This window comes from Sporosarcina sp. SAFN-015 (assembly GCF_059415085.1).
The window spans coordinates 1-115,343 of record NZ_JBPFDR010000003.1 but is presented as its reverse complement, the minus strand read 5'-3'; the positions used below and the strand labels follow the sequence as shown (position 1 = coordinate 115,343).

General features: G+C 42.3%; 107 protein-coding genes, 1 other RNA gene, 3 pseudogenes and 1 riboswitch (2 of these 112 only partly in view). Of the genes and pseudogenes, 69 read left to right on the top strand and 42 right to left on the bottom strand.

All coding sequences use genetic code 11. The features are described from left to right. Window positions 1-3: the 3' end of an endonuclease III gene (gene nth, locus ACR65H_RS06330; protein WP_440499317.1), read on the top strand. The gene continues 648 nt to the left of window position 1, outside the view; the window shows 3 of its 651 coding nt (coding positions 649-651); the start codon falls outside the window, past its left edge; the stop codon is at window positions 1-3. Beyond that, window positions 1-340: the 3' portion of a YpoC family protein gene (locus ACR65H_RS06325; protein ID WP_440499316.1), read on the top strand. The gene continues 5 nt to the left of window position 1, outside the view; the window shows 340 of its 345 coding nt (coding positions 6-345); its start codon lies off the left edge, out of view; the stop codon is at window positions 338-340. Before nth ends, ACR65H_RS06325 begins: the two co-directional genes overlap by 8 nt. A gap of 42 nt (window positions 341-382) precedes the next feature. Here the strand turns inward: ACR65H_RS06325 and ACR65H_RS06320 are convergent, their stop codons facing one another. Both ACR65H_RS06320 and recU read right to left on the bottom strand, forming a co-directional pair. Continuing rightward, the gene (locus ACR65H_RS06320; RefSeq protein WP_440499315.1) at window positions 383-3,073 is read right to left on the bottom strand and encodes a transglycosylase domain-containing protein; all 2,691 of its coding nucleotides are present in this window, start codon (window positions 3,071-3,073) and stop codon (window positions 383-385) included. 26 nt (window positions 3,074-3,099) lie between these two features. Then, window positions 3,100-3,708, bottom strand: coding sequence for a Holliday junction resolvase RecU (gene recU, locus ACR65H_RS06315; RefSeq protein ID WP_440499314.1), 609 nt, complete (start codon window positions 3,706-3,708; stop codon window positions 3,100-3,102). 172 nt (window positions 3,709-3,880) lie between these two features. Between recU and ACR65H_RS06310 the strand changes: the two genes are divergently transcribed. The 10 genes from ACR65H_RS06310 (at window position 3,881) to ACR65H_RS06265 (ending at window position 17,114) form a co-directional block, all read left to right on the top strand. Then, complete coding sequence (locus ACR65H_RS06310) at window positions 3,881-4,252, top strand: YppE family protein (protein ID WP_440499313.1); 372 nt, start codon at window positions 3,881-3,883, stop codon at window positions 4,250-4,252. Beyond that, window positions 4,249-6,528, top strand: coding sequence for a DEAD/DEAH box helicase (locus ACR65H_RS06305; protein ID WP_440499312.1), 2,280 nt, complete (start codon window positions 4,249-4,251; stop codon window positions 6,526-6,528). The genes ACR65H_RS06310 and ACR65H_RS06305 overlap by 4 nt, the downstream gene beginning before the upstream one ends. Then, window positions 6,518-7,783, top strand: a complete 1,266-nt coding sequence (locus ACR65H_RS06300) for a ribonuclease H-like domain-containing protein (protein WP_440499311.1) — start codon at window positions 6,518-6,520, stop codon at window positions 7,781-7,783. The genes ACR65H_RS06305 and ACR65H_RS06300 overlap by 11 nt, the downstream gene beginning before the upstream one ends. A gap of 98 nt (window positions 7,784-7,881) precedes the next feature. Next, entirely contained in the window at window positions 7,882-8,178 is a 297-nt protein-coding gene (gpsB, locus tag ACR65H_RS06295; protein WP_440499310.1) for a cell division regulator GpsB, read from the top strand. Window positions 8,179-8,253: 75 nt separating this feature from the next. Further along, window positions 8,254-8,652, top strand: an RNA gene (rnpB, locus tag ACR65H_RS06290) — RNase P RNA component class B. Window positions 8,653-8,794: 142 nt separating this feature from the next. Next, the gene (locus ACR65H_RS06285) at window positions 8,795-9,922 is read left to right on the top strand and encodes a THUMP domain-containing class I SAM-dependent RNA methyltransferase (RefSeq protein WP_440499309.1); all 1,128 of its coding nucleotides are present in this window, start codon (window positions 8,795-8,797) and stop codon (window positions 9,920-9,922) included. A gap of 68 nt (window positions 9,923-9,990) precedes the next feature. Further along, window positions 9,991-11,907 carry an ATP-dependent DNA helicase gene (locus ACR65H_RS06280; protein ID WP_440499308.1) on the top strand — a complete coding sequence of 639 codons (1,917 nt, stop codon included), beginning with the start codon at window positions 9,991-9,993 and terminating at the stop codon, window positions 11,905-11,907. A 163-nt stretch (window positions 11,908-12,070) separates the two neighbouring features. Next, window positions 12,071-15,673: a dynamin family protein gene (locus tag ACR65H_RS06275; RefSeq protein ID WP_440499307.1), complete on the top strand. Its 3,603-nt coding sequence runs from the start codon at window positions 12,071-12,073 to the stop codon at window positions 15,671-15,673. A gap of 1 nt (window position 15,674) precedes the next feature. Next, window positions 15,675-16,496: a sulfurtransferase gene (locus ACR65H_RS06270; protein WP_440499306.1), complete on the top strand. Its 822-nt coding sequence runs from the start codon at window positions 15,675-15,677 to the stop codon at window positions 16,494-16,496. A 21-nt stretch (window positions 16,497-16,517) separates the two neighbouring features. Beyond that, a complete protein-coding gene (locus tag ACR65H_RS06265) occupies window positions 16,518-17,114 on the top strand; it encodes a metallophosphoesterase family protein (protein ID WP_440499305.1) in 597 nt (198 codons plus the stop codon). Between the two features lie 41 nt (window positions 17,115-17,155). Here the strand turns inward: ACR65H_RS06265 and ACR65H_RS06260 are convergent, their stop codons facing one another. After that, on the bottom strand, window positions 17,156-17,554 hold the full coding sequence (locus ACR65H_RS06260; protein ID WP_440499304.1) for a ribonuclease HI family protein: 399 nt from the start codon (window positions 17,552-17,554) through the stop codon (window positions 17,156-17,158). Between the two features lie 79 nt (window positions 17,555-17,633). Here ACR65H_RS06260 and ACR65H_RS06255 point away from each other — a divergent pair, with 79 nt between their 5' ends. Next, a complete protein-coding gene (locus ACR65H_RS06255; protein ID WP_413053014.1) occupies window positions 17,634-17,822 on the top strand; it encodes a zinc-finger domain-containing protein in 189 nt (62 codons plus the stop codon). A gap of 51 nt (window positions 17,823-17,873) precedes the next feature. On the opposite strand, the gene ACR65H_RS06250 is transcribed toward ACR65H_RS06255, so the two are convergent. After that, window positions 17,874-18,077, bottom strand: a complete 204-nt coding sequence (locus ACR65H_RS06250) for a cold-shock protein (RefSeq protein ID WP_060208284.1) — start codon at window positions 18,075-18,077, stop codon at window positions 17,874-17,876. Window positions 18,078-18,218: 141 nt separating this feature from the next. On the opposite strand from ACR65H_RS06250, the gene ACR65H_RS06245 reads away from it, so the two are divergent. Next, window positions 18,219-18,854: an HD domain-containing protein gene (locus tag ACR65H_RS06245; protein ID WP_440499303.1), complete on the top strand. Its 636-nt coding sequence runs from the start codon at window positions 18,219-18,221 to the stop codon at window positions 18,852-18,854. 23 nt (window positions 18,855-18,877) lie between these two features. Here ACR65H_RS06245 and ACR65H_RS06240 read toward each other — a convergent pair whose 3' ends face one another. Beyond that, window positions 18,878-19,417 carry a transcription repressor NadR gene (locus ACR65H_RS06240; protein ID WP_440499302.1) on the bottom strand — a complete coding sequence of 180 codons (540 nt, stop codon included), beginning with the start codon at window positions 19,415-19,417 and terminating at the stop codon, window positions 18,878-18,880. 89 nt (window positions 19,418-19,506) lie between these two features. Here ACR65H_RS06240 and ACR65H_RS06235 point away from each other — a divergent pair, with 89 nt between their 5' ends. From ACR65H_RS06235 to ACR65H_RS06215, 5 genes are all read left to right on the top strand, one after another. Beyond that, window positions 19,507-20,592: a branched-chain amino acid aminotransferase gene (locus tag ACR65H_RS06235; protein WP_440499301.1), complete on the top strand. Its 1,086-nt coding sequence runs from the start codon at window positions 19,507-19,509 to the stop codon at window positions 20,590-20,592. A gap of 68 nt (window positions 20,593-20,660) precedes the next feature. Next, complete coding sequence (gene menC / locus ACR65H_RS06230; RefSeq protein WP_440499300.1) at window positions 20,661-21,773, top strand: o-succinylbenzoate synthase; 1,113 nt, start codon at window positions 20,661-20,663, stop codon at window positions 21,771-21,773. A 124-nt stretch (window positions 21,774-21,897) separates the two neighbouring features. Beyond that, entirely contained in the window at window positions 21,898-22,698 is an 801-nt protein-coding gene (locus ACR65H_RS06225) for a DUF6612 family protein (RefSeq protein ID WP_440499299.1), read from the top strand. 252 nt (window positions 22,699-22,950) lie between these two features. Continuing rightward, window positions 22,951-23,985 (top strand): aminoglycoside phosphotransferase family protein, encoded by a 1,035-nt coding sequence (locus ACR65H_RS06220; protein WP_440499298.1) that lies wholly within the window; start codon window positions 22,951-22,953, stop codon window positions 23,983-23,985. A 536-nt stretch (window positions 23,986-24,521) separates the two neighbouring features. Next, window positions 24,522-25,226 (top strand): class I SAM-dependent methyltransferase, encoded by a 705-nt coding sequence (locus ACR65H_RS06215; RefSeq protein WP_440499297.1) that lies wholly within the window; start codon window positions 24,522-24,524, stop codon window positions 25,224-25,226. Window positions 25,227-25,337: 111 nt separating this feature from the next. Here ACR65H_RS06215 and ACR65H_RS06210 read toward each other — a convergent pair whose 3' ends face one another. Next, a complete protein-coding gene (locus ACR65H_RS06210; RefSeq protein ID WP_440499296.1) occupies window positions 25,338-26,555 on the bottom strand; it encodes an MFS transporter in 1,218 nt (405 codons plus the stop codon). Beyond that, window positions 26,552-27,472, bottom strand: coding sequence for an ArsR/SmtB family transcription factor (locus ACR65H_RS06205; RefSeq protein WP_440499295.1), 921 nt, complete (start codon window positions 27,470-27,472; stop codon window positions 26,552-26,554). Before ACR65H_RS06205 ends, ACR65H_RS06210 begins: the two co-directional genes overlap by 4 nt. 373 nt (window positions 27,473-27,845) lie before the next feature. Between ACR65H_RS06205 and ACR65H_RS06200 the strand changes: the two genes are divergently transcribed. From ACR65H_RS06200 to ACR65H_RS06185, 4 genes are all read left to right on the top strand, one after another. After that, complete coding sequence (locus tag ACR65H_RS06200; RefSeq protein WP_440499294.1) at window positions 27,846-29,099, top strand: Y-family DNA polymerase; 1,254 nt, start codon at window positions 27,846-27,848, stop codon at window positions 29,097-29,099. Between the two features lie 28 nt (window positions 29,100-29,127). Next, a complete protein-coding gene (locus tag ACR65H_RS06195) occupies window positions 29,128-29,457 on the top strand; it encodes a YolD-like family protein (RefSeq protein WP_440499293.1) in 330 nt (109 codons plus the stop codon). Window positions 29,458-30,234: 777 nt separating this feature from the next. Then, window positions 30,235-30,747, top strand: a complete 513-nt coding sequence (locus tag ACR65H_RS06190; protein ID WP_440499292.1) for a matrixin family metalloprotease — start codon at window positions 30,235-30,237, stop codon at window positions 30,745-30,747. Between the two features lie 4 nt (window positions 30,748-30,751). Then, complete coding sequence (locus tag ACR65H_RS06185; protein WP_440499291.1) at window positions 30,752-31,399, top strand: hypothetical protein; 648 nt, start codon at window positions 30,752-30,754, stop codon at window positions 31,397-31,399. A gap of 320 nt (window positions 31,400-31,719) precedes the next feature. Here ACR65H_RS06185 and ACR65H_RS06180 read toward each other — a convergent pair. After that, window positions 31,720-32,267, bottom strand: a pseudogene (locus tag ACR65H_RS06180) (IS4 family transposase); the annotation flags it as partial. Window positions 32,268-32,772: 505 nt separating this feature from the next. Between ACR65H_RS06180 and ACR65H_RS06175 the strand changes: the two are divergent. The 7 genes and pseudogenes from ACR65H_RS06175 to ACR65H_RS06145 all read left to right on the top strand — a co-directional run. Beyond that, window positions 32,773-33,192: pseudogene (locus ACR65H_RS06175) on the top strand (DinB/UmuC family translesion DNA polymerase); the annotation flags it as partial. A gap of 28 nt (window positions 33,193-33,220) precedes the next feature. Further along, a complete protein-coding gene (locus ACR65H_RS06170) occupies window positions 33,221-33,553 on the top strand; it encodes a YolD-like family protein (protein ID WP_440499290.1) in 333 nt (110 codons plus the stop codon). Window positions 33,554-33,627: 74 nt separating this feature from the next. Beyond that, complete coding sequence (locus tag ACR65H_RS06165) at window positions 33,628-35,382, top strand: ABC transporter ATP-binding protein (protein ID WP_440499289.1); 1,755 nt, start codon at window positions 33,628-33,630, stop codon at window positions 35,380-35,382. A gap of 5 nt (window positions 35,383-35,387) precedes the next feature. After that, window positions 35,388-37,169 (top strand): ABC transporter ATP-binding protein, encoded by a 1,782-nt coding sequence (locus ACR65H_RS06160; protein WP_440499648.1) that lies wholly within the window; start codon window positions 35,388-35,390, stop codon window positions 37,167-37,169. A gap of 160 nt (window positions 37,170-37,329) precedes the next feature. Beyond that, the gene (locus ACR65H_RS06155; RefSeq protein ID WP_440499288.1) at window positions 37,330-38,040 is read left to right on the top strand and encodes a cytochrome c biogenesis CcdA family protein; all 711 of its coding nucleotides are present in this window, start codon (window positions 37,330-37,332) and stop codon (window positions 38,038-38,040) included. A gap of 68 nt (window positions 38,041-38,108) precedes the next feature. After that, window positions 38,109-38,438, top strand: a complete 330-nt coding sequence (locus tag ACR65H_RS06150) for a thioredoxin family protein (RefSeq protein ID WP_440499287.1) — start codon at window positions 38,109-38,111, stop codon at window positions 38,436-38,438. After that, window positions 38,431-38,955 carry a CcdC family protein gene (locus ACR65H_RS06145; protein ID WP_440499286.1) on the top strand — a complete coding sequence of 175 codons (525 nt, stop codon included), beginning with the start codon at window positions 38,431-38,433 and terminating at the stop codon, window positions 38,953-38,955. Before ACR65H_RS06150 ends, ACR65H_RS06145 begins: the two co-directional genes overlap by 8 nt. 42 nt (window positions 38,956-38,997) lie before the next feature. Here the strand turns inward: ACR65H_RS06145 and ACR65H_RS06140 are convergent, their stop codons facing one another. After that, window positions 38,998-39,423, bottom strand: a complete 426-nt coding sequence (locus ACR65H_RS06140; protein WP_440499285.1) for a DUF2621 domain-containing protein — start codon at window positions 39,421-39,423, stop codon at window positions 38,998-39,000. 119 nt (window positions 39,424-39,542) lie between these two features. On the opposite strand from ACR65H_RS06140, the gene ACR65H_RS06135 reads away from it, so the two are divergent. The 5 genes from ACR65H_RS06135 to ACR65H_RS06115 all read left to right on the top strand — a co-directional run bounded on the left by ACR65H_RS06135 (window position 39,543) and on the right by ACR65H_RS06115 (window position 41,615). Next, a complete protein-coding gene (locus tag ACR65H_RS06135; protein ID WP_440499284.1) occupies window positions 39,543-39,761 on the top strand; it encodes a DUF1659 domain-containing protein in 219 nt (72 codons plus the stop codon). A gap of 20 nt (window positions 39,762-39,781) precedes the next feature. Further along, window positions 39,782-40,000, top strand: coding sequence for a DUF2922 domain-containing protein (locus ACR65H_RS06130; protein ID WP_440499283.1), 219 nt, complete (start codon window positions 39,782-39,784; stop codon window positions 39,998-40,000). A gap of 91 nt (window positions 40,001-40,091) precedes the next feature. Further along, entirely contained in the window at window positions 40,092-40,220 is a 129-nt protein-coding gene (locus tag ACR65H_RS06125) for a YvrJ family protein (RefSeq protein ID WP_440499282.1), read from the top strand. A gap of 109 nt (window positions 40,221-40,329) precedes the next feature. Then, window positions 40,330-40,929 (top strand): SCO family protein, encoded by a 600-nt coding sequence (locus ACR65H_RS06120; RefSeq protein ID WP_440499281.1) that lies wholly within the window; start codon window positions 40,330-40,332, stop codon window positions 40,927-40,929. A gap of 26 nt (window positions 40,930-40,955) precedes the next feature. Then, complete coding sequence (locus tag ACR65H_RS06115) at window positions 40,956-41,615, top strand: lytic transglycosylase domain-containing protein (protein ID WP_440499280.1); 660 nt, start codon at window positions 40,956-40,958, stop codon at window positions 41,613-41,615. Window positions 41,616-41,665: 50 nt separating this feature from the next. Here the strand turns inward: ACR65H_RS06115 and ACR65H_RS06110 are convergent, their stop codons facing one another. Beyond that, on the bottom strand, window positions 41,666-41,920 hold the full coding sequence (locus tag ACR65H_RS06110; protein ID WP_440499279.1) for a GlsB/YeaQ/YmgE family stress response membrane protein: 255 nt from the start codon (window positions 41,918-41,920) through the stop codon (window positions 41,666-41,668). A 111-nt stretch (window positions 41,921-42,031) separates the two neighbouring features. After that, window positions 42,032-42,577 (bottom strand): cysteine hydrolase family protein, encoded by a 546-nt coding sequence (locus ACR65H_RS06105; protein WP_440499278.1) that lies wholly within the window; start codon window positions 42,575-42,577, stop codon window positions 42,032-42,034. 277 nt (window positions 42,578-42,854) lie between these two features. Here ACR65H_RS06105 and acnA point away from each other — a divergent pair, with 277 nt between their 5' ends. From acnA to ACR65H_RS06050, 11 genes and pseudogenes are all read left to right on the top strand, one after another. Continuing rightward, window positions 42,855-45,569 carry an aconitate hydratase AcnA gene (gene acnA / locus ACR65H_RS06100; RefSeq protein ID WP_440499277.1) on the top strand — a complete coding sequence of 905 codons (2,715 nt, stop codon included), beginning with the start codon at window positions 42,855-42,857 and terminating at the stop codon, window positions 45,567-45,569. Between the two features lie 173 nt (window positions 45,570-45,742). Next, a complete protein-coding gene (locus ACR65H_RS06095; RefSeq protein ID WP_440499276.1) occupies window positions 45,743-47,977 on the top strand; it encodes a YcdB/YcdC domain-containing protein in 2,235 nt (744 codons plus the stop codon). Window positions 47,978-48,204: 227 nt separating this feature from the next. Continuing rightward, window positions 48,205-50,436, top strand: a complete 2,232-nt coding sequence (locus ACR65H_RS06090) for a PepSY1/2 domain-containing protein (protein WP_440499275.1) — start codon at window positions 48,205-48,207, stop codon at window positions 50,434-50,436. A 587-nt stretch (window positions 50,437-51,023) separates the two neighbouring features. Then, complete coding sequence (gene thrS / locus ACR65H_RS06085) at window positions 51,024-52,235, top strand: threonine--tRNA ligase (protein ID WP_440499274.1); 1,212 nt, start codon at window positions 51,024-51,026, stop codon at window positions 52,233-52,235. Window positions 52,236-52,344: 109 nt separating this feature from the next. Then, window positions 52,345-53,175 (top strand): annotated as a pseudogene (locus ACR65H_RS06080) (alpha/beta fold hydrolase); the annotation flags it as partial. Continuing rightward, entirely contained in the window at window positions 53,173-53,802 is a 630-nt protein-coding gene (locus tag ACR65H_RS06075; RefSeq protein WP_440499647.1) for a DUF2441 domain-containing protein, read from the top strand. The pseudogene ACR65H_RS06080 and the gene ACR65H_RS06075, both read left to right, overlap by 3 nt. 94 nt (window positions 53,803-53,896) lie before the next feature. Further along, window positions 53,897-54,322, top strand: a complete 426-nt coding sequence (locus tag ACR65H_RS06070; protein ID WP_440499646.1) for an acyl-CoA thioesterase — start codon at window positions 53,897-53,899, stop codon at window positions 54,320-54,322. Continuing rightward, complete coding sequence (locus ACR65H_RS06065) at window positions 54,322-54,639, top strand: hypothetical protein (protein WP_440499273.1); 318 nt, start codon at window positions 54,322-54,324, stop codon at window positions 54,637-54,639. The genes ACR65H_RS06070 and ACR65H_RS06065 overlap by 1 nt, the downstream gene beginning before the upstream one ends. Before the next feature lie 66 nt (window positions 54,640-54,705). Next, on the top strand, window positions 54,706-55,926 hold the full coding sequence (locus ACR65H_RS06060; protein WP_440499272.1) for an ATP-grasp domain-containing protein: 1,221 nt from the start codon (window positions 54,706-54,708) through the stop codon (window positions 55,924-55,926). A 25-nt stretch (window positions 55,927-55,951) separates the two neighbouring features. Continuing rightward, window positions 55,952-56,359 carry a CotY/CotZ family spore coat protein gene (locus tag ACR65H_RS06055; RefSeq protein ID WP_440499271.1) on the top strand — a complete coding sequence of 136 codons (408 nt, stop codon included), beginning with the start codon at window positions 55,952-55,954 and terminating at the stop codon, window positions 56,357-56,359. A gap of 104 nt (window positions 56,360-56,463) precedes the next feature. Then, the gene (locus tag ACR65H_RS06050; RefSeq protein WP_440499270.1) at window positions 56,464-58,629 is read left to right on the top strand and encodes a YheC/YheD family protein; all 2,166 of its coding nucleotides are present in this window, start codon (window positions 56,464-56,466) and stop codon (window positions 58,627-58,629) included. Window positions 58,630-58,668: 39 nt separating this feature from the next. Here ACR65H_RS06050 and ACR65H_RS06045 read toward each other — a convergent pair whose 3' ends face one another. After that, a complete protein-coding gene (locus ACR65H_RS06045; RefSeq protein ID WP_440499269.1) occupies window positions 58,669-59,886 on the bottom strand; it encodes an ATP-grasp domain-containing protein in 1,218 nt (405 codons plus the stop codon). Between the two features lie 175 nt (window positions 59,887-60,061). Here ACR65H_RS06045 and ACR65H_RS06040 point away from each other — a divergent pair, with 175 nt between their 5' ends. From ACR65H_RS06040 to ACR65H_RS06025, 4 genes are all read left to right on the top strand, one after another. Then, window positions 60,062-61,477, top strand: coding sequence for a Mur ligase family protein (locus ACR65H_RS06040; RefSeq protein WP_440499645.1), 1,416 nt, complete (start codon window positions 60,062-60,064; stop codon window positions 61,475-61,477). 112 nt (window positions 61,478-61,589) lie between these two features. After that, entirely contained in the window at window positions 61,590-62,033 is a 444-nt protein-coding gene (locus ACR65H_RS06035; protein WP_440499268.1) for a hypothetical protein, read from the top strand. A 74-nt stretch (window positions 62,034-62,107) separates the two neighbouring features. Further along, the gene (locus ACR65H_RS06030) at window positions 62,108-63,400 is read left to right on the top strand and encodes a YheC/YheD family protein (protein ID WP_440499267.1); all 1,293 of its coding nucleotides are present in this window, start codon (window positions 62,108-62,110) and stop codon (window positions 63,398-63,400) included. Between the two features lie 29 nt (window positions 63,401-63,429). Continuing rightward, window positions 63,430-64,812: a UDP-N-acetylmuramoyl-tripeptide--D-alanyl-D-alanine ligase gene (locus tag ACR65H_RS06025; protein WP_440499266.1), complete on the top strand. Its 1,383-nt coding sequence runs from the start codon at window positions 63,430-63,432 to the stop codon at window positions 64,810-64,812. Window positions 64,813-64,863: 51 nt separating this feature from the next. On the opposite strand, the gene ACR65H_RS06020 is transcribed toward ACR65H_RS06025, so the two are convergent. The 3 genes from ACR65H_RS06020 to plsY all read right to left on the bottom strand — a co-directional run bounded on the left by ACR65H_RS06020 (window position 64,864) and on the right by plsY (window position 67,429). Further along, window positions 64,864-66,264: a C40 family peptidase gene (locus ACR65H_RS06020; protein ID WP_440499265.1), complete on the bottom strand. Its 1,401-nt coding sequence runs from the start codon at window positions 66,262-66,264 to the stop codon at window positions 64,864-64,866. Between the two features lie 233 nt (window positions 66,265-66,497). Next, window positions 66,498-66,791, bottom strand: a complete 294-nt coding sequence (locus ACR65H_RS06015; protein ID WP_440499264.1) for a HesB/YadR/YfhF family protein — start codon at window positions 66,789-66,791, stop codon at window positions 66,498-66,500. A gap of 35 nt (window positions 66,792-66,826) precedes the next feature. Continuing rightward, a complete protein-coding gene (gene plsY / locus ACR65H_RS06010; RefSeq protein ID WP_440499263.1) occupies window positions 66,827-67,429 on the bottom strand; it encodes a glycerol-3-phosphate 1-O-acyltransferase PlsY in 603 nt (200 codons plus the stop codon). Window positions 67,430-67,682: 253 nt separating this feature from the next. On the opposite strand from plsY, the gene parE reads away from it, so the two are divergent. From parE to ACR65H_RS05995, 3 genes are all read left to right on the top strand, one after another. Further along, entirely contained in the window at window positions 67,683-69,653 is a 1,971-nt protein-coding gene (parE, locus tag ACR65H_RS06005) for a DNA topoisomerase IV subunit B (RefSeq protein WP_440499262.1), read from the top strand. After that, window positions 69,650-72,076: a DNA topoisomerase IV subunit A gene (parC, locus tag ACR65H_RS06000; protein WP_440499261.1), complete on the top strand. Its 2,427-nt coding sequence runs from the start codon at window positions 69,650-69,652 to the stop codon at window positions 72,074-72,076. Before parE ends, parC begins: the two co-directional genes overlap by 4 nt. A 151-nt stretch (window positions 72,077-72,227) precedes the next feature. Then, complete coding sequence (locus ACR65H_RS05995) at window positions 72,228-73,451, top strand: MFS transporter (protein WP_440499260.1); 1,224 nt, start codon at window positions 72,228-72,230, stop codon at window positions 73,449-73,451. Window positions 73,452-73,579: 128 nt separating this feature from the next. Here the strand turns inward: ACR65H_RS05995 and ACR65H_RS05990 are convergent, their stop codons facing one another. The 3 genes from ACR65H_RS05990 to fni all read right to left on the bottom strand — a co-directional run bounded on the left by ACR65H_RS05990 (window position 73,580) and on the right by fni (window position 75,932). Then, on the bottom strand, window positions 73,580-73,957 hold the full coding sequence (locus tag ACR65H_RS05990) for an rRNA methyltransferase (RefSeq protein WP_440499259.1): 378 nt from the start codon (window positions 73,955-73,957) through the stop codon (window positions 73,580-73,582). Window positions 73,958-73,962: 5 nt separating this feature from the next. Further along, a complete protein-coding gene (locus ACR65H_RS05985) occupies window positions 73,963-74,769 on the bottom strand; it encodes an LAGLIDADG family homing endonuclease (RefSeq protein ID WP_440499258.1) in 807 nt (268 codons plus the stop codon). Between the two features lie 128 nt (window positions 74,770-74,897). Next, complete coding sequence (fni, locus tag ACR65H_RS05980; protein WP_440499644.1) at window positions 74,898-75,932, bottom strand: type 2 isopentenyl-diphosphate Delta-isomerase; 1,035 nt, start codon at window positions 75,930-75,932, stop codon at window positions 74,898-74,900. A gap of 173 nt (window positions 75,933-76,105) precedes the next feature. Further along, a riboswitch (FMN riboswitch) is annotated at window positions 76,106-76,253 on the top strand. 63 nt (window positions 76,254-76,316) lie between these two features. Here fni and ribD point away from each other — a divergent pair. Genes ribD through ribH form a run of 4 tightly spaced genes read left to right on the top strand, consistent with a single transcriptional unit; the run spans window position 76,317 to window position 79,746 of the window. Beyond that, the gene (gene ribD, locus ACR65H_RS05975) at window positions 76,317-77,402 is read left to right on the top strand and encodes a bifunctional diaminohydroxyphosphoribosylaminopyrimidine deaminase/5-amino-6-(5-phosphoribosylamino)uracil reductase RibD (RefSeq protein WP_440499257.1); all 1,086 of its coding nucleotides are present in this window, start codon (window positions 76,317-76,319) and stop codon (window positions 77,400-77,402) included. After that, window positions 77,403-78,053 carry a riboflavin synthase gene (gene ribE, locus ACR65H_RS05970; protein ID WP_440499256.1) on the top strand — a complete coding sequence of 217 codons (651 nt, stop codon included), beginning with the start codon at window positions 77,403-77,405 and terminating at the stop codon, window positions 78,051-78,053. A gap of 12 nt (window positions 78,054-78,065) precedes the next feature. Beyond that, a complete protein-coding gene (locus tag ACR65H_RS05965; RefSeq protein ID WP_440499255.1) occupies window positions 78,066-79,268 on the top strand; it encodes a bifunctional 3,4-dihydroxy-2-butanone-4-phosphate synthase/GTP cyclohydrolase II in 1,203 nt (400 codons plus the stop codon). Between the two features lie 13 nt (window positions 79,269-79,281). Next, window positions 79,282-79,746 carry a 6,7-dimethyl-8-ribityllumazine synthase gene (gene ribH, locus ACR65H_RS05960; protein ID WP_440499254.1) on the top strand — a complete coding sequence of 155 codons (465 nt, stop codon included), beginning with the start codon at window positions 79,282-79,284 and terminating at the stop codon, window positions 79,744-79,746. A 48-nt stretch (window positions 79,747-79,794) separates the two neighbouring features. On the opposite strand, the gene ACR65H_RS05955 is transcribed toward ribH, so the two are convergent. Both ACR65H_RS05955 and ACR65H_RS05950 read right to left on the bottom strand, forming a co-directional pair. Then, window positions 79,795-79,986, bottom strand: a complete 192-nt coding sequence (locus ACR65H_RS05955) for a hypothetical protein (protein WP_440499253.1) — start codon at window positions 79,984-79,986, stop codon at window positions 79,795-79,797. Between the two features lie 91 nt (window positions 79,987-80,077). After that, window positions 80,078-80,776 carry a YwaF family protein gene (locus ACR65H_RS05950; RefSeq protein WP_440499252.1) on the bottom strand — a complete coding sequence of 233 codons (699 nt, stop codon included), beginning with the start codon at window positions 80,774-80,776 and terminating at the stop codon, window positions 80,078-80,080. Between the two features lie 146 nt (window positions 80,777-80,922). Between ACR65H_RS05950 and ACR65H_RS05945 the strand changes: the two genes are divergently transcribed. Beyond that, window positions 80,923-81,258 (top strand): hypothetical protein, encoded by a 336-nt coding sequence (locus ACR65H_RS05945; protein WP_440499251.1) that lies wholly within the window; start codon window positions 80,923-80,925, stop codon window positions 81,256-81,258. Window positions 81,259-81,294: 36 nt separating this feature from the next. Here ACR65H_RS05945 and ACR65H_RS05940 read toward each other — a convergent pair whose 3' ends face one another. From ACR65H_RS05940 to ACR65H_RS05930, 3 genes are read right to left on the bottom strand one after another with little or no spacing between them, the layout of a single operon-like run. Beyond that, on the bottom strand, window positions 81,295-81,807 hold the full coding sequence (locus tag ACR65H_RS05940; protein ID WP_440499250.1) for a (2Fe-2S)-binding protein: 513 nt from the start codon (window positions 81,805-81,807) through the stop codon (window positions 81,295-81,297). Beyond that, on the bottom strand, window positions 81,804-82,634 hold the full coding sequence (locus ACR65H_RS05935; protein WP_440499249.1) for an FAD binding domain-containing protein: 831 nt from the start codon (window positions 82,632-82,634) through the stop codon (window positions 81,804-81,806). The genes ACR65H_RS05940 and ACR65H_RS05935 overlap by 4 nt, the downstream gene beginning before the upstream one ends. Continuing rightward, window positions 82,621-84,969, bottom strand: a complete 2,349-nt coding sequence (locus ACR65H_RS05930) for a xanthine dehydrogenase family protein molybdopterin-binding subunit (protein ID WP_440499248.1) — start codon at window positions 84,967-84,969, stop codon at window positions 82,621-82,623. The genes ACR65H_RS05935 and ACR65H_RS05930 overlap by 14 nt, the downstream gene beginning before the upstream one ends. A gap of 149 nt (window positions 84,970-85,118) precedes the next feature. Between ACR65H_RS05930 and ACR65H_RS05925 the strand changes: the two genes are divergently transcribed. Then, window positions 85,119-86,129, top strand: a complete 1,011-nt coding sequence (locus ACR65H_RS05925) for an XdhC family protein (RefSeq protein ID WP_440499247.1) — start codon at window positions 85,119-85,121, stop codon at window positions 86,127-86,129. Beyond that, the gene (locus tag ACR65H_RS05920) at window positions 86,105-86,713 is read left to right on the top strand and encodes a nucleotidyltransferase family protein (RefSeq protein ID WP_440499246.1); all 609 of its coding nucleotides are present in this window, start codon (window positions 86,105-86,107) and stop codon (window positions 86,711-86,713) included. The genes ACR65H_RS05925 and ACR65H_RS05920 overlap by 25 nt, the downstream gene beginning before the upstream one ends. 52 nt (window positions 86,714-86,765) lie before the next feature. Here ACR65H_RS05920 and ACR65H_RS05915 read toward each other — a convergent pair whose 3' ends face one another. The 3 genes from ACR65H_RS05915 to modA are packed head-to-tail and all read right to left on the bottom strand — an operon-like array spanning window position 86,766 to window position 88,894. After that, entirely contained in the window at window positions 86,766-87,404 is a 639-nt protein-coding gene (locus ACR65H_RS05915) for an ATP-binding cassette domain-containing protein (RefSeq protein WP_440499245.1), read from the bottom strand. Between the two features lie 4 nt (window positions 87,405-87,408). Further along, window positions 87,409-88,104, bottom strand: a complete 696-nt coding sequence (modB, locus tag ACR65H_RS05910; RefSeq protein ID WP_440499244.1) for a molybdate ABC transporter permease subunit — start codon at window positions 88,102-88,104, stop codon at window positions 87,409-87,411. 16 nt (window positions 88,105-88,120) lie between these two features. Continuing rightward, the gene (gene modA, locus ACR65H_RS05905; protein WP_440499243.1) at window positions 88,121-88,894 is read right to left on the bottom strand and encodes a molybdate ABC transporter substrate-binding protein; all 774 of its coding nucleotides are present in this window, start codon (window positions 88,892-88,894) and stop codon (window positions 88,121-88,123) included. A gap of 184 nt (window positions 88,895-89,078) precedes the next feature. On the opposite strand from modA, the gene ACR65H_RS05900 reads away from it, so the two are divergent. Continuing rightward, entirely contained in the window at window positions 89,079-90,065 is a 987-nt protein-coding gene (locus tag ACR65H_RS05900; RefSeq protein WP_440499242.1) for a substrate-binding domain-containing protein, read from the top strand. A 94-nt stretch (window positions 90,066-90,159) separates the two neighbouring features. Here ACR65H_RS05900 and ACR65H_RS05895 read toward each other — a convergent pair whose 3' ends face one another. Together ACR65H_RS05895 and ACR65H_RS05890 are read right to left on the bottom strand one after the other, a co-directional pair. Then, a complete protein-coding gene (locus ACR65H_RS05895; RefSeq protein WP_440499241.1) occupies window positions 90,160-91,374 on the bottom strand; it encodes an AI-2E family transporter in 1,215 nt (404 codons plus the stop codon). Window positions 91,375-91,392: 18 nt separating this feature from the next. Beyond that, window positions 91,393-92,355, bottom strand: coding sequence for an LCP family protein (locus ACR65H_RS05890; RefSeq protein WP_440499240.1), 963 nt, complete (start codon window positions 92,353-92,355; stop codon window positions 91,393-91,395). 175 nt (window positions 92,356-92,530) lie between these two features. Between ACR65H_RS05890 and ACR65H_RS05885 the strand changes: the two genes are divergently transcribed. Next, a complete protein-coding gene (locus ACR65H_RS05885; RefSeq protein WP_440499239.1) occupies window positions 92,531-92,635 on the top strand; it encodes a YjcZ family sporulation protein in 105 nt (34 codons plus the stop codon). A gap of 151 nt (window positions 92,636-92,786) precedes the next feature. Beyond that, window positions 92,787-93,302 (top strand): peptide-methionine (S)-S-oxide reductase MsrA, encoded by a 516-nt coding sequence (msrA, locus tag ACR65H_RS05880; RefSeq protein WP_440499643.1) that lies wholly within the window; start codon window positions 92,787-92,789, stop codon window positions 93,300-93,302. Window positions 93,303-93,340: 38 nt separating this feature from the next. Here the strand turns inward: msrA and ACR65H_RS05875 are convergent, their stop codons facing one another. After that, entirely contained in the window at window positions 93,341-94,558 is a 1,218-nt protein-coding gene (locus ACR65H_RS05875; protein WP_440499238.1) for an MFS transporter, read from the bottom strand. Here ACR65H_RS05875 and ACR65H_RS05870 point away from each other — a divergent pair. From ACR65H_RS05870 to ACR65H_RS05860, 3 genes are all read left to right on the top strand, one after another. After that, a complete protein-coding gene (locus tag ACR65H_RS05870) occupies window positions 94,476-94,880 on the top strand; it encodes a protein YuzH (protein WP_495164284.1) in 405 nt (134 codons plus the stop codon). The two genes, ACR65H_RS05875 and ACR65H_RS05870, sit on opposite strands and share 83 nt — an antisense overlap. A gap of 188 nt (window positions 94,881-95,068) precedes the next feature. Beyond that, on the top strand, window positions 95,069-96,676 hold the full coding sequence (locus tag ACR65H_RS05865) for an ABC-F family ATP-binding cassette domain-containing protein (protein ID WP_440499237.1): 1,608 nt from the start codon (window positions 95,069-95,071) through the stop codon (window positions 96,674-96,676). Between the two features lie 125 nt (window positions 96,677-96,801). Continuing rightward, on the top strand, window positions 96,802-97,494 hold the full coding sequence (locus ACR65H_RS05860; protein ID WP_440499236.1) for a hypothetical protein: 693 nt from the start codon (window positions 96,802-96,804) through the stop codon (window positions 97,492-97,494). Between the two features lie 71 nt (window positions 97,495-97,565). Here the strand turns inward: ACR65H_RS05860 and ACR65H_RS05855 are convergent, their stop codons facing one another. Beyond that, on the bottom strand, window positions 97,566-97,766 hold the full coding sequence (locus ACR65H_RS05855) for a cold-shock protein (RefSeq protein ID WP_060210432.1): 201 nt from the start codon (window positions 97,764-97,766) through the stop codon (window positions 97,566-97,568). Window positions 97,767-97,944: 178 nt separating this feature from the next. Then, a complete protein-coding gene (locus ACR65H_RS05850; protein ID WP_440499235.1) occupies window positions 97,945-98,265 on the bottom strand; it encodes a DUF1033 family protein in 321 nt (106 codons plus the stop codon). Window positions 98,266-98,463: 198 nt separating this feature from the next. Here ACR65H_RS05850 and ACR65H_RS05845 point away from each other — a divergent pair, with 198 nt between their 5' ends. Both ACR65H_RS05845 and ACR65H_RS05840 read left to right on the top strand, forming a co-directional pair. Next, on the top strand, window positions 98,464-99,126 hold the full coding sequence (locus ACR65H_RS05845; protein ID WP_440499234.1) for a 5-bromo-4-chloroindolyl phosphate hydrolysis family protein: 663 nt from the start codon (window positions 98,464-98,466) through the stop codon (window positions 99,124-99,126). Continuing rightward, the gene (locus tag ACR65H_RS05840; RefSeq protein ID WP_440499233.1) at window positions 99,113-100,315 is read left to right on the top strand and encodes a toxic anion resistance protein; all 1,203 of its coding nucleotides are present in this window, start codon (window positions 99,113-99,115) and stop codon (window positions 100,313-100,315) included. The genes ACR65H_RS05845 and ACR65H_RS05840 overlap by 14 nt, the downstream gene beginning before the upstream one ends. Before the next feature lie 38 nt (window positions 100,316-100,353). Here ACR65H_RS05840 and ACR65H_RS05835 read toward each other — a convergent pair whose 3' ends face one another. The 6 genes from ACR65H_RS05835 to murG form a co-directional block, all read right to left on the bottom strand. Further along, window positions 100,354-102,246 carry a vWA domain-containing protein gene (locus tag ACR65H_RS05835; RefSeq protein ID WP_440499232.1) on the bottom strand — a complete coding sequence of 631 codons (1,893 nt, stop codon included), beginning with the start codon at window positions 102,244-102,246 and terminating at the stop codon, window positions 100,354-100,356. Between the two features lie 10 nt (window positions 102,247-102,256). Then, on the bottom strand, window positions 102,257-103,120 hold the full coding sequence (locus ACR65H_RS05830) for an AAA family ATPase (RefSeq protein ID WP_440499231.1): 864 nt from the start codon (window positions 103,118-103,120) through the stop codon (window positions 102,257-102,259). A gap of 59 nt (window positions 103,121-103,179) precedes the next feature. Beyond that, the gene (locus ACR65H_RS05825; RefSeq protein ID WP_440499230.1) at window positions 103,180-103,377 is read right to left on the bottom strand and encodes a DUF6501 family protein; all 198 of its coding nucleotides are present in this window, start codon (window positions 103,375-103,377) and stop codon (window positions 103,180-103,182) included. 102 nt (window positions 103,378-103,479) lie between these two features. Beyond that, the gene (gene odhB / locus ACR65H_RS05820; RefSeq protein ID WP_440499229.1) at window positions 103,480-104,709 is read right to left on the bottom strand and encodes a 2-oxoglutarate dehydrogenase complex dihydrolipoyllysine-residue succinyltransferase; all 1,230 of its coding nucleotides are present in this window, start codon (window positions 104,707-104,709) and stop codon (window positions 103,480-103,482) included. Between the two features lie 64 nt (window positions 104,710-104,773). After that, window positions 104,774-107,587 (bottom strand): 2-oxoglutarate dehydrogenase E1 component, encoded by a 2,814-nt coding sequence (locus tag ACR65H_RS05815; protein ID WP_440499228.1) that lies wholly within the window; start codon window positions 107,585-107,587, stop codon window positions 104,774-104,776. Between the two features lie 200 nt (window positions 107,588-107,787). Continuing rightward, window positions 107,788-108,864: an undecaprenyldiphospho-muramoylpentapeptide beta-N-acetylglucosaminyltransferase gene (murG, locus tag ACR65H_RS05810; RefSeq protein WP_440499227.1), complete on the bottom strand. Its 1,077-nt coding sequence runs from the start codon at window positions 108,862-108,864 to the stop codon at window positions 107,788-107,790. Between the two features lie 117 nt (window positions 108,865-108,981). Here murG and ACR65H_RS05805 point away from each other — a divergent pair, with 117 nt between their 5' ends. Next, window positions 108,982-110,328: an MATE family efflux transporter gene (locus ACR65H_RS05805; RefSeq protein ID WP_440499226.1), complete on the top strand. Its 1,347-nt coding sequence runs from the start codon at window positions 108,982-108,984 to the stop codon at window positions 110,326-110,328. A 135-nt stretch (window positions 110,329-110,463) separates the two neighbouring features. Here ACR65H_RS05805 and ACR65H_RS05800 read toward each other — a convergent pair whose 3' ends face one another. The 5 genes from ACR65H_RS05800 to ACR65H_RS05780 form a co-directional block, all read right to left on the bottom strand. Beyond that, complete coding sequence (locus tag ACR65H_RS05800) at window positions 110,464-111,546, bottom strand: Ger(x)C family spore germination protein (RefSeq protein WP_440499225.1); 1,083 nt, start codon at window positions 111,544-111,546, stop codon at window positions 110,464-110,466. Then, complete coding sequence (locus ACR65H_RS05795; protein ID WP_440499224.1) at window positions 111,543-112,562, bottom strand: GerAB/ArcD/ProY family transporter; 1,020 nt, start codon at window positions 112,560-112,562, stop codon at window positions 111,543-111,545. Before ACR65H_RS05795 ends, ACR65H_RS05800 begins: the two co-directional genes overlap by 4 nt. Beyond that, window positions 112,559-113,998, bottom strand: a complete 1,440-nt coding sequence (locus tag ACR65H_RS05790; RefSeq protein WP_440499223.1) for a spore germination protein — start codon at window positions 113,996-113,998, stop codon at window positions 112,559-112,561. The genes ACR65H_RS05795 and ACR65H_RS05790 overlap by 4 nt, the downstream gene beginning before the upstream one ends. 101 nt (window positions 113,999-114,099) lie before the next feature. Further along, on the bottom strand, window positions 114,100-114,852 hold the full coding sequence (locus ACR65H_RS05785) for a CAP domain-containing protein (RefSeq protein ID WP_440499222.1): 753 nt from the start codon (window positions 114,850-114,852) through the stop codon (window positions 114,100-114,102). 192 nt (window positions 114,853-115,044) lie between these two features. After that, on the bottom strand, window positions 115,045-115,343 hold a 299-nt coding region (locus tag ACR65H_RS05780), incomplete at its 5' end, for a CobW C-terminal domain-containing protein (RefSeq protein ID WP_440499221.1).

Sequence of the window (115,343 nt, the reverse complement as noted above, 5' to 3'; positions counted from 1 at the left end):
TAATTCCGAAATGGATAAGAAGGAGTTGCTTTATTCCTTCTGGAACAATTGGTTGGACATGAAAGCAAGTATCGAGGATGCATATAAGCAAAAGGATCCTAAAGCTGCCCACATGATGGAAATAGCCATTGACAATTACTTGGAAATGGTTGAGTCGTTTTTATTTGTCGAACCTTTTGTTACAGACGGTAAAAAATCGTCAATTGAACCACTGAATGGGGAAGAGCGTCTAGCATTCATACGAAGTAAGATATCTGGGTATTATGCATACATTCAGTTGGATGCATTATATATCGAGGCGATGAAAAAAGCAGTGAGTCAAATAGCGAAGAATAAATAAAGTCGGAAGGGAGTTAATCCCTTCCGACTTTTTACATATTACTTATCTGTTCCCGCCATCGTTGGTTCCGTCATCAGAGACATCATCTCCTCCGGAGCCCGAGTCCGTTGTATCATCTCCCGAACTTCCTGAACCGTCTCCGGTCGAATTATCGGAGTCTCCATTGTTTCCACCATTTCCATCATTGGTGCCATTGTTGTTATTGCCATTGTTACCATTATTACCATTGTTGTTATTACCGTTGTTGCCATTGTTCCAATTTCCGTTATTCGAATTTCCATTATTGTTGTTATTGTTTTCGCCGTTATTTTCTTCATCACTTCCGTCATCCATCCAAGAGTCATCTTCATTTTGTCCCTCAATCAATAGGGATGTGGAAGCTGCACTACTTTCAATGTCTCCCGAGGATGCTGTCACGTAGAAGATATACGTACGACCCATTTCAACTCCGGAGAACATCAACCCATGATCGGATGTCGTCTTCACGGCCTGCGGTTCGCCGCCGTCAACTGCAACAGAGACGTTGAATTGAATAGGTTCCGGAAGCACAAATGCATCTGGATCTTCATATGACCAATTCAGTGATATCGAGTTCGTCTCTGCATCATATTCTGCAGATAAGCCGCTAGGAGCTTCAAGTTCAGTAATCACTTCTTCATCCATTTCGGTTGGAACCGTTCCTCTAACGAATAATTCAGTGCTCTTTAACGCATCAGGAGTCGAATTGCTCGCAAGGATTGCCGGATTGGACCCTTTCACGATGACAGCTTCTTCAACTGAGCTCGGCTTTTTGAAATGAGGCGTATTCTTTCCGGCTACAAGATCGGTCATCACAGTCCTGAAAAGGATTTGCGGCACATAGCGACCTTTATCATATGTTGTAATCGGAGTTTTAAAATCTTTGTATCCGCCCCATGCAGAAATGGTATATTCCGTCGTATAGCCAGTGAACCAGCTATCCGGTACATCCGTACTTTTCATTCCTTTTTCTTGCATCGTTTTTGAATCATAGTTTGTCGTACCAGTCTTACCGGCCATATCCAGTCCTGATACGCCCGCCGTCTTACCAGTTCCGTAAGTAATGACATCACGTAATATATCCGTCACCATATAAGCCGTTGAATCTTTCATGACCGTCTTAGGATCCGGTGCCAAGTTACGCTCGGAGCCATCGCGGTAAACGATTTTCTTGACTGCATGCGGTTTTGTATAAATCCCGCCGTTGCCGAACGGAGCATAGGCGCCTGCCATTTGAATAGTGGAAAATTCAGCATCCCCTCCGCCAATAGCAAGCGTGGAAGTCATATCACCATATTCTAGACCAAGCTTTCCAGCAAATTCACGAGCCCGTTTTGTTCCAACTTCTTCAAATACTTTGACGGCTGGAATATTTCTAGAGCGGTACAAAGCTTCTCTAGCAGTAATCGGTCCCAAATATTTCCCGTCCACATTTCGAATCGATATGTCAGTGCCTTTGTATTTATATGGTTCGTCAACTACGATATGTGCAGTCGACCAGCTTTCATTTTCAATGATAGGACCGTAGGAAAGGATTGGTTTGATGACCGAGCCGGGCTGTCTGAGATTATCTCCAGAAGCGAAGTTCAAATTCCGTCCTGTGAAATTTCTCCCGCCACCGATTGCAACAATTTCTCCTGTCTTTGTGTCGAGCACGGTCATTCCTGCTTGCATTTCCTCTGACTCATAAATAGATGCATTGTTAATCGCCTTTTCAACAGATTGCTGAGCTTTTGGATCAAGGGAGGTTTGGATCGTTACACCTTCTGCCAAGATATCCATCATGCCTTCCGCTTCTAATTCATCCAATACGATGTCGACATACGCAAGATACTTCGAATCCTTGTTTTGTTGACGTTGATCTTCTGGAAGAAGTGTTTTAGTTACAGGGATGGCTTTCGCTTTTTCCATTTCGTCCTTCGTTATTTTTCCATGTTTGTACATTAGGCTAAGGACTGTATTCCGACGTTTTTCAGCCCGCTCCGGATTTTTAAACGGATTGTATCCGTTCGGAGATTGAGGCATCCCCGCCAATAGTGCCATTTCATGCAATTCAAGCTCATCCAGATCTTTACCGTAAAATTCTTTTGCGGCTGTCCCGATTCCGTAAATATTGCCTGACATAAGGATTTTATTGAAATACATCTCAAAGATTTGTTCTTTGTCATATTCTCTTTCTAATTTAAAAGCGAGCCATGCTTCTTGAGCTTTACGCTTCAATGTCTTTTCATCGGAAAGGAAAGAGTTCTTAATGACCTGCTGTGTAAGCGTTGATGCTCCTTGAGAACCGAAGCCGCTTTTAAAGTTTGCAAGCACTGCACCACCGAGTCGCCAGAAATCCATACCATGGTGTTTGTAGAATCGTACGTCCTCGGTTGCGAGAACAGCGGCTTCCATCTGTTCCGGAATTTGATCGTAAGGTACGAATTCCCGGTTTTCCGCACCGAATTTCATAAAGACATTGCCGTTTCGATCAGCTATATGGGACGTTAGCGGATCTTTCAATAAGCTTTCATCGAGGTCGGGTGCACTGCTTGCATAGAAAGCAAAAAGTCCCGCTCCGCCGATCAACATCGCAATACCAAGTGCAACTATCCCAAGAATGACTTTTTTAATGATATTGCCGCCGTTCTTTTTCTTTTTATTCTTCCCGCGCTTTTTTTCTGCCTCTAACTGCTGGCGTCGGGCTGCTCTTGATTTTGTCTGATCACTCATAAGTTTTCCTGCCTTTCAATCGTTTCTTATTCAGGTCTTTGCAAAATTGTGTCCAAGGCGGCTAAATAATCAAGCCGTGGATTAAAACTTGCTTTTATTTCTATGGATATCTCTTCCATTTCATTAAGTGTAATAGATTTTCTTCCTCCTGCTATCATTCTTTCCCACTTTTTTTCGAAGTACTCGTAGGGGATGATGAAATAGCGATCAAGAACGGCAAATTTCACTAATAGAAATGCGATTCCATCTTGCTCAGTCACTTTTTTCATATGCTCGACCTGATGCTCATGAATATTTTGCAACGGAAATGAAGTTGTATTCTTCGTCTCCTTTGCTTCAAAGTCAATATATTTCCCTTTCCAAACGCCATTATAGTCAGTCGTGGAAGGAGATCTGAAATATGCTTCGGTTATGACGGCTGCGCTTCTAGCAGGATATTTTACGTGTACGATTTGGATAGGGACCGGCTTCTTGTGGATGACTGCTTTATTGTTGGCCAAATAATACTCATTCGTTTCGTTCAACTCGTCCTCTAACGATTTTCCTCGATTACTGAACGATAAATTTTTTTTATTCACTCGGGCAGAGCGTTGTGCCGGAACATATTTTTTTCCGTTCGGATATCGAATTGTCATTCCTACCACCTCGCAGAACTATCATACCATAATGATTGGACGGATTATCGCTTTAAAAGTTGCGCGAAATTAGTGTTCAGATCATATTAAAGAATGCACGTTCGTTGAAGTTTGGTGTCTAGGTGCAGTTTTTGATAGACTATAGGAAAGACTTCGGAAAGGAAGAAATAACTTGGTAACCTTAATAGAGAAAACGGAACGGCTCCTTTCTGTATGTGAAGAGTGCTTGAATAGACTTCCCGCTATGCGAAAAGAGGATCGAGAGCCTGATTTTTTTACAGAAGTGAAACCTTATGCAGATATTAATCATAGATTGCTTGACGAATGGACTGAGGAAATTAGGCTCTTAATTCGAAATGAAAGGCCGAAATACATTCATCCTCATCAAATCGAATCATTGAACGAATCGATGAAGCAATTCATCGTACAATCTTTTTACCCGAAAACAGGAAAGAAACGGTTTATCCTTTCCATCAATTCTGCCACATACACATTGAAAACGGTGCTGGATGAATTGCGATCTAAAGGAGGGGGGCAAGGATGAAGAAGACAAGCGTCCGTGAAACGGTTGATCTCTTCTTATCCGATCCTGAACTGTCCTCCAATATTCGACATTATGAAAAAATTGAAGGGAAATCTGCCGAATATGCATCATTTCCAGAACGGCTTCATCCATCCATCGTCAAGGCGCTGGCAGACAAAGGGATTGAACGCTTATACAGTCACCAACGAGAGGCGTTCGATCTTGCGACGTCAGGAAATTCAATAACAGCTGTGACGCCGACTGCTTCTGGGAAATCATTATGCTATCATCTGCCCGTCCTGCAAAGTATTTTGGAGGACGATTCATCCCGTGCGCTGTATTTATTTCCAACAAAAGCTCTCGCACAAGACCAATTGGCGGATTTGCATGAGTTGATTGAAGCGAGCGGGGAGACAATCCTCAGCTATACGTATGATGGAGATACGGCACCTGGGCTGAGAACGAAAGTTCGTAAATCAGGACATATCGTTTTGACGAATCCCGATATGCTTCACTCGGGCATATTGCCTCACCATACAAAATGGGTATCTCTCTTCGAAAACTTGAAGTATATCATCATAGATGAATTGCATACGTATAAAGGGGTGTTCGGAAGCCACGTTGCCCATGTAATTAGAAGACTAAAGCGTATTTGCAATTATTATGGGTGCGATCCGATTTTCATCTGTACATCTGCGACAATTGCCAATCCGAAAGAGCTTGCCGAGACGTTGACAAACTCACCGATGCGTCTCATCTCGAAAAATGGCGCTCCTTCAGGCGTCAAGCATTTCATATTTTACAACCCGCCTATTGTCCATAAAACATTCGGCATCCGGCGAAGCGCAATCCTCGAAGTGAGGGATATCGCGTCGTTTTTGTACAGAGAAGGTGTCCAAACAATCATCTTTGCAAAAAGCAGGGTTCGCGTTGAAATGCTTGTTACGTATATGAAGGAATTGACGAAGAAAAAACTATTTGATCAGACAATCATGGGATACCGAGGCGGCTATTTGCCTTCGGAGCGTAGAAAAATTGAAAAAAGGCTGCGTGACGGGGAGATCAAAACTGTCGTGAGCACGAATGCGCTCGAACTCGGCATCGATATCGGCCAATTGCAAGCATGCATCATGACTGGCTATCCAGGTAATATCGCAAGCGCCTACCAACAAGCCGGACGAGCAGGAAGAAGGCAGGATGATGCATTGATCATTTATGTTGCGCAATCGATGGCGCTTGACCAATACATTATTCAGCATCCTGAATACTTGCTCGGCCAAACACCGGAAGAAGCGAGGATCCATCCTGATAATATGCTTATCCTCATGGATCATCTGAAATGCGCCTCATTTGAATTGCCGTTCACGATGTCGGAAACATACGGAGAATTCGAAGTTCAAGAGCTGCTCGCCTTTTTGGAAGCGGAAGGGGTGCTCGTCAAAACATCCGATAAATGGCATTGGATGACAGACAGATTCCCGGCAAGCGAAATCAGTCTACGTTCAGCCTCCCAAGAAAATGTCGTCATCATCGACAAGACGATTCCTAAAGGAACTGTCGTCATCGGAGAAATGGACCGCTACAGCGCAATGACGTTATTGCACGAAGAGGCGATCTACATCCACCAAGGCAAGCAATATCAAGTCGAAATGCTAGATTGGGATGAAAAAAAGGCATACGTCACGGAAGTCGATGTCGATTATTATACAGACGCTAATTTGGCTGTGGAATTAAAAGTTATTAGCGAAGATGAAAACAGCCAACTAGGGAAAGCGGAAGTAGCGTATGGAGATATTGCTGTTTTGGCGATCCCGACGATTTTTAAAAAAATTCGTTTCGATACGCATGATAATATCGGTTCCGGTCCAATTTCACTGCCTGCCGAGGAACTTCATACTTCATCCACTTGGTATTCATTTGACGCTCCGGATGGGTGGAAGGAATCCGAATTGACGGACGCGCTCACTGGTGCCGCTTACGCAATTCAATCATTTATTCCATTATTTGTCCGCTGTGACAGGACGGATATCCACGTCGTGCCACAAGTGAAGGCAATCCATACGGGGAAGCCGACAATTTTCATTTATGATAGTTATCCGGGCGGCATCGGTCTAAGCGAGAAGATTTATGGTCGGTGGGATGAACTCTTGCAAAAGGCGGCGGAGCATGTACGCGGTTGCCTTTGCGAAAACGGTTGTCCGGTCTGCATAGGAGCGCAAGAAGAAGGAATCCGGATGAAGAGAGATGTCATTTCCCTTTTGCATTCTCTCATTAGGGGGAAGAGCGATGTCTTATGAAGCTAAAATGATGGCAATGAAGAAGCTTCTGAAAAAGAAAGCTCCTCAAGTCGAAGCAATAACCCCAGCTCCGAAACGTGAAACCCCTCCGTCTCCTTCTTACGAGAAAAGATGGCTTTCGGCCGGATTGACGAAAGAGGAGAACGAATACGGCGTCGTGTATAAACGGACGGTTGTCTATAAACCAAATCATCAGCATGGGAACTATTCGCTTTCCGGATTGTTGGACACAGTGGAAAGATGGCGTAAATCAGAGGAAATTCATCCTCTTGCTCCTGACTTTACAAAACCGCTCGTCTTTTTCGATACGGAGACGACCGGCTTAAAAGGTACCGGCACACTTATATTTTTAATGGGATTCATTGAATATACGGAAGAGGCGTTTACTTTAACGCAATATGTGTTGCCGGGGCCGGATCATGAAGCCGCATTCCTTTATGCTACAAATCTATGGAAAACACCGATGTCGATCGTCATGTACAACGGAAAAAGCTTTGATATGCCACAAGTGCAAACGAGATGGACGATGAATCGAAATGTGCTCCCGCAGTTACTGAAGCATACTGAAATTGATTTGCTGCACGGATCGAAAAGAATCTGGAAAAATGAAATGGATACATTCAAATTGACTGCAGTCGAGGAGGAACAGCTCGGTTTTTTCCGTGAAGGCGATATTCCCGGACATATGGCGCCGATCATTTATCAGGACGCGGTTAAAAATGGTCGTGCCGAAATATTGATGAAAGTCCTTTTGCATAATGAATGGGATATCCTATCGCTTGTCACCTTGTATATCCGGTCAACGGATCTTCTTTTGCAAGGCGACGTGCTATCATCTGCAAACGCGCAAACGAATATCGGAAAATGGTATACAGACTTGAAATCGTTTAGCCGCAGCAAAGATATACTTATGGATGTCATCGAGGAATATGGTGTGGAAGAGCCGAAAGCGCATTTTCATATCGGATTCCTTCTTAAAAAAGAAGGGCGTCATTCAGATGCAATTGACTCATTTGAAATTGCCTCAGCAGGATTGGCAGGAAGAGAAAAAATCATTGCCTTTGAGGAATTGGCGAAGCTGTTTGAGCATAAATTGAAGGAGCCAGAAAAGGCACTTCATTACACAAAAGAAGCGATACGTCATTTGCGGCAAGACCCGGACATAACGAATCGATTCAAAGTCCGGATGGGAAATGTATTCAATCACCGGGAAATGAGATTGAGGAAGAAGCTATTTCCCGGGGAAGCGCACTAACCGACAAAATCTTGCGCGCCAACCGAAATAGAAAGACAAAGTTGTACAAAATATGCTATACTTGCGACATGTAAACATAGATGGAAGGGCGTCATTTCATGGAAATAAAACTTGATTCTAAGACGATTCTTGAGAAAGAGTTTAAAACGGGTTTACGAGGATATAATCAAGAAGACGTAGATCTTTTCCTGGATCAGGTTATTCAGGATTATGAAGCTTTCAAAAAAACAATTTCAGAATTGCGAATGGAAAACGAGAAGCTGAAAGATGAGCTAGCATCAGCAGCGAAACGACCAGTTGCAACGAATGCCAATACAACAAACTTCGATCTGTTAAAACGGATTTCCAATTTGGAGAAACATGTATTCGGCAGCAAGTTGTACGACCACGAATAATTTGGACAATCGACGGCATAAAGAAATCCGTTGATTTTTGTCGAAAATTGCAGTATACTATTGTAACCATAGTGTGAATTCAGGTAATCGCTGCAACGTCAAGTTGTAGAGGAAAGTCCATGCTCGCACGGTTCTGAGATGACCGTAGTGTCCGTGCTCGGCGAAAAAATAAGCCGGGGCAGTGCGCATAGCGCATTGACGGCGGGGATAAATCCTAAGTGTGCTTTTGCACATATGGATGAGGTCCCCTGAAAAGTGCCACAGTGACGTAGCTGATTCGGAAACGGGTCAGATGGAACGCGGTAAACCCCACGAGCGAGAAACCCAAATTATGGTAGGGGCACTCTTCTGAAGGAATCAAACTGATGAAGGGACAGACACCTTCTTTTGATGGGTCTGTAGATAGATGATTACCACCCTAAGTACGAGGCGCAAGCCGTTTGAGTACACGGGAACAAAACATGGCTTATCGAATTTACGATGGTTCCACATAACAATCAATGCTCTCCTTATTCGTTTGGAGAGCATTTCTATGTTATCGGGATAAAAATTATACGAACTGACACTATAAGAATGAATACATAAAAGATGTAATTAGAATTGGAGTTGGAAATGCATGGCAAACTATAAATTGGTCGCTACATCCGCTATGGGGCTTGAATCAATTGTTGCGGATGAAGTGAAAGACCTCGGCTTCGAAACAAAAACCGACAACGGAAAAATCTACTTTGAAGGCGACGAAAATGCAATCGCCAAAACAAACATGTGGCTCCGAGTCGCGGACCGCGTCCGGATCATCGTCGGTGAATTCACCGCCACCACATTCGACGAACTTTTTGAACAAACAAAATCCCTGCCGTGGGAACAATACTTACCAGTCGATGCAAAATTCCCTGTCGCAGGGAAATCAGTCAAATCGACCTTGTACAGCACACCTGACTGTCAAGCAATCGTCAAGAAGGCAATTGTAGAACGTATGAAATCCGCTTATAACCGGATCGGCTTTTTAGACGAAACTGGTCCGTTGTTCAAGCTCGAAGTATCCATCTTAAAAGATAAAGTAACCTTAACCATCGATTCGAGCGGGGCCGGTTTGCATAAACGAGGCTACCGTGTCGGCCAAGGTGATGCACCACTTAAAGAAACGATGGCAGCTGCACTCGTCAAATTGACACGATGGAACCCCGATCGACCGTTTGTTGATCCGTTTTGCGGCTCTGGCACAATTGCGATCGAAGCGGCAATGATTGGTCAACAAATCGCGCCGGGCTATAACCGTGATTTCAGCAGTGAGGAATGGCCATGGATCGATCAAGCGATATGGGACCGTATAAGGGAAGAAGCGGAAGACGTCGCAAAATATGATCAGCCGCTTGACATTACAGGCTTTGACGTCGATCCGAAAATGATCAAGATTGCCCAGCAAAACGCAGTTGAAGCGGGATTTATGGATTTAATTAAGTTTGAGCAACGTGATGTCAAGGATTTGACTGTTGAAGGTTTGAACGGCGTGCTCGTCGGCAATCCTCCTTATGGGGAGCGATTGGGTGAAATTGAAGAGGCTGAGGAACTTGCTCGTGTTATCGGGCATATAATGGATAGGTATCCGTCATGGTCCGTTTACATGCTTTCCTCCCTTGAAAACTTTGAGACGATGTACGGGAAAAAAGCGACGAAGAAACGAAAGCTGTTCAATGGTTTTATTAGAACAGATTTTTATCAATATTGGGGTCAACGAAAATAAGTGATCAGATTAAACGGAAGAGGCCTGCCTCTTCCGTTTCCATGTGCGAAAAAGAAAGGGGAGCGCAAATGAAAAGGAAAATGCCATTTTCATTAACAAAAGAAAAATCATTCTATGAATCCTTGAATGACTGGATTGGCGATACATTATATGATGATTTGACCGAAAAGGGATTCGAATGCAGAGACGAACAAATCTATATGGCATTTCAAATTGAACAAGCGCTGAAAGAGAAAAAAGTCCTTCTTGCAGAGGCAGGCGTCGGAACAGGGAAGACGATTGCCTATTTATTGCCGGCTATCGCATATGCAAGATATACGGGGAAGCCAGCCCTTATTTCCTGTGCGGATGAAACGTTAATCGACCAGCTCGTAAAAGAGGAAGGCGATATCCGCAAAATTAGTGATGCATTGCAAATCGATATTGACGTCCGTCTCGCAAAAGCGCGGAATCAATATTTATGCTTGAAAAGATTGGATGAAGCTGTTGACGCTTCGATGGATGATTATGCCGAAACCGTGCATAGCGGATTACCTGATTTCGTTAACGGCAATTTGTCGCTGCAATCGATTTTCCCATACGGAGAACGGTCAGACTATCCTCATTTGAACGACGACCAATGGAAAACGATGAATTTCCATCCTGTTCAGCAATGCGCAGCCTGTGATGTCCGAAATCGATGCGGACAGACGATCCATCGGAATCATTATAGGGAAGCGGCAGATTTGATCATTTGCTCACATGATTTCTATATGGAACATATTTGGACGAAGGAATCGAGAAAGCGACAAGGTCAAATGCCATTGCTTCCTGACGTATCGATGATTGTTTTCGACGAAGGCCATCTGCTCGAATATTCCGCCCAACGCGCCCTCACGTATGAAGTTCAAAATCACACACTTCTCACCTTGATGGAGCGTGTCATGGTTGACGGGGTACGGGAAGAGACGTTGCAATTGATGGAACGGTTAATCGATGTCCATGAAGATTTCTTTCGACTTTTGCGATCCGCAACGAAAGAGAGCGGGGATGAAAGGAAAGCAATTAGGAAAAACGGGGAAATCCTTTCTGTTGGAAGGGAAGCGGTCTCCATTTCAACCGCCCTGCTGGAAGAGTTCGTGTTTGAGGGCGAATTATTTATTATTCCAGAATATGATTTGAAAATGGTCGAGGAATATTTGGAGCAATATATATACTCGATGGAATTATTTGTTTCCGAAAATGACGCTGTCGACTGGCTGCAAGATAGCAAAGACGGAATGACACTCACGATTATGCCGCGGCTTGTCACAGATATTTTAAAAGAAAAGCTGTTTTCATCTAACATACCGATCGTCTTCTCTTCGGCCACACTTTCGGTCGAACAGGATTTTTCGTATATATTGGATAGTCTCGGGATTGACGATTTCCTTTCATTTTCAGTAGAATCTCCTTTTGACTATGAGGAGATGATGGAAGTCATCGCCGCTGATATCGATGAGGGAGAAAAGCCGAAGTATGTACTTAATTTGCTGAAGGATGATGAGCAGACATTGCTGCTGTTCAAATCAGAACAGTCGATGAAAAGATTCCAGACAGAGCTGAATGAAGAGCAAAGAAAAGTAATCGCTTTTGAAGGGGAACGGGAATTATCCTCTATCATTCGTGATTTCCAGCAGAAAGAAGTTTCTGTCCTTTGTTCCTATCACTTATGGGAAGGTCTCGATATCCCTCAAGACGCACTTACTCGGGTGATCATCTATGATCTGCCATTCCCTCCACATGATCCTTTATTCGATGCGCGTAGGAAGCATGCAGAAAATCCGTTTGATGAAGTGGATTTGCCATTCATGCTTCTCCGCCTACGACAAGGAGCCGGACGTCTCATTCGGACTTCGCAAGATTCCGGAACTGTCCACGTCCTGATGGAAGGTGAAGAACAAGAAATGAAAGATAGGATTGCCGGAATCTTTCCGGTGGATATCCAGACTTTCGTGAAGAAATGAGTTCTAAAAGCTGTCTTTATATCCGAGGGAACTCGTGTAAAGACAGCTTTTCCTATTCATGGATAAAAAGGATTGCAAACGCAAACTTCGAATTTTCAATCAAAGTCGTTCAGTTAAGAAAAATGGTATAGTAGATAGAGAATGTTAGGAAGGATCGAATATTATGTTTACTACTGATATGTTAGAACGAACAGCTATTTACGGTCATTTATTTAACAAGAATCATGATGAGGAACGTGTAAGGAAAGCAGCTTCATTAGCTAAGAAATTAATGGATGAGGAGTTCGTCATAGGATTTGCCGGCCATTTCTCAGCTGGGAAATCCTCGATGATCAACGCGTTGACTGGCGAGGATTTTTTGCCGACTAGTCCAATTCCTACGAGCGCCAATATCGTCAAGGTGAAGAAGGCTGATGAAGAGTTTGCCATCATCCATCGGACCGATGGCTCGCTCATCAAATATAAAGGTCACGGCTTCTTTGATGCAATCAAGTCTTTCAGTAAAGACGGTGCGGAAATTTCTCTTATTGAAATCGGACATCCTGGATCCAAACTATCGGAAGCGATAACGGTCATGGATACGCCAGGAGTTGACTCGACTGATGATGCGCATCGCTTGTCGACGGAATCGGCACTTCATTTAGCTGATCTCGTTTTTTACACGATGGACTACAATCATGTCCAGTCGGAACTGAACTTCAAATTCACGAAAGAATTATTGCGATATAATGCCAACGTTTATCTGATTATTAATCAAATTGACAAGCATCGGGAAAGTGAATTGCCTTTCGAAGACTTCAAGAAATCAGTTGAAGACTCCTTCAAACTCTGGGGCGTTGAGCCAAAAGGAATTTTTTATACTTCTTTGAAAGCCAAAGACCTCCCGTTCAATGATTTTGAAAAAGTGAAGGGGATCGTTGAAGGCTCGATTGTAAATTGGAAAGATCATTTTTTGGAAAACGCAGAACAATCGTTGTTGAAATTAAAAGAAGAACATATGAATTTCTTGGAAAGTGAGAAAGCGGACTGCAAATCGGCGTATGCAGAAATCGTCACAGACGATGAGTGGAATGAATACGAAGATCTCTCTTTAGAATTGAGCGAGTTGAAGAAGCGAGCGTCTCTTCTTTCGGGAGATGAGTTTTACGCTACATTTGAAAGAGAACGAAATGAATTGCTGCGCAATGCATCGGTCAGTCCATTTGAAACGCGTGAGCTTTTGAAAGAATACTTGGAGTCGAAGTCCCCGAGATTCAAGGTAGGCTTATTATTTGGGGCGAAAAAGACTGCGGAGGAAAAGGCAAGAAGAAAAGAATCCCTAGCTTCCAACTTGTCAAATCTAATACATACACAAATCGAAGTGCATTTGAAAGCGCTTATGAAAAAAACGCTCAAAGATGCTGGACTCATGAACGATGAGCGGTCCATTGGTATTGATGAAATGAATATGTCAGTTCCTTTTGAGGAAATTGACGCACAATTGAACGTTTCGGATGTCGTGACGGGTGAAACCGTATTGAATATGACAGAGCAAATGAAAACAGCTATCCAACAAGTATTCCGCAAACTGACAGACGATTGGAAACAAGAAATGTCGACAATTGCCGCTTCAGCAGGAAATGAACAATCAGGACCGCTTCTTCAAACGATTCAAACGCTTGAACAAAAGCTGGCAGCCATTGCGCAGGTGAATGAAATCGATCACAAAAAATCCGAATTCATCTCCAGTCTCGCCACGCCAACTGCAAGTGTGAAAACGTCCGGCGAAACATTGCTGCGTCAGTGGGAAATGAAATCAGATATTGAAACAGTGGAACTTGATGGACTGGAAACGGCTGCAGACGAGATGGTTGTTGAAGTCGTTGAACAAGCTCAAGAAAGCGACATTGATGCGTCTGCGAAAGGTCTTGATGCAAATAGCATCATAGATCAAGCGCTTCATATTGCGCAATCAGTAATGAATATTCCTGGTTTTGCGGAGACTGCCGAGTATTTGCGGAACAAAGCAGATCGCCTTTCTCACCAGGAATTCACTGTCGCCTTATTTGGGGCGTTCAGCGCCGGAAAATCATCCTTCTCTAATGCGTTGATTGGCGATCGCGTTCTGCCGGTTTCTCCTAACCCAACGACTGCTGCCATCAATCGAATTAGACCGCTGTCAGCCGATAAAGAAGATCGAACAGCAGACGTACATTTGAAAACAGTAGATCAGATGACCGGCGATGTTGCATTTTCATTCGAAGCGCTCGGCATGCCTGTTTCAACTTTGGAAGAAGCGTTCCAAAAAGCGGGGGATGTTCTAGGGAAAGAGCTAGAAGACGAAAGCCTCCATATTCATAAAACATTCATCCGTGCCTTCAAGACGGGCTACCCAGTTTATAAGGAGAGTCTTGGAACAGTCATGAATGTTGATCAAACCGAGTTCACACGATTCGTGGCCGAAGAGGAACGCAGCTGTTTCGTCGATTCCATCGATTTGTATATTGATTGTCCGTTGACGAGGCAAGGCATTACACTCGTCGATACGCCGGGGGCGGACTCGATCAATGCTCGGCATACCGATGTTGCATTCGAATATATAAGGAATGCGGATGCCATTCTTTTTATTACTTATTATAATCACGCCTTCGCGCGAGCCGACCGTGAATTTTTGATCCAGCTTGGCCGCGTGAAAGACGCTTTTGAATTGGATAAAATGTTCTTTATCGTCAATGCGATCGATTTGGCAAACAATGCGGAAGAAGCGGAAACAGTTCTTTCATTCGTCGAACAGGAATTGGCTGCTTTCGGCATCCGTCATCCACGAGTCCATGGCATCTCTAGCTTGCAAGCGTTGGATGCGAAGCTAGATGGTCGTCACGATAGCTCCATGAAAGCATTTGAACAGCACTTCAGCCATTTCTTAAAAAATGATTTGAAAGGTCTCGCCGTTCAAGCGTTGGAAGAAGAGGTTGCTAAAACGGTCAATCGTCTTGCGATTTTGATTGAACGAACAGAATTGAACAGGTCACGCAAGGCGGAACGAATGGTCGAGCTTGATCGCTTTGAACAGGAAGTGCGGGCTCGCTTCGCAAACGGTTTTGCTGAAGTGATCCGCAAAGCTTCCTTCAATGAATTGAATGAATTGGTCTATTATATTTTACAGCGGGTATTCCTTCGTTTTGGAGACTTCTTCAAGGAAGGCTATAGCCCTTCAACGTTTGCCAATCATTCGGCTGACAGAGCGTTAACTTTGGCGCTCGCTGAAACTGTTCAGATGGTAGGCTTCGATTTGACGCAAGAGTTGAAAGTGACCAATTTACGTATGCTGAATTTTATGAATAAATTATTGAAAGAGCGGGAGCGTTCCGAAATGCGGTTCCTCGCTGAGAAGGATAGCTCCATTTCACCTTCCCCGTATGAAGCGGAAGACGCTGAGATGCTATCGTTCCCTGTACCTTTCGAAAATCCGGCTGTGTATAAAGATGTCAACCGTTCATTCAAAAACCAGAAATCGTTTTTCGAAAAAGGAGATCGTCTCGTTTTGAAAGACAAGCTGGAAGAACGGTTAAAACAAGACGCCTCGATCTATTTAGGCAAAGAAAAGGAACGGATAGAATTTTGGTCTGAGCAGTGGGTCGAAGCGGAGGCGGAAGGACTGCGTCTTCATCTATTGAAGCAAAGCATTCAGCAAATCGAGTCCGAACGATCCCTTCTGCAAGATATGGATCAATTAGAAGAATGGCGAGCAATTCATAAGAAAATCCAATTGAAGGAGCTGGATTGAAATGAGTGAAGTATTCAAATCGGTCAAAGACGTGGATGTTCAAACTATAAAATGGATAGATGCCCGTTTTTCGTTGCAGGACGTTAAAGCAGGGAGAAAAAATTACGAAAAAGGGCATATTAAAGGAGCGCTGTACTGGGATCTCGAGGCTGACCTTTCTGATATGTCGAAGAAAACAGGACGGCATCCATTGCCAGATAAAGAAACATTGACTGCGTTATTCCGAAAAAGCGGTCTTGAGCTCCATGATCGGATAATCATCTATGACGACGGAGGCAGCCCTTTTGCGGCGAGAGCTTGGTGGATCCTCCAATACGGCGGTTTTAAAAATTCCATCATCTCATTGGAAGGATATGAAGAGCTAGTGGCAATCGGCATCCCAACTTCCGACGACGAGGAAGTCGCAGAACAATCCAATGTCGATCCTGTCTGGGATGAAACAATTTACGCTCCTCGTGAATTCGTCGAGAAGACGGTAGAAGGGGGAACGGGAAATGTGTTGCTTGATGCGCGTTCGGCTGAACGGTATCGTGGGGAAGTTGAACCGATTGACAGAATCGCAGGACATATTCCGGGGGCTCGTAATTTCGACTGGGAACAGCTGAAAAAAGATGGCTCTTTCAATTTACATGACGAAGTTGGAAAGCGACTTTCACAAGTTGTGACGCATGATGACGATGTCGTCGTCTATTGCGGCAGCGGCGTAACGGCCGCTCCGTTATTTGCGATGCTGAAACAAAATGGATTTGAGAACGTCAAACTATACGTCGGAAGTTATAGCGACTGGATTTCAAGGGAAACTATCGAAGTGGAAAAAGGGTGACCCGAAGGTAGAGGTGTAAATATGAAATATGCGATTATAGGGGATATTCATTCCTCTAAAGGAGATTTGGAGGCCGTCCTCTCCCATATCAAAGAACAGGCGCCCGAGGCTGTACTAATCGGAACCGGGGATCTGTTCGAATGTATAATTAGCAAGCGTAATGTGAACGAGCGCACGTATAGCAAGCTTGAAGAAGTCATGCTTATACCTGATGATTTTGTTGAGTTGTTGAACTTCCCATCAGTAAAAGGGAACCAAGAAGAACGTATTTTACTCATTACGGAAACGGATGATTCATTATACGGAATTCTTTCAGCTATGCCCGAAAAAATTGAACTTGGTGCAGCTGAAGTGATTCATGGTCATCAATGGCAGTGGGGTGGCGAACCGTGGTCACTATTAGAAGCGGATGTGTCGAAAAACGTGACGTTCTACGGTCATAGTCACCATTCGGGCTTACGACGTAACGGGAGCGGGGAAGTGGCCGTCCAATTCAATCATCCATACGATGTGAAAGACGGCCAGACGCTAGTCAATGTCGGTGCTGTCGTGTTCGATAAAGAATGGGTGCTGTATGACGATGAGTTGGATACCGTAACATTTATGAAAGCGAAGTAGGGTAGGAGCGTTTGCTATCATGCAAATGCTTCCTCTCCTTTTTACTTGTCTTCATCTTGTTTATGAATCGCTTCGCGGGCAAGTGCGTCCGCGGCGCGATTTTCACTGTCCGGTATCCATTTAATGAAGAAGAAATCAAACGTTTTTGCAATGGATAAGATTTTATTCAAATAATCCTTATGTACCTCGTTTTTTACAAATTCATTCTCCACAGCCGAGACGACTATTTTCGAATCGGATCGTGCCGAAACGATTCCGGTCGTCAGTTTTGCAGCTTCCTCCATTCCTCGGAGAAGAGCTATGAATTCGGCTGTATGGTTGTTCGTCGGATCAATCGGTTCGGAGAACTTGACGATGTTCCCTTCACCTTTGATGAAGATTCCGATGCCGCTTTTACCAGGGTTTCCGGCACTTGCGCCATCAACATATAACTCGATCATATTCCATCTCTCCTTATCATTGTTGCAACCGGCAAAAAAGAATATTAAAATGAATGAATGACCTGACTTGGAGGTTGCTATGGATAAATTAACCGTCATGAATGAAATTAATGAAGTGCTTGATACGTATTGTGAAGGATGTTTTGTCAAAAGGCAACAAGTGAAGGACATTGGGAAAACCGGTGCACATCAATTTTGCATTCGAACTTGTACAATTGGGGAACAGCTTCAATTTTTAGGTAATGAAATGAATAAATTGACAAAATAATATCCCGCCAGGATTTCTAGGCGGGATATTGCATGTTTACTCATTCAATATTCATGTTATAGTCAAGACATTTGCCGCTTGGGGTCCGCGGTTACCTTCTATGATTTCGAAGGATACGGTCTGGCCTTCATCCAACGTCTTGAATCCTTCTGACATAATGCCAGTATAGTGGACAAACACATCTTCGCCATTATCGGTTTCAATGAAGCCATATCCTTTTTCGTTGCTGAACCATTTTACTTTACCTTGGTACATGTTTATTCCTCCCTCGGCATTTCAATGTCTTTCCCATTATTAACATGGATGCATTAACTATACATGAATCGACAATATACGTCAATGACATGCCTAAATTTTCTGCGAATTGATTCTAAAAATATGAAAAGGGTGGATGCTATGGAAACGATAATACGTAATATAACGGAGCGAGTGACAAATATATATAGACAGTTCGATGCAAGCCATGATTATGATCATATTTTACGGGTTATGAAAAATGCGGAAGAGATTGCGCAGTCGATGCCTGACGCGGATATGACCGTCATTAAGCTTGCCGTCCTACTGCATGACATCGATGATCCGAAATATAAAGAAGTTGGCAACGTGTCTGCTTCAGAGCTGCTTCGTTCCGCCGAAGTAGACGACGAGTTGGCTATGAAGGTTTTGGAGACGATTAAAAGTGTTTCTTTCAACGGTGGAAATGAAGAGGAAATCGTATACATTGAAGGGGCAATTGTAAGGGATGCGGATCGCCTAGACGCAATCGGTGCAATCGGCATCGCCAGAACTTTCGCATACGGCGGGGCGAAAGGTAGGAAATTATATGATGCGGCTGAAATCGCGAGAACTAAAATGTCCGAAGATGAATATCGCTCAAGACAAACAGCTTCTGTCACACATTTTTATGAAAAACTGCTTTTATTGAAGGATTTGATGGTGACTGCAGAAGGGAAGCGTCTTGCGGCGGAGCGCCATGACTTCATGGTCGCTTTTTTGAAGCAGTTAGATGCAGAAATAGGAACAGCAAATTGAAGAGCAGAACAAGCGGGTATCCTTCATTCAACGAGGATACCCGCTTTTTTCAATGCAACTTCGGCATTGTCGATTTGATATTGTTCATTAGCGATGACCGTATGGAGGTGAATGCCTCCCTCGGCTAGATTGGAAAGGTATACCGCATTCGCTTCATGTATCCGTCTCATGAATTCTTTCACTTCCAATCGGTTCGCGACCATGATGGAGGCGCTCAAGTCCCCGTATACCGGGTGCTCGATTTTCACGTCTTTCACAGTCAGTCCGTGGTCAACGAGGATGTTCAACTCTTCTTCCGTTTGCTCAGGTGTATGGTGGCAAACGAGTACTTTTTCGATTTTCTCCGGTCCTACTGATGCATGCACATAGATGTATCCTTGGCTCGTCGCAAGGATCGGTTCCTTTTTCGCTTTTAATAAAGTAATATCTCCGACGATGACTTGGCGGCTGACATTTGTCAGTTCACCAAGCTCTTTGCCCGTCAATGGGTTTTCAGCTTTCTGCAATGTTTCCAAGATTAATTTCCGGCGTTCTTCTCCGGGTATTTTTTCAGTTCCAGTCAATGTCATCACTCCATTTCAATCATTTTAACATATCTGTCTTCACAGTTTCGTGTATAATGAAAAAATACATAACAAAAGGGGGATTTACGATGACGAATGTAATCAATGTTGAAAAGACCTTACAACCGAAACCGAAGCCGGCTTTCGATCAGCTTTCATTCGGTACTGTTTTTACGGACCATATGTTTACGATGGATTATACAGAAGTGCTAGGCTGGCATGATCCGAAAATTGTTCCGTATGAACCGATCACGCTTGATCCCGCGGCAATGGTATTCCACTACGGCCAAACAGTTTTCGAAGGTTTGAAAGCATATGTAACGGATGATGAAGAAGTTCTTCTTTTCAGACCTGATGAGAATATGAAAAGATTAAACCGTTCGAATGAAAGACTATGCATACCCGCGTTCGACGAAGAACTCGCTCTTTCTGGCCTTCGGAAACTGATCCAAGTCGATAAAGATTGGATTCCAAATATCGAAGGGACATCCCTTTACATCCGGCCTTTCATCTTCGCGACACAGCCGTACTTAGGTGTCGCTCCGTCGAAAACGTACCGCTTCATGATCATTCTTTCACCGGTTGGCGCTTACTATAAGGAAGGCATCAACCCTGTGAAAATTGCGGTAGAATCTGAATTCGTCCGTGCTGTAACAGGCGGGACTGGCAGTGCAAAAACGGCAGGCAACTATGCAGGCGCCATGAAAGCCCAGGAAGTGGCCGAAGCGAAAGGGTATTCACAAGTACTCTGGCTTGATGGGAAAGAACATCGATACATCGAGGAAGTCGGTGCGATGAACGTCTTCTTCAAATTGAACGGAGAAGTTGTCACGCCCGAACTTAATGGAAGCATTTTAGAGGGAATTACCCGGAAATCCGTCATTGAATTGCTGCAGTATTGGGACATCCCTATTACCGAACGAAAAATTTCCATGGAGGAGCTTTACGAAGCTCATCAGTCGGGAATCTTAGAGGAAGCGTTCGGCACGGGAACAGCAGCGGTCATCTCTCCGATCGGGGAGCTGTATTGGAATGAAAAGAAAATCACTATCAATAACGGAGAAATTGGTGATTTGGCTCAAAGGGTCTATGATACGATGACAGGCATCCAGACGGGAAGAGCGGAAGACCCGTTCGGCTGGCGGATGACAGTGGACGTTGAAACCGTAAAGTAACTAGTACAGACATCCTGTCGCAACGGCAGGGTGTTTTTTACGCATTTATTAGGGAAGGTGAATCAATTTTGCGAATTACAGAAGTGACGATCCGTAAAATGAAAATGAGGATGAAAGAGCCTTTTTCAACAAGTTTTGGGACGATGCAAGATAAGCATTTTCTGCTGTTGGAAGCTCGTGATGAGATAGGGAATACTGGCTGGGGAGAATCGGTTGCATTTGATGCCCCGTGGTATACCGAGGAGACTGTGGAAACGAGCTTGCATATGCTTCGCGATTTTCTTATCCCCCTGCTGCTTGGAAAGGACATTAGCCATCCCGATGACGTCGGCAGTCTCTTTGCACCGATTCGCGGGAATAATATGGCGAAGGCTTCCCTTGAGGGCGCCGTTTGGGATCTGTATGCAAAACGGAAAGGGATTTCATTGGCTGAAGCGTTGGGAGGCGAGCGCCAGCGAATTGAAGTCGGCATCAGTATAGGGATTCAAAAAAATTTAGCGGCTTTGATCGATAAAGTGCAGAGGAAGTTGGAGGAAGGCTATAAGCGGATTAAAGTGAAAATCAAGCCGGGAGCTGATGTTGAAGTCCTTCGGGGATTGAGGTCCGCTTTTCCGGATGTGCCGCTTATGGCGGATGCCAATTCGGCCTATACATTAGAAGATATCGATTTATTGAAGCAACTGGACGAGTTCGGCTTGCTGATGATCGAGCAGCCGCTCGCACATGATGACATCGTCGATCATGCCATCTTGCAAAAACAATTGAAGACGCCGATCTGCCTTGACGAAAGCATCCATTCCGTAGAAGATGCACGGAAAGCGGTCGAACTTGAAAGCACAAAAGTCATCAATGTAAAAATAGGAAGAGTCGGCGGCTTATCTGAAGCGAAGCGGATCCATGATTACTGCATGGGGAAAGGTGTTCCCGTCTGGTGCGGTGGTATGCTCGAAGCAGGAATCGGTCGTGCTCATAATATTGCTTTGACATCACTTCCGAACTTCATTCTTCCAGGTGACACCGCAGGGTCATCCCATTATTGGGAAAAGGATATAATTAAGCCTGAAGTGATGGTGGAAGATGGATATATCACTGTTCCGACTTCTCCCGGAATCGGTTTTTCACCCGATTTCCGTACGATCGAGGAATTCATGACAGACATATGGCACTTTAGGGAAGATTGATCGGGAATTCAGTTCGGTTTTGTGACAAATGCAACTTCTCCTGTGGAATATCCGTCTAATGCATTGATGAAGTCTGCAGATTCCAGTAAAATGAACGTAGGTTTTGTAGAGAGGAAGTTTACATGTGAAAAAAATAGTTAGTGCCCTTGCGATTGGTTCGCTCGTTTTTCTTTTGGCTGCTTGCACCAATTCAGGAGGGGCTCAAAAGAAATTGACAGCCGGAGATTTATTGGACAAGTCCCAAGAGGCGATGGATACGTCACTGAAAGCTGTCCATTCCCATGTTGTTTATGATGATTATGCGGTGACCGTCTATGATGGCGATATTGAAAACCCCGAGAAAGCTGGCGTGAAATTCGATATGCAGGTTGAGGCTTTCCTTGACCCGGCAAAGATACACGTGAAGTCAAATGTTCTTCCGCGTGGCGAGAAAGCATGGGATATGGATTTGTACCAAGTGGAAGACCGAGTATTTGTCTCTGACGACCGTAAAGGCGAATGGGAAGAATTAACGTCCGGTTCGGTTGAAGAACTGTTTGGTGCATTAGCATCCGTTACATACCCGACCCTCGACTTGTCGAAGTTCAAAGAGTTTGAAGACGAATTGATTCTAGAGCCGATCGAGTACGGATACGCCTTGAACTTAACGTTAGACCGCGATGGGGTCAAGCGGTTCAAGGAGATTTTCCCAGACTTTGGTCCACGTGAGGACGGATTCAGCATCGTCGACAAAATGGAATTAGTCATTACGTTCAATAAAAAAACTTCGTATGTGACGAGCTTTAAAATGTCCTCGGATATGAGGAATTACAGTGGCGGAAACTCTTATCGATCCCGTCAGAAGTTGAACGCCACATATAGCTATTTCAATGACATCGAAGATTTCAATTTGCCGAAGGAAGTCAGTGTTCTAGCAGCGGAATAAAAAGAAGAACTAAGTACACCCAAGAAGTTAACTTCTTGGGTGTTTTTGGTGATGGAGTTGTTGAGGTAATGTGACCGTAATCAAAATTTTCTATTGATTCCTTGTGAATGGTTATGCCACACTGTAGAAGTGACATTGTATTTTTTACGTTTCTCTGCGAAACGGCAGCTTCTTCGGAGGCTGCTTGTTCGCGGTTTTTTATGTCAAAAACAACTTTAATTTATGTACGGGGAAAAAGGGAGGATGCAAGAAATGAACAACCATGATGAAAGGTTTGTAAAGCCTGAAATACTGACACTTGTTTTGAGTAAAATGCTCGACAATACGATAACCCGCGCAAATTATCAACTGGAAGAGTTGCAAGGCGGGACAATAGGAATAGTTCAGCTTGTAACAGGCACGGCTGAAACATCTGATGGTAAACATCTGCCGTATAAGTTGGTTTGGAAAACACAAAAAAAATTTGAGCGTTATGGTGATCCGGATTCTTGGCGTAGAGAATACGATCTCTATGCATCGGATGTCAAAACGGTTTTCTTCGATTCGTTCCGTTGGCCGGAGTGTTACCACGCTGAAATAAATGGCGATGAAATTCAACTGTGGATGGAATATATTGATGGTGTGTCAGGCTTACATCTGACCTCGGAAATGTATGAACGTATAGCCGAGGAATTGGGGCGATTTCAAGGCAAGTTGTACACTGAACGACCAAACGTATTGCAAACCTTACCTAATCTAAGCATGGTTGAGTTTACGAAAAACTACTACAAGCGATATCGGTCATGGGATGTTTTGTATGATTACATACGCTCCGATGACTGCGAAATTCCGAAGCACTTGTGCAACATGCTCATAGACATAGATGACAATGCGGAAGAAGTATTCAGTCGGATTGAAAAGCTACCAATAGTGCTTTGCCACAGAGATTTTTGGGTGGCGAACATTTTCTATTCGGACAGTAAAGTAGTACTTATCGATTGGGATACTGCCGGATGGGGGTATATGGGCGAGGATATCGCGAGTTTAATAACGGATGAAGCGGACGTCAGTCATATGACTGAATACTATCAAAAATGCATTCCGGCGTATTACAGAGGTTTTTCGGAATATGCGGATGTGTCCCATGTCTCCGATCATTGTATCTACGAACTAATCCTTGTCATGTTTGGATACAGGCTTGTGGAGTGGCATAAATTCGCTGAGTCACCCGAAGATAAATCACTGCACCTTAACACCTTGCAAAAAATACATGAGATGAGAGATATGGAGATAAACATAACGCTTTAATTGAATAAGACCGATTACGCGAAATGGGACTTCCGAGCAATCTGAAGACCCATTTCATCGTATTATCGGCAAAAAGAAAGTAAAGGAGGTACCGTTCAAGCAGCTTCTCTATAGATGGAAATTGTGAAATGTAAATAACTTCAAAGAGACTGTATACACCCAATAAAGTCGTAAGTAATAAAGGGTTGTCGTTTTTACAAGGGACACTCCTTTCGTAACACAACCGTCATAATTTTAACGACTTCGCAACATATGTAATAATTAGACTTAAAAATTGAAAGTACACTTCTTTTCTAACAGCATTTGCTATTGTTTGCAAGCAATTCGAGAAGGAGTTATACCATCACTCATAAGATTACTTTAAAATGAAATTAAGTGCCTTTAGACATGTCATATGGGCAAAAACTCCAATACGTTCGGTATCTAAACTTCCCTTCTTTTAATGTGTTATTAATCTAAATGAAACCAACTCCTTGAAGATTCTAGATACAATTATCTATGTATGAAAGATTTCAATTGGGGAAGAGGGGATAGTTTTGAAGGAAACAATTAATAGCTATGAAGATTTATTGGTGATGTTAGACGCTTTATTACGTGAACCAACTAATTTTTGGGATGATTTCTATTCCAATCGTGAAAAAGACATACCTTTTTTCGCCAATAAACCCGACGAAAATTTAGTTGGTTATTTCGAGAATGTACTTATAGGAACTTCAGGAAAAGCACTTGAACTCGGTTGTGGACCAGGTCGGAATGCAATTTACTTTGCCGAAAAAGGATATGCTGTTGACGCAGTTGATTTATCGGAGCAATCACTTCAATGGGCAATTGAACGAGCGAAAGAAAAGAATTTACAGGTAAACTTTATCCAGAAAAATATTTTTGATCTTCAAATTGAAGAAGGATCATACGATGTTGTCTATGATTCAGGCTGTTTTCATCATATCGCTCCTCACCGAAGAATGAGTTACATAAATTTGGTACAAAAAGCATTAAAACCGGGTGGTTACTTTGCAATCACTTGTTTTGTCCAAGGGGGTGAATTAGGGGGAGCCGACATTACTGATTGGGAAGTTTACAGATTACGAAGTCTTCAGGGGGGCTTAGGGTTTACTGAAGATCGATTAAGGACCATCTTTAAAGACTTTGAAGAAATAGAAATACGAAAAATGAAAGAAGTAGACCCAACAAATGAATTGTTCGGGATTTCCGCTTTATGGTCTGCTTTATTTAGAAAGTAATGATTTCTATAAGGTTGTCTGATGTTTAAACAAAGAATAGGGATAACACATATTACTCATAAAATACACGTTATCCCTTTTCGGGTTTTCAAAAAGTTGATATTCACACTCTCATATCTGACGTTTATGCGAGATTAACGTTTTCTTCGTTTGAAGGGAAGCGATTATGTAATAGAACCCTGGCAAAATAATGACGGAACCGATTCCGATATAAATATGACGAATATTTAATGTTAAGAAAGGCAGGGAAGCGAACAGAATTCCTAATGGCATGGAGGCACGTAGGAACAGAAAACGAACTGCGCTTAACTGTGCCAACCGGTCTCTTGGGGCTTCCCGCTGGAAAATGGCTGCACTTTGGGCGTTGAAAAGAGGAAACAGGATACCACCCATCAGTTCACATAACCATGCTAGAGTGACCGAGTGGACAAAGTACAATAGTACAAAGGAAAAGCCGCCACCAATCAAACCGAGGTACATCGTTCGGGGGCTTTTCGGAAGCTTGGTCAGAAGAAGCATTCCGATTACATAACCGACAGGAAATGCCCCCTTGAAGATGCCATACTCCCATGTCTCGCCCCCCAATTCTCCCTGGATGAAGGGAATACTCAAGACCAGCGTTGCCCCCACCGCAAATTGGACTGTAGAAGACAGGAATGTTAAACGCAGGAGTTCAGGATAACTAAAGAAATTCCTGTACCCCTCTTTCATTTCAGACCACCAGAACTTTTTGGTCCAAGTTGCCACTTTTTGCGTGCTCGTTTGCGGAATTCGGGACAGTGCCAGGAAACTGATGAAGAACAGGATTGCCGAAATACCGTATATCCAGTGCATGGGCAGTAACAATAACAAGAGCGAAGTAACACCCGGAGCAAGAAAGCCCATTAGCCGAAGGGTTCCGTCCAATAATCCGTTGGCATCGGCCAATTCATCTTCTGTGCAGACTTCCGGCAGCAAAGAAAACGAAAGGCTGGCAAAAATGGGCTGAAGCAGGCCTAAGATGCATTGCAGAATAACCAAGCCGATGATGGACCCTGTCTCCGTTCCAATCCAAAAACCGACTAATGGCAGTAGATAGGCACCCGCTCGTATCAGTTGGATATTTTTGAGCATTTTTTCTTTGATGACATGATTAAGAAAAGGCGAGCTGACACCTTGCAGCACCAATGAAGGAATAAAATAAACGAGCCACAGGATGCCCATCCACTCCCGTGAACCTGTCAGTTCATATAATAGCAACCCATTGACAATAGCGCCGGCGGCACCACCAAATTCGGAGACAATCTCACCAATCCATAAGGATCTGAAGGACTTGGAATACTTCTTCATAATTCTGTTCCCAAATATCGCGTCAATTGGCTGGAGAAATCTTCAAGCTTTCTGGAGTTGATGGAATAGATCCCTTTTTCCACACTGACGAATTTGGCAGCTTTCAATAATGCCAGTTGATGATGAAGCGTTGTTTTCGATATGTTGAATTGGCCACTTAATTCTTGCAAGGACAAAGGTCTTTTCTGAAGTTGAAACAGCAGTTTTAGGCGAAGTTCGTCCCCTAATGCCTTATGGCCACGAATCAGCTCATTTGAAGGAATACCCGGTTCGAGCAGATACTCTTCTTTAACAGGATAAAAGAAGAGCTTAACATCAGAAGTACGAATGGTTAGCACCCAAGGCCGATAGGAAACCTGTGGGATGAGTTTAACCGACCAAATGGATGGCTCTGGCAGGTATTCAACGCCGCCCGTCACACGTTCGATTTCAGAAACAGGATTTTTCATATCCAGTTGACGATGCTGTTTCTGTTCAAAGGCAAGTGCCTGTAGCCATTTCTCCCAATCATCCTTTTTCGACATCCAACTTTTCCACTCTACTAATACACAAGTAATCAAGTCACATATTTCATGTTTGGATCGATGATGAAGCTCGCGAACATATCCCCCTAAATAGTCATGTCCCTCAAAGAGGCTGGCGTATTTTTCCCATACTTCCGTTTGTTCTGGATTACAGGCTGCTTCTATTTTTAATGACTCAGACTGTCGATCATGATAGGGGAGGAGCCATTTATAAAAATCATCCGTTGAAGAAGCGTTCGTAAGCAAATTCGAATATTCTTGAATGGAAACGGCGGAAAATTGATTTTGCAGTAAAATCATGCCATACCAAAGATTAGTTTCTTCAATCTCTTTTAATAGCTTGACCAGTGAAGAGGGCATCGCGTTTTCGTCTGTCCTCCATTCTTCATTCATTTCAAACGTGTGCCTCATCCGCTCATGTGTATAGCCAGCAATCCCCATTATCAATTCCCAGACTAGCGACTGTTCCACTTTAAGGATAATGGTTTCTGCGTGTGACACTGAATTTATTATTTTCAAAGGGTACCTCCTAAAGTTCCAATTTTATTTCATTCTATATTATTGGAACTAAGGATTCAATAAACATTAAATTTTTACACTGAATAGTAGTGGATGTTTTTCTTTGTAAAATGTAAGGCTAAAAGACTATGTCGCTACAATTCACTTTCCATTTTTCCCAATTGGCATTAAGAACCATTGAATATGAACATCCGTTCTGGGTATACTATACAGAACGGATGTTCTTTTACTTTCGGGAGGGATGCATATGTACGAAAATTTGCCAGACCGGAAAATCGTATGCCTCGATATGCGAAGCTTCTATGCCAGTTGTGCGGCTGCGATTGAAGGACTCGATATCATGGATACGCCGATTGCCATCATCGGCAATAAAGAACGGAAGGGTGGCATCGTCCTAGCGGCTTCTCCCGCCTTGAAAAAGGAATTCGGCGTGCAGACTGGAATGCGGCTTTATGAAATTCCCGATGATCCATCCATACGACTGATTGAACCGAAAATGCAGTTTTACATCGATGTCTCGATGGAAATCGCCAAAAATTTGAACCGCTATGTGCCGAAAGAGGCAATCCATGTGTATTCTGTCGACGAAAGCTTTATTGACTTAGGTGGAACCGAGCGGCTATGGGGAGACCCTGAAAAAACCGTCAAGAGAATTCAAGATGAACTTGTCAGCCAATACCAGCTCCGATCCGCCTGCGGAATGGGGCCGAATATGCTGATGGCAAAGCTAGCCCTTGACTTGGATGCGAAAAAGACCGGATTTGCCCGCTGGACGTATGAAGACGTGCCGAAAAAGCTATGGCCGGTCGCGCCGCTCAGCCGGATGTGGGGTATTGGCAGCCGGCTTGAAAAGACGTTGAACAATATGGGAATCTTCTCAGTAGGCGATTTAGCCCGCACGCCCCTTGAACGGCTTGAAACGAAATTTGGCGTCATGGGCAATCAATTGTATTATCATGCGCATGGCATCGACTTATCCGATCTCGGCGCGCCGCTCGTCGAAGGACAGATCAGCTATGGAAAGGGACAGATTCTGTATCGCGATTACACAAAGCGGGAAGACATCCTCATCGTCATCCTTGAAATGTGTGAAGACGTCGCATTGCGGGCAAGGGTAGCGGGCAAGGCAGGGCGAACGGTCCATCTGTCAATCGGCTATTCGAAGAATTCACTCGGAGGGGGATTCGGGCGCTCCCGTTCAATGCATGAAGCGACGAACGATACGATGGCCATTTACCGGATTTGCACGAAGCTGCTCGACGAATTCCACGATGGTCGCCCTGTACGGCGCATCGCCATTAGTCTGGCGAATCTTGAAAACGAATATGCCATGCAGCTTAGCTTTTTCGATGAGCATAAATGGCGTAATCGCCAGCTTGGCGCGACGATGGATTCCTTGCGCAAAAAATACGGCTCCACAGCTGTATTGCGAGCGGTTTCCTACACAGACGCAGGAACCGCCGTCCATCGCTCGAAACTCATTGGCGGGCATTACAAGTAATCTTGCAATTAAAGAGGGAGATGATCTGATGATCCGTGACCGAGGACGTATCAAATGGACGGCGATGATGCTGCCGGAGCATGTAGCAGAGCTACGAAAATGGACAGACCTTGATAATTACATTGCGAGACCGGAACTGAACGAGTGGGATCTGCAATTAGTTCAAGAAGAGCTTGAACTAGTGTGTAAGATGAAATGCGAGACCTTAATTAAAGTATGGAATAACGGACGTATTATTTATTATCAGGGAGTAGTTGAAGATATTGATTATCCAGGAATGTGTATTGTGCTAGAAGGTTCATTCAATTTACAGAGGGTACCGGTAGCCGATATCCTAAACTTGCAATGCATGGGATAATAAATCAATATCCTTAATGAAACAAGAATTAGTGCTAGATTGTGCTAATTCTTGTTTTCAATTTTTTCTGTACTATAGGTAATAATTCAGACTCTTCCAATCCCTTTTACTCCTTCCTTTAAACGTGCCAAATAATTGGCATATTAAAAGGGTATTTTTTTGATCATTTATAAAGCGGATAAAATTGATTGGAAACACAATAATATGGAGTTAAATGTATATACTTCAAGTTACCTTCAAGGTAATTATTGAGAATTTACTTTTGTTTAAGTAATTTTCCCAATTTAGAATGGTAATACATCAACATTTAGATATGATGTCAAGTTAAAAATACTTGGAATTGGACTATTTGCTCAATGAAATTTCCCGATATTTCTTTTCATAGAATATATTTCCGATTCAAATTTTATGTTGTACGGTTTATGTAATACGAAAAAGGAGGAAAACAAAATATGGTAAATTCCGTAAAACTATTGACCGATTTTTCTTTCTTAGCTCAACTGTAGCATTGGCAACAACCTTAAATTTGACACGAGATTAAAAAAAATGGCTTTAATATGTTGATATTATCGCAGAATAGAGTAAGCATCGACTAAGCGCAATATTTAAGTCAAGTGGGATGCAGATATTGACTCTAAAGCAACTAATAGAGTAGAAAGGATGGAAACCTATTCCAATGGCGGCGAAGGGGATATTGGACAACCACACAGTTTTTATAAAAATAGAAAGGAGTAAAAGTATAATAAAGGCCGAGAATACAAAAAAGAGGTGGAGAGATTGAAAAACCGAAAAAATTTGTTTTTTGCATTAATCTTTACATTATTAATATCTATTTGTTTGCCAGCATATGCCTATGATCTTAATGATCAATATGTAGGATCGAATGCATATTATTATAACTATGCGTCTGTGTCACCGTATCAAAGTCATATGAATAAGGTAACTACTTGGAATTACCAAGGAGCTTATGTCTTTCTCGTGAATGCAAACACGGGAGGTTATAATCCCAACATATATCAAGACTTTTTAGATATTGATAATGGATACTTTGGTTATGCTGCACCTTTAAATACTAGGCAAACTCATATAACTTATTACAGAGCTTTTAAAAATGGAACCCCTGATGAAAAGGATGAAACTGTGGTTCATGAGGTTGGTCACGCAATTGGATTACATCATACACAAAAAATAAATGATATTAATGCTGTTATGCGTGAAAATGGTTTTAATGGAAAGGCATACCCTTTACCTGATGATAAAGAAGGAATGAAAGCAAAATATGGGAGATGAGTAGATGAAGAAAAGACTAATAATTGGTTCATTGATATTAATAACTTTTCTGGTCCTTGGTAATAAAATTTTTGTCAAATCAATTGTTTCAAACGAGAGTGATTTTGATAATGGCTATGAGGATCATATATTTGATGATAAGTATATGATTTTCGACGGAAAAATGTCCGAATACTCAGATTTAAATGATGTTGAAAAAGAAAGTAATTTAATTGTCATTGCAAAAAAAGAACATGAAAATGATGCGACAATTGAAAGATTCGAAGGTACTCCTGTGGTAATTTATACATTATCAGATATAAAAATAACAAAGGTTATTAAAGGGAATATCGATGTGAATGAAACAGTAGCCGTATTAGAAAACTCGGGGTATGACCCTGTAACTGATAAAATGTATTATATCGGGAACTACGAACCAATGGAACTTGATAAAGAATACTTATTATTTTTAAGAAAATCAGAAACTGGAGATAATTACGTTCCGTCTGGTGTTGGATACGGAGTTGTCCCGTTAAGCAATGAAAAGAGTGCATTTCGCAAAGCGATTGCCGAAGCAAAGACTGAGTATGCAAAAAGTCTGTTACAAAACAAACAGCACGTAGATGAAATACATGAAAAAGCACGGAATAAATACAAAGAATACTTGCAATGAGTTTTTTAAAAGCAGTCCTGTACTGGATTGCTTTTTTAGTGTGCCCACTTGGGCATAGCCTATAGGATGCAAATCCCGAACTGCGAAAGCAGAAGTAACAGTTAAGTGTCCGTGGCGGCATGGAATCAGTAGGAAGGAAGCGAGCGGCAAACCTTCGGTCGGAAGAACACTCGGGCATTCAATATATTCAACCAATCGGGACCATTGATCCAAGACGGATTATTGCCCTTTTTAAAAGAGGCATTGCATATTTTGAAATAGACGAATTAGGATGATTTTGAATATATTTTGTTAGTTGAATCAATTTCATAATTACTAACTCAACTTTCGCAGAGAGAAATAGGTAAATAAGCCTTGATATAACTGGGTAATCCAGCCATCCATTGCTCTAGTTGACTTTGCATCATTCTCTTAAATACTCGGCTTTCCTTTTTTAGGACATTTGAATAAGCTCGATCAACTGCTGCATTGCGACAGCCCAATCAAGTTCGTTCACTTCATCACATAACTCATAGAAAAGCCCGCCTATCGTGCGATCATCCGTATTGCATCGATTTTGCCAGGACAGGACGATGTAGCGGGCGAAGACGATTGTCGTATGGCTAATTAAGAGGTCGTAGGAGCGCCCATGAAACTCCTTTTGGAGTTTTAACAACGACTTCGTCGCCTTGAAGAACATTTCAATATCCCAACGCATGCCATAAATACGAACAATCTCTTTTTCGGTCAATGAACAATCCGTGCTCAAAATAGCAAGCCATTCACTCTTCTTGTTTCTGTTTTGGATAAAGACCACTTTTACGGCCACAGCCGTTGTTGTCATGGTTGTCTGAATTGAGCGCAGAATGTCCTTTTTTCCTTGGCATGGTATGATGGCGTAGCGATGCTGGGAAGCGAACATGTCCCCAATGTTGAACATCACGTCTATATAACATCTGGATATGTGATTGAAGTATTAAGTGAGTATGAACCGAAAGTGAATATCATTGGGTAATCGGATTGAACGCCGCGGAAACCTTTATCTTTAACGGTTATCGCCTGCTGACAAAAGGCTATGGAATGAAAAAATTCCATAGCCTTTTATAATTTGCAATTTTATTCTCGGTTATCGACAGCTACGCTATCTTCACGCTCTTCCGTTGTAAATGTCGGTAGAATTGTCCGTGTGTTCGATGTCCCTGAGATCGGCTATAGGTTTTATATTTTCCATGAGTTCTAAAATACTTTTTCTTTCAGTAGTGTTCTCTGGAGCACAACTGCCCAATGGAGTTCAAAATCCGAAAAACGCTCTTTAAAAGACAAATACTATATAACTACTTGACAACAGAATAGATGAAAGCTTCATTGACTTAGGACGGACGGAGCGACTATGGGGACTGATTCTATACCGCGATTACACAAAGCGGGAAGCAGGCAAGGCGGGGCGCACAGTCCATCTATCAATCGGCTATTCGAAGAATTCGCTCGGAGGGGGATTCGGTCGTTCCCGTTCGATGTACGAAGCGACGAACGATACGATGGCCATTTACCGACTTTGCATGAAGCTGCTCGACGAATTCCACGACGGTCGCCCCGTACGGCGCATCGCCATTAGTCTGGCGAATCTTGAAAACGAATATGCCATGCAGCTTAGCTTTTTCGATGAGCATAAATGGCGTAATCGCCAGCTTGGCGCGACGATGGATTCCTTGCGCAAAAAATACGGCTCCACAGCTGTATTGCGAGCGGTTTCCTACACAGACGCAGGAACCGCCGTCCATCGCTCGAAACTCATTGGCGGGCATTACAAGTAATCTTGCAATTAAAGAGGGAGATGATCTGATGATCCGTGACCGAGGACGTATCAAATGGACGGCGATGATGCTGCCCGAACATATCGAGCAGCTGCGTGAATGGCAAAAGGAAGACGAACTGCAAATTAGGCAGCAGCCTGATGAACAGCAACTCGAACAATGGAACTATCAAATCCATGAAGCCGCAGAAAGAAATTTACAAATCTCCATACACTATTGGGACCACGAAAAAGTAACAGAAGGAAAAGGACACATCCAAAAAATTAACACATTGGACGGGACGCTGCACCTCGTTTCTGACAACGGTGAAACACACAGTATCCCATTTGTCCACCTGAAAAGTATTTCAGAATCCGAATAATTTACGTTTCGTACCTTTTCTATTGTTCGGACTTTTGATAGACTATTCAAAGATAGAGAAAAAGGGGGATTACTTTGAAAGTTTTACTACAGCTTGGCTGGTTTTTCAAACAACGGAAGAAACAATATGGACTCGGGGTCGCAGCGCTCGTGTTCGTTTCCTTATTGCAATTGCTTCCTCCGAAAATCATCGGCTTGATCGTCGACGATATTACGGAAGCCACATTGACAGCTTCCGAGCTGACGAAGTGGCTTATCATCCTGGCGATTGCTGGAGTGTTGATGTATCTGTCTCGCTATTATTGGCGCGTCATGATCTTTGGCTCCGCGGTGCTATTATCGCGAACGATGCGAGAGAAATTATTCAATCATTTTACGAGAATGTCACCTTCTTTTTATCAAAAGAGGAGAGTCGGGGATTTGATGGCACATGCGACAAATGACATCAACGCCGTTCAACAGACGGCAGGAATGGGAATTTTAACCCTTGTCGACTCCATTTCCACTGGAGGTTTCGTCATCTTGACGATGGCATTGACGATCAACTGGAAACTGACAGTCATTGCACTCATCCCGTTTCCATTTATGATTTTCCTCACAAGTTATTACGGAAGATTGCTGCGCAAGCGTTTCCGCTTCGCTCAAGAAGCATTCTCCAATCTAAATGATAAGACGCAGGAAAGCATTTCTGGCATTAAAGTAATCAAAACATTTGGACAGCAAAAGGAAGATATTGAAGATTTCACGGATCTATCGACGGATGTCGTCGCTAAAAATATGAGAGTGGCGAAAGTGGATGCACTTTTCGATCCGACAATCACAGGCATCTTTGCGGTATCATATATTCTATCTTTCTATTTCGGAACTAAATTTATCATAGCAGGAGATATGTCCATCGGTGATATGGTGGCGTTCAGTACATACCTTGGGTTGCTCGTATGGCCAATGCTCGCTTTCGGGTTCCTGTTCAACATCGTGGAACGCGGAAATGCATCGTATAGCCGTATTACGGAACTATTATCGATCGCTCCGGATATTAAAGATGTCACAGGGGCTATCGATCGACGTCCAGAAGGGGATCTCCACTTCGACATCGAAGAGTTCAAATTCCCTGACGATGAAAGTCCGGCGCTACATAACGTACATTTCACTATAAAACGTGGGGAGACACTTGGAATTGTCGGGAAGACCGGCTCTGGAAAGACAGCAATTTTGAAATTATTGCTGAGAGAATTTGAAGGATATAAAGGAAGCATCGTATATGGCGGGCATCCGATCAACCAATATAAACAGCAGCGTTTACGTGAATCGATCGGTTACGTGCCACAAGATCATTTCCTATTCTCTACGACGATTGCAGAAAACATTGCATTTACCAATCCGAAATTAGATCGGGAAGAAATTTACGAAGCGGCAAGGCTTGCGCATATCCATGACGATATTACAGGATTTGCTGAAGGCTATGAGACAGTCGTAGGTGAACGCGGCGTTTCCTTATCGGGAGGCCAAAAGCAACGTGTATCTATTGCACGTGCGCTTATCATGCAGCCTGAATTGCTCATTTTAGATGATTCACTGTCCGCGGTCGATGCAAAAACCGAGGAAGCGATCCTTGAATCGCTGAAACGAACACGGACAGGTGAAACAACAGTCATTACGTCTCACCGATTAAGTGCCATCCAACATGCGCATAAAATAATCGTCATGCATGAAGGAACGATCGTCGAGGCGGGAACGCATGAAGAATTACTTGCGTTGAATGGAAGGTATAAGGAAATGTATGACTTGCAGCAATTGGAAGTGCTTGTCGAGCAAGGAGGGGAAGAATAATGCAGATGGAAAAACAGCCTAAATTGACGGCAAAGGACCAGTGGATCGTTTTTAAACGGTTGATGCGCTATGCAATCCCGCATAAAGTAAGCATCACGGTCGCATTGTTCTTCCTTGTATTAACGATAACGGGGAGCATTGTCGGGCCGCTAATCATCCAATCATTCATCGACGATTATTTGACGCCTCTTCATTTCCCTAAAAACGAAGTGTTGACATTAGCGCTCGTCTACATCGGTTTGCAGATTTTCATTGTCGTTGTGTCCTATTTTCAATTGCTCCGTTTTCAGGACATAGCCTTAAAGATTATTCAACAAATGAGGATTGATGTATTTACAAAAGTACAGGGGCTTGGCATGCGTTATTTTGACCGGACACCGGCAGGAAGCATAGTCTCGCGTGTGACGAATGATACGGAATCAATCAAGGAAATGTTCGTTAGCGTCGTCGTCACTTTCCTGCAAGCGATCTTCGTCATTATCGGTGTTTACATCGCGCTCTTTTCACTTGATGTGAAATTATCATTTGTATCAATGATTTTATTGCCGTTATTTATGGCGATTATCATAGTCTATCGTCGTTACAGCGCCGATTTCTATCAGGATATTCGCGAACGATTGAGCCAATTGAATGCTAAAATCGCCGAGTCATTATCAGGCATGGGCATGATCCAAGCATTCCGGCAGGAGGAACGGTTGGCAAGTGAGTTTGATGATATTAACGAAGGCCATTATCGTGCAGGAATGCGGAATATTAAGTTCGATAGTATTCTTCTAGGGCCGTTCATCGACTTGCTTTACGCTTTCGCTATCGTTTTCGTTCTCGGTTATTTCGGATTCATGTCACTTGATAGTGCAGTCGAAGTAGGGATCATCTATGCATTCACGACGCTGATTGGTCGTTTATTCCAGCCGGTCCAGCAAGTAATGCAGCGGATGTCCATTTTCCAGCAGGCGCTCGTTTCGGCATCTCGAGTATTCAAATTAATGGATGATCCGGATATGGAGCCTGCCCAACAGGAAACAGAGCATAAGGAAATCCAAGAAGGAACGATCGAATTCCGAAATGTGACGTTTTCTTACGATGGCAAGAATGATGTGCTGAAAAACATCTCCTTCAAAGCGAATGCCGGCGAAACAGTTGCGTTGGTCGGTCATACGGGAAGCGGGAAGAGCTCCATCATCAACTTGCTTATGAGGTTCTATGAATATGGCCAAGGTGAAATCCTCATTGATGGAGTCTCATTAAAAGACTTGCCAAAGGCGGAACTGCGGAAGAAGATCGGGCTTGTCCTACAGGATCCATTCTTATTCTATGGAGATATTGAAAGTAATATCCGTCTGCATAATAAGGAAATGACTTCCGAGGAAGTCCGAGCTGCAGCTGAATTTGTTCAAGCGAATGAATTCATTGAAAAACTGCCGGATAAATATTCGCAAAAGGTTACAGAGCGAGGGTCGACATTCTCGAGCGGACAGCGTCAATTGGTCGCATTTGCGCGGACAATTGCGACGAACCCGAAAATCCTCGTATTAGATGAAGCGACTGCGAATATCGATACGGAAACAGAAGTTGCCATTCAGGCAAGTTTGGAAAAAATGCGGAAAGGCCGTACGACAATTGCGATCGCCCATCGATTGAGCACAATCCAGGATGCAGAGCTCATCCTCGTCCTCCATCAAGGGGAAATCGTCGAACGCGGAACGCACCAGCAGCTTCTGTCACAAAAAGGACTCTATTACATGATGTATCAATTACAAAATGGTCTCGTGGAAGACGCTATGTAACATAACGGTTCGCCAACGCATTCATTGCGAGGGCGAATCGTTTTTTTTATTGCAGTTCAGAGCACCTACGATACGTTCATTAATTGTTCACAGTCAAATTGAGCGAATTTCGGCTTCGGATTTGGTACGATGGGAGAAGAAAAATGAAGGGGAGAGAATGATGGGAACTGATTTGAATATATTTCTAGCATTTGGCGCAGGTTTCCTGAGTTTCATTTCGCCTTGCGTCCTGCCATTGTATCCGGCATTCATATCTTATATCACCGGCATGTCGATCGAAGAGCTGAAATCAGATTCAAAACGGATGAATCGGAATGGTATGCTCCATACACTGTTCTTTTTACTCGGATTCTCAATCGTCTTTGTCTTTTTAGGATTCAGTACATCATTTGTCGGCAATTTTTTCGTACAGTACAAAGATATTCTTAGGCAAATCGGTGCTATTTTCATCGTATTGTTTGGTTTAATGGTCATCGGATTGTTTACACCGAAATTCTTAATGAAAGAGCATCGCCTGCAATTCAAAAATCGTCCAGCTGGTTATTTAGGGACGGCTTTGATCGGACTTGCTTTTTCAGCAGGCTGGCAGCCATGCATGGGACCAATCATCGGAGCGATTATCGGATTAGCAGCAGCAAATCCGGGTTCCAGCATGCTGTATATGATGATGTATGTGCTCGGGTTCGCGATTCCATTTTTCGTCTTGTCGTTTTTCATTACACGACTTGGCTGGATTCGCAGAAACAGTAATCTTATTATGAAAATCGGCGGTTATATTATGATTGCCTTTGGACTATTACTGTTCTTTGACGGCATCGTTTTCCTAACAAGCTTACTAAGCCCGATATTTGGAGATTTCCAAGGGTTTTAAGATTCATTCCAGAGCCTCCGAGTGTTTTGCTTGGAGGCATAATTGATTGTGAAACGGAGGAAGTGCCGGTGAAAGAAATCGATTCTTTTGACCAATGGCTTACTATATCAGCAAGCGAGCCGAAGCTTCTATTGTTTGTAAAAACGGATCATTGCTCTGTTTGTGAAGGGCTTTATCCGCAAGTGGCCGAGCTTGAAAAAAAATATCCTTTCCCATTTTATAAAGTCAATGCGGCACAAGTCCCCGAAGTAGCTGGGCAACTCTCATTATTCACCGCTCCTGTCGTTTTGCTGTTCCGTCAAGGAAAGGAAATGACCAGGTTCGCCAGGTTCGTTCCGATGGAGCAACTGAAACATCGGATGGATGAGTTAGGGGAATGGGGGGAGGATTATGCTTAAACTTCAGGAGTTCGTTGACTTCATTTTCAATGAAATCCCCTCTATTTACTTGATTGTCGGTTCGACTTTTCTATTCCTCTTTATGGGGACAATGGCATTCATCGTGCGGACAAAAGCGGCAAAAAGACCAATTTCACCGAAACGAATCATTTTGCCGCCACTGTTCATGTCGACAGGGGCGCTCATGTTTTTATTTGAAGAGTTCAGGGTGCCGTTTCCTCAAGTCATCGAAGCGATCTGTGTCGGATTGCTATTTTCCGTTGTATTGATAATAACGACGAATTTTGAAGAAAAGGACGACAAGCTCTATGTCAAGAAGTCCAAAGCTTTTATAATCATCCTTTTCAGTTTGCTTATCATACGTTTTGTAGCAAAATTGATATTAAGCAGTTCTATTAATGTGGGAGAGCTTGGCGGCATGTTCTGGATATTGGCATTCGGCATGATTGTCCCATGGCGTATCGGAATGCTAGTTAAGTATTACAAATTAAAGAATTCCATTGAAAAAACCTCCTAATGCAGGAGGTTTTTTTGAGTGACGGTCTAGACTCCGCTTTTGTTAATCAAATAAATGCTCATAAGGTGTGAGATCGATTTCCATAGAGTCCAATTTTCTTCGTAAAAATTTATGATCGCGTTTAGGAGTAGCGACGATGTAGCCGCGGATAATATGATCAAAGCCTATCGTCTTTGCGCGGTCCTCTAACGCAATCTGGCCGATTTTTGCACCGATCTTCTGTTTCGCGACATCGCGGAATAATTCCGGAACGGGGCTGACAAGTTCATTCAAAAGATCTTTCGCTTCCTCATTCCAGAGATGAAGGGATTCATTCACATAATGTTCTTCCCAGTCAAGCGTCGATTTGCCGTCTGCTTTCGGAAACACTTTTAGGAATTTGCGGAACATGAAAAAGCCACCGATTCCGAAAAGCCCGATTAGAACGACACACCAAAAAATGATGAACCATATAAACAAGTCTTGCAACTGTCTTCACCTCTTCCATTCTACTCCCCATTATAAGAGCTTTTTCAAAAAAGTACACGGACAAAGTATCCTTTTTCGCTTCCGCGGTCTATATAACGTGTGAAAGGAGGGGAAAGCAAATGGCGACAATCGAATTCAGGCATGCAGTCGGAAAAGTGTATTTCGACGGAGGTATGACAGAAGATGGGAAAATGATTCGCAAATCAAAAACCTATCGCAATCTAGCAGAAGGGGCAACTGCAGAAAATCTGTATAACGCTCTTTTACAATTGGCACAGTTGTCCGAATATCCGTTTATCGGGGCGGAGAAAGTGGAAACAGCAGACATTATGAATTAATGAAAAAGGGGGAATGAGAAATGGCAACAACATTACAATTGAACTTTCTAACAGCTGCAGGGAAGCAGACGTCCATCACTGTAGATGAGCCGAAAAACGGATTGACACCATCCGAAGTGGAGGCAGCCATGCAGCAAATCATCAGTTCGGGTGTATTTGAAGTAGATGGTTCTCTGCTTGAATCCGTGAAAGGCGCACGAATCATCGAGCGTACTGTCACCGAACTTGTAAAAGCATAATCGTATTCGGCTCCCAGTCCCGCGCTGGGAGCCTTTTTAAATTGAATCTAGCTACAGGCGCCCTGCGCTTTATGGGAGAGGAGGTTTCAAAATGGAACAATGGCTGGAACTTATACAGCAGATCGGATTTCCGATATTTGTATCATTCTATCTGTTGCACCGGCTTGAAACGAAGCTGGAAGCGATCCATAGTGCCCTCGTTTCATTAAATGTGAAATGAACTTCACTGAAACGTCAATGTTTCGACAAGAAGGATTGGTCCGTACGGTTGTTTGATAAGCACCTATCCACTATGATAAAGTAAGTATTGAAAGTGGAGGAGTCTGTATATGCGCAAAAAAATCTTTTTATCATTCATCATGATGCTTATGCTATTATTGAGCGCATGTTCAATGGGCGGATTTAAAGCGGATCATAAGTATAAGATTGATCCGTTTGAGTTTACGAATCAGCATCATGAACAAGTATCTCTCGACGATTTGAAGGGAACTGTCTGGATTGCCCAGTTTGTCTTCACGAACTGTGAAACCGTCTGTCTGCCGATGATGGCTAATATGGCAGATCTTCAGCAGATGTTGCATGACGAAGGTGTCGAAGATTATAAAATTGTTTCATTCAGTGTAGACCCGAAAATTGATACGCCAGAAACATTGCAAGAGTACTTGGATACATTCGATCCTGTCGATCAAAGCAAATGGGAAATGTTGACCGGCTATAGCCAGGAAACGATTGAAAACTTGGCAATTGGTTCATTCAAGACATTCGTCAGTAAAACGCCAGGAGTGGACCAAGTCACTCACGGTACTGCATTCAGTTTGATCAATAAAGACGGAGTGTCTGTGAAGACGTATAACGGCGCAGAAGACGTGCCATATGAAGATATTATAAAAGATATGAAAGCGCTCATTAAAGAAGAGCCTAAATCGTAACATTTTGAACGGAAAAGGGTGGTGCAGTGAAGAAGAAGAAAAAGGGGTTATCCATTAAAACGAAAATCTTTATGATCGTTTTGCTCATCCCCGTCGCTGTAACCACCTTCACCTTATCGGCAATCATTTATACAGGCATCCAGAACCCCGAACTCATAAAGAAATCGGCAAGCACTTTGCTGGAATACCAAGATCGTCACACTTCTTTAGTTATTCCAGAGGAGTATATTCCGATCTATAAAGCAGCGGCGGAGGAATATAGTGTTCCTTGGACACTACTCGCTGCCCATCATCGAATAGAAACCCGGTTTTCAACGATGGATCCATTGTTATCTCCTGCGGGTGCTGAAGGGCATATGCAGTTCATGCCTTGCACATTTGTAGGCTGGGGATATCCAGGGTGCGAAGGGCTTGGAAAAGGGAATATACCTGACAAGGACAAGACAGATCCTGCTGTCATTCAAAAGTATGGCGGGTATGGAGTCGATGCGAACGGAGACGGGATTGCCGATCCTTTTGATATTGAAGATGCTATCTTCAGCGCAGCCAACTATTTATCCAAAAGCGGTGCTGCCGACGGTGAAATTGAAAAAGCGATATTCCATTACAATCATAGCGACAAATATGTAGAAGACGTATTATGGTTTTTCAATGAATTTGAAACCCAAAGACTTCAGAACGAATAAAAAAGCGTCAAGGGAAAAATCCCTTGACGCTTTTTGTTACCTTTTAAAAATTAAGTAGCTCTACGCATTGATTTCATGATCAAGCTCACAATAAACACTAGAATAATCGCGCCGAGTAATGCAGGAAGGATATAGAAGTCAGACACTCTAGGACCCCATTCTCCTAGCAACATTCCACCGATCCATGCGCCGATAATACCTGCAATGATATTACCGATGATTCCGCCTGGAATATCTTTTCCTAAAATAAGTCCTGCGAGCCAACCGATAACTCCTCCGATAATTAGAAACCAAATAAAACTCATTTGCTCCATCTCCTTTTTAGTGATTCATAATTGCTTATGTAGTATTTGAATATCCGTTTTTTCCATACATTAAACATCTATCGCAATTGAATCACCAAAAAAGGATGATCGTCACTGTATGACTTTAGCTCCCAAGGTCTTCTCAAAATGACGTAGTGCCCAATCGTGTCCAGCTGGATCAAAGCTTGCTACACCTTTTTCATGGATGACGATAGAAAAGCCACGATTATAGGCATCGACTGCTGTGTGAAGAATGCATATATCTGTGCAAACGCCCACGAGGTGCAATTCAGTTATGCCACGTGCACGGAGCTGCAATTCAAGGTCGGTGCCTGCAAAAGCGCTAAATCGTGTTTTATCCATCCAAATAATTTTATCTTTATTTTCCTCGTACAAAGTGTGTAACGCACCATAAGGAGATCGTCCTGCAGTACCTTTAATATTATGCGGAGGAAACAGCTTCGTTTCAGGATGGTATGGATCATTCTCTTCATGAAGATCGACAGGCATAATGACAAGATCCTCTTTTGTCAAAAAATCTTTTGTCAAGTCGACAATATACGCTTCCAGGTCGATGCCGGGTTGACCGCACGTCAATGCGCCATCCTGCGCAACGAAATCATATGTGTAGTCAATTACTAATAATGCTTTTTTCAACAATCCCACTCCCTTTACCTAATCTTCCTTATCATCATGCCACAAAGATAGAAAAAATTCAGTAGAATTCTATCAGTATGAAACCAAACCTTTGCATGAATGAGTTTTTCAGAATATACTTGACGGTGAGCTGGTTCTCTATGCCTTCATACATATGGTCATCATGTTTTCTTATGAAAGACTATAATTTTTATGTATTTTACTTATCAACGTACCTGTACTATGATGGAATAGAGAAACGCTTACACACAACCTTTTCAATAAAGGAGGAATTACAATGGCAAAAAGCAATTTGCACAATAGCCGCCAATCATTCGAATTGAATGGCAAGACGTATAACTACTATCGTCTGAAAGCCCTCGAAGAAGCTGGCATTGCAAACATTTCCAAACTACCATACTCAGTAAAAGTGCTACTTGAATCCGTCCTGCGCCAACATGACGGTTATGTGATCAAAGATGATCACGTTGAAAACTTGGCAAAATGGGGCAAAGATGCAGATAAGGACGCAGAAGTTCCTTTCAAACCTTCCCGCGTTATTCTGCAAGACTTCACTGGAGTTCCAGTAGTCGTTGACCTTGCATCCCTTCGTTCAGCAATGGCAGAAATGGGCGGAGACCCGAACAAAATCAACCCGGAAATCCCGGTTGACCTTGTCATCGACCACTCGGTACAAGTTGACCGATATGGTTCTGAGGATGCGCTTCGCTTGAACATGGAACTTGAATTTGAACGCAATGCTGAGCGTTACCAGTTCTTGAGCTGGGCTCAAAAAGCTTACGATAACTATCGTGCTGTTCCTCCGGCAACTGGTATCGTTCACCAAGTTAACCTTGAGTACCTTGCAAGCGTTGTACACGCAATTGAAAACGAAGACGGCACATACGAAACATACCCAGATACACTTGTCGGAACTGACTCCCATACAACAATGATTAACGGTATCGGTGTTCTTGGATGGGGTGTTGGTGGTATTGAAGCAGAAGCAGGCATGCTTGGTCAACCTTCATACTTCCCAATTCCAGAAGTAATTGGTGTTAAGCTTGTTGGCGAACTTCCAAACGGAACAACTGCAACTGACCTTGCGTTGAAAGTGACACAAACACTTCGTGCCCATGGCGTTGTCGGTAAATTTGTCGAGTTCTTCGGTCCTGGCGTATCGAAATTACCGCTTGCAGACCGTGCGACAATTGCCAACATGGCTCCTGAATATGGTGCAACTTGCGGTTTCTTCCCAGTTGACGAAGAATCCCTTGACTACATGCGCCTAACAGGAAGAGAAGAAGACCATATCCAAGTTGTTAAGAAATATCTTGAAGAAAACGATATGTTCTTCACACCAGATAACGAAGAGCCTACTTACACAGAAGTAATCGAAATCGATCTTTCTAAAATCGAAGCAAATCTTGCTGGTCCGAAACGTCCACAAGATATGATTCCGCTAACAGAACTACAACGTTCTTTCAAAGATTCTGTTGTAGCTCCTGAAGGGAACCAAGGTTTTGGTTTGACTCCGAAAGAATTCGAAAAGCAAGGAACAGTTGAATTTGCAGACGGCCGCACTGTCGGCATGAAAACAGGCGATCTTGCAATCGCAGCAATTACTTCTTGTACAAACACATCCAACCCTTACGTTATGTTAGGTGCTGGACTTGTTGCGAAGAAAGCTGTCGAAAAAGGTCTTACACCTCCTGCATACGTGAAAACGTCATTAGCACCAGGTTCAAAAGTCGTTACAGGCTATTTGGAAGACTCCGGTCTCTCAAAATACTTGGATCAAATCGGATTCAACACAGTCGGTTACGGTTGTACGACATGTATCGGAAACTCCGGTCCTCTTCTTCCTGAAATCGAAAAAACGATTACAGAAAACGACCTATTAGTTTCTTCTGTACTTTCCGGTAACCGTAACTTCGAAGGACGTATCCATCCGCTCGTAAAAGCGAACTACTTGGCTTCACCGCCACTTGTTGTCGCTTATGCACTTGCTGGAACAGTTGATATTGATTTTGAAAAAGACCCGATCGGTAAAGCGAAAGACGGTACAGATGTTTACTTTAAAGACATTTGGCCATCTTCGGAAGAAGTGAAGGAAGTCGTAAAAGCGACAGTAACACCTGAACTATTCCGTAAAGAATACGCTCGCGTATTCACAGAAAACGAAGCTTGGAATGCAATCGAGACAACTGACGATTCTTTATACGATTTCGATGAAAACTCGACATATATCCAAAACCCTCCGTTCTTCGAAGGTCTTTCAAAAGAGCCTGCTGACATTCAAGCTCTTTCCGGACTTCGCGTCATCGGTAAATTCGGTGATTCCATTACGACGGACCATATTTCTCCTGCAGGTGCTATCGGCAAAGATACACCAGCCGGTAAATACTTGCGCGAGCGCGGCGTAGAGCCACGTTACTTCAACTCATACGGTTCTCGCCGTGGGAACCACGAAGTAATGATGCGCGGTACATTCGCGAACATCCGTATCCGTAACCAAATTGCAAAAGGTACAGAAGGCGGATTCACAACATACTGGCCAACAAAAGAAATCTGCCCAATCTATGATGCAGCAATGCGTTATCAAGAAGATGGAACTGGCCTTGCAATCCTTGCAGGTAAAGACTACGGTATGGGCTCTTCACGTGACTGGGCTGCGAAAGGTACTTCATTGCTCGGTATCAAAACAGTCATCGCTGAAAGCTATGAGCGTATCCATCGTTCAAACCTTGTCATGATGGGAGTTCTTCCACTTCAATTCTTGAATGGGGAAAGCGCTGAAACACTTGGCCTAACAGGCGAAGAGGAAATCAGCGTAAACATCGCGGAAGGTGTAAAACCACGCGATATTCTGAAAGTGACAGCAACTGCAAAAGACGGCTCCGTCAAAGAATTCGACGTGTTAGCACGTTTCGACTCTGACGTAGAAGTAGATTACTACCGTCACGGCGGAATCCTTCAAATGGTTCTTCGTGATAAAATGAAAAACAATTAATAAGCAGAACAAAGGCGTCCGAGTAAATCGGGCGCCTTTTCTATATGTTTTATTTATAAAAGCAGCGCATTTAATGTCATGTAACTTGGTTTCGGTATTTTCTTCATCGGACAATCATACAATCTATCGATTGCTTAAAAACGTACTAAGAAATGCAATTTAGGAGGATTATATTGGCGAATGTAAAAAAGCTAGGTATGATTGTTACTTCTACCGTCTTGTCTTTTGGCATGTTTTCATCGATTGCAAACGCTTCAACTACGAATAATGGACAACCAGAAAAAGTACGGATCCAAGTTGCTTCCACTGACAATGTCATATCGAAAGAACAATTGGTACAAAAGTTTAGAGAAATGTTCCCAAACCAGTTTGATTTCTTAAAGATTAGTGATTTTCAAATGAACAGTTCTCATATTTACCCTGAGGACGAAACGGTGCGGCATGACCTTTATTTCACTAAAATGATTGATGGAAAGCGAGTGTACGGGAATATTGGATTTGTTGGTGAGGACTTGGACATTGAATACTTTTCCTATCAACCTCCTAATGTAAAAGATGCTTTGTTTCCTGCAAAAGTATCTAAAGAAGAAGCAAAGAAAATTGCAGAAGATTTTATGAAAAAATTTCTTGATGGAAAAGACTATCAGTTAGAAACTGACATATACAATTATTATCCGCAGCAAATCTTAACAGAACCGATCCGTTATTCATTTACATTCTCACGAACAAAAAATCAAGTTTCCATCGCTGACCAAAGAATGGATGTGTCCGTATTAGGAAACGGGGAAGTCGTCAGCTTTTACAAGATGTTTTCACAATCTAAAAACTCTACTTTTGCTGATGTTACACATTTAAAAGATAAGAATGACATGGTAAAGCAAGTGAAAGCGAATCTATCCGTAGAGTTGAATTATCAAATTAACTATGATTATCAAACAGGTGATCGAAGTGCAGAGCTCATCTATCGACCAACTGCAAAACTGCAAGGGATAGAAGCGGCAACAGGAAAATGGATGACTGCAGACGGATATACAACTGATCTTCCGGGCAAAACAAAAATTGAAGCAATTACAGAGAAACCTCTTCCGGTAAAACAAGACGGGATTACGGTAGAAGAAGCAAAGAAAATCGCTGAAAAATTTCTTGCCATTGATTCGGATAAAGTAAAGTTAAAAATCGAGTCGATCCATGAAATGGAGAATTACAATGGGCAGGAAGTCATTTACGTTCAATATATGTATCAACATGCGACTGGCGGTTCAGGATCAGGCATAGAGATTAATAAGAAGACAGGGGAAGTTCTTAGCTACTACAATATGAAAGATCATCTACTTACCGAAGTTGGGGAAGATCCTGAAAAAAATAACGCCCTTTCCAAGCAGGAAGCGCTTAAGCAAGCTGTGAAATATGTAAAAGAATGGATCCCTTCCTATCTTCACATGTATGCATTGCCTGTCGATGAGCCTTATTTTGACGATAGATTAGGCACGTATCAATTTGCCTTCCCAAGAATTATGAATGGTATTATCGTTACGGGCGATCAGATTCATGTCGGGGTTGCGGGTGACGGTTCTTTGAATAGTTTAAATGTCAATTATCAAGAGATGGAAAACTGGCCATCCAGCGACAATGTCATTTCAGAACAAGAGGCAAAAAAGATTTTAGAAGAGGCACTTACGCTTAAGCTCACGTATATGAAACATGCTAAAAATGAAAAGGAAAATCACTATGACCTCGTATATTTGCCTGTTTTCAACGATGACCCATTTAGTTATGTAAATGCCAATACCGGGGAATGGAATAACTTATTTAATGGCAAAGATTCAATTACCGTAACACATCCTTCGGCGGAAGAGGAGCTCAATTATCTTATTAACGCCAAAGTGCTGGATGTGAAAGATGCGAACACTTTTAACGGCGATGCTTCCATTTCGAGAGGAGAAGCATTGAACGTGCTTATAAAATCACTCACATATTTCTATCACGGCAGTTATTTTTACGGTCAGGAAAACACAAACCAAACATTTGAAAATATCGATGCGAAACACCCGTTATATCAAGAAATTGAACGTGCGGTTGAAACTGGAATCATCAAAGCGGATAGTAAGGACTTTGATGCCGATGCACCAATTACAAGAGAAGAGCTTTCGGTTTGGATGATCCGTGTAATGGGGCTTGAGAAAGCTGCAAAAGATAGCAGCATCTTTTCGTTAGGCTTTGAAGATGCTGATAAGATAAAATCTGCGAATGTAGGCTATGTAGCGATGGCGAATTCGATGGGCTTATTGCAAGAGGAGCAAAATCGGTTCAACCCTGAACGCGAAGTGACGTATGCGGAGTTGGCGGTGTCGACGATTCGGCTAGCCCATGCAATTGCTGAAAGTGGAAGAGGCATACAATACTATTAACCGATAGACGGTAGTAGTTAATTAATCACCTGTTAGCATCATACCGCATTCACCCCTTGATTGGGAGGAATGCGGTTTTTTCATGTCTCACCAAAATATACAAAATTTTACTTTACATAATAGTATTAAAAAGTTACAATATACATAATTATTGAAAAAATATAGACTTTGTAATTTATAAGAGAGAGATATAAATTACAAAGGGAAATGAACTTAGGAGGGGTATTTTGGCGAAGTTTAAAAAAGCAGGTATAATTCTAACTTCATCTATTTTGTCTATTGGTATGTTTTCATCACTTGCGGATGCTACAACTACAGAGAATGGACAACCAGAAAAAGTACGGATTCAAGTCGCTACTACAGATGTAGTAATCTCGAAAGATGAGTTGATCAAAAAGTTTAGGGAAATATTCCCGAATCAATTTGACTTTTTGACGGCTAATGATTTTCATGTAAGCAGGGCGCATATTTTTCCGGAAGATGAAACAGTGCGACATGATTTAGTTTTTACAAAGACCATTAATGGGAAGCAGATTTACGGTAATATAGGTTTTGTTGGTGAGGAACTGCAGATTGAGAATTTTTCCTATCAACCACCTAATGTGACTGATGCTTTGTTCCCGCCTAAAGTTTCAAAAGACGAAGCAAAGAAAATAGCGGAAGATTTTATGAAAGAATTTCTAGATGGTAAAGACTATCAACTCGAAACGAACACTTTCAACTACTATCCTCAACAGATTTTAACCGAGCCGATTCGTTATTCATTTACTTTTGCGCGTACAGTAAACAAAGTCTCCATTGCTGATCAAAGAATGGAAGTATCTGTTCTAGGCAACGGTGAAATCGTTAGTTTTTATAAGATGTCCCCACAGTCTACACAGTCCACCTATGAAGACATCACAAACATAAAAGATAAAAATGAAATGGTAAAGAAAGTAACAGAAAATCTATCCGTTGATTTGAATTATCAAGTTAACTATGATTATCAAACGGGCGACCGTACTGTAGAGCTGGTCTACCGTCCAACTGCAAAATTCCAAGGCATTGAGGCGTCTACAGGGAAGTGGATGACTGCAAACGGATACACATCGGATGTTCCGGGGGATACAAAAATTGAAATGGTTACAACAGATCCTCTTCCATCAAGACAGGACGGCATTACTGTAGAAGAAGCGAAACAGATTGCGGAACAATTTCTTGCGATTGATTCTGATAAAATAAAATTAAATATCGAGTCCATTCAGGAAATAGAGAACTATAATGGATTGCCGGTTATTTCTGTGCATTATATGTATCGGTACAGAACTGGCGGAAGTGGATCAAGTTTAGAAATCAATAAAAGTACAGGCGAAATTGTCAATTTTCATAATATGAGAGATCACCTACTCTCGGAGTTTGAAGAGGATTCTAAAAAAGAAAACGCCATTTCACAACAAGAGGCACTCAGCCAAGCAGTGAAGTTTCTGAAAGAATGGGTCCCTTCAAATCTGCATAACTATGCAATGCCTGTAGGAGAACCTTATTTCGACGAACGATTAGGTTCGTATCACTTCACATTCCCAAGAATTAAAAATGGCATTATCGTCAATGGCGATCAGCTCAGTGTAGGAATAGCGGCTGACGGTTCTTTAAATAGCCTGAATGTTGATTATCAAGAAATAGAAAACTGGCCATCGAGCGATAACGTGATTTCCATGGAGGATGTAAAGTCAATTTTTGAAGAGGCACTTGACCTTGATCTTACGTATATGAAACATGCTAAAAATGTAAAGGAAAATCATTATGATCTCGTCTACGTGCCTGTATTTAACGAGGAACCATATGGTTATGTAAATGCGCATACAGGGGAATGGAATAACCTCTTTAGCGGCAAAGATTCAATTACCATTTCACATCCTTGGGCAGAAGAAGAGCTAAATTATCTTATTAAAGCCAAGGTGTTGGATGTAAAAGAAGAGAAGAGCTTTAATCCTGATGCTGCCATTTCAAAAGGGGAAGCATTGAAAGTCATTATGAGCTCACTTACTTATTTCTACCGTGGCGGTTATTACCCTGGACAGCAAAACATGAACCAGACGTTTGAAAATATAGATCCTAAACATCCGTTATATCAGGAAATTGAACGTGCGGTTGAATTGGGTATTCTTAAAGCGGATCGTCAGAACTTTGATATCGATTCGCCGATTACAAGAGAAGAACTTTCGGTATGGATGATCCGTGTACTAGGTTTAGAGCAGGCAGCAAAGGATAGCAGCATCTATAAGGTAGATTTTGAAGATGCCAATAAGTTGCAATCTCCGAACATTGGTTATGTAGCTATGGCAAACTCCATTGGCTTAGTAAAAGCGGAGCAAAACCAATTTAATCCAGATCGCGAAGTGACATATGCGGAGTTGGCGGTGTCGACGATACGACTAGCACATGCAATCGCTGAAAGCGGGAGAGGTCTGCGTTATTAAGTAATCTCTATTGACATTAATAAAAACGTCCCATATAATACAATACAATTAATTATCAATAATTAAGCGTTGAGAAGGATATGAATCTTTTTGGAAGCTTAACCAGAGACCAGGACCATGGCTGGAAGTCCTGTAGCGGAAAAGAGGGTTTACCACCTTCGAGCTATCATGGAGGACTGTTTAGCAGGAAACTATGATCGGGAGACCGTTATCATTTGAAGCGTCATGCTTTTTAAGTATGGCGAAATCAGGGTGGCACCACGACCGCATTCGTCCCTTTACAGGGGAAGAATGCGGTCTTTTTTAATTTCATACGAAGCGTTGAGAAGGACATGAATCATTTAGGAAGCTTTACCAGAGAACAGGACCTTGGCTGGAAGTTCTGTAGCGGAAAAATGATTTACCACCTTTAAGCTATCATAGGGGACTGCACTTTGCAGGAAACTATGATCGGGAGACCGTTACCAATTGAGCGCCACGTTTTTTTAAACACGGCGGAATCAGGGTGGTACCACGACCGCATTCGTCCCTTAACTAGGGAGGAATGCGGTTTTTTATTTTATATACACAACATAGGAGGAATAACAATGTCAATACAAATGGATATCGAAAAAAGGAATCATCGTAAATTAGGCCAGGAGCTTGAATTGTTCATGTCGTCAGAGGAAGCGCCAGGCATGCCGTTTTATTTGCCGAAAGGAATGATTGTACGAAATGAGTTGGAACAGTTCTGGAAACGGAAGCATCAGGAGGCGGGGTATGAGGAGATTAAGACGCCGATTATGATGAAGCAGGAGCTTTGGGAGCAATCCGGACATTGGGATCACTATCATGAAAATATGTACTTTTCCGATGTGGATGAACAGCAATATGCATTGAAACCGATGAATTGCCCTGGGGCGATGCTCATATTCAATCATAAACGGAGAAGTTACCGGGAGTTGCCGATCCGTTATGCGGAATTAGGTTTAGTCCATCGTCATGAATTATCCGGCTCATTAAATGGACTATTGCGTGTTCGTGCATTTACACAGGATGATGCGCATCTATTCGTACGGAAAGATCAAATTGAGCGGGAAGTCGATCATGTATTGGATTTGATTGACGATATTTATTCGGAATTCGGTTTCAGTTATGAAGTTGAATTATCGACTAGGCCCGAAAATTATATGGGGTCCGTCGATTTGTGGAATGAAGCGGAACAGTCATTGGAAGAGGTGTTGAAGCAAAGAGGAATGGCCTACCGCATTAATGAAGGGGACGGCGCATTTTATGGTCCGAAAATTGATTTTCACATTTTGGATTCGCTAGGACGAAGCTGGCAATGCGGCACAGTTCAACTGGATTTCCAAATGCCCGAGAAATTCAATTGCCGATACATTAATGAAGAGAATGAACTTGAGTTTCCGATCATTATCCATCGAGCTATTTTCGGTTCAGTTGAGAGATTCCTTGCCATTCTCGTTGAGCATTATGCAGGAGAATTTCCATTGTGGCTTGCACCTGAACAAGTAAGGATCATTCCGATTGCCGATAAGCATGTATCTTACGCTGAAGAAGTGAGGAAAGAGCTTGTGGTAAAGGGATACCGTGTGAAAGTGGATGATCGTGCTGAAAAAATGGGGTTGAAAATTAGAGAATCAGAGAAGCAGAAAGTTCCGTATATGATGATCGTTGGTGATCAGGAGGTTGAAAAGCAAATGGTTTCCGTCCGGAAACGGAAAGAAGGGGATATCGGGCAATTGAACGTAGAGGAAGTGTTTGATGTACTGAAAAAAACTGATGCGTTGACTTTATAAAACAAGGACTAGGCAAATGAACAGCTTAGTCCATTCTATGTTTCATTTCAAAATCGATAGAGCTATAATTAACTATAGTTAGAAAATATAGAATTATGGGGGCTTTAATATGTGGGTACAACGTTTTGTTGAAACAGTACGAGGGACTTTTGAAATTTTTGAAAAAGGGGAAGGCGAGCCATTAGCCGTCACTCATCTATACAGCGAATACGATGAACGGGGAAATGCGTTCGCGAATCCATTTACGGATCATTATCATGTCTATCTTATCAATTTGCGTGGAGCGGGTAAATCGATTGGAGCACAATCAGAAGAGCAATATAGTATGAAAGAATCCGTATTGGATTTGGAAGCGATACGGGAAGCACTCCAATTACCGAAATGGGGATTTGCGGGACATTCGACAGGAGGCATGTTAGCTCTTGTGTATGCTGTCATGAGAGAAGATTCTTTAACGAAAATCATCGCTGGCGGAGCTGCGGCAAGCGTTGAATATAGTGCGGATCCAGGCAGTATTTATTGCAGGGAAAATCCGAACTTCGAACGCATCGTTGACATAATGAATCGACTGGATACTCCGGATGTAGCATTGGAGGAAAGACGAGCTTTAGGCCGTGAATGGAATTTGATGTCTTTTCATTATGAGGAGAAAATGGAGTCGGCTTTTCAGAAGCCGAATAGTGGCAAAACAGTCGGGGATCGATTGACGTATTTCCGAAAAGTGGACTGCAAGACGTATGATGTCAGGGAAGATTTGAAGCAAATCAACTTGCCGGCTTACATATACGCAGGTAAATACGATGCCCAATGCCCGCATAAATTCGGTGTTGAAATAGCAGAGTGCCTTCCAAATGCTCAATTCACCTCGTTTTTACATAGCAATCATTATCCTTTTTTTGAGGAAGAGGAAGAATTTAATCTTTTTGTAAAAAGAACTTTGAATAGTCTAGAGAGCGTTACTGCATCGGGACAGTCAGAGGGAAAAGATGAACTATTTGCATACCATCTCGTCACGAATAAGATATTGGAACTTGGACAGATCATCAACTTTGAGTATGATCAACACAACACATTGTATCGCTTCTTTTTTGAAAAGGAACTAGTGAATTCTCAAGGAGAGGACGCTTTACAGATCTTACAAGGTCACTATACAAGTGACGGCTTACATTTGAATAAGGCAGATGCCGAAGTGGTTAGCAGATATACGGGCCAAACGATCAGAGCCATTAGAGAAGTAATAACAGAAATGGTGAGATTACAAGAGTATCCCCATTATCCTTCCAGATTATCGTGCTTATACGCTGCCAAAACATACGCTGACGCATTAAAGTGGAAAGAATTGTTCGACTCCTATAATCGAAACGTTTTACAGATTGTTAAATTGCGAGTGAAAGGAAGTTGCTTTGAAGGGGATGCCAACCTTCTGCCAAAAGAAGATGGCGTGCCTTTCGCTCGAAAAATTGCCCAAGCAAAAGAATATTGGAAGGGCAATGTGATTAGTGAACTTCCCGAGCTATTGATTAATGGGGAAATTGAGGTTGTAGAAATCATTGATGATTTTTCATAAAGATCTATTATTACTTTTATCCGTATCAAGTTACACAAACAGCAATATTCCTTCCTCTTTTGTATAATGGTCAACAGAGGTGATGAAAGTGTCAGTGTTTGTCAGCGAAAAAGAAGTGGAGATCCGTTATGCGGAGACGGACCAGATGGGCGTTGTCTATCATGCCAATTACTTAGTATGGATGGAAATTGGCCGAACGAGCCTTATTCAAGATCTAGGCTTTACATACGCCGGTCTCGAGGCCGAAGGATATCTTTCCCCTGTTATTGACTTATCCATTCAATATAAGGCGGCCATGAGATATGGGCAAAAAGCAACCGTTCGTACTTGGGTAGAGTCCCATGGGAAACTACGGACTGTATACGGCTACGAAATCCTTCATGAGGATGGGACCGTCGCGGCAACCGCCACTTCCGAACATATTTTAGTGAAAAAGGACAGTTTTAGACCGGTTTCATTGCGGAAAATCGATCCTGAATGGGATGCCAAATATATGGAAATCTGCCGGGTGACAGACTGATGGCGTTCGGTATTAATCGCGCCGAATTGAAAGCGTGGAAAGAAGCGGTCCTAGCTGGAGAAATCGCTTTTCTCACCCACTATTGGCTCGATGATCGTTTCCCGGGCTGTAAAACGGTAACGAAGGCGGGTTGTACAGATCTTGCTAAATTAATCGAATGGGGAAAAAGATACGGGTTGAAGCCTGAATGGATTGACCATCGTGAAGATTATCCTCACTTCGATCTTTTCGGCAAAACAGAGTTGCAAGCATTGCTTGATGCTGGTTTGATGGAGCAAATAAATCGATTCAACCTATTGGATGAGCATGAGGGATAGCCCTTCATGCTTATTTTATTTGCCTAAAGCATGATTGTATATTCGCATACAATTGAAAGAAGAGGATTGTCTTCATGGAAGGATGAAATAATGGGGGCAATTGTGTTTATCGGATCATCTACAACAGGTTCGAGCATGGACGCATTAGAGGCTGCTGGTCGGTTAGGGCATGCGGTGATTTTGATAACGAACCGAAAATCATTTTTACGAAGACAGCTTGAAGACGTTCAACTCATCTATATGCAAACATTGGAAGAAGATATAGTTCGGAAGCGCATTGTCGAAATCATACATTCAGGTCTCGACATTAAAGCAATCATCAGCTTTGTAGACCCATATGTTTCCACGGCTGCGAAACTTTCCAATGAATTTTGTGGTTCTGCCATTTCCTATAGGGCATTGCAGTTAATGGAGGATAAAATGACGACTCGTCTTGCATTGAAAAACAATCGCGCCTCATGCCATTTTGAAATAATCTCTACAGAAAAAACTAAACGACCTACTATGAAATATCCTTTCATTATAAAAAATCCGTTTTCTAACGGGTCAAAAGATGTTTATTTCATTGAAAATGAAAAGAGTTATGAACTAGCTGTAAAGAGACTAACAAATCGATTACCAGGCAGGCAGCTTCTTGCTGAAGAATTCATAGAAGGACCTCAATATATTATCGAAGTCGTCGTCGTAAAAGCTACTCCGATTATCGTTGCCATTATTCAGCAGGAGATCAGTCATAATTACTCATTTATTGTCACTGCGTACGATGTTGTTACGACGATGGATGAAGCGGATTATAGATGTTTATGGAGGACGGTCAATAGCATTGTTCAAGAAGTAGGCCTTCATCATGGGGCATGCCATTTTGAGATGCGTCTTTCTCAAGATGGTTGGAAACTGATAGAACTGAATCCCCGAATTTCAGGCGGTGCGATGAATCGCATGATTGAAGAAGCTTTTCGTATAAATCTCGTTCAAGAAACGATCCAACTTTATGTTGGGGAAGAGCCGAATTTAATAAGAAGGAAACAGATGTCTGTCCACACCACTTATATAACGGTCAACAGTACAGGATATTTATTAGCGATTGATGGAGTCGAACATGCCGCTCTATGCACGGGAATTGTAGATGTCCAAGTGAAACCGTCGATTGGTTCAAGCTTAATGCCGCCATTGTCAATGGGAAATCGATATGGTTATGTGATGGCGGTTGGCGAGTCTTCAGAAGTGGCAAAGGAACGAGCAGAACACGCGGTCAAGTTAATCAAATTCTATTTGGAACCTTTTTAAAGGATGGAAAAAAGGAGGGGTTCAGTTGAAACGGTGCAACTTATGCGAAGAGATGAAAGATTTATGGAAAGAGCAACAATCACTTGCGGAATTCGGCAAAGGATTTCGTTTCATTTATATGTCTGAATCGAAAGACACAATCCCCTTCATGCTGCACACGAAGCAATCCACCCCTTTCACCGCAATGACGAACGGATACAACACGCCCTATTTTAGATTGGAAAAAATTATTGTAGAAACTTGCATTGCGCAATTATCGTTACTCCAACCAGTCGATTTGAAAGGTCACCCTCCTCTTACTGAAGAGCATCTCTATGCGTTTAAAAAAACTTCCGATTTCATCTTCGTAAAACTTTGCAGCTTCAGAGAAATCATCCCGCTATCTCACGAACTTGTAGATCGTCCATTGCCGATTATCGAGTCGAAATCCTAGTATAGGAAAACAAAATCTATCACATGTAAGCTCTTGTCCTTATCACTTCATATGCGCATGAATGTACTAGAGAGAACCGTCAATACGAGTAAAGGGGGATTTTAATGACGATTATAGGCATGCTGCATCATCGGAAGGATCCGGAAACGGTCATGAAAGCATATGCATTTGCATCGGTAGCGCAAGCGGAAGGAGCGACATTTTACTATTTCTCGCCCGGGGAAGTGAACTTTTTGAATCGTACAATCAAGGGACAAGTGTACGAAAAAGGTGAATGGAAATCGAAAGTCATGCCATTTCCTAATGTCATTTACAATGCGGGGAGTCCAGAGAAATTATCGAAGTCGAAAGAGATAATCGATAAATTGAGAAAAGAAATACCTTTTACAACATATTCTATCGGCAATAAATGGAGTGTCAGCCGCCGATTGAAAGAAGCAAAAGATTTTGCTAGCTATTTAATACCTACTGAAGTCGTGAAGAATGCTGATCATTTTTTCAAATTTATAACCGCCTTTGAAAAAGTAGTATTCAAACCGATCGATGGACGGAAAGGAAAAGGGATTTTTTTTATTGTGCAAGAAGGAGGACGTTTCACTGTCAAAGGAGAAGGTACGAACAGGACGTACGGAAAATCACAATTAAATGGATTCATCAAACAGAAATTATCGAAAGAGACATTCATCGTCCAACCGTACATTCAATCGGTGACGAAGACAGGGCAAGTTTTTGACTTCAGACTACATGTTCAAAAAGATGGCAATGGCGAATGGGTCATTACAACAATTTATCCACGGATCGCACCTCAAGGTTCCATTATTGCGAACATCAATAGTGGCGGCTACACGAACTATTTAGATCCTTTTTTGGAGCATGAATTCAAAGACGAGGCATTCAACATTCGAAAGAAACTGGAGTTCTTTTCATTATCGTTAGCAAAGCACTTGGATGAATTGCAAATGGAGAAATTCGGTGAAATGATCGATGAAATAGGAGTCGACGTCGGTATGGATGAACAACGGAAGCTATGGATCTATGAAGTGAACTGGCGTCCGGGCTGTCCACCGGCATTTTATTTGGAGTTGGACGTTGTCAAAAACACAATTAAGTATGCTATGTATTTGGCTAAAAACCAAAAAGCGATCCAGCTGAAAATCAAGGAAGCAAAGCAGAAAAAAGCTGCCAAAGCTATAGAAACGCCAATCATCGCCATTACCGGAAGCGCGGGAAAAACAACGACGAAAGCATTCCTATCATCCATCCTATCAAAGAAATGGAATGTCTTCGAATCGAAAGATTATTGGAATACGACGGAACATACGAAAAAGCATGCTGCAGAGATCAATTCCTCCCATCAGGCAGTTGTCTTAGAATACGGCATGGCCTATCCGGGTGTTATTACCGAGCATTGCCGGATCATCCAGCCCAATATGTCGATAGTGACGAATGTTGGATTGGCGCATGTCGGAAACTTCAACGGAGATCCAAGGGGAGTTGCAAAAGCAAAGTCCGAATTAATTCATGGAATGGATCAATATGGAGTGCTCTGCCTCAATCGTGACAACGACAATTCACGATTTTTGGAAACCCAGAATTTCAAAGGAAAGACTATTACGATCGGTATTCAAAGGCAAGCGGATTATCGTGCATATGATGTCCAATACACGGACCAAGGCATGAGCTTTAAATTGAAGCTTCGCAATGAGGAAGTAGAGTTGTTCATCCCAATTTTCGGTGAACATCATGTGTATAACGCATTATCAGCAATTGCGATAGCGGACCAATTAGGATTTTCACCAATGGAAATTAAAACAGGTCTCATTTTCAAAAAACCGCCACGCCGATTAACAATCTATAATTGCAAAGATAATATTACCATGATTGACGACACCGTCCACTCCCATCCAGAAGGGGTCCGAGCAGCAATCGACGTACTTGTCAATCTTGCGAAACATAGAAAGATCGCCATCATTGGCCAAATGAGGGAACTTGGTGATATACGGGAAAAGGAATATCGGAAACTCGGAGAATATATTAAGCAGCAGGGGATTGATGTGTTAATCACTTACGGTTTCCGTACGGAGGAAATCGGTGCCCAAGCTTTAAAAAGAGGAATGGCTGCAGATAAGATTTTTCATTTCACGGATCGCGAGAAGCTGCATGCCTTGCTGTCAAAACTGATTGAAAAAGATGATACTATCCTTATTAAAGGAGCCAGTAAAACAAATATGTTTGAAACCGTGAAATTCATCGATCAAAACTATAGTTGAACGAAAGAAAGGACTCCGTTTTTGCAGGAGTCCTTTCTTCTATTGTTGTAAGTGAAATTTTATTTGTTCAGCAGCCTTTTTCGCCAATGCTTTTGCAGTTTCCATCGTTCCACCCTTAGCAATTACGTATGCGTATCGGTGACCCATTGACAGTGGCGGCATGAGTTGTGTCCCTTTTTTCGGCTTCACATAAACTTCCACGACACCAGGGGAATTTCTTGCCCTTTTTTTACCAGTCACTTTTTCCAAAATCCCTTTTTGATCGATAATGACATACTGAGTGAATACAAAATATCGATGCTTTTGGATTAATGAAGGTTTTTCTCCTAAATATAATTTTAACGTTTCTTCGACTAAGTCGAAACCGAAAGCAGCTTTCAACATATTGTTCATTGCCCCGCCTGAAATCCTTGGATTGATTTCTATAAGACGCCATCCATTTTCCGTCAATCGCATTTCAACATGCATCGCTCCATTTCGGATGTCAAATTGCTCGACGATGGATTCAAGCACTTTCATAATGCTATCGTTTAATGGCTTCGGCACAATCGCAAATACGCCATACCCAGTTACGATAAAACGCTTGCCATACGTGATTTCCTGTTGAATGACACCTGCAATATGAATTTTCTTTTCATGGACAATTGCTTCTACTAGATATTGATCTCCCTCGACGAATTCCTCTATAATAATCGATTCCAATGGATCCTTTTCTTTCAATTTTCGAATGTGACGCTTCAGCTGCTCCAAGTCGGCAGCTTGTAAAACATCTTTTGACCCCGTTGATGAAGCTGATTTCACTATTAAGGGGAAATCAGGCAAGGTTTCTAATAATGCTGGATCCAACGTCGCGTTAGGGGTTATTGTTATATGTTTAGGTGAATAGGGCAGCCCGCTTAATGAAGCCCTTGTCCCTGCTTTGTTTTCCATAATGTCTACCGCTTTTGAAGATGTACCGTTCGGACAGAACTCCTCACATAGTTTCAAAGCACGACCAACATTCGAATCGACAAAACTGGCGATCGTCATAATCTCATTTCCTTTAGTTTTTAAAGAACGGATCTCTTTTTGCATCGCAGCCAGATTAGTCGTGTCGACGAATATCATTTCATGGACGTCTACATATTCATTTCGTTGCTTAATTTGCTTTTCATTATTTGTAAATAGCACTGTATAATAGCCGAGACGTTCGGCAGCCCTGATTGCTTCTCTACTCGAACCCGATTTATTTGTACCAATAAAGATGATCGTTTTCAACAAGTCCACTCCTTCATATAAGACAACTCTATATAGGTTATGACCGAATAGTTTATGTACATGGTTATACATCTATAGGTCAGTAACTATCGTCGATTTCTTATACGCAGGTTTTTCGTACAGGCTCTTCAATAGGAGGGGCATACAATAGAAAAGGGGGAAGGGAGTGAACTACATGAAACCTCTCACGACAGGATATATCCGCAAAATCATAAGTGGTAAATTGATGCACGGAAGAGATGATCTGCTTATACAACACGGAGCTTACCGATTAAAACAAGTAAGGCATACCCATACGATATTATTTTTGAGTAGAAAAATTGTCAGATGGGAAAGGCTGCAGCCTTTTTATCCGATAGCAATCGTGACAGACCGGGATTTGGAAGTAAGCGGAAGAACCGAGGATGTAACAGTCATTAAAGTTGAAAATCTAGAAGAATCTTATTGGAAGTTCATCAACAACTACCGAGCCTCTATCAATATACCTGTCATCGCCGTAACAGGGACTTCCGGGAAAACGACGACAAAGGAAATGATTCGGCATCTATTATCTTTTAGTCGTAAAGTCGCTCATACAAACAGTACAAATAATTCACGCACCGCACATTTGTCCTATTTGCTCGGAATGGATGACACGACAGAAGCAGCTGTGTTTGAAACGGCGGTCGGCGCACCGGGGGATATTACAAATGCAGCAGCCTATTTGAAACCGACAATCGGGATTATCACAAACATCGGCGAACATCACCTTAATTACTGTAAAACCTTAGAAGGCTATATCGCTGCAAAAGGAGAAATGTGCAACGCCCTACAACCAGATGGAACTCTCATTATTAATGCGGATGATCGAAATACGAAGAAATTAGATTTGAAAAGCTTCAATGGAAAGATTATAACAATCGGCATCCATTCTAAATGCGATTTCAAAGCAAGTGATGTATGCTTTTCATCCGAAGGCATGTATATGACGCTCGAACATCTGCAAAAGAAATACAGAATGCTCGTGCCAGGTCTCGGTGAACACCAGATTTACAATGCACTGGCGGCCATTGCATCAGCCCACCAAATAGGCATGGGGCTTGCCGAAATCGCGGTCCGGATGAGGACTTTTCAGACGCTCAATAAACAATTGCAGCTAGTGGATGGGATTAATGGTGCAACGATCATCGATGATACATGGAGCATTACTACGACTTCATTGCAGGCGGCATTAAATGTGTTGCAGGCAGTAGAACCCTCTAAAAAGAAAATTGCTGTCATTGGAACAATAACCGACCTTGGTTCTTGGGGATATGCGATTCATGAAAGAGCAGGCGAAATTATCGCAGAAAGCAAAATCGATATGCTTCTTACTATTGGTAAGCATGCAAAAATAATGGCAGATACCGTCTCTAAAAAGGGAGTCGCAATGGAAGTCCATTCATTCAATAATCATATTCTCGCATTTGAATTATTAAAAAAAGCGGCAACAGAGGATTCACTTGTGCTCGTTAAGGGTGATATGTTCAGTGAAGCAATTAAAAAACTCTCTACCCTATTAAGAAAAAAGAATATGCGGGCGGATAGGAAAATTGATAGGCCATCTACTTGAATCGATCTATTCGAAAATATTTTAACTACCCGATTTGGGACAAACACCAAGCCGTCTCCTTTCATTTATCAATATAGTAGAAGTAGTTCAAATAGAAAGGAGGGATAGCATTATGGGTATGGAATGTCCTTGTGGTGTAATAGTCAACGCGGTCTCGAGAAGGAATAATGTTCGTTTCAATGGACAAATGGGCACTGTAAAAGGGAATTTGACGTACATGGCGAACGTATGTGCAACGAGACTTGAATCGTCAACATTGTCCTTAGAGTTCGTTGACACTGAAACGATGGGAGGTGTGAACAGCTTCACGTTTAAGGCTAATTCAATCACTTCCGTAGATTGTGACAGAGAAGGTCAAAACTGTGAAGTGACCGTCACCGGAACGGGACTTATTAACGGTGTACAGTTTCCATTCACAGCTGAATTCAGAGACCAAGTCGCCTCGGCGAACGTAGACATCGTACAAAGTTTCGTCATAACTGGTTTCTTCAATCAAAATGGTGCAGCTCCGGTTGCACAAGGTTCAATAATGGCACTCGGCTGCAATGATGATTGATTGATAATCCTTGGACTCCCGATCTCGGTCGGGGGTTCCAGCTCTTTCAGATAAACGTAAAAGGAGGGTAGTCTGTGAAGGGGATTCGGGGTCGTTATGGTCAACAAGAAGTGTTGGAATCAGAATCTAATTTATCAATGCATCTGTTGGAAACAAAGCTATTTTCTGAAGAGGTGTTCTACAGTTTTCTCGCCACTCACAATTACTTCATTATCAAACCGATAATAGGGGCGCAAGAAGTCCTCATTTCAGTAACTGATGCGATTGAATTGAAAACAGGAGATCAAGTTTTACGTTTTAGTAACAAAGAGGAAATATACGATTATTTACGCGAACAAGTTTGCATAAAAAAATTTTACATTATTCAAGCTATCCCAATGAATCCTTCCACTCTCTGCCTATGCCGTTTCACCCTTCACAGAAAATCCCCTGAAGCCGTCTGGAAAATCGTCCATAGTACTTCTGTAAATGATAACTGCGTTCAAGATTCACTGTTTTTCAAATGGAAGTTAAATAATTTCTTGCTAAATACAGCAAAACGTTTAGGCGCAGCTTATTCAAGCTGCCAAACAATCGTTGTAGAAATTGCTAAATATGGAGCCGAAAAGTTTTGGCTTACTGATGCAGTTTTACATGAACGCAATAGTAAATGGAGTCAATACCATTCACTTCATCAAAAAAAGTCTTTACGACCATTCTTGCCAGCTACTGAACTATGCACAAAACAGACATTGCTTTTCTATTTGAACACCTACCCAGAGGTGATCATCAAGCCATGTGTAGGGCAACAAGGGAGAGGAATCGTAAAATTATCGATAACAGAAGATATGACTTTCGAGGTGCATGAGAAGCAAAACAAAACATTCAAAGATGATTTTGATCAACTTTACAAATATATATATGAACTATATCTATCAAAAAAAGATTATATTGTTCAACAGCGCATTTCGCTTACAGAAATCAATGGAAATCCATTTGATGTGCGGGTCATCACTCAATTCGATGAAGGCAAATGGATTGTTTCAGGGACGGTTGTGAAAGTGGCGGCGAAAGATTATTTTGTCTCAAACCGGGCAAGTAAATTGCTAACATTAGAAAATGCATTATCCAAAGTGGAAAGTGATATTTCAGTTGAACGATGTGCTAAATGGATTGAAACAGTTTGCAAAAGGGCGTCTAAAAGCCTTTGTAAAAATAATCGAGGACTTTCGATTATCGGATTTGACATTGGAATCGATAGCAAAGGGGCGGTATGGGTGATTGAAGGGAATTATGCTCCTTCTCTATCTATGCTTTACATGTTTGGCAACAATGAAATCCATGAAAAGGTTTCTTACTATATAAGGAAACATAAAAAGAGTGACTGATCGAAATTCAATGGAAGGGAGGAAATGCAATGAAGCCGATAGCTGTCAACGACATCAGGAAAGTACTCGGAGGAAAAATCATTACCGGACCTGTAAATTGGAAAGTGGAAGATGCCATCTATTATAAGCGCCATGATCATACGAAACGAAATTCCCTTCTTTTTGCAAGCAAGGGGGATGAGATTAACTGGGTAGCGATCGATAAAAAAGGCCCTTCCCTTGTCATCACGGATAAGTCCTCAATTGAATTGAAAGACGTGTTGCCAAATACGACAGTCATGCAAGTGACAAGCCTTGTGCAAAGCTATTGGAAGTTCATCGATTACTATCGGAATCTGTTTCACATACCGGTTGTAACGATAACGGGAACTTGTGGGAAAACGACAACAAAAGATATGATCAAACATATGCTCTCTGGCATGTGGAATGTCCATGCATCACTCAGCAGTAAAAACGAACCTAGACGTTCATTTCCATACTTGATGGGAATTGACGAACATACGAAAGCGGCTGTTTTCGAACATGGCCTCGGCAATTCAGGAAATATAAAACACCAATGCATGATTTATCAACCGACAATAGGAATCATTATGAACATCGGTGTACATCATTTGGACGGGTGTGGAAATCTTGAAGGGTATATAAAGGCCAAAGGAGAAATCATCGAAGGCATTAAGGATGGCGGCACACTCATATTAAATGCAGATGACCAGAACAGTAAAAAGTTGAAGATATATGGGTTCCGGGGAAAAATAATTTACTTTGGCCCTGATGAAAAAGCTGATTTCAGGGCTTCCCGAATCGCATATGGGGATGGCGGGATGGACTTCATTCTCCATACGAATGACAAAGAATATAACGCTTTTGTTCCAGGCTACGGTGAGCACCAAGTAAGCAATGCACTTGCGGCGTTCGCTGCGGTTCACGAAATGGGAGTGGATTTAAAAATTGCGATTCAACGGCTGAGAACATATCAAAACATGGGCAGGCATTTGGAATTCTCGAAAGGGAAGAACGGCTGCACTGTCATTGATGATACGTGGACGAATAATCCAACATCAGTGGAAGCTGCACTCAGGGTGATTGATTCGATCGGGAAAGGGAAGAAGGTCATCCTAATATTAGGTGATATCAATAGGCTCGGGAATTTCGAAAAGAAATATCATCGAGAGATCGGAAGCTTAGTTGCCGAACGGAACATCCATACACTCATTACAATCGGTAAGAAGGCAGAGGAAATAGCGAGGCAAGCGATGCGGGACGGTAGTACAGCAAACATAAGGATTTTCGATAAGGTAGAGAAAATCGGAAATCGATTGGATCATTTATTCGATGACGAATCTCTTGTGCTGATCAAAGGGCCAATGTCTAGCCGTGGCATGATTGAATTTGCAAAGTCATTGAAGCGATAAATGAAAAAGAAGCATCTAACGACATAGCGTTATGATGCTTCTTTTCTAATATTAATTTAAAACTCGGCGCGCTTTCACAAAGTTCTGCGTTGCCCATGTGGAAGATAGGCTCTGTTGTACTACTTTGCCAGAAGTGGAAAGGCTTAAAAATTGATTGCCACCAATATAAATGCCTGTCTGGTTTATTTTTGTTCTTTTATTATCTAACGAGAAAAAGAGAAGATCTCCTTTTTGAAGATTAGATTTTGAAACAGCTGTTCCAGCTTGTGCTTGCTGACTTGCCAACTTGCTTTTTAAATCGATTCCTTGCTTAGTATATACATAATACGTAAAGCCGGCACCTGTAAATGTCAAAGTGTTTTCATTGTATCCATAACCGAATTTCGCTTTAGTCTTTAGGCTGTTTGCGAAATTGACGACTTTATCGGCAGCTGATGTTGAAGTCGTGCTTGACGGTTTAGACACAGTTGGCATAGTCGTTGTATTTGACGGTTTGGAAACAGACGGAGTAGAAGCCGTATTGTCCGTGAAGACCCTTTTTGCCGTAATGTATCGATCATTATAGTAGTCTACAAATTCAACCCGGCTAATGACTTTGCCAGTAGTAGGAATGATCAAACGATGATCACCAGCATAAATAGCAACTATCGATGGGATAGTCGAGCCTTTCGAGCTGCCGAAGTAGACAAGATCACCCTTCTTCAAGTTGGAACGGGAAACTGTCGCCCCCTTGGCTTTTAGATCTTTCAAGTTGGACGCATTCAATGTGACACCATTGTTTTTATAGATATAGTTGACGAATCCTGTGCTCGTAAATTTCTTTGTACTTTCATTATTGACAGACCCAATGACCGCTTCATCTTTCATGTCATAAGCGAGTTCAACGATTTTGTCGCCCTTCGTTGCCGGGTTGGCCGACATGAGAGTAGGAAGCACACGTCGTGCACCAATATAGCTCTCTGTATAGTATGGTTTGTCACTTAGGTCAGAAATGATAATATGCTGTTTTGGATCCGCCATATGGATCACTTTATTATCACCGATATACATGGCGACGTGATCTGGAATCTTCGATGCTTTACTACTGAAGAAGAGTAGATCCCCTTTTTGCCATTGTCCTTTTGCAACCGAAGTGCCTTGCTGCATCATGAAGTCTTCATTGTATGTAGCTAGGTCCACGCCATTTTTCTCGAAAATGTACATAAGGAAAGTCGCGCATGAAAACTTATACGGATATGTAGGCTTGTACACCTCCGTGCTGTAAGTAGATTTACCGATCAAGCTTTTAGCTGTCTGAATTAATTGGTCCGCCTTCGCAGCAACTGCTTGCTGGGATGCCTGAGATGTAACCGTAGCTGCAGAGACTACTTCCGGTTGACTGAATGATGGAACTGCCACAGAACTGACAGTGACACATGTGAGTAATGCTGCTGAAAAAAGTTTATGTTTCATAATTTACCTCCGAATAATAGTAATGCCTTACCTGAGATTGATAGTATCACGGAATAAAGAGGGGATATGGAGGGAATATTTGCCTCTTCGAATGTTACAATGCTGGACTACAAGCCAGCATTATATTTATTGGACTTTTTTACAAATAGATTACAGCGTTATAAAGGAAAATAACGGAACAACAATAGCACAAAGCTTAAGGTTAGACGTAAAAAAAGCGGATGGCTGAGCCATCACGCTTTTTCATACGTATAAACAAGTTCATTCAATTTCTGGTTTACAGTTACGTGCAAGTCATGTTCATCGAAAAACCAGTAATCCCTATTTTCAATATAAAAATGAACACCTGCTATTTCTGTCTCGACCGCTACTTCGTCCGGCGACTCTTTCATAATGCCGAGCGAGAAACCATCATGCAGCGGACTAGACCCGCCGTATCTGGCGAAAAACTTAATATAATCACCAGCTTCGGCTTCCATCTCTTCTGTAAACCATTTTAGTGCATCATCCGATAAAACGATTTTCATATTTATCACGCCTTTCGGTTGTTGCTTCCATTGTATTACAACCACTTCACTTTTGGCTCGGTTCCAGCTTTGATCCTAGCAATATTCGCCCTATGCCGATAGAAAATGAAGACACCCATCAGCCCGACGATGATCATTAGATAAATATCTCCTGTCCATACATAGTAGGCAATGCAGTAAATGAATCCAACAACTGCCACGATCATAGACGATAGGGATACCATCTTCGTGAGTTTTAAAGCAAGGAGAAATGTCAGCAGGACGATAATAAAAATTGGCCAATTATATCCGAGCAACACACCACCCGAAGTGGCAACCGCTTTACCGCCTTTGAACTTCGCAAAGATAGGGAACATATGGCCAATCACTGCGCATACACCAAGTAGAAGTGGATGGATTTCTGCCGAACTGAAGTATGGCAAGAGGGGAAGTAGCACGGCAGCAGTTCCTTTTAAAATATCGAGCACAGTAACGATCAGACCTGCTGTTTTTCCTAACACCCTGAAAGTGTTCGTGGCACCGAGATTTCCGCTTCCATGCTGCCGTACATCGGTTCCATAAAACAGTTTACCGACCCATAATGCAGATGGGATTGATCCGAGTAAATAAGCGATTAATATAAGAATGATAATTTCCATGGCGCTCCCCTTTATTATAATGAGTATATATGTGATTTTAGTTTAGCAGAACAGATGAATACCGACAATGGAATGTGTCAAGTAATGTAATAAGCATATTGTCTAGATTTTCCTCATCTCATTGCATTCAGGAGGTTTCTTCTATACAATTAATTGAGCGAGCTTCCTGAAACGTTGATTTGACAAGCTTTACAGGAAGCGATACGATAGTATATAAAGAAAAAGAGAACATTCGTTTGATGGGGGTTGCGATTTGACGAAGAAAGAAGAAATTTACACATATGATGATGATTCGATTCAAGTGCTGGAAGGCCTTGATGCTGTAAGGAAACGCCCGGGAATGTATATCGGTTCTACGGATTCCAGGGGGCTTCATCATCTTGTCTATGAAATCGTCGATAACGCAGTTGACGAAGCGCTTGCTGGATTCGGTTCTGAAATTGACGTTACGATACACAAAGACGGCAGCATCGGTGTACGAGATTATGGACGCGGAATGCCGACCGGAATGCATAAGACGGGAAAACCGACAGTTGAAGTCATTTTGACCGTTCTTCACGCTGGCGGAAAGTTTGGGCAGGGAGGATACAAGACGAGTGGCGGCCTGCATGGTGTTGGTGCATCAGTCGTCAATGCCCTTTCCGAGTGGCTGGAAGTGACGATTTTTCGTGATGGCAAGAAATTTAGACAACGGTTCGAAAATGGCGGAAAACCGGTTACTACATTAGAAGAAATCGGAACGACAAGAGAAAAAGGGACATTGATCCATTTCAAGCCAGATCCAGCGATTTTCTCAACGATCAAATATCAATATGAGTTGTTGTCCGAGCGTTTGCGGGAATCTGCATTCCTATTGAAAGGTTTGAAAATCGACCTAAAAGAAGAAGGCACTGAAAAGCATGATGTTTTTCATTACGAAACCGGCATCGAAGCATTCATCTCCTATTTGAATGAAGAGAAAGATACTCTGCATGATGTTGCGTATCTCGAAGGGACAGCCGAAGGTATTGAAGTAGAATTTGCATTTCAATTCAGCGATGGCTATTCTGAGACAATCCTTTCATTTGTCAATAATGTGCGAACAAAAGATGGCGGAACACATGAAACCGGCGCAAAGACCGCAATGACACGCGTATTCAATGAATACGCGAGGAAAACCGGCATATTGAAGGAAAAAGATAAAAATCTCGATGGTTCAGATATCCGGGAAGGTATATCTGCGATTATTTCTGTCCGAATTCCTGAAGAGATCCTTCAATTCGAAGGACAGACGAAGGGGAAATTGGGGACGAGTGAAGCAAGGACAGCAGCGGATGCAATTATCTCCCAACAGCTGCTCTATTTCTTAGAAGAGAATGCCGAGCTAAGCGGAAATCTGATCCGAAAAGCGATTCGTGCCCAGCAGGCTAGGGAAGCAGCGCGCAAGGCTCGTGAAGATGCGCGTTCCGGAAAGAAACGCCGCAGGTCGGAAACACTTCTTACTGGGAAACTGACGCCTGCACAATCGAGGAACGCTTCAAAAAATGAGCTTTATCTTGTCGAAGGGGATTCTGCCGGTGGTTCAGCTAAACAGGGCCGAGACAGAACGTTCCAAGCGATTTTGCCTTTGCGTGGTAAGGTAATTAATACCGAAAAAGCTAAATTAGAAGATATTATGAAGAACGAAGAGATCAATACGATCATCCATGCGATTGGAGGAGGGGTCGGCGCAGATTTTCAGATCGATGATATCGCTTACGATAAAGTGATCATCATGACCGACGCCGATACCGACGGAGCGCATATCCAAGTACTACTTCTTACGTTCTTCTATCGTTATATGAAGCCGCTAATCGAAGCAGGGAAAGTGTTCATCGCACTTCCTCCGCTTTATAAAGTCTCAAAAGGGACAGGCAAGAAGGAACAAGTCGAGTATGCATGGACCGAAGCCGATCTTGACGATGCTATTAAAAAAATCGGCCGCGGTTATATGCTTCAGCGTTATAAAGGTCTCGGTGAAATGAATGCCGATCAATTATGGGATACGACGATGAATCCTGAAACCCGTACACTCATCCGCGTCACTATAGAGGATGGAGCACAATCGGAAAGACGTGTCACCACACTCATGGGAGACAAGGTTGAGCCTCGTAGAAAATGGATTGAAACGAACGTCGATTTCGGCACCGAGGACCATAATATTTTGGAAAATGAATTTTTACATGTTGAGGGGGATTTTGAATGACTTCAACTGAGCGATACCAGGACTTGCCTTTGGAAGAAGTAATAGGCGACCGTTTTGGACGTTATAGTAAATACATCATTCAGGACAGGGCACTTCCGGACGCTAGGGACGGATTGAAGCCAGTTCAAAGAAGGATTCTTTACGCGATGTTCCATGAAGGGAACACTCACGATAAAGCATTTAGAAAAGCTGCGAAAACAGTCGGGAATGTCATCGGCAACTACCACCCGCATGGTGATACTTCTGTATACGATGCGATGGTGCGGATGAGTCAGGAATGGAAGCTTCGTCATCTGATGATTGAAATGCACGGGAACAACGGTTCGGTGGATGGAGATCCAGCAGCTGCCATGCGTTATACGGAAGCAAGGCTTTCTGCGATTGCAGCGGAAATGCTGCGTGATATCGGTAAAAATACGGTGGAGTTCATTCCAAACTTCGATGATACAGAGCCTGAACCGACCGTATTGCCTTCCCGTTTCCCGAACTTGCTTGTCAACGGGTCAACAGGAATTTCTGCGGGATATGCGACTGATATTCCGCCGCATGCCTTACATGAGGTCATTGATGCGGTACTCATGCGAATGGATAATTCGGATGTATCTGTTGAGGAATTGATGACGGTCTTAAAAGGACCCGATTTTCCTACTGGCGCAATTATCCAAGGGACGGATGGGATCAAAACGGCCTATGAAACAGGAAGAGGCCGATTTGTCATCCGTGCTAAATCGGAAATCGAATCGTTAAAAGCAGGTAAATCACAAATCGTCATTACCGAAATTCCTTACGATGTTAACAAAGCGAATTTAGTAAAGAAAATGGATGAACTCCGTTTAGACCGAAAGCTCGATGGTATTGCAGACGTTCGTGACGAATCCGATCGTACAGGGCTTCGGATTGTCGTAGAACTGAAGAAGGATATGGATGGCAATGCCATTTTGCAATATTTATTAAAAAACACCGATCTTCAGGTGACATATAATTTCAATATGGTAGCGATTTCAAATAGAAGGCCGACTCTTATGTCGCTGCCAATGCTATTGGATGCTTACATCGACCACCAAAAGGATGTCGTTACGAGAAGATCCGAGTATGATATTCAAAAAGCGAAAGACCGGTTGCATATTGTAGAAGGTCTCATGAAAGCTCTATCTATCCTGGATGAAGTGATTAAGACGATTAGAGCATCGAAAGACAAACGCGATGCAAAAAATAATATTATATCGAAATTCGGATTTACAGAAGTGCAAGCGGAAGCGATTGTATCCCTTCAGTTGTACAGATTAACAAATACGGATATTACTGAACTGAAAAAAGAGGATGCAGAGCTTAGGAAGTTGATTGAACAGCTTGACGCCATTCTGAAAAGTGATAAAAAACTTTCTTCGGTCATTAAAAAGGAACTACTTGAAATACGCAAACAGTTCTCCGAACAAAGAAGATCTGTCATTGAAGAGAAGATAGAAAACATTAAAGTGGACCTTGATATCCTCGTACCGAGCGAAGAAGTCGTCGTATCGGTTACAAAAGATGGCTATGTGAAACGCACGAGCATCCGTTCGTATAGCGCGTCAAACGGCACTGGACAAGAGATGAAAGAGTCCGATTACAGTCTGCTAGAAACCGTCATGAATACGCAGCATCACCTTCTATTGTTCACATCGCATGGCAATTACTTGTATCAGCCCGTGCATGAACTCCCTGATATCCGATGGCGTGATCTTGGTCAGCATATATCAAGCATCATCTCATTGGAATCGAATGAGGAAATTATCTCAGCAATCGGTATCGAAAACTTCGATGACGAAACACTCGTTCTCACTGCTGCAGATAATGGAAACGTAAAAGTATCAAAGCTGTCGGACTTCCAAGTGCAACGTTATTCTCGGACGTTTAAGGCGATGAACATGAAAAAAGAAGATCGCCTTGTCGATGTACAGCTCGTATCAGGTGATGAAGATATCATCCTATTCAGCGAGCAGGCATATGGATTACGTTTCTCACTTACGGAATTGTCGGTTACAGGTGTACGGACAGCGGGTGTAAAAGGCATTAATTTAAAAACGAATGATAAGCTTGCATCCATGCTTGTAGTGCGCGACGAAGCAGAATCCATCTTGATAGCCACACAACGCGGCTCAGTCAAGCGGATGGCATTGAAGGAACTTGAGGCAGCAGCAAGGGCACAGCGTGGGGTAGTTGTATTGAAAGAGTTAAAAACGAATCCGCATCGGATTGTCGGCAGTCAATTAGTGAAACCAAGCGATACTACAATCTTATTGACAACTAAAGATGCTAAAATCGCAGTCGAGGCAGGATCGTTGAGGCTCGTCGATCGCTATTCGAATGGCAGTTCACTTGTGGATGAAAGCAAACACGGAAAAGTCATCACAGTCTATAAAGAGGCTGAAACGAAGGAATAACGGAATGCGCCTACTAGCAGAATTAAATCTGCAGTAGGCGTTTTTTCTTGGTCAATTTATAGGTAAAGATTACCGTGACAATTCTACGATTTTACCGTATAATAATTCGAAAGTCGAAATATATAATAAAAATGAATAATGGGGAATGAGTATGTGGAAAAACCGTAACGTTTGGATCATTTTATCAGGTGAAATGATTGCCGGACTCGGGTTATGGACTGGAATCATCGGAAACTTGGAATTTTTACAAGAGAAGATTCCATCGGATTTTGTGAAAGCACTCATATTATCAATCGGTTTATTGGCAGGCATCATTGCTGGTCCAACAGCTGGACGTATTATTGACCAATCGAGGAAAAAGACAGTCTTGATAGTAGCAGGACTTGGAAGGCTTGTCAGCGTTGTATTCATGTTACTCGCTATTGGAACAGGGTCTGTCTGGTGGATGGTAGCATTCATCATTTCAATTCAATTGTCCGCAACTTTCTATTTCCCTGCACTGCAGTCGGCAATCCCGCTTGTCGTAAAGGATGACGATCTATTGACGATGAATGGATTGCATATGAATGTAGCAACGGTTGCTCGGGTCGTCGGTACAGCCCTGGCAGGGGTCATGCTCGTATACTGGTCATTGGCTTCGTTGTATTGGGTGTCAATGATTGCCTATGCAGCTCTTTTGGGCTTCACGATGATGCTCAAAATCGATGAAGGGGAGGGGAGTGCAAGTTCCCGGAGAAAAGACGGTGAAAAAGGTGGATTCATGGAAGTTTTTCCAGTCTTAAAAGCATATCCTGCTGTTGGTATGACGCTAATTATGACAATGATTCCATTATTATTTCTCGGTTCATTCAATCTGATCGTTATTAATATAAGTGAAATACAAGACTCTTCGTCGATTAAAGGATTAATTTATACGGCTGAAGGAATTGCCTTCATGGTCGGTTCCTTTGCAGTAAAATTCATTACTCGAAAATGGAAGACGACGGTTATTTTATTTTTCTTTGCTTCGATGGTAGCAATTGCTGAATTCATGCTATTTTTTGCTGCTAACATCGTTTTGACACTGAGCGCATTTGCTGTATTAGGCTTTGCATTAGGATGTTTTTTCCCGACAGCAATGGTCATTTTTCAGAAACAAATGCCAAAAGCATACCATGGACGATTTTTCTCGTTCCGTAATATGTTAGAAAGGGTCATGTTCCAATTCGTATTGTTGAGCGCTGGGGTATTTTTGGATATTGTCGGATTACAAGTGATGGTTATTATTTTCGGTCTAATTAGTCTCAGCATGACTTTGTTATTTTTTATTCAAATGAAACGAAGAAATATCGTATTGGAACAAACGAAAATAGAACCTGCAGCCGAAATCATTTGATGATTCGCTGCAGGTTTATTTATGATCAAAAAAAATCGGTTTCGTCTCAATGTTATGAGTATACTTTAATGTGATATTTAACTTCCACTAATATATATTATGGCCACGGCACTGAGTTAAGTATTTAATCATACCTCTATTCTGTACCTATGACCTTTATTTTTACTTTTTTCTACATCAATGAATTGTGCGCTGTATTCGATTACATCGTTTATATAAAGTTTGTTTTCCTTTGCCAACTCTTTTATTTCTTCGAAAAGCTCTTTATCGTAAGTTGTCTTATAATGTTCACGGTCCTTTGGTCGCTGCTTTTTATCAAATAAGATCCCATCATTACTTGATAATAAGTTGATAAAACCGCTTTCCAATAAATAATTGATATGCGTGTCATGACTTTCCGCTAAATTGTTTAATTCATTTATCAATGCTTTACTTATCGTAGTTCTGAATTCAATTCGAGTTGTATCAATAGTTTGTTGTAATTTACCGTTAACTAATTTCCACATTTGTTTCACTCCAATTCTAAAATGGCTTGTTCAAATTCAGCTGTGTATTGATGCTTAATCATTCTTACTTTTTTGTTCTTGTTATACAGATCACCAGCTCCATCATAAATGATATCAGCTAGTTTAGGAAGGTCTTGTTTTCCTTTTACCCAGACCCGGTAAATGGTTTTCTTAGATTGTGTAACCTCTGAAGTTATTTCCGTTCGCAAATTCCATTTTTGAAATACAGTAAAAAGTCCACCTGCAAACAATTCGCTCGCTGTAGTTATATTCATAACATATCCTCGATTTTGCACCCATCCATCTCCGTCTATAACACCTCTTATAAATGCAGGCATGAACTGATCTGGCACGTCAGGAAAAGGTACATTATGTGATTTATTCGGTGTTACACCAAGCCGCTCTAGATCCTCCTTAATGGTTTTTGAATTTATTATCAACATCGGTGTTGTTCTCGTGCCGCTTGGTTGAGCAATCGTCGGATTCGCATCCATTAGTTTTGCTACTTTCATCAATATCGTCTCATCTTTTTGCGATAAGCATATAGAATGTACTTTGCTATTCACATGGCCATCTGTAATAAATAATCCCAATACCCAAGCCATCTCATGAGACCATGTTTTAAAGAAATCTTCGTTCACTTTATGAATGCGCCGACGTCCTATAGGACGCAATTCGACTCCATGCTTTATCAATACATTACGAATTCCACGATCTGACAACCCAATAATAGTGCAAAGTTTTTCATACGACAACCCGCTTTTATAAAGTTCAATGATTTTTTCGTCTGTCATACCCGGATTACGCGCCATCCCACCCACTCCTCCTTTTATGCTGTCTATACCCATTAGACAAACTTATGTTCCTATTTTCAACTAATTAACTGAATGTTATTTCAACTAAAAAAACCACTCGCTTTTGCAAGTGGTCTCTCAACTATTCATCTTTTCACATATTGTACTCTGTCAGTCGCTTGAAGTTCTTCCAATGTAGATGCGCCTACGCCGAACATAGCCATGCGCAGCTCTAATTCTTTCGTTTCCATAACTCTCATGACATCTTCTGGAGTTTGTGTCGCTTCTTTCAAGATTGATCTCCCAAAACCGACAATATTAGCACCTAATGCTATTGTTTTTGCAGCGTCCAGGCCAGTCGACATGCCGCCACTTGCAACGACCGACTGCCCGCCGATCTTCTCACGTACAGAAACGACACAATCCACTGTCGGTGTGCCCCAAACGCTAAACGTTTCAGCTGCAGTCTGTTTAACAGGATCGGTCGACCGGTATTTTTCCACTTGACTCCAAGATGTTCCGCCTGCGCCTGCTACGTCTATGAAAGACACACCGACGTCACACAGCTTTTTAGCAGTAGCCCCGTCGATTCCCCAACCGACTTCCTTTACACCGACTGGAACTTCCAATTCTTTTGATAGAGCCTCGATTTTCATTAATAAATCCTTGAAATTCAAATCTCCATTCGGTTGAATAACTTCCTGAAGGCTGTTTAAGTGAAGTACCAATGCATTAGCATCAGTCATTTCAATAATTTGCCGGCATTGATCAATGCCAAATCCGTAATTCAATTGAACCGCGCCTAAATTGGCGATAATCGGAACGGACGGCGCGTATTGTCTCACTTGGAATGAAGCTCTATGCTCCTCGCTTTCGATCAATGCACGCATAGATCCTAATGCTAATATCCACCCTTTTTCTTCAGCGGCAAGCGCCAAATTACGGTTGATCGTTTCGGCAAAAGCAGCTCCGCCAGTCATGGAGCTTATCATGAATGGTGTTGGTCGTACTTGTTCAATAAAGGTACTTTCAATGGAAATTTCATTAAAGTTAATTTCAGGTAAAGCGTTATGAGTGAAGTGAACCCTTTCCAGTCCAGTTGTAATATGGTTTCCCGTCACTTTTTCGTTGAGCGTGATTTCAATATGCTCTGCTTTCCGTTGATGGATAGACCCAGTCATTAGCAAACAATCCCTCTTCCCTAGCACGAAGATATCCATTGAGTTTACATCCTCGTTTAACGCTTTTCTTTACATTTCATTATAGGTTACCTACCTTGTAATTTCAGCTATTAGGATTATTTTATTTGGCAACCATTTAAAAAGTATGTTAAGTTTGAGTCGGTCAAATCAAAACGACACTTCGGGGCAAGGTGAAATTCCTTACCGGCGGTGATCAAGCGCAATGCTTGTCAGTCCGTGACCCGTTCTTCCATACGGAAGACGGTGGAGCTGGTGTAAATCCGGCACCGACAGTGAAAGTCTGGATGGGAGAAGCTGCTCGAGTTTGATGACTATGCCCAAATGAAATATCCGCCCTTTCAAATATTAGAAAGGGGGAATTCGATGGACCACGCCGATTATATGAAGTTAGCTTTAGATCTTGCGAAGCTTGCAGACGGTTATACGTCACCGAATCCAATCGTCGGTGCTGTTTGTGTGAAAAACGGCCAGATTGTAGGGACAGGTGCGCATATGGAAGCTGGAACACCTCATGCTGAAGTGCATGCCCTCCGTATGGCCGGTTCGAATGCAGTCGGTGCAGATCTTTATGTCACTTTAGAACCTTGTGCGCATGTCGGAAAGACGCCTGCGTGCACAGAGACAATCATTGCCAGCGGCATTCGCCGTGTTTTCATTGCATCCACAGATCCGAATCCTTCCGTAAATGGAAAAGGGATTAGGCTTCTTCGGAATGCCGAAATTGAAGTGATCACGGATGTTTGTAAAGAAGAGGCGGATTTTAGCAACCGGGCATTTTTTCATTTTATTCAACACAAAAAACCCTACGTCACTTTAAAGGCAGCCGCCACTCTCGATGGCCGCCTTGCAACGCAAAACGGGAACAGCAAATGGATCACGTCTGAAAGTTCGAGGCTAGATGTCCATACCCTCCGCCATACCCATGATGCAATTTTAGTAGGTGTTAACACAATTCTTCAAGATAATCCTTTCCTCACCACCCGTTTGCCCCATGGTGGAAAGAACCCAACACGTATTATTTTAGATAGGCATCTACGGACGCCTGAAACCGCAAATGTAATTCAGGACCAAGCTGCCGAAACGATTATTTTTACACTTGAATCGAATCGTTCGCGTACCTTTACCGATTTCCCATTCGTTCATGTGGAACTGATATCGGAACAAGTTAACTTTTTGGATGAAGTTCTCACTCGACTTGCTGCACGAGGAATCATGACACTATTAGTGGAAGGCGGAAGCAAGGTCCATTCCAGTTTCATTCAAGCGCGTCTTGTAAATGAGCTGTATTTATATATGGCTCCAAAGTTGATAGGTAACGGCCCTTCCCTTTTCATGGATGAGAGCAGAACAACGATTGCGGAATCAGAACCGCTGCGTATACTTGACGTAAAGCAAATTGGAGAAGATATCCGTCTTCATGCACTTTTTCAGAATGGAGGTGCAAGCTGATTGTTTACTGGAATTGTTGAGGAAGTTGGAACCATTCATGCGATTAAGAAAGGTTCTTCATCGATGCAATTACTAATTACCTGCGGTCTTGTGCTCTCTGACGTAACAAAGGGAGATAGTATTTCCGTCAATGGTGTTTGTTTAACCGTCTCAGAATTTTCAACAACACAATTTGCAGCGGACGTAATGCCCGAAACTTTCAAGGCAACGACCCTTTTCACGTTGAAGTCCGGAAGTCAAGTGAATTTGGAACGTGCGATGGCAGCGAACGGCCGTTTCGGCGGCCATTTTGTTACAGGCCATGTTGATTGCATAGGAGAAATTATTGCAGTCAGATATGTCGAAAACGCCATCTATATGGACATTCAAATCGATTCCGCGTTCCAATCACATCTTGTTCCGAAAGGTTCTATAACGGTAGATGGTACTTCTTTGACTGTTTTCGATGTCTCAGAACAAGGGTTTACAATATCCCTCATTCCGGTCACCCAAGCTGATTCCGTACTCGGACAGAAGCGTGTCGGCGACTATGTCAATGTGGAATGCGATATCCTTGCGAAATATTTGGAGCGGATCGTCTCTAGGAAAGAAACTAAACCGCCAGGCGGCTTGACAATGGATGTACTTGCCAAAAGCGGATTTTTGGAATAAGAGGTGTAATAGATGTTTAGTACGGTTGAACAAGCAATAGATGAATTGAAAAAAGGTAAAGCAATTATCGTCGTTGATGACGAAAGCCGTGAAAATGAAGGCGATTTTGTAGCACTCGCTGACTTCGCAACCCCTGCTATGATTAATTTCATGGCTACTGAAGGACGGGGCTTAATATGTGTACCGATTGAACAACAGCTGGCAGACCATCTTGGACTAGCCCCGATGGCCACTACGAATACCGATGTCCACGGAACTGCTTTCACAGTAAGCATTGATCATGCGTCTAGCCACACGGGGATATCCGCATTTGAACGATCAGAAACGATATTGAAAATGCTTCATCCCGACTCGACTTTTTCTGATTTCAAAAGACCTGGTCATATCTTCCCGTTAGTCGCAAAAGCAAACGGCGTATTGGAACGGCCGGGACATACGGAAGCTGCGGTTGATCTCGCCCGTCTAGCCGGTGCATCTAAAGCCGGCGTCATTTGCGAAATTATGAACGAGGATGGGACGATGGCGCGTGTTGGCGATCTTATGGAAATTGCTAGGAAGCATGGACTTGTCATCTTGACGATCGAACAATTGATTGCATACCGTAAGCAGAATGAAAAACTCGTTGAAAGGGTTGTCGATATTCACTTGCCTACGAAATATGGCGAATTCACCGCAATTACCTATGTAGAAAAGCTGACGGGCCGTGAACATATCGCTTTTGTAAAAGGCCAAATGAATGAAACCGAGGCGACAGTTGCTCCACTCGTCAGAATCCATTCCGAATGCCTGACGGGTGATGTATTCGGTTCCTGTCGGTGCGACTGCGGTCCACAACTGCATGCGGCACTTGCCCAAATTGAAGAGGCCGGGAAAGGAATCCTAGTTTATATGCGTCAGGAAGGGCGCGGAATTGGCCTAGTCAATAAAATGAAAGCATATAAGCTGCAAGAACAAGGATATGACACAGTCGAGGCGAATGCCCGCTTAGGCTTCGAAGACGACTTACGGGAATATTTCATAAGCGCCCAAATTCTAGACGATCTCGGCTGCAGTCGAATTCAATTGTTGACGAACAATCCGCGAAAAATCGAAGGGCTTTCAGAACATGGGATAACGATTGAAAATCGGATCCCTATCGAATTGCCTGTCATAGATGGCAACCGGTTCTATATGGAGACTAAAAAGACGAAATTAGGACATCTATTGCATAATTGAGGAGGAAAAACCAATGACTTTGACATATGAAGGAAATTTAATCGGAACAGGACTTAAAATTGGAATCGTCGTCTCTCGTTTCAATGAATTTATTACAGGAAAGCTTCTTGGTGGAGCGGAAGATGCATTGCGCCGCCACGGTGTAGAAGCAAATGATATTGAAATCGCTTGGGTGCCTGGGGCTTTCGAAATCCCGCTCATCGCGAAACGAATGGCAGCTTCAAAGAAATATGATGCGGTCATTACATTAGGTACCGTCATAAGAGGGTCTACTCCCCACTTCGATTACGTCTGCAATGAAGTGGCTAAAGGAGTTGCCGCTCTTAATATGACAGAAGGAGTGCCTGTCATTTTTGGCGTATTGACGACCGATTCAATCGAACAAGCTGTTGAGCGTGCTGGTACGAAAGCTGGCAATAAAGGATGGGACGCAGGAGTATCAGCCATCGAGATGGCGAACCTCATTAAGCAGTTTTAAATGGAAAAAGCAAGTCCCCCGATTTTGTTGGGACTTGCTTTTTTTTAATCAGACACCCATTTTCCGACTCGATTGTGTGACTTTCTTTGCCTGTTGGCTTTTCATTTTTGGTGTTTGTTGAATTGGATTTCCTTTGGTCTTTGTCGACTGGGACTTATTCTTCTTTGCTTCAAGCTGCTGTTTAATTGCGTCTTTTAAGCTAATTTTCGCTTTTTCCCCTGTTTGCTCGTTCGATTCCATTTTCGTCAACTCCCTTCAGATGCTATCGGTTAGTAAATTTTAGCATTCCCTTTCAATAGTGTCCATATAGAAAATAAACAGAACGATAAAACTATCTTACAATCTTTCTCTCCTTTTTTCGCAAGGACAGCCAAATGACTGTAAATAGTATAAACGCCACAGCTTCCAACGATAAAATATACCAAGGATAAGGACCGAGAAAATCAAGCAGGCTGCCATTCTGAGGTTTCATTCGCAGAAACATATAGTTCCCGTCAAACAGCCAGTTTACCGTTAGAATTATCGGCAAAATCGCATTGATGATCAACATTGTTTTCAATACGCCTTTAAATGTAGGCTCGTAACCTCTTACCCAAACAAAATAAAGTCCCGTTAAAATGATGCCGGCGTGTGTATAGAAAAAGTGGAAAAAGCGGAAATGCGGAAAATCCATATCAAGAACAGGCGTCGCTAATGCTTGTAGAGCGCCGCCAATTCCGGCAAAAATGACGAAATCGATTAAATGTCGATTCCCTGTCAATAGTAGTATGATCGAGACAAACAAAGAGATGCTGCATAACTCGAGTGGAAGTGCATCATCTAGTCCCCATCGCCCCGTCGAAATGAGCCAAATATGATAACCAATATCCATTGCCAATAAAGAAAGCGCAAAAAATCGCTCCAACATCTTCAATCTCGCAACATTCTCTTGTAAATTCCTTCGTTGCCAGTAAAGCGTGATAACAAGAAATGCAATTACAATTAGAACCGACAGATGCACTGTAGAAAACATAATAAATTGATGATCCATTCCTCCACCCAAAGTCATCCCCCATTCACGTTCGGCATGTACCATACATTATAGCATCGCTAGCTACTAGTAAGAAGAACGGTTTGTTTAACCTCGTTCCTATTCACACATACTATGATCAACCAGAATGAAAGGGGAATAAAAGGATGGTACAACAAAATACGGAGCAATCGTCACTACAACAGATGATCGAGCAACAATTCCACACGGAGAAAAAGCAGATCCTCCAAAAACTGAATAAAGCATCTCAGACGATACAACAGATGAGCACTTTGTTCGATTCACAGTCGGTTCAGCAAGCACAACAGCAACTTCAGCAAGCCTCACAGCTGTTGAATCAGTTGCAAGGGCAAGCGGCGACTCAATCACCTTCCACCGTCCAGCAACAGCTCGAGCAAGTTCGTAAACAGATTGACCAAGCCGCCCAAACTTTGCAGTTAATTGAAACGTTGAACGTTGGCAATAAAAGCTTTAAAAAATAGAACAGAACCCTTGGCTTACATTCCAAGGGTTCTTTTTTACTGCACGTGATCTTCCAGCTGATTGGAATCTGCCAGCTTATTTGCAGCGATGACAGAACTGATTGCATCTTTTATTTCCTGATAACCGGTGCACCTGCAAAGGTTTGACTGCAGCCATTCTTCAACCCGTTCATCATCAGCATCGGGATGTTCCGTCACTAACGCATGTCCATTGACAATAAAGCCAGGTGTACAATATCCGCATTGGATCGCCCAATTATCAACAAAAGCCTTCCTCACCGGTGAATGTGTCAAACCTTCTATTGTCGTTATTCCACTGTTCAATGTTTCAATCGTCAATACGAGGCATGAATGCATAGGCTTCCCGTCAACCAATACTGTACATGCCCCGCAATCCCCATTTCCGCAAGCTTGCTTTGCACCTGTCAATCCGAGCTGTTCGCGCAATGTGCAAAGCAATGTATCAGCAGACCTTATCATGACATCAGTGGAAGATCCGTTGACTAGCAATGGAACTACCGTATATTTACTCGTATTCGTGCTGATCATCCGTTCCCCTCCCAAGCAGTATCCATTTCTGTTAACAGTTTCTCCAAGATAAAACGACGGAAGTCTTTTGAAGCAATGAAATCATCCGTAATGTTTGTTGGCAGCTTGGCGATCGCCTTCTCAACTCGTTGTTCATCGCCGATTGTCGCATCGTTCAAAACTCCTTCAACTACTGCGGATCGGAACGGGTGTTCATGTAAGCCGCTGAAGGCAATTCGAATACGGTTTTCTTTCCGTAACGCAGCCAAACTGACAATTGGATATCCGACATTCGATGATCGAGTCCGTTTCAAATGGACGAACGGCAGCTCAAGATTCTTGGAAGACACTTTTATTTGCGTTAAAAACTGGCCTTCTACCAACTCAGAAGCAGCAAGGTTGTCTACCGACATGACATCCGTTCCTTTTGGACCATTGATGATAGCTAGAGCATCCGTTACGAGTAAAGGCAAAATCCCTTCCCGGTATCCGAGTTTGCTCATGAGATTACCACCGATTGTAATTTTATTTCTCGAAGTATGATCGGCGATCGTACGTACCGTTTTTCGAAGCAACGGAAATAGATTTGATTCCACCAATCGGTTCAATGTTACAGCGGCTCCAATGACTAGTTCTTCTCCTTGCATTTCAAGCACATTGCACTCTGGAATCCCTTTCAGGTCGATGACTGTATCAACAGTCAATTTTCCGCCCCGAGCAAAGGTGATCACTTCGGTTCCCCCTGATAAATAAACGACTTTCTTGCCTAATTTCCATTCGTTTGAATAGATTTTTAATGCCTCTTCCACTGATTCAGGTTTATAATAATCAAAATTAAACGGAATCATTAGTTGCTCTCCTCGTCCTCCAAATGAGTTCGGGTGTCAATGGCAGTTGAGTCAGCTCTGCATTTGTTGCCAATGAAAGGCTATTGGCCAATGCCGCTGCAGCACCGATCACCCCATATTCACCGATTCCCCTCGCGCCGTACGGACCGTCTTTTGCAGGCGTTTCGATGAATTCCACAATATATTCGCCAGGCTGCTCACCGAATCTCATTAACTGATATGTCCGCAAGTCTGGATTTTGAATAACGCCTTGATCGTTGAATTCGAATGATTCTCCGCTTGCGATGCTAAGTCCAAGGAAAATTCCTCCTCGCATCTGTTGAGTCGCGGTCATTGGATTGATGATCGTGCCGCCATCCATCACTGTTACAGCCTTCACGATTTTATACGTGTATTTGCTTTCATCCCATTCAATTTCAACCGCTTGTGCGCCGACAGACCACCATGGACCGGGGTCTCCAAAGCCGGTATCTTTATCCATCGGGGTCAAATGCCTTTGCACATGAACGCCGACTCCAATAATTTGTCCGCCGACAGTATGGCCGTTCGGATATTTATAGCCAAGCGCAATGGTTTTGATAGTAATGCCGAAGTCCGGTTTTGCTTTTACGTAAACCCGCCCATTTCCAACGTCCAGATCTTCTTCGGAACATTGCAAAGCGACAGCACCGATTCTCTTTAATTGCCGAATGGCGTCGTCCGCCGCCGCCAACACGGCATTTCCTGCTAAAAACGTCGTGCTGCTTGCAACGGTTCGCCATTGATGCGGAGTGTATTGCGTATTCACTTCCATTGTGACGTGAATATCAGAAACATTCATTTTCAATCGTTCTGCAGCAAGTTGGGCCAAAATCGTCTTCGTCCCTTGTCCGAGTTCAACAGCTGCACAACTCAAGTTCACCGTGCCATCCGCTTCAAACTTCAGCAGTACACCAGCTTGTGCGTTTGTCGATGTCGTGGATGTCTTCCAGAACAACGCCACACCTTTCGCTCGAACTACTCCGTCTTCACCTACCGGCTGCTTTCCATCCCAGCCGATCAGCTCCTTCACCCGCTTCATGCATTTCGCTGCATCACCAATATTGTTGGCATTCAGCACGGACTGCGTCGGTGTCGTATGACCTGGTTTAATAACATTCAGCAATCTGAATTCGATGGGATCCATCTTCAATTTTTCGGCAAAGCGATCCATTGTCCGTTCGATTGCGAAAGTCAGTTCAGGATGACCGTAACCCCTGAACGAAGTGGCATATGGATGATTCGTGTACATGCAATAAGAATCACACCAGACGTTTGGAATGTGATAAGGACCTGTACAATCCAGGGCGGCAGCGCGCGTTATGCCTGCAGCTTGGTCTGAATAAGCACCAGCTTCAATTAGAAAGGTGTATTGCCCTGCAATGAGTTTCCCTTCTTCATTCACGCCTAGTTTGACCGTAGCATTAAACCCGATATGACAAGGAGCTGTCATCATATCTTCTTCTCGCTCGAACTGCAGTTTGACGAGTTTTCCGCCTACCGCACTGGATGCCAAGTATGCAAGAGGCTCCAGTTGCACCGCTCCCTTTCCACCGAAAGCCCCTCCTAGCATCGGAATATGGACGATGATTTTGCCGACATCTATATTAAAGAACTGATTGAAGATCTTTTTGATCGTAAATGGCGATTGGCTCGTTGAGTGAACGATGACTCGCCCATCCGGATTGATTTCAACAGTAGCGGTTCTCGTCTCCATCGCCGCGTGGTCTGACAAATTGAAGGAATATGTAGCGGAAAATGTATCTTTGCATGTTGCCCATGCTTTTCCGAATTCCCCTTTTCTAATTTTTATATGGCTTGCAATATTCGTCCCGGGTACAGGATAGACATTATCAATGATCTTCGTATATTGGCCAGATTGTTCGTGAATCAACGGTGCATCATTCTGAAATGCCTGTTCGACTGAATTGACGATTGGGAGTGACTCATACTCGACAATTATTTTGGCCGCCGCCTGCTTTGCCTGGTACGGATGGTCAGCAACGACGACAGCGATTGGCTCTCCGAAATAACGAACTTTCTCGAAGGCGATCGGCGGTCGATCGGCGAGTATCGGGCCTATCGGAAAAGGATATGTCTCACCCGTGACGATGGCTTGTACGCCCGGAACTTTCCACGCCTCGCTCGTATCTATCGATTTGATGCGTGCATGTGCTTCTGTGCTCGTCGCTACCTTAGCATGCAACATTCCACTTGAAAATGTATCAGCTAAGTATTTCACATTTCCGGTGGATTTCTCGATTACGTCGATACGTTGCTCTGCAAATCCGACTGTCGTTCGATTTCCAAACTGCAAGATCTTGTCCTCCCTTACTTATTCAACCTATTTTATCCAAACTGTTAAATAGGTTAGCCACTTCGCCCGGCTTTTATAAGGACAGTCGAATAAATAGACCGCCAATTGATGACACTGAGCCTATTGAATGCCATGTAGAGGTGATGAAAATGGGAACGATTCCACAATTAATAGGTAAATATGTTGAATGCGGGCAGGCGGCAGTCCTTGCGACGGTCATCCATGTAGAAGGATCTGCTTACAGGAAGGAAGGTGCATGGATGTTCATTCTCGAGGACGGCAGTAGAATCGGTTTGCTCAGCGGCGGATGTCTTGAGCATGATCTCCACTCCCGGGCGAAGGAGATGTTCCATACGGGAGACGTGAATATTTGTGACTTTGATTTGCGTGCGGAGGATGATTTAGGTTGGGGGCGAGGTGCTGGATGCAACGGCATCGTGACAGTAATGCTGCGTGCCGTCGATGCTCGGTTCAAAGAGTCTCTCCAATTCTTATATGAACAACTTCAACAAGGAGAACCTGTACAGTTCCTGCAGTGTTTGGAAAATGGATTTGATTACTGTTTCGCCAGCAGATCCGAGAACGACGGACCTTTGAAGAAGGTACTTCCGATTGTTGACAAACAGCCTACTCAGCACACGGCTGGCCGTAAATGGATTCAAGACGAGTCTATCTATCAACAATGGATTTGGCCGGCGCCTTCTGTTTATTTATTTGGGGCAGGGGCCGATGCTCGCCCGTTTGCCAAATTAGCTTCTTCTGTCGGATATACCGTACATATATGCGATTGGCGTGAAGCGCTGTGTACGAGTGAATATTTTCCAACCGCATCGTCTTTCCAGATTGGACCTATAAATGAAATAGTTAGCCGTCTAACGTTTAACGGGTTTGATTCAGTCGTTATCATGACGCACGATTTCCAAGCAGATCAACAAATCCTTCATGCTTTAAAAAATAAGTCGTTATTATATGTCGGTTTATTAGGCTCGAAAAACAGAACAAAGCGTTTATTAGGACATTCGATTCCTGATTGGCTTCATTCTCCCATCGGCCTGCCAATCGGTGCAGACGGGCCTGAAGAGATTGCGGTCAGCGTTATTGCCGAAATGATTGCCGTCCGGAAAGGAAAAGCGATATGTCCATCATTGGCATCTATTTAGCTGCCGGAAAAAGTCGGCGGATGGGCACGAATAAATTATCGCTTGCGGTTGGAAAAATGGCGTTAGGCAGCTTGGCACTCGACACCGCAATACAATCTTCATTAGATAGCATCTGTATCATCGTCAATAAAGATGATGATTTAACTTGGATTTCCGAACGGTTGAAGTCGCATGAAAAGTGCAAAGTCATCACGTGTGCAGATGCAGACATAGGACAGTCCGCTTCTCTTCGTTGCGGCATTGAGTATGCAATGGAAGCCGGCGCTTCAGCAATCGTCGTCCTCTTGGCGGATCAGCCGTTTATTACAATTCAGATGATCGATGAAATCGTTGCGTGCTGGAAAGAGCATCCGAATAGTAAATATATCGCCACTTCTCATGACGGAATGATGAAACCTCCTATTCTCTTTACTCGAGACCTTTTCCCTGTTCTTTTAGGAGTCCATGGCGACCAAGGTGCAAGGGAGATTTTACGGAGAGCGTCAGTTGTTGCAGGAAAACAGTTGCCGTGTCATGATCCAAGGCTCGTATTTGATGTAGATGATGCAAAAGATTACGCTGTTTTGCTCTCCCAATTGGAATAAAACGAAAAACAAAATACCCTGTGCTCTTTAGAGAGTGACAGGGCATTTCGCATTATTTTTCATCAATAATCTTTCCACGGTCGAGAAATAAAATTCGGTCCCCAAGTTTTTCGGCTTCCTCAACATCATGCGTCACGATAATGAACGGGATTTTCCATATATCATGCAAGCGGATCAGTTCATCTTGACACTCAATGCGCGTCTGTTTGTCCAAAGCGGAGAGAGGCTCGTCCAGCAATAGAATGGATGGTTCTGTTGCCAATGCACGCGCAAGGGCAACCCGTTGTTTTTCACCGCCGGAAATTTGGTGGGGGTATTTTCGCAATAGTGGTTGGATACCAAGCACTTGCAGAAGCTCGTCGAGGACGACTGAATGTCCTTCTTCCTTTCGTTTCATACCGTATCGAATATTGTTCTCAACTGTCATATGAGGGAACAGAGCGTAGTCCTGAAATAATAGCCCGACATTTCGAGCTTGAACTGGCAAGTAGTTGTTTGGGCTTTCAAAAAATGGTTTACTCCCTAATTTGATCGATCCTTCATTTGGCTTTGTCAGTCCGGCGATTGAATGCAAAATGGTTGTTTTTCCGGATCCGGATGGGCCGAACAGAACGAGAATTTCATTACCTACCGAAAAATCAACTTCCAAGTCATAATGGGATAACCGTATAGTAATATTCACTTCCAGCATTCAATCACCTGTTTCGATTTTGGTCTGTATAACGTCTCATGTTTCGTCGACTCCACCAATTCAGCCACATAATTGTGCTGAATCCTAAAGCGACAATGATGATGACCCAGAACGTCGCTTTTTCCATCTGCCCTGCTTCGACTGCGAAATAGATGGCCATCGGAATCGTATCAGTCTTTCCAGGTATATAACCAGCAATCATAAGAGTGGCACCGAATTCTCCAAGTCCCCTCGCAAATGATAAGACGAGACCCGCAAGAAGGCCTGGCCATGCAAGTGGGAATGCAATCGTCCAAAACACGCGCCATTCTGAAGCTCCCAGTGTTCGGGCGGCATTTTCGAGACGATTGTCCAAATTGTCAAATGCAGCTGCCGCGCTTTGGTACATAAGCGGAAATGAAACGACGATGGATGCAATGATGGCACCGAGCCATGTGAAGACGATTTGTACGTCAAACCATTCCAATAGCCATTTGCCGATCCAGCCATGCTTTCCAAATAATATAAGAAGGGCGAATCCGACTACGGTTGGTGGCAGTACGAGAGGAAGCATAAAAACAGACTCGATGACCGTTTTGCCGAAGAAATGTTTTTTTGCAAATAGCCGTGCGAAAAATACCCCTGCAATGAAGACGAACGTCGTCGATATGGCAGCGACCTTTAAAGATAGCAGTAAAGGTGAATAATCGATATCTGTCACGTTTTCCCCTCTTTCATCACTTGAATCCGTATTTCTGAAGTATTTCTCTTCCCTCTTTACTCGTTAAAAAATTGAGGAAATCCTGTGCCTTTTCCTCATGCTTCGTGTCTTTCACGACCGCTCCCGGATAAACGACGGGAGTATGCGATGACGATTCGGCTTCTGCTACAACGCTCACTTTATCAGATACAAAAGCATCCGTCGAATACACAATTCCGTACTCCGCATTTCCCATTTCAACATGTGTCAACACTTGACGAACATCCGAGCCCATAACGAGCTTATTTTGCAATGGCTGCCATAAATGGAAATGCTCCAAAATTTCTTTTGCATATCTACCAGCCGGAACGGAGTCCGCTTCACCGATTGAAAGGTGGTCGAACGTAATGGAATTTAGTTGTTCAAATGAAGAAACTGGATCCTTCAAAGACTTATTCGCAATAAGAACAATGGAGTTTTCAGTGAAATCTACAATAGATGACTCGATTACTAGCCCTTCCCCTTTCATTTTATCCATGTCCTCTTCACTTGCCGATAAAAATATATCGGCAGGTGCGCCTTGTTCAATTTGTGTTGCAAGCTTTCTAGAACTTCCGAAATTTAAAGCTATGGAAACATCGTCATTCTTGCTTTCATATACATTTTTCATTTCAGACAATGCATCTGACAAACTAGCAGCAGCTGAAATTGATAGTTCTGTTTTTCTTTCCCCTTCATCTGATTGATTACTGCACCCTAAAGGAATGGCCGTTATAACAAAAAGAAGGATGAACTGAACTAGCTTTTTCATATCGACTCTCCTTTCATCTATTTATCATTATCTATATTTATATATATCACAGTATATCTATATATATCTACTTATAACGAAATATAACTTCAAACTATTAAATATCATTAGTTATATCTGAATATATTGCATTTACTATTTAGATAGGAGAAAATAGAAGTAGAATAGGAACAGGAGGGCGGTTATGACAAATCAATATGCAGCTTCATATACGACCGAAGAAATCGCTGATCTTTTGAAAGTCTCCAAATTGACCGTTTATGATCTTATAAAAAAAGGTGAGCTTCGTGCATACCGGGTCGGTAGGCAAATGCGTATTGATGCGGAGGATCTTGAAGCTTATAAAGAGAAATCAAAAAGTGGCGGCCCAATTGCAAAAGAAGATAAGAAGAACGAACAAACGTCGGCACCTTCGATCCAACCAATTGATCCCACTCCTCCCCAACGATTTCAGCAAACCCCTGCACGGCAGCTGATCATTAGCGGACAAGATATCAGCTTGGACCTACTCACTAATGCTATCGGGAAGTCCGGTGCGGTGATTAGTCCTCTTCGCTCATATACCGGCAGTCTGAACAGCTTGATAGCGATGTACAAAGGAGAAGCCGACATCGTTAGTACCCATCTTTTCGATGGAGACACAGGAACTTATAATCTTCCATATATCCAAAAGATACTGACGGGACGTCAATACGTTGTCATCAATTTATTATCACGATCTGCAGGCCTCTTCGTACAAAAGAATAATCCGAAAAATATACAGACGTGGAGAGATTTTAGTAACCAAAACATCAAAATGGTCAATAGAGAAATTGGATCGGGAGCAAGAGTACTGCTAGATGAGAAATTACGCTCGGAAGGCATCATCCCTCATACAATCGACGGATATAATACAGAGGAAATGAATCACATTGCTATCGCAAGCAAAGTCGCTTCCGGATTTGCAGATGTAGGTGTAGGAATTGAAAAAGCTGCGACATTGGTAGGAGTAGATTTCATTCCTCTTGTTCAAGAGCAATACGACCTCGTTATGTTCAAGACGCCTGAAAATGAATTTGTCAGAAAGACAATTCTATCTATCCTCCGCTCGCAAGATTTTCAGCGGGAAATCGGTGCGCTCGGAGGATATGATCTTTCATTGACCGGCAGTATTATATATGAAACCGAATAGGAAAAGGACTTCGATAGTAAATCGAATTCCTTTCTTAATTAGGTTTACATAATAATATTATTATGACAAAAAATAAACGTCCTATATTGGACGTTTATTTTTTGGGTTGCGCCACATCTTCATAATGCATTGTCCGATCTGGCTCATAATTGTTATATCTAATTTTCAGCAATTTAAACAAATGCGTAAAGACTACTTTCAGTAGAGCATATCCTGGTATCCCTAAAACTACTCCGGCAACTCCAAATAAAGAACCAGCAGTCAATAAAACAAAAATGATTGTAATCGGATGGATTCTTAATGATTTCCCCATGATTTGCGGGGATATGAATTTTCCGTCCACTAATTGAACGATTGTCCACACCGCAGCCAGTTTCACGAGCATGAATGGCGAAGTGACAATGGCAATAATAACCGCGGGCGTAATTGCGATAAGAGGTCCTAAATACGGTACAACGCTCGTGACCATCGCTAACGCTCCTAATAGCGGCGCATAATCCATGCCTATGATGTAAAATCCAATCGTGACCATAATTCCAATACTAATAGCTACAAGAATTTGCCCTTGGATATAAGCCCCAATCTGATGATCAGCATCTTTTAGTATAGAATCAGCATCATCCCGAAGGCGTGGGGGCAGCATTTTTTTAATCATCTGCGGAAGCTTTTCCCCATCCTTCAATAAATAAAAAAGGATGAATGGAACTGTGACAATTGCAAGAATGAATCCGGTCAGCGCTGAAATGAAAGAGGTGATGCCGGTAGCGATTCCGCCGACAGTGTCTGTAAAAATTTTACCGATATTTCCTAAGCCATTATCTAACATACTATTGATATTAATATTCATTTCCTTATAATACGTTTCAAAGATCGATGTTCTTAAAAACGTATCAACATTTATTAGCATTTGATTGAAATATGTAGGGAATTCCTCAATAAGATTTGCAAATTGATTTTTCAAAAAAGGGTATATGAGAAATACGATTAAAGTGAGTAATCCGATGAGACCGATGAAAATTATGAAGATCCCCCATATCCTTGGAATTCTAAAACGTTCCAATATACGAAGAATTGGCCTCAGTAGATAATACGCAATCGTCGCCAATATGATCGGCAGTACGACCGTTGAAAAGAATACTTTAATAGGGTAAAAAACGAATGCGACGTTGCTGAATACTAAAATGATCAAGCCAATTAACAGAATGGAAAGGAGCACGAACATTGTTGCTCGTCCTCCAAGAAATCGGATAATCCGAGGTGTACCATCATTCATTTCTTTCTTTTGCTCCGACGATTTTATGTTATCCATTCACTCCCCCACTTCCCTTCAATCAAGTTCAGTATTAAGAAAAGCGGCTAACATCTCTTTATTCTTTTCAATGTCAAGTTCAATTACTGACCCTGCATGTGAATAAGAATTGAAACGATATGTGCCTTCAACAGGAATCGTCATCGTTTCTAGATCCGCTTTGCCTTTCATGATAAGCGTAAATGCTTTTGAAATTTCATCCTTCGTCGTTAAGTCTGTCTCAATAAAGCCCGACAAAGCACCGGCCAATTTCGGTACATGAAGAAGCATTCCCGGTCTAAGTGCTTCATCTTTCAAAGCCGAAATAACTTCTTGCTGCCTTGCCACCCTGCCGAAATCCCCTTCTGCATCAGCACGGAACCGCGCATATCCAAGAAGTTCCTTGCCATTCAATCGTTGTTCGCCTGGCAAAAGAGTGACGCCGATCTTTTCAGACATCTCTTTTTGAACATTGATTGTTATGCCATTTGGAAAGGCAATATCGATGATTGACTCGAAATTATCAAAATCTACAATGGCATAATGATGAATAGGAATTCCGAACATGCCGGTAATCGTATCCTTCACAGTCTGTACTCCGTTTAAATAATAAGCGGTATTAAGTTTATATGATTTATACCCAGGAATATCTGCGTAAATATCACGCATGAACGAAACAAGCCGGATTGACCCTTCTTGTTTATTCCATGAAAGGACCATCATCGTGTCAGTGCGAGACTTACCGCTTCCATCATCGTCAACGCCTAATAGTAAATAATTTTCGACTGATGGGTTTTGAGGATCGGTAATATCGCCAGAAAACGGACCGGGATCAATAGCATTCCCTTTTGCCAATGACTTCCCTTCTTTATATTGAAAGTATGAAAAGAGTCCCGCCACGATGAAGCAAAGGAAAAGAATCGTGAAAAAAACTCTGCCGATCCGTAATTTTCTTCTCCTTCTTCTTCTAGGCACCGGGCCTTCGTACTGGTCTTCGTTCAAGTTTGATTCCTCCAAATTGTAAAGTCAGCAATAGGACGATTGTTAAATGTTATTGGTTGCCTATGTATATCGATAGTATACCATGTCAGACCTCAAGTATATGCTTTGATTATTGGTCGATCCCCCATGCATTCATCGATAAAGAGCATAGTCTATATCGAAGGTGGTGGTATAAATGGGACGTGAATGCGGAGGCGGAAGCGGATACGGTTCTTCCTTTGTTTTGATAGTTGTGCTTTTCATCCTGTTGATCATTGTCGGGGCAAGTTTCGTCTACTAATCGATTAAACTAAAAGCACAACCACTCATTGGCACTTCGGGGAAAGGGTGTACTACGGTCTATGGTGAATGGCCGTATGCAGCCTTTCTTTCTTATGCTACAATTTACATAACGAATTAGAGAGGGGTTGCAAACCGTGACAAATAATGTAATTGAAAAAGCGACTTTTGCAGGTGGATGCTTTTGGTGCATGGTAAAGCCATTCAAGGAATGGGACGGCATAATTGATATCGTGTCCGGCTATATGGGTGGACATGTTGAAAATCCAACGTATGAGGACGTGAAAAAAGGAGATTCGGGACATTTAGAAGTCGTCGAAATCACTTACGATCCTTCTATCTTTACATACGAAAAACTGCTAGAGCTGTATTGGCCGCAAATCGATCCGACAGATGCAGGCGGACAGTTCCATGACCGTGGGCATTCGTACACGACTGCCATCTTTTATTATAACGAAGAGCAAAAGAAGGCTGCAGAGCATTCAAAAGAAGTGCTCGCAAATAGTGGCAGGTTTACGAAGCCGATCGTAACAGACATCCGGCCAGCAGAAACCTTTTACCGAGCTGAAGAGTATCATCAAGACTACTATAAAAAAGAACAAGCCCACTATGAAGAAGATCGCGCAAAATCCGGCCGCGACGAATTCATAAATGAGCATTGGAAATAAGATACTAGAAAACAGGTGAATGAAGCTTTATTGCATAATCATTCACCTGTCTTTAATGAAGCTTTATTCGATTCCCGCTCCCCGATCATAAACGTTAATATTATCATTGCAACAAACAACCCCATGAAAATCATCAATGTATAATGATGATCTCCAGTCCAGTCGTATATCAACGCAATCAATAACGGTAAAAACCCTGCAATCAAATATCCGCCTGTCTGCATCATAGCTGTCCAAGCATTTGTATCATCCGCCGTTTCAGTCGCATCCAATGGAAACAATAATGCAATCGGGAATAAGCCGGCAAGCGGTATCGCCATGAGAACAGCGCTGACCCACATAAGTTTACTCTCTCCAGTCCAAAGCAAACCAAATGCAATTAATCCCATCGTTAAAAAGAGAAGCAGCCAGAACTTCCTTTTCGGAAAACGTTCATATACAATCGGAAAAATAAGATTCAATACGATCTGAAGCGTCATCATAAAAGATAACAGCATACTCGCTTGAACAAGTGACATGCCCGCATCAGTCACAACAGGTACAATCCACGTAATGATGCAAAAGAAACTCGACGCCTGCAAACCGAAAAATATCAGATACAGCCAAGCTTTCTTCTTGCGCCATGGAGACACTGCATCGGCTGACCTTATTTCCACCTTGCCAATTCCCTCTTGCTGAACACTCATATCCCTTTTCACTGAAACCTTCCAAAGGAATATGCCCACAATTGTTAAAACAGCCCAAATGCCAAGTGCAAACGGATAGGATCCTGTTGATTCGAAAAATATTGCAGTCAGACCTGCTCCTAATGAAGAACCGACCCCCATCCCGAATGAATAAACACCAATAACACTTGTCGACCGTTCCGGAAAACTTTGTTTAATCATTGCGGAAAGTAATGGTCCCATGACTGCAATTGCAATTCCTATAAAAATCGCTGAGATGAGCAGCGATATGTAGTTCGAATAAAACCCTCGCAACATCGTCATAAAGCCGATAATTGTAAGCATGAGATACATGGAACGAGTCAAACCGATAGTACGATTCAAAAAGGGTGATAAAGATGCAAAGAGACCCATGCAAAAGACTGGCAATGCCGTCAATAAGCTCACTTGTGCATTTGTTAGTGATAGGTCATCTCTTATAATATCAAGCATTGGCCCAATTGATGTTATGGCTGGTCTCATATTGACCGCTACGGCAAAGATCGTGACGATGAGCAAAATGGCGTTATGTTTTGGAATTCGTAGTGACATCAATAATCTCCTTTATATCAGACTCGGGAACTTGTGTTCTTCCCCATTTTCTACTATACTAATCTTGAAAGGAAAGATTAGTATGAAACTTCTCCATTGGGAATATACACGCAAGTACCAAGTAAAATGTATATTTGATGAATTCCCCCACACCGTTTTCCTTTTTCGGAAAGTGAAGGACTATTATTTTTTGTTTTCAATGTCCGGATTGGATAAGCATGCTGTTCCGACTAAAAAAGATTACGTACGGATGGAATATTTACTGAATAAAGAATTATGCTTATTGGACGCCTACCGGCAACGGAGCGTTTTCAAATGTTGAATCCCCTAATATGGGGATTTTTTTGTGGAATCGAAACGAAGATTGAATAGAATAATTCGACGGTGCAAAACTTCCAATACAATCATACACGAGATAAGTCGAAAAAGTGCTTAAAACGAATCGAACCCATACCACTCGGGAAAGAATCCATGTTATAATAGGAGCATTGTGAATTTAGGAGGATTTTTATGATAGCAGTCAGTAATGTAAGTCTTCAATTCGGTGACCGTAAACTGTTTGAAGATGTGAATATACAGTTCAACCCTGGTCATTGTTATGGATTAATCGGTGCAAATGGAGCTGGTAAATCAACGTTCCTTAAAATTTTGTCCGGTGAACTGGAACCTCAAACAGGTAACGTCATCATGAACAAAGATGAGCGTTTAGCAGTCCTGAAGCAAAATCACTTTGAGTATGAAGAAAACGAAGTGCTCGACACGGTCATTAGAGGGCATCAACGGCTTTATAATATTATGACCGAGAAAAATGCAATTTATATGAAAGAGGATTTTTCAGACGAAGATGGTATGCGTGCTGCGGAACTCGAAGGCGAATTCGCTGAATTGAACGGCTGGGAAGCTGAATCGGAAGCAGCTATCCTTCTTCAAGGGTTAGGCATTCCGGAAAGCCTTCACCATGTGAAAATGTCTGAGCTAAGCGGTTCCGAAAAAGTGAAAGTGCTCCTTGCACAAGCACTATTCGGTAAGCCGGATGTCTTATTGCTGGATGAGCCTACGAACCACTTGGACTTGAAAGCAATTCAATGGCTGGAAGAATTCCTGATCAATTTCGAGAATACAGTCATCGTCGTTTCGCATGACCGTCACTTCTTGAATAAGGTATGTACTCAAATTGCCGATCTTGACTTCTCAAAAATCCAGCTTTACCCAGGAAACTATGATTTCTGGTATGAGTCCAGCCAATTAGCGTTAAAAATGGCACAAGACCAAAACAAGAAAAAAGAAGAAAAGATTAAAGAATTGCAAGCTTTCGTCGCTCGCTTCAGTGCGAATGCTTCTAAATCGAAACAAGCGACTTCCCGTAAAAAAGCGCTTGAAAAAATCGAATTAGATGATATCAAGCCTTCTTCACGCAGATATCCGTTCGTCAATTTCCAAATTGGCCGCGAAATCGGAAATGATGTACTCGCTGTTAAAGATCTGTCTAAAACACAAGATGGCAAAGTGATGTTAAAAGACGTCACATTCACGATGAATAAAGAAGATAAAATCATCCTTTTAGGGAATCCGCTAGCTAAAACGGCATTGCTGGAAATCCTTGCAGAAGAGGCTCAACCGGATTCCGGAACATTCAAATGGGGTGTTACGACAACACGTTCTTACTTCCCTCTAGATAACAGCGAGTATTTTGAAGGATCAGAACCCTCATTAGTGGAATGGCTTCGCCAATATTCACCTGAAGATCAGACTGAAACATTTTTACGCGGTTTCCTTGGCCGTATGCTATTCTCCGGTGAAGAAGTTAAAAAGAAACCATCTGTTTTATCTGGTGGAGAAAAAGTTCGTTGCATGCTTTCAAAAATGATGTTGACGAATGCTAATGTCCTTTTGCTTGATGAGCCGATGAACCACTTGGACTTGGAATCGATTCAAGCGCTGAATAATGGATTGATCGCTTTCAAAGGAGCTATGATTTTCACTTCTCATGACCAGCAGTTTATCCAAACAGTTGCAAATCGAATTATTGAAATTCGCGAAGATGGCACGATTTTTGATAAAATGATGCAGTATGACGAATATTTGGAATGGAAAGAGCAGCAAGCTGTTTCCAACTAACTCAAAAACCGTTTTCCTTTGAGGGAAAGCGGTTTTTCATTTTGAAATCGCAATATCGGTTATGGAAATGTAAAAGGATATTCATGATGTAATCGGTAATACTACAAAAAAGGAGTGTGAAAACAATGAGAAGGAAATCCAGGTTCGCTATCATCTTGCTTAGTAGTGCATTATTATTTGGTTGCACAAACAACACAACGAGCTTAAATAATTCAGGAAATAGCGATGAAACGACAGATCCGAACAGGACAAAAGCGCAAACCGAAAAACCGGTCGAAAAAACGAATCAGAACGAACAATCACTTCTTGACTACTTTCTACCTGCAGGATCAAAAGCCCAATTTCATGGTGAAGGAAATGAGTATGCGGGAATGGATATAGATTTCGCTCACCCGTATGAAGACTACGTAATTCTTAATGAGAATAACGGTGGAACACTGATTAGGCGAATTTATAAGATTGAGGAAGATCAAATAACGAAAATGGAAGAAAAAACTGTGGATCTAAATGCTGACTTCCCTTCATTGAAAGAGATTGAAGAGATGGAGCCGATCGGAGTGTACTTAAAAAAGCCGTTAAAAGTTGGAACTACATTCGACGGATGGAAAATCGTCGAAACCAATGTAACTGTTGAGACACCCTATGAAACGTTTGGAGATGCATTTGTCATAGAAGAAAAAGGCGACGACTACATCAACCGTAAATATTTTGTGAAAGGGTACGGTGAAGTAAAACGCGAGTCCATTATGCAAACAGTTAATGAAGATGCGGATTTCATCGTTACTTCATCATTAAAATCCGTTTCAAAACCAAAATAGGAAGTAAGCTCCCAGCGCTGTAATATAGTAAAAAAGAGGCACCGGTTAAGGCGCCTCTTTTATCTGACGAATTATAGTTTAACTACGTTAGCAGCTTGAAGACCACGGTTGCCTTCTACAACTTCGAACTCAACTTGTTGACCTTCGTCCAAAGTTTTAAATCCGTCTCCCTGGATTGCGGAGAAATGTACGAATACATCGTCTTCGCCTTCAACTTCGATAAATCCGAAGCCTTTTTCAGAGTTGAACCATTTTACAGTACCTTGTTTCATCTGTGACTACCTCCAAATAATTGTACTTTACTAATACATGAACAAAAAAATTCACATATTACAAAAAGCACCGACAACGCCGATCACCTTTTGTAATACGTGAATACGTTTGCTTCGGTCAATCATTTTATATTACTGCTACTATACCATACCCAATGAATTTGTCAATATAACAATATCAAATATTCGAATTATTTATCGATGCAATGGAAGTTGGTTTACCATCCGCCAAGAAAATGATTCCATGGTACATTTGCAAATCTTCGTCACAGCCCTCACAAAATATGCGTTCACTATCTGTCCAATAAGCAAAAAAACAATCTTTCCTCTCTTCTTGGTACTTATATTTTGCCCCGAATTTCTTTTTTAAATCAAATAAATACTCCAAAGCTTCGTTAGCGGTTTCAAAGGCTTGTCTCAATTGGATTGTTTTCTCCCAGTCTTCAAACATCCACCACGGCTCGTAGTCTGCTTTCATATAGACAACTTCATAATTCATATTTCGTTCCCCCTATCCGAAAGGCCATGAGTGGATTCATTTTAACAAATCCAGAGAAACTATCCAAGTAAATGAATTCGCACATTCATTAAAATGTATTTCGCTCGCAAATCAGGTATAATTGAACTAAAGGGATGAAACTTTTGGTCATTTCAAACGTAATAAAGAGTAAAGAAAATATAAGGAGGCCTGTAGACGATGCAAGAAGTTAAACAGTTTTTCCAAAGGCATTTAATAGCAGCGCCAATCAGCTTCGGCTCTTGGTTAGCGATGATACTTGCTGCAGGCATGAATCCATTCGCTGCAACAGGCCTGATGATTGCAATATACTTAGGCGGCAACTTCACAATTAAACAAATACAGCTTTCGTCGAATGTTAAAGAGCTCGGTATGTCAAGGTCAGAATATAAACATATTAAAACTCAGATAACCGAGGCGAAATCGAAGATCAACAAATTGAACGGATTATACGGTCAAGTCCGCTCTGTCCAAGCATTCAAACAAGTATACGAGATGAATAACTTGGCAAAAAGGATTCTTACCATAGTACGTAAAAACCCTAAAAAATTCTATCATGTTGAAAAGTTTTTCTATTCCCATCTGGATTCAGCAGTCGAATTGACTTCCAAATATGCGATGCTAGTTAATCAACCACTAAAAGATCAAGAAATTAGAGTCGCCCTCCAACATACAAGGGAAACATTGACTGAAGTGAACAAACAATTGGAGCAGGATTTAAGAGGTGCATTAGCAACTGATATTGAACAGCTTCAGCTCGAGCTGGATTACGTGGATGTAACGATGAAAAAGAATACACCGTTGCTTGAGATGAAAGGAGAAATGCAGAATGACAGAAAATAATATGACAAATTCTGATGTGACAACAATGGACGACCTTTTAGACAATCCATTTAACATGAATGAACCTCTATTGCCGAAAGAAATGCAGACGGAGCAAACAAAAGGCCAGGTCGCTGTAAAATTGATGGATCGTCTATCGCCTGAGGAGCAAGAAAAGGCGAAGCAGCTGGCAGAGCAGATTCCTGTAGGCAATTATGAAGCAATTATCACATACGGTGCAAATGCACAAAATCAATTATCAAGTTTCTCCCATAAAATGTTGGACCACGTACAAAGCAAAGACATCGGCCCCGTCGGAGATGTATTAAGCGATTTAATGAGCAAGCTTTCGGAAATTGATCCTGAAGACTTGACCGAAAAGAAAAAGTCCGGACTTAGCCGTATTTTCGGAAAAGCTAAAAGATCTATCCAAGAAATGATGACAAAATATCAAAAGCTGAGCACGCAGATCGACCGAATCGGTGTTCAATTGGAGCATTCCAAACGTGGCTTGCTTGAAGATGTTCAAATGCTTGATAGCCTTTACGAGCAGAACAAGACTTACTTCCAAGCGTTGAATGTCTATATTGCAGCTGCAGAGCTTAAACGGGATGAAATTGCGAACGTCATTATCCCTGAAATGCAAAGAAAAGCGGAACTTTCTAATGACCAAATGGCATTCCAAGAAGTGAACGATATGGGTCAATTCCTTGATCGGCTGGAAAAGCGTCTATATGACCTTCAGCTTTCTAGACAGATTACAATTCAAAGCGCTCCGCAAATCCGAATGATTCAGCAGACGAATCAGACGCTAGCTGAGAAGATCCAATCTTCCATCATGACTTCGATTCCGTTATGGAAGAACCAAATTGCAATTGCTTTGACATTAAATAGACAACGTAAAGCCGTTGAATCACAACGTCTCGTCACAAAAACAACGAATGACCTTCTTTTGAAGAATTCCGAGATGTTAAAAGTGAATTCAATTGAAACTGCGAAAGAAAACGAACGCGGCATTGTCGAAATTGACACATTGAAGAAAACACAAGAAAACCTAATTCAAACAATCGAAGAAACGCTTGTCATCCAAGCGGACGGTCGCGCGAAGCGAAAAGCGGCTGAAGTGGAAATCGCCCGTATGGAAGAGGAATTGAAACAACGCCTCCTTGCTGTACATGAAAAAACACAAACGCCAAATCGTCCACTATAAATGAAACAAAAAACCGCCTTAAGGCGGTTTTTTAATTCTCATCCAACTACAATCGCAAGCAGTTTTCTCAAAATCCTTAACGTTTGATCCGTGAAATGTTCAACTGATTGGGACGATGCAGATTTATTGCCGAACATCATTGAAAACAACGCCCGCTGATCATCCGTAGGCTCATCTGATGCTAAAAACAAATGTATAACAGAAACACCTTCTTTCTCAGCCTCTAACACAGATTCCCTCGTATCCAAAATCCCGTTCCGATCATAACCGAATGCTGATGGTTCACCATCCGAAAAAACGAGAAGAAACTTATGCTTCTCCGGTCTAACTAATAACCTTTGCGTCATCCATCTGATCGCAAAGCCGTCCCGATTGTCTTCATTTGTCTCAAATGAAAGAATCGTAAGCCCATCATCTTTCTTCTGAGCATCAAATGTATGCATCTTTCCAAATACATTCGGCTGAACATCTTTCGACGCATAATTTGCATCTTCATAGTAGGAAGATATTTCATGTTGAACGGATAGCTGCCGTAGAACATCGTGAAAAAGCAAAACCGCTTTCTTCGTCTCATCCAGTTTATCCATCATAGACGCAGAACCATCTACAAGCAAACCGAAAACAGCATCAAGCTTATTCGAAGGGATATTTTTCCGATAAAAAGGTCGAGGACGTTCATCTACAAGCAATGTCGTCAGTTTTGTAGATAGCCTGCCTTTCATCAATCGGCTTCGTCTTGTATCCTCTTTCAATTCGATTCGTTTTTTCATTTCCTCAACAAATGAACGGACAAGTGGCTTCTGCTGTTCACGCCATTTTGATAATCGCGCCAGATTTTCTGCATCAACTTTAGCTTCAACCGTCAGTTCTTCGTAAACGACATTCACATGCTCTTTCCCAAAATCATGTCCTGCTGTTTTACGTTTTGTTTTTCTTCCGGTTTTGTCCCTCTCTTCATCTGACCATTTATCGCTTACATTTCCCTCTGATTGGCCGGTCCCAGTTTCTTGAATTTCAGCATCTTGATTGCCTTCTGTCGTATTATCGCCATCTCCCCTGCCAGATCTGCCATGCTCCAATTCATATTCAAGATGAACTCCAGACTCGCTTTCGCTTTCCCGATGCCAAGTGCGGAAGATTTCCTCAATCGTTTCCTTCGGTTCCTCTTCCCCTTTTTCTGCATCAGTCATTCCTTCATGATAATGAAACACAGCAGTTGTTTCTGAAATGGAGTCACCGACTGCATAATACTGGTGAACAAGGTCATTTTCTATCATCTCTTCTACCATGAACACAATACGTTCTGCAAGATTGGACATATCAGACGTTGTTTTCATATCTGAGGCATACGACGCAATCGTCATTATTTGACTGATTGGTAAATTCCAATCGATATGAGAATCTGCTAACAGCCCTTCATGCAACGCAAGAAACAGCTGATTCAGCAATGCATCAGCTATAAACGCCTTCTGAACATTGGAGTGGAGGCGATCTCGGTGAAACCCTAGCAATAGCTGTCTTCTAATAGAAAATGCCTTGGAAGTGCCCGGTCTTTCTTTTTCAACAACGTCCATTAGTCTAAATTCTTCTAATAATAGCAGCAACTCTTCAGCAAACTTACGTAAAGGATGACTCTTGTACTTATTCCTGAATCGGATCCAATCTGGAACCGAAAAATGCTTCCAAAATCCTGCTGTTAATAAATACACATCTGACAATCGACCCGCATGCGTCATTTCATCAGAACGATGCCTCCAATAGACACTTATCGAGACAACGCCTTCCTTCGGTTGGAACTCGAACAGTTTGCGTTCCGTCAACTCCAAAAATTCCGCACCGGCAAGCGCCCTCCCCAACCGTTCATAAAGCAACAGCTTGTTGGCATCAATTGTTTCATCATTGAATTGAATGAACCGATTTAATTTAACCATCTAATCAGCCTCACTTCACCCACGTTTCCACTAGTTCCATGACGAGTTCTCTTTCCATCCTATCTTCCAGCTTTTCTGCAATCGCGTACTGAATCGCACGTCTCACTGGTATATGTTCCGCGAGCGCAATTGCATCCAACAAACTTCTTACGGACGCTGCTTCTTCTGCTAATAAACCGCTCATCACTTGCTTTTTCAAGTCTTCATTAATATTCATAATCGTAGCAACTAATGCAGTATTGACTTTCGGGAACAAAGTTTTAATAATTTCTTGTAATTGTTCGCCGGACAAATAAGGGATCGAGAAGGATATGAAGCGGTTTTTCAATGCTTCATTCATTGGCGATGTTCCTACATATCCTTCATTGATAGCCGAAATGACTGTAAAATCAGGATGCGCATGAATAACTTCGCCTGTGAAAGGGTTTGTTAACATTCTTCTATGATCGAGAACGCTATGCAATATCGGAAGCGTTTCCGGTTTAGCCATATTAATTTCATCGATATACAGGATATGGCCATCCTTCATTGCACGTACTACTGGTCCTTCCACAAACTCAATGATGGATTGTCCATCCCGTGCATTAATGGTCTTAAATCCTAGAAGTGATTCCGCATCCAAGTCGACAGAGCAGTTGACACTATGCATCGGCTGATTAAAAAAATGTGAAATACTTTGTGCAAGTTTCGTCTTCCCGGAACCGGAAGGCCCTTTCAAAAGAACAGGCTTCTTCAATACAATTCCAATCAAAATATCCTCCCACAGATTTGGGACAGGAGAAATATAGCCTCCCTCTTGAATTAGAGCCGTCTCTTGCTTATCATAATCTCTTGCATTACGGTTCAATTTTTCATTTTCTATAAAAGGAATCATAGATCGTTCACTCTCCTAAAAAATGCCCAATGCCAATATTAATGGCAGAGGGCAAAAAATCATTCAAAATAAGTTTTATAAAAGCCTCCGACTTTACCGGTATTATCAACAATGAAAATGAATTCATCTGTTTCATTTTTCACGTCATATTCTTTGCCCGGTGTTAAACAATCGGTTACAACATATTTTTCTGCATTCGCATGCGTACAAACGACTTTCCGAAGTGTTGGTGCGGTCGTCCAATCTTTAAAAGACATATAGATCACCATCCAATTGCAAGTATTTGAAAAAGCCCGAGAATCTCGGGCTTTTTTCAGTTATTACGAAATTAGTTACGTCTAAACTTCGGTCCGCTTTTGTTAAGATCCAAGTAGGAGATCTTCTGGGTTTTCAATTAATTCTTTGACCATTTTCAAGAAGCCGACTGAATCTTTACCATCGATAACACGGTGGTCGTAAGATAATGCGACATACATCATCGGACGGATTTCGACTTTATCGCCGACAGCGATAGGTCGTTTTTGGATTGTGTGCATTCCTAGTATACCCACTTGAGTGCCGTTTAAGATCGGTGTAGATAACAATGATCCGAATACTCCACCGTTAGTAATAGTGAAAGAACCGCCAGACATATCTGCAATCGTCAATTTATTGTCTCTTGCTTTTCCAGCAAGCTCTCCGATTGTAGATTCAATTTCTGCAAAGTTCTTACGATCTGCATCACGTACGATTGGAACAACCAATCCACCTTCAGTCGATACAGCAATACCAATGTCGAAATAGTGCTTCAAGATAATATCATCACCATCAATTTCCGAGTTGACATAAGGGTATTTTTTAAGAGCTGCAACAACTGCTTTTGTAAAGAATGACATGAAACCAAGGCGCACATCATTTTTATCGTAAAATTCATCTTTTTTACGTGAACGAAGTTCCATAACTGCAGTCATATCGATTTCATTGAACGTTGTTAGCATTGCAGTTGATTGTCTTACTTCCAACAGGCGTTTAGCAATCGTTTGACGACGACGAGTCATTCTTTCCCGTGTTTCGCGGCCATCTTCTACTGGTGCAGCTGCTTTAGCTGGAGCTGGTGGCGCTGCAGGTGCTTTAGGAGACGAGCTATGTGCAGCTACGTCTTGAGCACGAACGCGGCCCATTGGATCTACTGGCGAAACAGCTGCGAGATCGATTCCTTTCTCACGAGCAAGTTTTCTAGCAGCAGGGCTTGCGATTGTACGATCGGAAGATGTATGTTCAGTTGTTTCTGCTGCAGCTTGTTGCGGTGCAGGAGCAGCAGAAGCCTCTTCAGCTTTAGGTGCAGTGGCTGCCGGTTGAGCAGCTGGTGCTCCAGAACCTTCACCAACTACTGCAATGACTTGCCCTACTTCAACTGTGTCACCTTCTGCAGCAAGTAGCTCTTGGATGACTCCTGCTTCTTCAGATATAACTTCCACGTTAACTTTATCCGTTTCCAATTCTACGATAAATTCGCCTTTGTCAACACTTTCACCAGGTTGTTTCAACCATTTCGCAATCGTTCCTTCAGTAATCGATTCTGCCAGTTCAGGTACTTTGATCTCAGCCACAATAAATTCCTCCTCTGTTCTACCGTTTCAACGGTGGTAACAAAAATCTTTTATTAATGTGCAATCACTTTTTCAAAGCTTCTTCAATGATGCGCTGTTGCTCTACTTTGTGCGCTTCCCCATTTCCTTCGGATGGGCTTGCACGATGAATACGACCAACATAAGAAACCGATTTCGTATCACCTGCGATTTCCTGCATGTATTCTAACGCAAATGACCAAGATCCCATGTTTTTAGGTTCTTCTTGTACCCATACAAGCTCCTTCGCTTTTGGATACCGTGATACGATTTCTGCAATTTTATCGGACGGAAATGGATATAGCTGTTCCACGCGCACGATATGCAAGTGGTCGAACCCTTCGCCATCCTTCACTTTTTCAGCAAGATCGATAGCCATTTTCCCGCTAGCGAAAAGGATCTTTTTCACTTTATCCGGATTCTGACCTGTTCCAGGCTGTTCAAGAACCGCTTGGAAGTGACCGTCTGCTAGATCGCTAACATCAGCGCCGACGAGCGGGTGACGAAGTAGTGACTTTGGAGACACGATGACTAGTGGACGTTCCACTTCAGTTCCAAGCATCATTGCCTGTCTGCGCAAGACGTGGAAATAGTTGGCTGCGCTTGAGATGTTGGCAACCGTCCAGTTGTTTTCCGCGCTTAACTGTAAATATCTTTCGAGTCTTGCACTAGAGTGTTCCGGTCCTTGGCCTTCATAAGCATGTGGAAGCAAAATGACCATCCCGGACTGTTGTCCCCATTTCGAATGACTTGCAGAAATGAATTGGTCGAACATGACTTGTGCCATATTTGCAAAGTCTCCATATTGAGCTTCCCAAATTGATAGAGCCTGGTCTTTTTCCAAATTATAACCGAATTCATAGCCGACAACTGCAAACTCCGTCAATGGACTGTTATAAGCTACAAACGAAGCGTTTGAATCACTAATATGATGAAGCGGGACAAATTCTTCCCCTGTCTTTTCATCATGAAGTACAAGATGACGATGAGCAAAAGTACCCCTTTGAACGTCCTGTCCTGTTATGCGAATCGGCTTACCATCTTGGAGGATAGAGCCGAATGCCAATTGCTCAGCATGTGCCCAATCCACTTTCCCTTTGCCTTTGAAAGGCTCTTCACGACGCTTCAAAATACGATCTAACTTGCTGAATACTGTAAAATCTTCCGGGTAAGAAAGGAGCTCTTCGTTCATCCGCTGCAATCTCTCTTGGTCTACACCTGTTTTGAGATCTTTCGGATAACCCGCCATAACAACTTCTGGAGTCGCATTCGATCTTTCTTGCGCTACTGAAGAATTTTCCTTTACTCTGTCGTATGCGGCTTGCATCATCGCAAAGACGTCTGTATCCAATTTATCGACATCCTCTTCTTTCAGGATGTTCGCTTCCACAAGCTGTGAACCGTAGATTTGACGTGCGGTAGGATGCTTATGGATTAGGTGGTACATCATCGGATTCGTCACGAGTGGCTCATCCATCTCGTTATGTCCGTATCGGCGATAGCCGATCAAATCTATTAAGATATCCTTGCCAAATTTTTGACGATATTCAAATGCAAATGCAGCTGCCGCGATGACGTCTTCCGGGCTGTCTGCATTAACATGCAATACTGGCACTTCGAAGCCTTTTGCAGGATCCGATGAATAATGAGTCGATCTTGAATCGTAAAATTCTGTTGTAAAACCGATCGTATTATTGGCGATAATGTGGATTGAACCGCCTGTTTTATAACCGCGGACGCGACTATAGTTGAACGTTTCAGGAACGATCCCTTGACCAGGGAATGCTGCATCCCCATGGATCATAATTGCATAAGCCGCTTTCATGTCTTGCTCAGGTTGGCCTTCATGGTCTGTCGTCTCCTGCGCAGCACGGGTTTGACCCGCTACGACTGGATTAACAACTTCCAAATGGGAAGGGTTATAAGCTAAGAAACGTTCAGTTCCTGATGGAGCTTTATATAGAGCCCCCATATGATATTTCACATCACCGAACCAGCCATGCGTCGTTTTAAGCGATCCATCTTCTGGGAGGAATGGTGCAGAAGGAACGCCGGCAAATTCAGCGAACATCATTTCATATGGTTTATTCAAAATATGGGTCAATACATTTAAACGGCCACGGTGTGCCATACCGATCAATACTTTTTTAACTTTATCTGCTTCAGAACGGCGCACTAACTCGTCTATAAGGACGACTAAAGAGTCAAGACCTTCAATAGAGAAGCGTTTTGCCCCGACAAATGTACGATGAATGAATTTTTCAAAGCCTTCAACTTTAGTAAGTCTCTCAAGTAATGCCTTTTTATCTTCTTCGGAAAGCTGTACGGAGATTTCGCCATTTTCAATTTTAGATTGAATCCAAGCACGCTCTTCTTCATCGATAACGTGAGAGAATTCATAAGCGATTTTCCCTGTGTACAGTGATTTTAGATAATGCACCGCATCCAATCCATTTTCTACATTGGCTGGCGGAGTTTTCAGGAATAAGGAGGCCGGCATCGATTGCAAATCATTTTCGGATAATCCATAATACGAAAGTTCCAGACGTGTTGCGTCTTTCGGTCGATCGTTCAACGGATAGATATCCGAGGCGAGATGCCCGTATGCGCGGATAGCGTCAACTAGCGTGTAAGCAGCCAATACTTTTCCAAAATCACCTGCTGGCACAGCTGGCAATGCTCCAGTTTGTTCAACTCCATTAATAGTAGGTGCACCATATCTTTTGAACATTTCAGCAAGCTCTGGATCTACTGATTCGGGTGACACTTTGAACTGATCATACATTTCCATTACATACCCAAGGTTCGGACCTGAAAATACCGAATAAGGGGAACGTTGGGTACCAACATTGTTCGACATGTAAAATGACCTCCACATTTTGCCTAATGGCCTGTTGTGTTACTATTTTTTATCCGTATCCATATTACCACGCAAATAATAGAACGGAAAGGGATTAGTACTATTTTATTGACATTAATGCATTAAATAAAAATAGACTCCTTGCTGCTTAGTTTACAAATCTCCATCTCTATTTTTTGCTAACGTAACGTCCAGTCCAGCTAATTTTTGTATGATAGTATCAATTCGACCATCTCTTCAGGAGATTTTGTGCTCGATACTTTTTTCATATTGGTAGTTAATTTTTCACTATCCTTAATGAGAGCTCCAAAAAGTTCCAGTATCGATAATCCTTCCAGCTCCTCCTCTTGAATTACGTTGGCTATGCCAAGAGACTTGAATAATGAAGCGTTCAACAACTGATCTCCTCTGCTTTGCGAAGCTGATAACGGAATGAGAAGCATCGGCTTTATAATAGACAGCAATTCAAATATTGCATTCGAACCTGCCCTGGATACGGCATAATCGGAAGCCGCCAATAAGTGAGGCAACCCATCTGTTACATATTCAAACTGTGTGTAGCCTTTTGTACGTTCTAATTCATCATCAATATTGCCTTTACCACAAAGATGGATGATTTCATACTTTTCCAAGAGGGTTTCCAAATTCTTTCGAACTGCTTCGTTCAGCACAACTGATCCTTGGCTCCCCCCCATAACGATGAATACAGGCTTCTCCCCTGTCAGACCTGCGATGCGCAGCCCTTCTTTTCGGTCTCCTTGAAATATTTCCGGTCTTATGACAGCTCCCGTACAGGTCGCTTTCCCTGCTGGTACATAGTCAAGCGTTTGCTCAAAGACCGTGAAAATATGTTTTGAAAACGGTAGTGCAAGTTTGTTCGCTAGCCCCGGAGTAACGTCCGATTCATGCACGACGACTGGGATTTTCGCAAGCTTTGCCGCCAACACTACGGGGACTGAAACGAATCCACCCTTTGAAAAAATGATTTCCGGTTTTACTTTGCGCAATATCGAATATGCTTGTAGAACTCCAGCTCCAACGCGAAACGGATCAGAAAAGTTCTTCATTGAAAAATAACGTCTTAACTTTCCACTTTGGATGGCATGATATATCACTTCTCGATAGCCATCCTTTATCAATTCTTTTTCGATTCCGTCATGGGAACCGATATAATGGATTTCATATCCTTTTTCATTAAACACGGGAATCAATGCTTCGTTCACCGACACATGACCTGCAGTGCCGCCCCCGGTTAGTAATACGACAGGCCGTTTCATGGCCATTCACCTCATCTATTCTCAAAAATATGAATTCACCTTGTTTGAACTCCATAGTCATTATAGCAAACGAACCATGGTACAATGGGTGTAATTTTGTATTAAAGGGTGATTTACTTGCAAACCACTGTTCCATTTAAGAAAAAACCATTCAAACTAGCGAAGATTGTAATTCCGATTCTCATTACTCAAGTTGCTCTGTATATGATTACCTTCTTCGACATTCTTATGACTGGGCGATATGATACATACCATCTTGCAGGTGTGACGATCGGTTCTTCATTTTGGGTACCTGTTTATACCGGTCTAGCCGGCATCTTAATGGGGCTTACCCCCATAATCGCCCAGCTAATAGGCGCGCGGAAGAAAGACGAGGTAAAATTCTCTGTTCAGCAAGGTCTTTATGTGTCAATCGCGCTTGCAGCCATCGTTTTTTTAATCATTCGATATGGGGTTTCACCAATCCTTGAATCAATGCCGCTCGAAGAGGAAGTACGGATTGTAGCAGCCGACTATTTGGAAGCTATGAGCTTAGGGTTGTTCCCGCTTTTCGCATACACTGTATTACGCTGTTTCTTCGATGCACTTGGCGCAACTCGCGTCTCCATGGCTATCATCCTTTTATCAGCACCGCTCACCATTTTTACAAACTATCTACTTATTTACGGGAACTGGGGCTTTCCCGAATTAGGTGGTGTCGGGGCGGGTTATGCGGCTGCGATCACGTATTGGCTCATTTTTTTCGTCGCTTATGGTATCGCTTGGAAACACAAGTCGTTCAGCCATTATCAATTGTTTAATAAATGGGGAAAGCTTTCATTTATTAGATGGAAAGAGATTTTGTTCATCGGCGTACCGATCGGGATTGCCATTTTTGTTGAAACGAGTATTTTCTCCGCTGTTACATTAATGATGAGCAACTATTCGACCACGGTTATTTCGGCGCATCAGGTTGCCCTGAATTTCTCATCCCTACTCTATATGATTCCATTAAGCATTTCGATGGGCGCAACAATTCTAGTAGGCCAAGCAGTCGGTGGAGATCAGTTCCGTGATGCAAAACAATATAGTTTTCTCGCTGTCGGCCTTGCCATTGCTTTCAGTACTATAGCTATCACTATCCTTCTTATATTCCGCGAGCAAATCGCCTCTCTCTATTCGACAGACGTGCAAATTATTGGATTGGCGGCTCAGTTTCTTATCTATGCAGCGCTCTTCCAATTATCGGATGCGGTTCAAGCACCCGTCCAAGGTGCGTTGCGTGGATATAAAGATGTCAATATGACATTTGTTATGGCGATTGTGTCGTATTGGGTTCTTGGTTTGCCTATAGGCATCCTTATGGCGAAATTCACCGATTTAGGCCCGTTCGGATATTGGATTGGTCTTATTGCAGGTCTGACGGTCGGTGCTATTGCATTGACGATTCGATTGCTGCATATACAGAGGAAGAAATTTAGTTGAAAGGGCTGTCCGGAAAGTCAGCGAAAACTGACTTTCTCGGATATCTCCTTTCTTCGTTTGCCCGCAGTTCCAACCCAAGAAGCAACTTTCGTGATCTATTTCATCAGTCAAAAGTGGTTTTTACCTATATCCAATTCAATTCAATATACCAGTTCGCATAACTTCTGCCTCGACTTTAACATTGATTTTGAGTCCTGAAAACGTATCATGCCAATCTCCTTTATTCCATAATCTAGGATGGAAAGCGCGGGCATGTCTGCCAAAGCCGACAGGGTCACTTTTCGCTTCCTGCAATTTCTTGATCACTTCGTTAAAACTCTTCGTCAGCTCTGTTGAAAGAAACTCCTGTAGGTCTTTCCTTGCTTTTTCTTTATTCAGATGATCATAGGCAAACTCATTTATAGAGAATTTCATTTTATATATGGCATCGATTTTATCGTCCTTTATATCCCATTTCTTGTTGTACCTGACGAGAGATACAGTGACCGGATAAATTTTTTCTCCTTTCTTCTGCTCATACGTGAACAATACATATTTTCCGGGTTTCTTTTTAAGAACTTGGACGATGGTCGATTCCTTCGCGTTCAACGTATGACCGGAAAAGGTTTTTCCACTAAACAAAGCGACTCCTGTCACTTCAGGCAACCCTGTCCTTTCGGTCATTTTCATATAAGGCAATTGAAGATCAATTCCTTCATCCAAAAGTAATCGGATAGCCAGCTGGATATCACCGTCTGGAATGATAGATGCGTATGTGGCAGTTTTCAAAATTTCATCATAATAATCGGGAAGCATTCTGCCCATTATTTCCGATTTCTCCATATATGGGGCCATTTCACCTTCTACCACCGCGAATCGGCTGCTCAAGCGGGTGCGGGGCATTCTGAAGGCCACATCGAACGTCTCCAGGAGATCCGTCTTCACCGCTTTCGTAGTAAGGAGTACTGCGAGGACTTGTGAAGGATCAAGCGCTTCACTCGTTTTCTGATTTGCATCAATCCGGGCCGCCTCTATCGAAACGCCGCTTCCTTCCACAGTTTTAAAACTGATGTTGTCGGGAGCAGGAATGTCTGCATGCGCAAAGTATCCCGTCCATTTTCCGGGTTCACCATCATAACCAATAACCGGTACGAGGGTTACATCCTTGAATAGACGTTCATCCCAACAGCCTGCCAAGAATAAAGAACAAACAATAGATATAAGTACGATTTTCTTCATTTCCGTTTCCTCCGATTCGCTATGATGACAATGAACGGAATGAGAATGCCAAAAGCAAGATACACATAAATGATCACGTCATTCAGTTTTTCGATAGCTGCCTTGGGTAAAAAGAGCAAAGGCAACAATACGAGCAGTACATGCCAAATGATTGTATCCCTTTTATGGTGCTCATTTGCATGAATCCGGTGGACATACAAAGCGGCAAAGGAGAATAAAGTCACCGTAACGATCGTCCATACCGTCCAAATGTATAGGAAAAACAAGTCCAGGCGCTCGGCAAATGTCACTTCTTGAGCTTTTAAAAGAAAAAGAAGCGGTTCAGGAATCCTTTTCAATCCGGGGAGAGTGAAATATAGTTGCGCCAATACGACAGAGAACCAAAAGAAAATCAGCCACACCAGTTGGTAGATGAATAACGGACGGCCCTTTATTTTCTGTTTACTGTCAATGTATTTTCTGAAAAACAAATACATCTCAATGCCAATGAAAGCAGTCTGTGCTTTTAAAAAGCCTTTTACCCATTCTGCACCCGTCGACTCCCCGATCGGAAAAAGATTCGTCCATACAAGATCCTTCCAAGCAAACTGCAGGAAAACTAAAAATAGTAGGATGAGCGGAATCAGAATGACAGACAAATTGATGACCGTTTCCGCCCTGCTCAAGTTCGCATATAAAGATACACTCACCAGCACTCCAATCACAATAATTTGCGGCGTTTCCGGAAATCCCCACACCGCCAAAGTGTAATCGACATAGGCAAGATAAACGATGGAAACAAAAAGCCAGTACCCTTTATATAGCCAACCGACAAATCGACCTATAATGAAATACGGATAGTTTTTTTCATATAGAAGCAGAAGCATATAATGAAATGCTCCTGCAATGAGAAAAATCAGCCATGAATCCCTACCACCCGCATTGATCAACGGCGCTGGAAAAGAAAAAAAAGACGATCCGGTCTGGACAATAAAAAGAAGAAGGAAAAACTGGTTTCTTGACAAATTAAAGTTCAAGATCTTCTCACCTTCTTCTTCCTGCCCGCGCCGCCATGTGTAAATGTTTGCTGTTGTTTATGGTTTTTATAATAAGGGAGCCTGAAGAAAACGTTTTTGAAACGGGAAGGATCGAATGGCACGACCGGTGACAAATAGGGCTGATTCAGTGAAGACCTATTCATCATATGGATGAATAGGATGACCGTTAACATCGCAATGCCAAAAAAACCAAAAAAAGTGGCTGCAAGCATGAATGGGAATCGAATAATTCGTATTGTCGTATTCATCTCGACACTTGGCACGACAAAGCTTGAAATTGCTGTCATCGCTACGACGACAACAATCAAATTCGACACAAGACCTGCATTGACAATTGCATCTCCGATGACAAGCCCGCCGACGATTCCGATTGTAGGACCGATAGGAGCAGGCAGCCGGATCGTCGCTTCCCGGATGATTTCAATGAAGAGCTCTACAATTAGAGCCTCAATAATGGGACGGTACGGGATGAATTCCACAGCTATTTTCACTTTTCTAGCTAGTTCAAACGGCAGGATTTCAGAATGGAAACCGACGACAGCAATATAAAATGCAGGGAGGAAAACAGCGATCAGGAAACTGAGCATTCGAAGCATCCGAAAAAAAGAGCCGACAATCACACGGCCATTAAAATCATCCGGTGTCTCGTAAAACGAAAAAAAAGTGACCGGTGCAATGAGTGCCGAAGGAGATTGGTCGGTGAAAATAGCAATTTTCCCTTCCAGTATATTCGCCACAACACGGTCCGGCCTTTCTGTATTCAAGAACTGGGGAAATGGAGACCAAACTGAATCCTCCAAATAATCCTCGATTTGTCCGATGCTGTATATATTAGGTCTATCTATTTTTTCAAGACGTGTTTTAACTTCCGTTAGGACATCCTTTTCAGCGATAGATTCGATATACACATACGTAACTTTTGTATTCGTTTCTTCACCGAGCTGTACATTCTTCACAACGAGATCCGCGATAGTTAGATGTTTTCGAATAAGTGAAATGTTTTTATCGGTGCTTTCTACGAAACCTTCGTGGGGCCCCCGAATGACAAGTTCATTGTTCGGCTCGGATGTAGCACGCACTTCAAATGAGGGGATTGTAATGGTCATCAGCAGATTCGTTGCAGGAAAAAAGATTGCAACAAATCCATTCGTCACACTTTCAATCAGTTTCTGATCTGAAAACGTTCCAACACTTGAGGTTGCCGTTCCTGCCCAATTTGGGAACTCAGCAATTGAACGAAGACGAAGAATTTCAATTTGCTTGTTCACTTCACTGCTTTCCGTCATTGTATTGTAAAAGCAGATGATGGCATCGCCATCTTTCCAAGAGACATTCCGCACAATAAGATCCGCGGAATTATAGAAAAGGTTTTGTATATATAAAATCAAACTGTCATTTGATTTCACTTCATCCATGACATTCACCTCTTGAAAAAGTATGCACCCGTCATAAATGTTTTAAACAAAAAGACACCCTTTGTACCGTGCGGGAACAAAAGGTGTCTCTTACATTGAAATTATTTTTGAATAAACTGTTGTGTCCAATAGTTCCCATTTGCATCATAACCGATTCCGATATGAGTGAATTCCGGAGTCAAGATATTTTGTCTATGACCTGGGGATTCCATCCAAGCTTTCACAACTTCTTCCGCAGAGCGCTGACCCATTGCAATGTTTTCAGCTGCTGCACGGTACGAGATTCCATTCGCTTTCATTTGGTCAAATGGAGAACCGTAAGTTGGGCTCGTATGAGAGAAATAGTTTTTTGTAGCCATATCCGTTGATTTTTGACGAGCAGAATTCATCAACTTATTGTCGATTTGCAATGGTTGCAATCCTGCTTTTTGTCTTTCAGCGTTTGTTAAATTAAGAACCGCTTGTTCAATAGCTGAGATGTTTTCATTTTGTACAGTATTCTCAGCTGGTTTTGCTTGTTCTGCTGGTTTCGCTTGCTCTACTGGTTTCGCTTGCTCTACTGGTTTCGCTTGTTCTACCGGTTTTGCTTGCTCTACTGGTTTTGTAGATTTTTGAATCTTAACCTCTATGTTTTTGCCATAATATTTTTCTAGGTCATTTACATACTTGTTAACGAATTGGTTCATTTCCTTGGAATTATAGGAAGAAAATTTCCCTTCATAAACGTAGTATTGTACATTGTGCACCGCTTTTTGGACTTCCAAATCATTATTTTGGTAAGCAGCTTCAGCACTATTATTGTTCGACAGTAAGAGGGCCGAACCGAGCAAGATGACAGACATCGATTTTTTCATCTTATAACTCCTCCCTTCGCAAACTATCATAACGTATGGGAGAAGATGAGAATCGGAATGAAATACCAACCAACCCAATGATTTTCTTAACACGATGACAAAGGTGATTTCAAAAATATAGAATTGGATTGTTTTGGTCAATTCAACTATTATTTCATATGATACGGGGTTGACAATAAGTTGATCGGCTGTCTACTTAACATATTCTATTTGACTGATTCCTTCTCCAATGATTACAAGTCTCGGATCCATTTTCACATACTCAGGAAGCCAATTGACCATTCCGTATGCATATTGGAAAAGGTAAGGGTTTGATACCCCTTTAACTGGTACATAACCTTTCATCCGATACACAGTATCCGGCAATGATTTAACCCATTCTTCAAATTCGTCTTTATCGACAGGGGTATCGAATGTAATATGAATATGTGCAATATTGTTATCGAGCATTTCTGCATACACCGTTTCAATTGGAATGACGTCTCTTTCGA

What these genes read in the sequence shown, in the direction of transcription:
- ACR65H_RS06320 (WP_440499315.1), bottom strand. Translation starts at nt 3,073, where the DNA reads ATGAGTGATCAGACAAAATCAAGAGCAGCCCGACGCCAGCAGTTAGAG.
- recU (WP_440499314.1), bottom strand. Translation starts at nt 3,708, where the DNA reads ATGACAATTCGATATCCGAACGGAAAAAAATATGTTCCGGCACAACGC.
- ACR65H_RS06305 (WP_440499312.1), top strand. Translation starts at nt 4,249, where the DNA reads ATGAAGAAGACAAGCGTCCGTGAAACGGTTGATCTCTTCTTATCCGAT.
- ACR65H_RS06300 (WP_440499311.1), top strand. Translation starts at nt 6,518, where the DNA reads ATGTCTTATGAAGCTAAAATGATGGCAATGAAGAAGCTTCTGAAAAAG.
- gpsB (WP_440499310.1), top strand. Translation starts at nt 7,882, where the DNA reads ATGGAAATAAAACTTGATTCTAAGACGATTCTTGAGAAAGAGTTTAAA.
- ACR65H_RS06285 (WP_440499309.1), top strand. Translation starts at nt 8,795, where the DNA reads ATGGCAAACTATAAATTGGTCGCTACATCCGCTATGGGGCTTGAATCA.
- ACR65H_RS06280 (WP_440499308.1), top strand. Translation starts at nt 9,991, where the DNA reads ATGAAAAGGAAAATGCCATTTTCATTAACAAAAGAAAAATCATTCTAT.
- ACR65H_RS06275 (WP_440499307.1), top strand. Translation starts at nt 12,071, where the DNA reads ATGTTTACTACTGATATGTTAGAACGAACAGCTATTTACGGTCATTTA.
- ACR65H_RS06270 (WP_440499306.1), top strand. Translation starts at nt 15,675, where the DNA reads ATGAGTGAAGTATTCAAATCGGTCAAAGACGTGGATGTTCAAACTATA.
- ACR65H_RS06265 (WP_440499305.1), top strand. Translation starts at nt 16,518, where the DNA reads ATGAAATATGCGATTATAGGGGATATTCATTCCTCTAAAGGAGATTTG.
- ACR65H_RS06260 (WP_440499304.1), bottom strand. Translation starts at nt 17,554, where the DNA reads ATGATCGAGTTATATGTTGATGGCGCAAGTGCCGGAAACCCTGGTAAA.
- ACR65H_RS06255 (WP_413053014.1), top strand. Translation starts at nt 17,634, where the DNA reads ATGGATAAATTAACCGTCATGAATGAAATTAATGAAGTGCTTGATACG.
- ACR65H_RS06250 (WP_060208284.1), bottom strand. Translation starts at nt 18,077, where the DNA reads ATGTACCAAGGTAAAGTAAAATGGTTCAGCAACGAAAAAGGATATGGC.
- ACR65H_RS06245 (WP_440499303.1), top strand. Translation starts at nt 18,219, where the DNA reads ATGGAAACGATAATACGTAATATAACGGAGCGAGTGACAAATATATAT.
- ACR65H_RS06235 (WP_440499301.1), top strand. Translation starts at nt 19,507, where the DNA reads ATGACGAATGTAATCAATGTTGAAAAGACCTTACAACCGAAACCGAAG.
- ACR65H_RS06220 (WP_440499298.1), top strand. Translation starts at nt 22,951, where the DNA reads ATGAACAACCATGATGAAAGGTTTGTAAAGCCTGAAATACTGACACTT.
- ACR65H_RS06210 (WP_440499296.1), bottom strand. Translation starts at nt 26,555, where the DNA reads ATGAAGAAGTATTCCAAGTCCTTCAGATCCTTATGGATTGGTGAGATT.
- ACR65H_RS06205 (WP_440499295.1), bottom strand. Translation starts at nt 27,472, where the DNA reads ATGAATGAAGAATGGAGGACAGACGAAAACGCGATGCCCTCTTCACTG.
- ACR65H_RS06200 (WP_440499294.1), top strand. Translation starts at nt 27,846, where the DNA reads ATGTACGAAAATTTGCCAGACCGGAAAATCGTATGCCTCGATATGCGA.
- ACR65H_RS06195 (WP_440499293.1), top strand. Translation starts at nt 29,128, where the DNA reads ATGATCCGTGACCGAGGACGTATCAAATGGACGGCGATGATGCTGCCG.
- ACR65H_RS06185 (WP_440499291.1), top strand. Translation starts at nt 30,752, where the DNA reads ATGAAGAAAAGACTAATAATTGGTTCATTGATATTAATAACTTTTCTG.
- ACR65H_RS06170 (WP_440499290.1), top strand. Translation starts at nt 33,221, where the DNA reads ATGATCCGTGACCGAGGACGTATCAAATGGACGGCGATGATGCTGCCC.
- ACR65H_RS06160 (WP_440499648.1), top strand. Translation starts at nt 35,388, where the DNA reads ATGGAAAAACAGCCTAAATTGACGGCAAAGGACCAGTGGATCGTTTTT.
- ACR65H_RS06155 (WP_440499288.1), top strand. Translation starts at nt 37,330, where the DNA reads ATGGGAACTGATTTGAATATATTTCTAGCATTTGGCGCAGGTTTCCTG.
- ACR65H_RS06145 (WP_440499286.1), top strand. Translation starts at nt 38,431, where the DNA reads ATGCTTAAACTTCAGGAGTTCGTTGACTTCATTTTCAATGAAATCCCC.
- ACR65H_RS06135 (WP_440499284.1), top strand. Translation starts at nt 39,543, where the DNA reads ATGGCGACAATCGAATTCAGGCATGCAGTCGGAAAAGTGTATTTCGAC.
- ACR65H_RS06130 (WP_440499283.1), top strand. Translation starts at nt 39,782, where the DNA reads ATGGCAACAACATTACAATTGAACTTTCTAACAGCTGCAGGGAAGCAG.
- ACR65H_RS06125 (WP_440499282.1), top strand. Translation starts at nt 40,092, where the DNA reads ATGGAACAATGGCTGGAACTTATACAGCAGATCGGATTTCCGATATTT.
- ACR65H_RS06120 (WP_440499281.1), top strand. Translation starts at nt 40,330, where the DNA reads ATGCGCAAAAAAATCTTTTTATCATTCATCATGATGCTTATGCTATTA.
- ACR65H_RS06110 (WP_440499279.1), bottom strand. Translation starts at nt 41,920, where the DNA reads ATGAGTTTTATTTGGTTTCTAATTATCGGAGGAGTTATCGGTTGGCTC.
- acnA (WP_440499277.1), top strand. Translation starts at nt 42,855, where the DNA reads ATGGCAAAAAGCAATTTGCACAATAGCCGCCAATCATTCGAATTGAAT.
- thrS (WP_440499274.1), top strand. Translation starts at nt 51,024, where the DNA reads ATGTCAATACAAATGGATATCGAAAAAAGGAATCATCGTAAATTAGGC.
- ACR65H_RS06065 (WP_440499273.1), top strand. Translation starts at nt 54,322, where the DNA reads ATGGCGTTCGGTATTAATCGCGCCGAATTGAAAGCGTGGAAAGAAGCG.
- ACR65H_RS06050 (WP_440499270.1), top strand. Translation starts at nt 56,464, where the DNA reads ATGACGATTATAGGCATGCTGCATCATCGGAAGGATCCGGAAACGGTC.
- ACR65H_RS06040 (WP_440499645.1), top strand. Translation starts at nt 60,062, where the DNA reads ATGAAACCTCTCACGACAGGATATATCCGCAAAATCATAAGTGGTAAA.
- ACR65H_RS06035 (WP_440499268.1), top strand. Translation starts at nt 61,590, where the DNA reads ATGGGTATGGAATGTCCTTGTGGTGTAATAGTCAACGCGGTCTCGAGA.
- ACR65H_RS06025 (WP_440499266.1), top strand. Translation starts at nt 63,430, where the DNA reads ATGAAGCCGATAGCTGTCAACGACATCAGGAAAGTACTCGGAGGAAAA.
- ACR65H_RS06020 (WP_440499265.1), bottom strand. Translation starts at nt 66,264, where the DNA reads ATGAAACATAAACTTTTTTCAGCAGCATTACTCACATGTGTCACTGTC.
- ACR65H_RS06015 (WP_440499264.1), bottom strand. Translation starts at nt 66,791, where the DNA reads ATGAAAATCGTTTTATCGGATGATGCACTAAAATGGTTTACAGAAGAG.
- plsY (WP_440499263.1), bottom strand. Translation starts at nt 67,429, where the DNA reads ATGGAAATTATCATTCTTATATTAATCGCTTATTTACTCGGATCAATC.
- parC (WP_440499261.1), top strand. Translation starts at nt 69,650, where the DNA reads ATGACTTCAACTGAGCGATACCAGGACTTGCCTTTGGAAGAAGTAATA.
- ACR65H_RS05995 (WP_440499260.1), top strand. Translation starts at nt 72,228, where the DNA reads ATGTGGAAAAACCGTAACGTTTGGATCATTTTATCAGGTGAAATGATT.
- ACR65H_RS05990 (WP_440499259.1), bottom strand. Translation starts at nt 73,957, where the DNA reads ATGTGGAAATTAGTTAACGGTAAATTACAACAAACTATTGATACAACT.
- ACR65H_RS05985 (WP_440499258.1), bottom strand. Translation starts at nt 74,769, where the DNA reads ATGGCGCGTAATCCGGGTATGACAGACGAAAAAATCATTGAACTTTAT.
- fni (WP_440499644.1), bottom strand. Translation starts at nt 75,932, where the DNA reads ATGACTGGGTCTATCCATCAACGGAAAGCAGAGCATATTGAAATCACG.
- ribD (WP_440499257.1), top strand. Translation starts at nt 76,317, where the DNA reads ATGGACCACGCCGATTATATGAAGTTAGCTTTAGATCTTGCGAAGCTT.
- ACR65H_RS05965 (WP_440499255.1), top strand. Translation starts at nt 78,066, where the DNA reads ATGTTTAGTACGGTTGAACAAGCAATAGATGAATTGAAAAAAGGTAAA.
- ribH (WP_440499254.1), top strand. Translation starts at nt 79,282, where the DNA reads ATGACTTTGACATATGAAGGAAATTTAATCGGAACAGGACTTAAAATT.
- ACR65H_RS05955 (WP_440499253.1), bottom strand. Translation starts at nt 79,986, where the DNA reads ATGGAATCGAACGAGCAAACAGGGGAAAAAGCGAAAATTAGCTTAAAA.
- ACR65H_RS05950 (WP_440499252.1), bottom strand. Translation starts at nt 80,776, where the DNA reads ATGGATCATCAATTTATTATGTTTTCTACAGTGCATCTGTCGGTTCTA.
- ACR65H_RS05945 (WP_440499251.1), top strand. Translation starts at nt 80,923, where the DNA reads ATGGTACAACAAAATACGGAGCAATCGTCACTACAACAGATGATCGAG.
- ACR65H_RS05940 (WP_440499250.1), bottom strand. Translation starts at nt 81,807, where the DNA reads ATGATCAGCACGAATACGAGTAAATATACGGTAGTTCCATTGCTAGTC.
- ACR65H_RS05935 (WP_440499249.1), bottom strand. Translation starts at nt 82,634, where the DNA reads ATGATTCCGTTTAATTTTGATTATTATAAACCTGAATCAGTGGAAGAG.
- ACR65H_RS05925 (WP_440499247.1), top strand. Translation starts at nt 85,119, where the DNA reads ATGGGAACGATTCCACAATTAATAGGTAAATATGTTGAATGCGGGCAG.
- ACR65H_RS05920 (WP_440499246.1), top strand. Translation starts at nt 86,105, where the DNA reads ATGTCCATCATTGGCATCTATTTAGCTGCCGGAAAAAGTCGGCGGATG.
- ACR65H_RS05915 (WP_440499245.1), bottom strand. Translation starts at nt 87,404, where the DNA reads ATGCTGGAAGTGAATATTACTATACGGTTATCCCATTATGACTTGGAA.
- modA (WP_440499243.1), bottom strand. Translation starts at nt 88,894, where the DNA reads ATGAAAAAGCTAGTTCAGTTCATCCTTCTTTTTGTTATAACGGCCATT.
- ACR65H_RS05900 (WP_440499242.1), top strand. Translation starts at nt 89,079, where the DNA reads ATGACAAATCAATATGCAGCTTCATATACGACCGAAGAAATCGCTGAT.
- ACR65H_RS05895 (WP_440499241.1), bottom strand. Translation starts at nt 91,374, where the DNA reads ATGGATAACATAAAATCGTCGGAGCAAAAGAAAGAAATGAATGATGGT.
- ACR65H_RS05885 (WP_440499239.1), top strand. Translation starts at nt 92,531, where the DNA reads ATGGGACGTGAATGCGGAGGCGGAAGCGGATACGGTTCTTCCTTTGTT.
- ACR65H_RS05870 (WP_495164284.1), top strand. Translation starts at nt 94,476, where the DNA reads ATGGCTGGTCTCATATTGACCGCTACGGCAAAGATCGTGACGATGAGC.
- ACR65H_RS05875 (WP_440499238.1), bottom strand. Translation starts at nt 94,558, where the DNA reads ATGTCACTACGAATTCCAAAACATAACGCCATTTTGCTCATCGTCACG.
- ACR65H_RS05865 (WP_440499237.1), top strand. Translation starts at nt 95,069, where the DNA reads ATGATAGCAGTCAGTAATGTAAGTCTTCAATTCGGTGACCGTAAACTG.
- ACR65H_RS05860 (WP_440499236.1), top strand. Translation starts at nt 96,802, where the DNA reads ATGAGAAGGAAATCCAGGTTCGCTATCATCTTGCTTAGTAGTGCATTA.
- ACR65H_RS05855 (WP_060210432.1), bottom strand. Translation starts at nt 97,766, where the DNA reads ATGAAACAAGGTACTGTAAAATGGTTCAACTCTGAAAAAGGCTTCGGA.
- ACR65H_RS05850 (WP_440499235.1), bottom strand. Translation starts at nt 98,265, where the DNA reads ATGAATTATGAAGTTGTCTATATGAAAGCAGACTACGAGCCGTGGTGG.
- ACR65H_RS05845 (WP_440499234.1), top strand. Translation starts at nt 98,464, where the DNA reads ATGCAAGAAGTTAAACAGTTTTTCCAAAGGCATTTAATAGCAGCGCCA.
- ACR65H_RS05840 (WP_440499233.1), top strand. Translation starts at nt 99,113, where the DNA reads ATGACAGAAAATAATATGACAAATTCTGATGTGACAACAATGGACGAC.
- ACR65H_RS05835 (WP_440499232.1), bottom strand. Translation starts at nt 102,246, where the DNA reads ATGGTTAAATTAAATCGGTTCATTCAATTCAATGATGAAACAATTGAT.
- ACR65H_RS05830 (WP_440499231.1), bottom strand. Translation starts at nt 103,120, where the DNA reads ATGATTCCTTTTATAGAAAATGAAAAATTGAACCGTAATGCAAGAGAT.
- ACR65H_RS05825 (WP_440499230.1), bottom strand. Translation starts at nt 103,377, where the DNA reads ATGTCTTTTAAAGATTGGACGACCGCACCAACACTTCGGAAAGTCGTT.
- ACR65H_RS05815 (WP_440499228.1), bottom strand. Translation starts at nt 107,587, where the DNA reads ATGTCGAACAATGTTGGTACCCAACGTTCCCCTTATTCGGTATTTTCA.
- murG (WP_440499227.1), bottom strand. Translation starts at nt 108,864, where the DNA reads ATGAAACGGCCTGTCGTATTACTAACCGGGGGCGGCACTGCAGGTCAT.
- ACR65H_RS05800 (WP_440499225.1), bottom strand. Translation starts at nt 111,546, where the DNA reads ATGAAGAAAATCGTACTTATATCTATTGTTTGTTCTTTATTCTTGGCA.
- ACR65H_RS05790 (WP_440499223.1), bottom strand. Translation starts at nt 113,998, where the DNA reads ATGGATGAAGTGAAATCAAATGACAGTTTGATTTTATATATACAAAAC.
- ACR65H_RS05785 (WP_440499222.1), bottom strand. Translation starts at nt 114,852, where the DNA reads ATGAAAAAATCGATGTCTGTCATCTTGCTCGGTTCGGCCCTCTTACTG.